This is a genomic window from Devosia lucknowensis (assembly GCF_900177655.1).
GTDB lineage: Bacteria > Pseudomonadota > Alphaproteobacteria > Rhizobiales > Devosiaceae > Devosia > Devosia lucknowensis.
In genome coordinates this window covers 111,605-224,049 of sequence record NZ_FXWK01000001.1, presented here as the reverse complement: position 1 = coordinate 224,049, position 112,445 = coordinate 111,605, and the positions used below count along the sequence as shown (strand labels likewise).

Sequence of the window (112,445 nt, the reverse complement as noted above, 5' to 3'; positions counted from 1 at the left end):
CGACCGGGCCAGGTCGATCAGGCGAATGGTGATGTCGGCCTGTTTGGGCGACGGCTTGCCGCCGCGCTTGCCGGCATGGATGCGCTCGATATGGGGCGGCGCGAGCGCCAGGATATCGGGGGACACCAGCGCATCATGGACAATGACATCGGCCTGGCCGAGCGCATGAAAGGCCAAAAGGGTGAGAAGGCCGGGGCCGCCCGGCCCGGCCCCCACGAGCCAGACGGAGCCCGGCGCGAAGGGCGGGAAATCAGCCGCGGCGAGTTGGGAAAGGTGGCTGCCGACCATCAACACCCCTCCCCGTCACCGTGCCGCCCTCGGGCTTGACCCGGGGGCCAATACCGGCTTGCTGTGCGATGGAGAGCGGCCCCTGGGTCAAGCCCGAGGGCGGCACCGCTGGTCGGGATCGAACTGCTCACGGCCGAGGTAACAGGGGCAAAAACGACATGAAAATCCTGATCCTGGGAGGGACAGCCGAGGCGCGGCAGCTGGCGAACCGCCTGGTGGCGACGGGTCACGACGTCATCACATCGCTGGCTGGCCGGACGCAAGACCCAATCCTGCCCGAGGGCGGTTTGCGCATGGGGCCGTTCGGGGGCATTCCGGGGCTGTGCGCCTATCTGCGCGCCGCGCAGATCGACAGGCTGGTGGACGCCACGCATCCCTATGCCGGGTTGATTTCGATCAATGCCGTGGCCGCAGCGACCGCTACAGGCATTCCGCTGGTGCGCTACATGCGCCCCGCCTGGGTGCCCGCCCCGGGGCAGACCTGGGTGCATGTCGACGCCGTGCAGGAGGCGGCTGCCGTGTTGCCGGCGGGCGCCGACGTGCTGCTGACCACCGGACATACCGGGCTCGACACGTTTCTTGACCGCGACGACTGCCACATCCATGTGCGCGTCATCGAGCGGCCGGACCTGCCGTTGCCCGACCATGCGGAGCTGATCGTCAGCCGTCCGCCCTATACGGTGGATGGCGAAATGGCGCTGATGCGGCGTCATGGCATCACGCATGTGGTGAGCAAGAATTCGGGCGGGGCGCAAACGGCGGCGAAGCTCGAGGCGGCGCAAAATATGGGCGTTACCGTGATCATGATCGGCCGGCCTGTTTACGGCCCGGCACTGGAAGTGGCGAGCGTCGACGCGGCGATCGCGGCGCTGAACGGCGCGGCAACAGAATCGTAGCGCGAAATAGCGCAGGTGACATTTGCGCCGCGCTGCTTTTCCAGGAGCAACGGGCCGAATGCCAGGGCCGATGCTTCGGCCACAGAGGGCAGGCCCAGCGTTGCCAGGACGGTCACGGACGGGTTGGGCGCGGAGCCTCCAAGATCATCGCGGGCGAGGGCAACGAGAGCAATATCGAGGGCTTTGGCGACAGCAAGCAGGGCTGGATGGCGGGCCTTGGCATCGAGCGTGGCAAGGGCGACAAGATCGGCGCGGGTGGCGCTCAGCCGGCCAAGGCTCTGATCGAGCATCGCCACGATATCTTCGGCACTGCAGCCGGCACGCAAGCCGATGCCGGCCACCAGCCCGGAGCGGCTCGACAAGGTTCGGGCGCCAAACAGGCCCTGCAATCGTTCAGTCATCGTCGCCTCGATCATCCGAGGCAGGTTCGCTCAAAAACCGGCTCAGCCCCGGATCTGGTCCCGCAACTGGGTCGACCGCACCGGGCTCTGTTTCAGTTCCATCATGGAACGCTGCGCTGCACCGGTTCTAACCCCGGGCAATCCCCATGGTCAATCAAGGGCTTGCCGCCATATGTCGCGATGCATGGCCCACATGGGAATGCTTCTGAAAATCGTTTGCAAATACAATGGCTTGTCGCCCCATCGAGTCTCCGATATGGCGATGGCTCAACCCGGGGACCCAAGCGCATGGCCATCACCAACAAGACCGTGACCATTGCAGCGACGAGCCTAGTGGTGGGGCTGGTGGTGCTTGGCCTCAAGACTCTGGCCTGGTGGCTCACCGGATCGGTAGCGCTTTATTCGGATGCGCTGGAATCGATCGTCAATGTGGTGACGGCCGTGGTCGCGCTGGTGGCGGTGCGGCTGGCGCAGCGCCCGGCCGATGCTTCCCTGCCCTATGGCTATCACAAGGCCGAATATTTCTCGGCGGTGATCGTGGGCGTGATGATCATCGTGGCCGCGATCCTGATCCTGCGCGAAGCCTATTTCGGTTTTCTCTCGCCCGAACTGCCCGAAGCGCCGCTGGAGGGCCTGGCCATCAGCGCCGGCGCGACTGTGATCAACGTCATCTGGGCGCAGGTGCTGATCCGGCACGGGCGAAAGGCGCGGTCGCCGGCCATCGAGGCTGACGGAAAGCACCTTCTGACCGATGTGGTCTCGACCGTGGGCGTGCTGGTGGGGCTGGTTCTGGTGTTCCTCACCGGCTTTGCGCAACTGGACGCGATCCTTGCGGCGCTGGTGGCGGTCAATATCCTGTGGTCGGGCTGGGGAGTGATCCGCGACAGCGTCGGCGGATTGATGGACGTGGCTGTTCCGCCGGACACCCAGAAAACCATTCGCGAGGTCATCTCCGTCAATGCGGAGGGGGCGCTGGAAGCCCATGACATCCGCACACGGCAGGCGGGCAAGATGACGTTCATCGATTTTCACCTCGTGGTGCCCGGAGCCATGAGCGTGGATGCCGCGCACACGATCTGCGATCGCATCGAGGCCAAGTTGCGCGACGCTGTCGACGACGTGCAGATCACCATCCACGTGGAGCCTGAAGAAAAAGCCAAGCACGCCGGGATCGTGGTTTTGTGAGGTGATTGCCAAAGCGGGACGGCGCAGGCAGGCTCAGACGATGCGACGGTTGATTATTCTATTCCTGCTGGTTTTCACCACCCCTGCCCTGGCGCAGTATTGGGGGCACTACACCAATGCGCGATTTGGCTATGCGATAGACGTGCCGCCCGATTTCGAGGGCAATGGCGAAGCCAGCGACGGCGCGGGCCAGGCCTTTTATCGCACCGAGGCCGAGCAAAGCCTGGAAGCCTGGGGCGGCCCGATGGACACCGGGCTCGACGCACTGGCGCAGTCGCTGGCGGCCGACAATGCGGCACTGGGCTGGGGGATCACCATGCAGACCTCCACGCCGCAATGGGCCACGCTTTCGGGCCTGCGCGACCGGCGCAGCTTCTTCCAGCGGCTGATCGTGCTGTGCGATGGCAAGAGCTATGCCAGCATGCGGGTGGATTTCCCGACGGCCGACCTCAATGCCGTCGAGCCGGTGCTGCAGGGGCTGGCGCGCTCCTTCGTCGCCGAAGGCTGCTGAGGAGCGGCTAGAATTCGATGCCCTTCTGCGCCTTCACGCCGGAGCGGAAGTGGTGCTTGATCTCGGTCATTTCGGTGACGAGATCGGCGATTTCGATCAACTCGTCCTTGGCATTGCGGCCGGTGACGATGACGTGCTTGTCGTGCGGCTTGTTGCGCAACGTTTCGACCACTTCCTCGATGGGCAGGTAGTCGTAACGCAGGCAGATGTTGAGCTCGTCGAGCAGCACCATGTCGTAGTCGGGGTCTGCTATCAGCGCCTTTGCCTGATCCCAGGCCTTGCGGGCCGCAGCGAGATCGCGCTGGCGATCGGCGACATCCCAGGTGAAACCTTCGCCCATGGCATTGATGGTGACGTGATCGGGAAACTTGTCGAGCACAGTGCGCTCGCCGGTGTCCCAGACGCCCTTGACGAACTGGACGACGCCCACGCGCATGCCGTTGCCCAAGGCGCGAAAAACCATGCCGAAGGCGGCCGTCGACTTGCCCTTGCCCTTGCCGGTATGGACGACGAGAAGGCCTTTTTCCTCGGTCTTGGTGGAGAGGATCTTGTCGCGCGCGGCCTTCTTCTTCTTCATTTTTTCGGCGTGGTACGCGTCGCGTTCGGCCTCGGTCATGAGGTCGGTCTTCTTGAGCGGCTTTTCGGGCGTGTCGGTCATGGCGTCGGCTCCAGATAGGCAAAGACGGAATTCGAGCGGGGCGACCAGAGGCCTCTCTCGCGCGCCTCGCGGAATTTGGCCATGAGTTCATCATAGCCGAAGCGATTGGACGCTTCGAGGAAGTCGCGGACAGTGTCGTCCTCGACAAAGGCCTCGAAAGCGAGGTCGAAATGATGGGTCTTGACCGCACCCGTGGTGGCGGCGAAGGCAAACATGAAATCCACCGTTGCGATGATTTCGAATGCGCCGCGATAGCCGTGGCGCATCATCCCGGCGAGCCATTTGGGATTGACCACGCGCGAGCGCATGACGTGGGCAATCTCCTCTTCGAGCGTGCGGACGATGGGGCGCTCGGGACGGGAGTGGTCGTTGTGATAGGCGGCAGGTCTGGCGCCGGAGAGCGTCTCGGCGGCAAGCGAGAGGCCGCCTTCGAACTGGTAGTAATTGTCGCTGTCGAGCAGGTCGTGCTCGCGATTGTCCTGGTTGTGGATCACCGCGTCGATCTGGCCGAGGCGGGCGCGGAAGCGCTCCTGCAGTGGCGTGCCGTGGGTCGTGGCGCCATAGGCGTATTGGCCCCAGCGCAGGACCTGGTCGGCCAGATCGGCCTTGCCCGACCACTTGCCGCTATCGATGAGCTGACCGAGGCCGGCGCCGTAGGTGCCCGGTCGCGAGCCGAAGATACGCGCGCCGGCTTCGAGCGCGGCGTCCTTTTCTGATTTGCCCTGCGCCATCAGACCCAGGGCTTCGGCGCGCATGCGGGCGGCGATGGGGTTGTCGTCCTCGGGCTCGTCCAGCGCGCCGATGGCGCGGGCGGCGCGGTCGAACAGCGCGATCTGGGCCGGGAAAGCATCGCGGAAGAAGCCGGAAATGCGCAAGGTCACGTCAACGCGGGGACGGCCAAGCCGGGCCAGCGGCACGATCTCGTAGCCGGAGACGCGCAGCGAGCCGGGGTCCCAGGTGGGACGGGCGCCGATCAGCGCCAGCGCCTGGGCGATGTCGTCGCCGCCGGTGCGCATGTTGGCGGTGCCCCAGACGGAGAGCGCTGTTGCCCGCAGATGGTGACCAGTGTCCTGCAGATGGCGGAGCACGAGGCTTTCGGCGGATTTGCGACCCAGTTCCCAGGCGCTGGGCGTGGGGACGGCGCGGGCATCGACGGAATAGAAATTGCGTCCCGTGGGCAGCACATCGAGGCGACCGCGCGAGGGCGCGCCGGATGGGCCGGGCGTGATGAACTTGCCGTCCAGCGCATCGAGGAAGGCCTGCATCTCGGCAGGGCCGGAGGCGGCGAGGCGGGGTTCAATCACAGTTTCCACGGTGTCGAGGACGGCCCGGGTGGCGGGCCAGTTTTCCGGGCAATCAAGGGTGCCGGACACGAGGTCGGCGGCGAGGTGTTCGAGGCGTTCGACCATGTCGCCGGTGGTGCGGATCGTTCCCCAAACCTCCGCGCCGTGGGGATGGATGGTCTCGGGCACGGGCCCGGTCCATGGGTCGCCGAGCTTTGCTGTTAAGGGGTCAAAACCAAGCTTGAGGTCATCCGCCAGGGCACGGATCAGCGCGTTATCCCCGGGAGCATCGCCGCGTGGCACTCTGGCCAGTGCGACGGCAAGGTCCCGCGCCATCCCTCCCTCTGGCGAGGACCCGAACACGTGCAGACCGTCGCGTATCTGGGCTTCCTTGAGATCGCACAGGAAGTTGTCGATCTTGATCAGGGCTTCGGTTTCGCCTTCGGGCAGACCGATGTCCTGATCGAGACGGCTGTCGCTGACGAAATCGAGAATGCGACGACGCAGGTCGTTGAGGCGCCGCCGATCCATGCCCGAGGCCGCGTAATATTCGTCGAGCAGCGCTTCGAGATCCTTGAGCGGGCCGTAGGTTTCGGCGCGGGTGAGCGGCGGCACGAGGTGGTCGATGATGACGGCACCGGTGCGGCGCTTGGCCTGCGTGCCTTCGCCGGGATCATTGACGATAAACGGATAGAGATGGGGCAGCTGGCCCCAGAGCGCATCGGGGCAGCAGTCGGCATCCAGCGCCGCCGACTTGCCCGGCAGCCATTCGAGCGTACCGTGCTTGCCGTTGTGGATCAGCGCGTGCGCGCCGAACTCATGCCGTATCCAGAGATAGGCGGCGATATAGGCGTGCGGCGGTACCAAATTGGGATCGTGATAACTCAACGTCTCGTCGAGCTGCCAGCCGCGGGCTGGCTGAAGCATGAGCACGACGTTGCCGAAGCGATGCGCGGGAAGGTGGAAGGCGTTTTCGCGAATGAACGGATCGGTCGCCGGATCGCCCCAGCGCGCGGTGACGGCGGTGCGGATTTCGTCCGGCAAAGTTGCAAAGAGCGCGGCGTATTGCGCGAGCGGGAGGACGGCGTCGGCGGTACCGCGCTGCGGGTGGGCGTTGGTGGGCCCGGACTGGAAGCGGCTGATGAGGTCGACGGAGCTGCGGGGGTAGATTGGGTGGCCCGCTGATGGACCCCCACCCTCGTCTCCTCCCCCCACGGGGGAGGGAGGCGAGAGGTTGTACCCCGCCTCTGCAAGAGCCATCAGCATGCGCACGGTGCTCTCCGGGGCGTCGTAGCCGACACCGTTGGCAAGGCGGCCGTCGCGGATGGGGTAGTTGGCGAGGACCATGGCGATGCGACGCCCGGCGTGAGGGGTGGCGCGGAGGCGAGACCAGTTGAAGGCGAGGTCGACGGCGCGACGAATGCCGCCCGCATCGGGTGCGTAGGCGCTGAGCGGGCACTGGGTGCGCTCGTGCCACACGGCGTCGGCCTTGTGTCCGACGAGGAGGCCGCCGATGCGCCCGTCCACTTCGGGCATGACGAGATACATGGCCATGTCCTTGGACGACAGGCCCTGCGGGTCAGCGGCCCACTGGGATTCGGAGCGGCCGGACTGGATCAGCTGAATCACCGGTGCATCGGTGCCCGAGAAGGGGTTGGCCTTGTCGTCGAGATCGGCCACGCCCAAAGCGAAGGCGGTGAGATTGAAGATGGCGGACGGCGGGAAGGCCGCCAATGCGTTTTGCACGAAGCGCACGCAGGCGGCTTCCTTGAGAGAGGAGACCAGCAGCGGTACCGGGGCGAGGCCGTGGGATTCCAGCTCGGCGATCAGCGCTTCGAGCGTGGCCGTGCCGGCGCCTTCAAGGGCGGCGCGGTAGAAGAGGATGGGGATGTATTGGGTGATCGAGCTGAAGGCCCCCTCACCCGCCCTTCGGGCACCCTCTCCCACGAGGGGAGAGGGGGGCACTGCGCGCGTTTCGGCACCGGCGCCTCCCTTCTCCCCTTGTGGGAGAAGGTGGCGCGCAGCGCCGGATGAGGGGGGATACAGCGCCCGCAGGTCTCCCTCATTGGTCATACCGGTTTTGGGGTGCCAGAGGCCGAACCGGGGGAAGGGTTTGACTTCGATGTTCGGCAGCAAGGCCCCCTCACCCGGCGGCTGCGCCGCCGACCTCTCTCCCAGAGGGTTAGGTGCCGCAAGGGCGGCAAAGGCTGCCAGGATCGCGTCGGCATTGTCGGGGCCGCCTGATATGAACAGGCGGTGGAGCGTGGTCCAGTCATCGGGGTGGACGGTGGAACGGGCCTGAAGGATCGGGTCGGGATTGGCGTCGCCGGGCAAAAGGACGAGGGGAATGCGTCTGTTGGCGCAAAGGGCCGTCAGTTCATCGACGCCATACTGGAAATAGGCCGCGCCGCCGATGAGGCGGAGAACGACGAGCCGGGCATGGGCGACCGTCTGTTCCAGCCACATGTCGACGGAGAGATTGTTGACGAGGCGCAGCGTATTAGCGAGACGCAGGCCTGTCTCCCCAGCCCGGTCGACGGCGCCGGCCAGCATGGCCAGTTCGCTATCGGCCGAAGAGGCGAAGATGTAGGCGCCGGGGGACTGGGCAAGGTCGATGGCCTCGCCTTCCTGCTGGATGGCACCGGCCTGGGCGGAGAGCAGGTGCATCAGCGCTTGCCTCCCGGAAGGGCCGTGGCGCACAGCGCAATCGCGCCGCAGAAGGCGGCAAGAGCGGCGAAATAGATGTTGGGCGGCATGAAGGCGAGGAACAGCGCCATGAATGGCCAGACGAGGATTGCGCTCGTGAGCCCACCGATCAGGATGGCCGCAAGGACGCGGCGGCCGAGGCTCCAACCGGGTGGCACGACACGCCACAGCAGGGCCGCGGCCAGCGCGGGCAGGAAACCGGCGATATAGCCAAACGCGAGGTAGAGAGCGATACCATAGGCGAGATAATCGAATATCGTGTCCGGGTTCTGCGAGGCGGCGAGAGCGAGCATGATGACGCTCATCGTCACCGCGCCCACCAGGGGGCCGAAGGCCACGATGATGAAGGTGCGCGGCAGGGGTTTTGCTGCTTGCGTCACGTGTCCACCTTCCGGAAGGGCAGCGCCGTCGCGACCAGCGAGAGTGCGCCGCACAGCGCGCCGATCAGGATGATCTGCTCATTGACGATCGGCTGCCGCTCGAGCGCCGAGATGGACAGGAAAACGCCCAGCGCACCGCACACGGCCCCGATCACCAGATAGGCCAGCACCAGTCGCGGCCACGACCAGACCCGCCAGATCGGTTCGACCACCCAGTAGACTGTTGCGGCCAGCACCGATGGAATGAGCCCGAACATGTAGGCGGAGGCGAGGATGAAGATCACCAGCTCCACCGGCTCGAACGAGCCTCCGGGGAGCGGCTCCACGAGCACGGTCGCGATGAAGAGACAGATGGCGCCCACCAGCGGGCCGAGCAGGACGATGGCCGCGATACGGCCATTGCCCGGACGAACTGCGCTGGCAGGCGCCCCGATCATGCAGCCGCCTGAAGGCTCTGGGTGATGGCGGCGCGGTCCAGCGGTTGCTCGCCGATGACGACAAGCGAGGTCACCCGGGCTTCCCCGGGCTTCCAGGGGCGGTCGAAATAGGCGGTAACGCGGGGGCCGACGGCCTGGATGGCGAGGCGCGCAGCTGCGCCGGGGACGGCCGCGAAGCCCTTGAGGCGCAGGACATCATGCGCCTTGATTGTGTCTTCGATGGTCGCCAGCAGATGGTCCTTGCCCTGAATGGTGGAGAGGGTCAGCGAGAAGCTGTCGAAATCGTCATGTTCGTGGGTTTCGCCACCATGCTCCAACTCGTGATGGCTGGGGCGATTGGCGATGTCGCTCTCGGACGACATGCCCATGCCGAGCAGCGCCGTGATATCGACATGGCCATTGGCCGCACGGACGATGCCGACACCGGGGCGCAGTTCGGCGCGGATGTTCTGTTCGACCTTTTCAAGTGTCGCCGGATCGACGAGGTCGGTCTTGTTGATGATGACCATGTCGGCGGCCGAGAGCTGGTCCTCGAACAACTCGCCGAGCGGGGTTTCGTGATCGAGCATCTCGTCCTGGCGGCGCTGGGCGTCGACGGCGGCTTCGTCGCTGGCAAAGCGACCTTCTGAGAGCGCGGCCGCATCGGCGACGGTCACGACGCCGTCGATAGTGACCTGCGCCTTGATCTCGGGCCAGTTGAAGGCGCGGATCAGCGGTTGCGGCAGCGCCAGGCCCGAGGTTTCGATGACGATGTGATCGAATTTCTCCTCGCGCGCCAAGAGCGCCTGCATGGTGGGAATGAACTCGTCGGCGACGGTGCAGCAGATGCAGCCGTTGGAGAGTTCGACCATGTCCTCCTCGCGACAAGTCTCGTCGCCGCAGCCGGCGAGGATGTCCTTGTCGACGCCAAGATCGCCGAACTCGTTGATGATCAGTGCAATGCGCTTGCCCTTGGGCGCATGGGCCAGCATGTGACGGACCAGGGTGGTCTTGCCGGCGCCGAGGAAGCCGGTGATGACGGTGGTGGGGATCTTGGCGGTCATGCCTTGGCTCCGTTGAGTTGGGGGGCCGGACGGGCGGCCAGGAAATCGGCCATCCAGCCGAAGGCGAGGCCGAGCACCACCCAGAACAGGGCGCCGTTGTAGAGCACGGCGGAGACGAATTCGGCGGTCATGCGCGGCGGGACGCCGGTGGGATCATCGGGCGCCTGCGGGGCTGCGATGAGCTGGGGCAGCAGGATCAGAGCCACGGCGACGGCCAGTGCCCAGGGGGCGCGGACCTTGGCGACCAGCACCAGGGCCGCGCCGGTGCCGATGGCGGCGCTAAACCACCAGATCTGGCGCGCCAGCGTATCGGCAACCGGCATGCCGGGCATGCCCGGAGGCAGCCCGAGCGCCGGCGCCAGGGTGAAGGCGGCAAAGCCTCCGACACCCCAGAGCAGGCCATTGGCAAAGGTGACCGGGAGGTTGAACAGCACGGAGACCGCCCCGATGATCAACGCATAGCCGGCGGCCATCAGGATGTTGGAAAAGACGGTGAAGGCGGTGCGCTCGAGACCGTCCTGAGGCATCCATTCGTCGTCTCCGTGCTCGTGGGCCGAGACGGCGGCGGCATCGTCATGCTCATGCGCTGCGGTGCCTTCAGCGTGTACGTGAGCCTCTCCACCCGAGCCTTCAAAGGATTCGGCGGCGAAAATCAGCGGGGTGACACGCCAGGCCTGAAAGGCGGATGTGGCGAGGCCAGCACAAAGCGCTGCGACCAGCGCAGCAAAAAACAGATTGCGAAACATCGTTTGCTCTTTCGATCCGGATCACGCGGCCGCGTCGTACGGCGGCGCGAAACGCTGCCTCAGTGGCAGGGGAAGCCCATGGCGTGGCGGGTGTCGTGTGCGCCGTTGTGCAGGCGATAGTCGCCGGCAAAACCGGTGCCCACGAGCAGCGTCAGACCCAGCATGAGAGCCAGGAGGCCAGCAACGAGGCGCTGGGACAGGGAAAGAGAAGACAGGCCGGTCGAAACGGCGGAATTATTCATGTGGCACCCTCCGTGCGCGGAATAGATATGGACCCATGCGGGTCCGGCTATCCTGATTGCTCAGGGCAAGGGCAGGTCTCCTGGCTCACGGTGAATGCAGCGCTCTCGTCTTCCCGGTCCTTGCGATCGACCAGTGACGCATGAGAGCGCCCACCGCTTACAGTTGCGGGGGCAGCCACGGATTTGGTCCCTTATGGGTACGCCGCACCGTGTTCCCTTTTGATCCCCTCGCGCTCAAGCGTCCGGGGAACCATTGCGGGACCACGATTACGCCCGACGCCCGATGGGGTCAATCGCGGAAATCGGGGTGCGGATAGCCGATGGAGACCACCTGGACATGCGCACCCACGGTTTCGAGCAGCGGTTCTGTCGAGGGGACCTCGCGATCGCCCCATACCGCGTCGGTATTGACCTTGACCGGCCTGTCGTCGGGCCCGAAGCGGAGCGAGAGATAGCAACCGCCCTCGATGTCGGAGAGAACACCGGTCCTGAAGCTGGCAAAGCCGCCGTAGTCCCAGCCGAACCCATTGAGGGTGAAGGCGTCGCCATTGATTGCAGCGACTTCGGCGACGCTCATGCCGTCATGGATCCCGCCGGGACCGGACATGGTCGGCGGCAGTTCGACGCTGCCGAGGTCGGTGCGCTCGTCCTCGTTCCACCAGGTGAATTCGAGCATGCGGTCGGGATCGTCGGGGAAGACTCGCGTGGCCTGCATGTCCATGCCTTCCGGACCGGGCACGGTGCCGGTCCAGACATTGTCGGCGCCGTAGATTTCGATGAGGCGGGCCTCGGAACTGTCGATGGCGAAGGCCCCTTCGCAGGCTATGGCCTCGCGCGGCGGCTTTTCCTTGGCCAGCGCTACGGGCGTGAACAGCAGGGGCGAGGCAAGCAGGACGCGGAGCAGACGGGCGGACATGGATCGGGACCTCCTCGGGCCAGCGCCAGATTGGCGCAGGGCATGACACATGCACAAGAGGCGACTCGCGATATGAATGGGACCTGAAGACCCATTCTGCGCACGAGGCCACGCCATGAAACCCATCACATTCAGCCGCGACGAGACCAAGGCCATCGTGGGCGACATCCAGGACTATTTCCGCGAGGAACTGGACCAGTCGATCGGCGCCATTCCGGCGGAAATGCTGATGCAGTTCTTTGCCGAGAAGATGGGCGCCTATTTCTACAATCGCGGGCTCTACGATGCACAGGCGCTGGTGCGCAAAAAGCTCGACGACGTCAGCGACGAAATCTTCGGCCTCGAGCGGCCGACAAAGGCCCGGTAGCGCAAAAATCCTGCTTTCGCCGGCCCACGGCGGTGCTAAAAGAGCCGGCCGGCACAGCCGGTTCTTTCACGTGGTGTTTGCATGGGCTTCAACGTCCCTACCCTTGCCCCCATCGGGCTGCTGATCGCTTCCAACCTATTCATGACCTTCGCCTGGTACTGGCACCTCAAATTTCACAGCGTGGCGCTGTGGGCCGTGGTGCTGATCAGCTGGGGCATCGCCTTCTTCGAATACTGGCTGGCCATTCCCGCCAACCGGCTGGGCAGCGAGGTCTATTCGGCGTCAGAGCTCAAGACCATCCAGGAAGTCATCTCGCTCAGCGTGTTCGCGCTGTTCGCCGTGCTCTACCTGGGCGAGAAGCTGACGTGGAACCACGCAATCGGTTTCGGGTTCATCGGCCTCGGCGCGTTTTTCATCTTCAAGGGCCCGCTGAAGTAGGGCCATGTCCTGTCGTCATGGCGGCCCCGGCCATCCATGCCGAAAAAAGCACCACCGGGACAAGCCCGGTGGTGACGAAGGATGGATGATTTCGTCGTTCAGTGGATGGTGCCCGCGCCACCTATGGCGACAATCGTGTAGGGCAATCCGGACACCGGAATGTCGCCGGTGATCTCGAAGGTCCCGGCGTCCACAAGGTGTACCTTGCCCTCGCTGGGGTCGGTGACGGCGATGACATCGCCGGCGACAGCGACGCGGGGACGCGGCAGGCTCCAATCGCCATCCATGGAATAGGGTTCGGTGACGGTCACTGCCGCGGTGAACTGGCCGCTGACGACGTCGAGGCGGCGCAGATTTCCGTCCTCGGTGAAGACGTAGGCGAATTTGGGCCGGATCGGATCGGTGACAAAGTGCACACGGCGCGTCGGCAGGTCCACGAGGCGATAGGGCGTTTCTTCGGCGGGATCGACGATGACCACCTTGTCCGCACCGTAGTTGCCCAGGAAGTATTGCATTCCCTGTCCGCCGACCAGCGTCGTGACCTTGCCTTCGGGCAGGCCGGCATAGTCGATCTTTTCGACGGAAGGCTCGCCCGAGCCGGATACGATCAGCAGGCCATCGCCGCATCCGACGGCGAGAAGGTTGCCCGATGTCGCCTCACCATGCAGGTCCGGACAGGGATGTGTGTCACCGACCTTGTCGCCATGCGGATCGATCACGTCGAGCCCGAGGCGCGGCTTCTTTTCGTCTTCCGAATCGGCAACCGAGACCAGGGTGTAGTCGCCCCAAGGGATGGCCACGCCATGATGCGGCGTGCCGCTGTCGAGCCGGGTGACTTCGGGCGCGCCATTTTCGACCCAGCCAGCCGGGCTGAACAGGTCCACGAGGCCCGAGCCATCGAAGAAAAGGGCAACCTGTCCGTCATGCTCGACGAAATGGGCGGGCTTCTCGCCGGTCAGAACGCCCTCGACGAGCGAGGGATCGGCGATGTCGATATCGCCATGATCGCCATGATCCTCGATGGTGATGCCGGAGCGGATGGCCGACACCTGGTTGCCCGCGCCCTGCACGGCAAAGACGGTGCCACCAGTGGCGTAGAGGCTGGCAGGGCTCGCGAGCGGGAAGCTGGCGAGTTCATCGCCAGTGGCAAGATCGAGGGCGGTCACCTTCGGCTCGGTATGATCGCCGACTAAGATGCGCCAGGCCGTCGCTTCCTCGGCGAGGGCAGGACCGCTCAGCGCCGTGGCGGCGAGGAGCGCGATCGAGAGGCGTGCATTCATGACAATTTCCTTTATGTTAGAACATTACAGGTTGGGGCATGCGGGGCGGATTTGACGGCAAGCGTAAGGGGGTTGGGGCATGTCGTGGTGGGACCGCGTCAGCCGCCGCGGCGATGCTTCGGACACGAAGGTGCCCTGCCCTCGCCCGTCCGGGCGAGGGGATGGATCGCATCAATGAGCAGTGATCAGCGCAGGCGGGGACGAAAGACGATCAGGACAGGCAATCCACAAGACCGCCTGCCAGGCCGCGCAACAGTTCGGGGTAAAGATCGACGCCTTCGGCAAGGGCGCTGCCTTCGGGATCGAGCACACCTGCCTTGGCCGTCGTGCCTTCAACGATGGTGTTGATGATGGCAGGCTCGAAATTGGGTTCAGCAAAGACGCAGGCGGCGCCCAGTTCCGCAACCTTGGCGCGCAGCTCGTCGATGCGGGCTGCCCCGGGCATGGCTTCGGGCGAGACGGTCACCGTCCCGGCCACATCGAGGCCGAAGCGGTTCTCGAAATACTGGTAGGCGTCGTGGAAGACGATGAAGGGCTTGCCGGCGACGGGAGCGAGGGTGCCACGCAGTTCCTCGGTCAACTCGTCGAGGCGTACGCGTTCGGCCGCGGCATTGGCGCCGTAGATCGAGGCGTTTTCGGGGTCAGCTTCAGAGAGGACCGTGGCGATCTCGGCGACCATCAATTTGGCATTTTCCGGATCGAGCCAGAAATGCATGTCGCCTTCGCCATGTTCATGATCGTGCTCGTCCCCGGCATGGTCATGGTCATGGTCATGGTCGTGATCATGACCGTCGCCGTGGGCGTGGGCTTCAAAGGCGCCGCCCTCGCGCAGGGGCAGCAGCTCGATGCCGGGCGCATCGGCCAGCTCGACGATCCTGGCCTTGGTGGAGAGGCTTTCGAGGGCATCGCCAAGAAACAGCTCCATGCCGTGGCCGGTCCAGAACACGATATCGGCGCTTTCGAGCGCGGCCGCATCCGATGGGCGGAGGGAATAGGTATGCGGGGAAGCGGCGCCCTTGACGATCAGGGCCGGCTCGGCGACCTCGCCCATGACCGCGGATACAAGGGAATGAATGGGCTTGGTCGATGCCACGACCGAGGGCGCAGACATTGCAGTACCAGTGGACAAGATGCTCGCAAGGGCGGCAAGGGCGATGGTGGACTTGATCATGGGCTGGCCTCTTGGCAACAGGACGCTGGGAAGCGATATGTTATGTTATTACGCTTGCGACGGTGTTATGCTATAACGTAATGAAGAGCGTCAAGCGGGCCTGTGAAAAAATGTCCCGACCGTGGGGACGGTATCCCAACACCCATCAAATGAGCTTCCCCGAGGCGGAATGAACGCAATCGTGCAGAGAGAAAACCTGATCACGCTGGCCGGTGCGGGCGTTCGCAGCGGCGGGCGCGTGCTGGTCGAAGGCGTCGACCTGACCATTGCCCGCGGCGAAATCGTGACGCTGATCGGCCCCAATGGGTCGGGCAAGTCGACCACCGCCAAGATGGTGACGGGCGTGCTGAAGCCGAGCATCGGGACGGTAACGCGCAAGGCCGGCCTGACGGTCGGCTATGTGCCGCAGAAACTGAGCATCGACTGGACGCTGCCTTTGACTGTCGAGCGGCTGATGACTCTGACAGGCCGGTTTGCGCCTGCCGAGATCATTGCTGCGCTCGAAGCGGTGGGGGCAGCGCGGCTGCTCAAGGCGGCCGTCCAGGAACTGTCGGGTGGCGAATTCCAGCGCGTGCTTTTTGCGCGGGCGATGATCCGGAAGCCGGATCTCCTGGTCCTCGACGAGCCCGTGCAAGGCGTGGATTTTTCGGGTGAGGTGGCACTCTACCAGCTCATCAGACAGATCCGCGACACGACGCAGGCGGGGATCCTGATGATTTCGCACGACCTGCATGTGGTGATGGCCGAGACCGATACGGTGATATGCCTCAACGGCCATGTCTGCTGCCGCGGCACGCCCAATGCGGTCAAGACCAGCCCTGAATATCTGCGCCTTTTCGGTGACCGTGCCGGTTCGGCGCTGGCGCTCTATGAACATCACCATGACCACGAACACCACGACGATGGCTGCGTGGTCGGCGCGGAACACGGGCACGAGCACCATCACGGGCACGAGGGGCACAAGCATGCGCATTGAGCTTTTTGCAGCACCCCCACCCGGCCACCCCCGGAAGGCGGGGGAGGAGCCTGCCGGTGGGTGCTACAATATCCACACAAACTCGATGGACCTCTCCCCCGCCTTCAGGGGGAGGCTGGATGGGGGTTACTGGGAGTTTCGCGATGTTCGGTGATTTCTTCTCACGCGCGCTCGTTGCCGGAGTGGGTCTTGCCGCGGTGACCGGGCCGCTGGGATGTTTCGTCGTGTGGCGGCGGATGGCCTATTTCGGGGACACGATGGCGCATTCGGCGCTGTTGGGCGTGGCGCTTTCGATCCTCCTGTCCGTCAACGTGACGCTGGGCGTATTCGCCGTGGCGGCCATGGTCGCGGGTGCGTTGCTGCTGCTGCAGAAGCAAAATACGCTTTCCACCGACGCGCTGCTCGGCATTCTCAGTCATTCGAGCCTCGCAGTCGGGCTCGTGATCGTCGGGTTCCTGACGCAGGTGCGCATCGACCTCATGGGGTTCCTGTTTGGTGACATTCTCGCCGTTTCGGTCGAGGACATCGCCATCATCTACGGTGGGGGCGTGGCGATCGTCGCCATTCTGGTGCTGAACTGGCGACCGCTGCTGGCGGCCACGGTCAGCCCCGAACTGGCCGAGGCGGAGGGACTGCGCCCGGAGGTCAGCCGCATTATCCTCATGCTGCTCATGGCCAGCGTCATCGCCATCGCCATGAAGCTGGTCGGCGTGCTGCTGATCACTTCACTGCTGATCATTCCGGCAGCGACGGCCAGGCGCCTCAGTGCAACGCCCGAAATGATGGCGGTGGTGGCAGCGCTGCTCGGCGGGCTCTCGGTGATCGGCGGCTTGTTCGGATCGCGGACCTGGGATACCGCTTCGGGACCCTCTATCGTGGTGATGGCGCTCGCGATTTTCCTCGTATCGCTGGCTGTGCCGACGGCACGCTTGTTTGGCAGGAGAGAGCAGAATGGCGCATGATCATGCCAAGCCGGTCGATCTGACCCGCAACCAGGAGCTGGTGCTGGGCGCGCTGAACCACGCCCCTGCCCCGCTTTCGGCCTATGACATTCTCGACCGCTTGCGCGGCGATGGCTTGCGCGCGCCGCTGCAGGTTTATCGAGCGCTCGACAAGCTGGTGGAGCGCGGGCTGGCGCACCGGCTGGAATCGCTCAATGCCTTCGTCGCCTGCGCCGACGAACACTGCCATCGCAAGGGTCTCATCGCCTTCGCCATCTGCGAGGGCTGCGGCAAGGTCGACGAGTTTGCCGATGCCGTGATCGAGGAGCGCCTCGGCGGCTGGGCGAAGCAGACCGGCTTCAAGGTGGAGCGGACAACGATGGAAATCCGCGGCAAGTGCGCTGAATGCCTGAAAGCCGCCTGATCACGGATCTCCGGGGAACATCGGTATGCCGGGAAGCGTCGGCAACCACCGTTCGCGGCGCTTGGCCCAACCCTCGATCAGCGGCTTGATGTCGTTGGGCGCGTCGTCGAGCGTGCCAAGGTGAATTTCCACCTGATCATCGCCCAGATTGAAGGTGTGCGAACCGCACTGGGGACAGAAGGACCGCCCCGCATAGGTCCGCACTTCGCCCGTGGAACTGAACTGGTGCGGCCGCCAATCGGCATAGTGCAAAAACGACGAGCCCGTGATCTTGCGGCAATCGGCGCAGTGGCAGAGCCCACCCTTGTAGGGCTCGCCACGAACCTCGTAACGCACCGCGCCACAAAGGCACCCGCCGGTTCGAATAGTTTCGGACATGGAGTTCTCCTTGGTGAGGAGAGAACTCGGCAAGGGCGTGTTCAGTTCAGCATGCCATTGCGCCCAACTGAACACTGCGCTGGAGACGGCCCGGGACGGGGGCCCGGTTCAGCTGGCGTCAGCGACCGGCCCAGCTCAGGAACCGCACGGTGGCGGCGCCATAGTTGCGCCCGTCTTCGAGCGTGAAGCCCGTGGGCACGGCGATGTCGGCATCGGCGGATTCTTCCCAGACCACGGTGGCCCCGGGAGCAATCCAGCCATTGGCCGACAGCTCGGCAAGCGCCAGTTGGCCGAGGCCCTTGCTGTAGGGCGGGTCGAGGAAAATCAGGTCGAACTGGCCGAAGGTACCGGGCTTGCCCAGCGCGGTCGCGTCCCGGCGCAGCAGTTTGGTGATACCCGCGGCGCCGAAAGCCTCGATATGGTCGCGGATGAGGCCGCGCGCTTCGGCCCCGGTGTCGACGAAGGTGACGTGGTCGGCGCCGCGCGAAAGCGCCTCGAGCCCGAGCGCACCCGTGCCGGCGAACAGGTCGAGCACGCGCTTGCCGGCCAGAACCGGCCCGAGGCGCGAGCCCAGGATGTTGAAGATGGACTCGCGCGCGCGGTCCGACGTCGGACGGATGGTGTCGTCCGACGGCGAGGTCAGCTGCTTGCCGCGATACTTGCCGGCAACGATGCGCATGGCTTAGCCGCGCGGCTTGCGCGGGCCGCCGGGGCGACCGCCAGCCGGGCGTGCGCCACCGGGCCTGCCCCCGAATGGCTTGCCGCCGGGGCGACCTGAACGGTCACCCTGGGGACCACCGGCGCGGTCGCCCTGGGGACGGCCACCTTGCGGGCGATCGCCGTAAGGCTTGGCGCCGTCTCGCTTGCCGGCAAATGGTTTGCGGTCACCGAACGGCTTGCCGCCAGGCGCACCGTCGCGACGCGGCGGCCGGCCCTCGAAGCCGCCCTCGGGACGTGGACCGCGCGTGGGACGATCGCCATAGGGGCGCTGCGGCCGGTCACCATAGTCGCGCTTGGGGCGATCCTCGAAGCGACCTTTGGGGCGCGGTCCGCGGGCGGGACGGTCACCGAAGCTGCCGCGCGCCGGCTTGTCACCGAAGTCGCGCTTTGGCCGATCTCCGAAATCGCGCTTGGGACGGTCGGAAAAACCGCCACGGGCTGGCTTATCGCCAAAACTGCGCTGCGGGCGATCGCCGAAACGGCCTTCGGGACGCGGTCCGCGAGCGGGCTTGTCGCCGAAGGAGCGCGCCGGACGGTCGCCGTAATCACGCTTGGGCTTGTCACCGAAATCACGCTTGGGTCGATCGCCATAGGGCTTGCGCCCTTCGCTGCGGTCCGGACGATTGGAGCGATCTGCCGGCTTGCCGAAGCTGCGGGCAGGCTGGTCGTCGCGGTCAGGGCGCTGGCGGCCGGCGCCCTTGGGCTCGTAAGACTCGGGCGCGCGGCCCTCGTCATCCTCGAAATGCACGCGGCGGGCGCGAATGGGACGATCCTCACCGGCGCGTGGGCCGGCATCGCGTCCGGCAGGACGGGGACGCAGCGGAGCACGATCGCGCGGCGAACGGACGGGACGGTCATCGCGGGGCGCCGGCTGGACCATGTCGGGGGCATCGCTCTCGAAATCGACCCCGGCGGATTCGGCGAGCTTCTTGCCGAGCTGGTCGCGCAGCATGCGCGACTTGACCATTTCCACGGCGCCTTCGGCCAGCTCGCCGAGCTGGAAAGGACCGTAGGAAATGCGGATCAGGCGGTTTACCTCGAGACCGAGCGAACCGAGGACGTTCTTGACCTCACGGTTCTTGCCTTCGCGCAGACCCAGCACCATCCAGACGTTGCTGCCCTGTTCGCGCTCGAGCGTTGCGGTGATCGGTCCATACTGGATGCCGTCGACCGTCACGCCCTGCTTGAGGCTATCGAGCTGGGCCTGGGTGACGGAACCGAAGGCGCGCACGCGGTAGCGGCGCAGCCAGCCGGTGGACGGCAGTTCGAGCACGCGCTTGAGACCACCGTCATTGGTGAGCAGCAGCAGGCCCTCGGTATTGATATCAAGGCGACCCACGGTGAGCACGCGCGGCAGGCCCTTGCGGTCGAGTTCCTCGAAGATGGTCGGCCGGCCTTCGGGGTCCTTTTCGGTGACGACGAGGCCCGCGGGCTTGTTGTAGAGCCAGACGCGGGTGCCCTGGCGGGCAGCCAGCGGCAGGCCATCGACCTCGATCTTGTCCTTGCTGGTCACGTTGAAGGCGGGCGTGATCACCTTCTTGCCGTTGACCGAGATGCGGCCGTCGGCGATCCAGCCTTCGGCATCCCGTCGCGAGCAGAGGCCGGCGCGGGCAATGACTTTTGCCAAACGATCGGCGACTTCGGGTTGTTTGGGAGTGTCGCTCATGTGAGCACTTTCTGACATGCGGGACCCGTAAAGCCGTTCGCGGGACTGCAACGGCGGGCGGCGCGGTAAAACAAGCAAAGCGGCCGGATCGATCCGGCCGCCGTGAGGTCGTTGAGCGGAAGCTCCTAGATCAGAGCTTCTTTTCGCTTTCAGTGAGCTTGGCGCCCGGGCTGCCCAGACCCTGCGAGCTCGGGCCACGCGTCTCGAGCGCACGGCGTACATCGGCCGGACAACGGTCGTCGCGCAGCGAGACCAGTTCACCCGATGCGGTACGGCACACGAGCTGTGCATCGCCCACGCGGGTGAAGTATTCGGCCGGCGGCAGATAGAGCGGACGATCGTTGTTGGCCGTCACGTTCATATTGGCCTGCTGCATCCGTGCTGTCAGCTGCTTGGCTTCGGCTTCGGTCAACGGACGGCCGCCAAGGGTGCGCATGTCGACGACGCGGGCATCGCGCAGCAGACGCATGTCGGCTTCGCTGAGGTTGGTGGTGTCGATGCGCACGGTATCGCTGTTGGCGGGCAGTTGAGCCGCGGCGACCTGGGTGGTCGGGGCCGGCAGGCTGCCGTCGGATTTGGGCAGCACGAGCGGGGCACGCGCCGTGGTCAGGTCCTGCTTTGGCGCTTCGCCCGGTATCAGACCGACACCCCGTGCAGTGGAATTGAGCACATCGCGCTCGAAGGTGCCGAAATCGGTCATGGCATTGGTGCCTTCGACCGTCGTGCAGCTGGCCAGGACCAGCGTGGCCACCAGCCCGAGGGCGGCGAGGCCTGCCTTGGCGGCGGCCCGAATGGCAGTCTTCTGCCCGGTCAATGCAATACGCATGCAAATTCCCTTACGATATCGGCGGCGCTTATAACGCATTCCCACCGCTAAGGCCAGATTTTGGCATCACAGTGATGAGAAGCCCCTAAGCGGCTTTCCTGGGTGCTTTTCGCGAAAAGCCCAGGAGGTCGACGAACAACAGGATGACGCCGAGCGTGATGGCCACATCGGCCAGGTTGAAGATGTAGAACGACCATGTGCCCCAATGGAAGTGGAAGAAATCCGCCACCGCCCCGTAGATCAGCCGATCGAGGGCATTGGAGAGCGCACCGCCCAGGCACAGTGCCAAACCCAGGCGCACCAGAAATTCCCGAGACCGCCACCACCACACCGATAGCGCCGCTATGGCAACGAGCATGACAATGCCCAGGGCCCATACCGGAAGGGAATCGAACAGGCCGTAGGAAATGCCGGTATTCCAGACCAGCACGTAATCGAAAAACGGCGTGACGGTGATCATCTCGCCGCCCCGCCACCCGGTGAGCGACAGGGGTTCGAAGAAGTAGCCCACACCGACGCAAACCGACTGACCGACGGCGTAGCATTCGGCAGCGATGTGAAAGGCCTTCTGGCCGCGATCGATGCCGAAGGCGATAACCGCGGCCATGATGGAGGCAAGAATGCCGGGATTGCGGAGGGATTGGCTGATTTTCGTCACCGGAAGCTCCGTTTTCGCCCCCTCCCCTCGAGGGGAGGGTTGGGGAGGGGGTCCCTCAGTCAATCACAAGACGACCCCCACCCCAGCTTTGCCACGGCCATTCGGCCTTAGCGGCGTTACCCTCCCCTCGAGGGGGAGGGAGGGAAAGAGCCGTCAGCTCAGGTTACAGTCCCGCCGCAGCGCGTTCGCGCAGGGCCTGCGCATCGCGGGGGGAAACATCAGGATATTCCGCATCGGAGCCGACCTCGGGCAGCACCTTCCAGGAGCGGGCGCAGCGCTTGCCTTCGGCCAGTGCCGGCACGACAGATACGCCCAGCACGTCATCGAGACGGAATGCCTCGGACGAGCCTTCGGCCTGCTGGATCGAGATGGCCGAGGTGATGGCGATCTCGGCCAGGTCCTGACCTTCGAGCGCCTTGATATAGCGGGCGTCGGCGACGAAGACCTGGGGGGCCGCTTCGAGCGACGAGCCGATGCGCTTTTCGCGGCGCTCGATTTCGAGGGCACCGGTGACGACACGGCGAACGGCACGGACAAGCTGCCATTTGTCGGCGAGGTCGTTGTCCAGCCAGTCCTGCGGGATATCGGGGAAGAGGCGCAGGTGGACCGATTCACCGTCGCCCGGGTGACGCTCGAGCCAGCATTCTTCCATGGTGAATACCAGGATGGGCGCGAGCCAGGCCGTGATGGCGTTGAACAGGTGATCAAGCACGGTGAGCGCCGAACGCCGTTTCACCGATGAAATCGGATCGCAGTAGAGCGTGTCCTTGCGGATGTCGAAATAGAACGCCGAAAGCTCGATGTTCATGAAATTCGACAACAGGGTCACGACCTTGCGGTAGTCGTATTCCTTGTAGGCGGCGCGCACGCCGGTATCGAGCTGGGCCAGGCGATGCAACATCAGCCTTTCCAGCTCGGGCATGTCCTTGGCATCGACGACGTCGTCGGCCTTGAAATGCGCGAGATTGCCGAGCAGCCAGCGCAGGGTGTTCCTGAGCTTGCGATAGGCATCGACCGTGGTCTGGATGATTTCCTTGCCCAGGCGCAGGTCTTCCGAATAATCGGACGAGGCCACCCACAGGCGCAGGATATCGGCGCCGTACTGCTTGATGATGTCCTGCGGGGCAACGGTATTGCCCAGCGATTTGCTCATCTTCTTGCCTTCGCCATCCATGGTGAAACCATGAGTGAGAACGCTGTCATAGGGCGCATGGCCATTGGTCGCGCACGATTCGAGCAGCGACGAATGGAACCAGCCGCGATGCTGGTCCGAGCCTTCGAGATACATCGAGGCCGGGAATTTCAGATGCGGCCACTTCTGCTTGTTGCGCAGCACGAAGGCGTGGGTCGAGCCTGAGTCGAACCAGACGTCGAGGACGTCGGTGACCATCTCGTAGTCTTCGACCTTGTACGCCGAACCGAGATACCGCTCGGCTGCACCCGGCTTGTACCAGGCGTCCGCGCCTTCTTCCTCGAAGCTCTGGGCGATGCGGTGATTGACCGTTTCGTCGCGAAGGATCTCGTTGGTCTGCTTGTGCACGAAGACGGTGATCGGCACGCCCCAGGCGCGCTGGCGCGACAGCACCCAGTCCGGCCGGTCGGCGATCATGGCGCGCAGGCGGGTTTGACCCGCGGCGGGATAGAATTTCGTGGCGTCGATCGCCTTGAGCGCGCGATGGCGCAGCGTATCACCCGCCGCGCCGTCGATATCCTTGTCCATATAGACAAACCATTGCGGCGTGTTGCGGTAGATCACTGGCTTCTTGGAGCGCCAGGAATGCGGATACTGGTGCTTTACGCGGCCACGGGCGATGATATTGCCGTGCTCGGCCAGCGCGGCGATCACCTTGTTGTTAGCGTCGCCCTTCTTGCCATTGTCGTCGATTACGCGCGCGCCATCAAAACCCGGTGCGTCCTTGGTGTAAAAACCATCGTCGCCGACGACATAGGGGATGGCGGGATCGATGCCGCGATCCTGCAACAGGCGCGTGGACTCCATCCAGATCCCAAAGTCATCGAGACCGTGGCCGGGCGCGGTGTGGACGAAGCCGGTACCGGCATCGTCGGTGACATGTTCGCCATCGAGCAGCGGCACGTCGAAGTTGTAGCCGCCGGCAAAGCCGCGCAGCGGATGGTGTGCTGCGATGCCTCCGAGAACAGAAGCCGGAACGGTCTGCAGCCGAACATTGCCGGTCACCTTGGCCTTGGCGAAGACCTCGGCCGCCAGCTTGTCAGCGATGATCAGCTTGTCGCCGACCTTGGCCCAGTTCTCTGCCGGTGCCTCGGTGACCTCGTAGAGGCCATAGGCGATCTTGCTCGAAAACGAGATCGCGCGGTTGGCCGGGATGGTCCAGGGGGTCGTGGTCCAGATCACGACCGATGCACCGGTGAGGTGCTCGCGATGGGCGATAACCTCGTCGGTGTCCTTGCCGTCTACCGTCTGGATGCGCGAGACCGGGAACTTCACCCAGATCGTATCGCTCTCATAATCGGCATATTCGATTTCGGCTTCGGCCAGCGCCGTGCGCTCGACCACCGACCACATCACGGGCTTTGACCCGCGATAGAGCTGACCGGTCATCGAGACCTTCATCAGCTCGCGCGCGATCTGGGCTTCGGCGTCAAAGCTCATCGTCAGGTACGGATTGTCCCACTCGCCCAGGACGCCGAGGCGCTTGAATTCCTCGCGCTGGATGTCGACCCAGCTCTCGGCAAAGGCGCGACATTCCTGGCGGAATTCCACCACCGGAACCTCGTTCTTGTCCTTGCCCTTGGCGCGGTACTGCTCTTCGATCTTCCATTCGATCGGCAGACCGTGGCAGTCCCAGCCGGGGATATAGGCCGCATTGTGCCCAAGCATCTGCATGGACCGCGAAACGAGGTCCTTCAGCGTCTTGTTGAGCGCGTGGCCGATATGGATGTTGCCATTGGCGTAGGGTGGGCCATCGTGCAGCGTGAACAGCGGCCGATCCTTGGCCTGCTCGCGCTGCAGCGCATAAATGTCCATGTCTTCCCAACGCTTGAGCCACGCCGGCTCGCGGTCCGGCAGACCGGCGCGCATCGGGAAATTGGTTTCCGGCAAGAAGAGCGTGGCCGAATAGTCTTTTTCGGTCGCGCTTTGAGCGGTGTCGTTCATGGATCGGCAGTCTTTCGGAAGATTTGCGGCGGGTTGTAGCAAGCGAGGGCGCTGGGGGCAAAGGGGAATTGGCCTTACCGCTTCCTCAGGGGGAGAGGTGAAGAACGACTACCCCACAAACCCCAACTTGCGGTCCAGCGCGCCGATAGGCTTGGCGCCGGCAATCAGTTCGCGCGCCTTGCGGCTGTCGCGATCCATGGCGGCAATCAACTCGTCGAGGCCCGAGAACACTTCCTGTCCCCGGATATGACCGACCAGGGCCACGGCAATGGTCTGGCCATAAATGTCCTCGTCGAAATCGAAGAGGTGCGTTTCGAAAGGCGGCCGCTGATTGTCGAACATGGGCTTGCCATAGGCGGCGACGCCATCGAGCAGCCGCTCGCCCAGTCGCGCCCTGACCGCATAGACGCCCTGGGCCAGTTGAAAGCCGGTGGGGGTCATCGTATTGGCAGTGGGGTAGCCCAGATCGCGGCCACGCTGGTCGCCCTTGACCACGCAGCCTTCGAAAAACCAGTGGTAGCCGAGCAGGCGGTTGGCGGCTGCGATGGCGCCCTCGGATAGGGCGGCGCGGATCCGCGACGAAGAGATGACCTCGTCGCCTTCATCCATCAGGTCCAGGGTGTCGACCGTAAAGCCAAGCCGCTCGCCCGCAGCCCGCAGGAAAGCCGGCGTGCCGCGCCGCTGGCGACCGAAATGGAAATCCGAGCCGATGATGACGCCGCGCACGCCGAGCTGGTCGACCAGCATGGTCTCGACGAAGACTTCGGCCTCGTTCTGCGAAAAGGCGTGATCGAAGGGCAGGATAATGATGCCATCGAGCCCGAGGGCCTCGGCCAGGCGCGCCTTGGCATCGCCCTGCGTGAGGCGGAACATGAAGGGAGCCGGCGCGAAGACGTCACGCGGATGCGGCTCGAATGTCAGCATGAGGGTGGGCACACCCGCCTTTTCCGCGCGGGCGCGCAGAGCCGCGACAATCGACTGATGACCGCGATGCATGCCGTCGAAATTGCCGATGGCGACATAAGCGCCGCGCAGATGCGGCGGCAGATCGGCAAGGCCGGAGAGACGCGTGAAGCCGGACATGACGATTACCAGGACAGGCGGGGCAGATAGCCGGCGACGCGGGCCCGGCTCGGCGCGATCAGATCGGCAATGGCCTGGGGATCGGGCTTGCCGAAGGCATCGAGCTCGGCGGCGTGGATGGAGCCAGTAATGAAGAGGATGTCGATGCCGAACTGTGCGGCGCCGGTCGCGTCGGTGCGGACGCTGTCGCCGATGGCGAGGACGCGCGACTTGTCGAGCGCCTTGCCGGCGGCCTTTTCGGCCAGCGCGAACGCCTGCTCGTAGATGGGCGGATAGGGTTTTCCGGCCATGTGGACCATGCCGCCCATAGCCGAATAGAGATCGCCCAGGGCGCCGCCGCAATAGATGATCTTGTCGCCATGCTCGACCACGCGGTCGGGATTGGCGCAGATCATGGGCAGCTTGCGGCTGAGCCACAGCTTGGCGCGTTCGCGATACATTTCAGGCGTGTCGTCGTCGGTATCGAGATCGGTCACCACAACGACCTCGGCGTCCTCTGCGCCGGTGCGCTTCAGATCGAGCCCTTCGTAGAGCGCATCGTCCTCGGTCGGCGGACCGACATGGTGAATGGCCTTGCCACGGTACTTCTCGATCATGGCGCGCGTGGCGTCGCCAGAGGAAACGGTGGCATCATAGGCGTCGCGCGGCACGCCCAGGCGGTCGAGCATGGCCACGATGGGCGCGGAAGGGCGCGGCGCATTGGTGATCAGCACCGCCCTGCCCCCGGCCTTGCGGAATTCGCGCAGGGCCTCGACCGCTTCGGGGAAGGCCGAGACGCCGTTGTGGATGACGCCCCAGACGTCGCTCAGCACCGCATCGTAACGTCCCGACAGATCGGAGAGGCCGGAGATGATGGGCAGGGGCGAGGTCATGGCGAGCCTTGGCGTAAAGGGGCTGAGGGACCCTATGTGGCAGTTTGCCGCCAGGGATCAAGCGAAAAGCAGCCATGACACTGCGATGACGGATGCGGAATCGCTTCCTTAACGGTTGGATTTCTATTGTCCGCCCATACCAGGAGGCGGAGGAGGGGCCGCATCCGACAGTCCATTTCAAGCGTCCAGCCAGAGTCCGAATAACGCCCGTCCATGTTCAACACAATGAAACTCTCTCTCCGCCTGCCCGTAATGGTGGTCGGCATCGCCATGGTCACGGGCGCGAGCCTGGGCATCGCGGCCTATTTCACCAGCGATAGCGTCGTGACCGCGCAGGCCGAGCAACGCCTGAGCGCAGCGGCCGAGAACGCCACCGCCTCGCTCGATGCCTATCTTTCCGAGGTGCGCCAGGACCTGTCCCTGTTCGCCAATCGCAGCGACGTGGCGGCGGCGCTCTATTCGTTCTCGGGCGCCGTGCACTCGCTGAAATCGCAGGGCGACCCGGCGACCCTGCTGCAGGATGCCTATGTGGCGCAGAACCCGCACCCGCACGGCGAGCGGCTGCTGCTCGATACGTCCGAGAAACTGTCCGTCTACGACCAGATCCATCGTCAGCAGCATGACGAGTTCCGCAGCCTGCTGCAGACACGCGGCTACTTCGACATCTTCCTGTTCGACCTGCAGGGCAACAACGTTTATTCGGTGCAGAAGGAAGCCGATTTCGGCACCAGCTTTGCCGAAGGCGTCGGCCCGTGGGCCGATAGCGGCCTGGGCCAGGTGGTTCGCGCCGCCATGGCGGGCAATCCGGGCGACGTTTTCCTCACCGACTTTGCGCCTTATGGCCCGAGCGACAACGCGCCGGCCAGCTTCATCGCCGCGCCTGTTTACGATCAGGGCCTGCAGGCAGGCGTGCTGGCCTATCAGATGCCGCTTGGACGCATCAGCGAGGTGCTCAGCCGCACGAAGGGCCTGGGCGAAAGCGGCGACGTGTTTCTTGTTGGCCAGGATGGCCTGGCGCGCAACGACTCGCCCAGGAGCCAGGGCGATGATGCCCTGAGCGTCAGCTTCACGGGCGAGGCTATTACCAGTGCGCTCGCCGGAACGGCGAGCATGGGCACGATCGACCATGCCGACCGCAGCGACGTTGCCGTTGCGATGCCGCTGAGCTTCGGCGGCTCCGATTGGGCCGTGGTCGCGCTCGAGAGTGCCGACGAAATCTTTGCGCCCTCGCACATGCTGCGCAATACGATGCTGATCACCGGAGCCGTGCTGATGGCGCTTTCGGCGCTGGGCAGCATTCTCATCGCGCGGACGATCACGCGCCCGGTGGGTCGCCTGACGACGGTCATGACCGAGATCGCCGGCAACCAGCTCGACGCCGACGTGCCGGGCCTTGAGCGCTCCGATGAACTGGGCGCCATGGCAGAGGCCGTCGAGGTCTTCCGCCAGAATGGCCTCCGGATTGCCGAGTTGCGCGCCGCCGAAGACAGCATGAATGCCGAAAGGGCCGAACAGGTCCGCATGGTCGAGGCCTTGCAGAGCGATATCGACCGGGTCGTCGGCGCGGCCATCGATGGCGATTTCTCGCTTCGTGCCGAGACCGCCCTGCCCGATCCCGAACTGAAGCGTCTGGCGGAAAATATCAACGAGCTGCTGGCGACGGTCGAGCGCGGCATCGGCGAAACCGGTCAGGTGCTCTCGGCGCTTGCCCGTTCCGATCTCTCGCAGCGCGTGCATGGGACTTACAAGGGCGTGTTCGACCGGCTCAAGGCAGATACCAACGGCGTTGCCGAACAGCTGGGCCAGGTCATCGTGCAACTGCGTCACACGTCGGGTTCGCTGAAAACAGCCACGGGCGAAATCCTGGCCGGGGCCAACGACCTGTCCGAGCGCACCACGCGCCAGGCGGCCACGATCGAGGAAACCTCGGCCGCCATGGAGCAGCTGCGCAATACGGTGGCCGAGAACGCCACGCATGCCGAACAGGCCAGCGCCAAGGCCCGAACCGTATCGTCGGAGGCCGAGGCGAGCGGTGCGGTGATGACCCGGGCGACCGAGGCCATGGACCGCATCACCCAGTCTTCGGCCAAGATATCGAACATCATCGGGCTGATCGACGACATCGCTTTCCAGACCAACCTCCTCGCCCTCAACGCGTCCGTGGAAGCGGCCCGGGCCGGCGAGGCGGGCAAGGGATTTGCCGTGGTCGCGGTGGAAGTGCGGCGCCTTGCACAGTCGGCGGCGCAGGCGTCGTCGGACGTCAAGGCACTGGTCGAGCAAAGTGCGCAGGAAGTGACCGGCGGCAGCAGGCTTGTGGCCGAAGCCGCCGAGCGTCTTCTGGCGGTGCAGGCCGGCATCAGCGCCAATGCCACGCTGCTCGCCGGCATGGCGAGGGCCAGCCGCGAACAGGCCGCATCGATCGAAGAGGTCAATGTCGCCGTCCGTCAGATGGATGAAATGACCCAGCACAATGCGGCGCTGGTGGAAGAAACCAATGCCGCCATCGAGCAGACGGAAGCGCAGGCCGGGGAGCTCGACCGCGTGATCGGCACGTTCACGCTTGCCGGTTCAAGCCCGGCGGCCCTCGACGTATCGGAACAGGACGAAAGCGGTGCGCGCGGGTTGTTCCGCGGCCTCAAGCGCGCCGTTGGCGGCTTCGGCCGCCGCTGAGAGGCATCTTGCCGGGTGGAGCCTACTCCGCCCGGCGCATCTGCGCTGTCACCGTGCGGGTCGATTCCATCGCCAGATCGGAGCGCACCGGACCGGGCGGCGCGATGTGATCGCCCTGCACGAGCAGAATGTCGCTGTCGAGCAATTCGACGATCTGCCGTTCGCTGCTGACACCCGTGGCCAGCAACGACACTTCGAAGCGCGCCAGGTAGTTGGCGATGTCGGTGATATGGAAGTCGGTGTAGTCCTCGGGACGATCAACGAAATGTCCCGCATCGACGCGCAGCGAGCGGACGCCCATGGCGGCCATGTCGGCAACGTCGACCCGCAGCGACTTCATGTTGGCGATGGAAAAACCGCCGCCCTTCCTTACCATCTGTTCGACCACTGCACGCTCGTGGGTATTGAGCGAGAGCCAGTCGACTTCGGGCACGAGGAATGTCAGGGCGCCAGCGATGGCGCGGTTGGCATCGAGGGTCACGAGCAGCTGTTCGGCGGCGGTCTGGTCGCCCAGTGAAGCGCGGGTCAGCGGGATATGAAGCATGGCCGGCTGGCCGCCGGTGCGCGAACGGCGCGCTATGGCGACGGCCTCGACGAGACCGGTACCTTCGATCAGCCGGACAATGTCCTTGCCGCCGCGTCGGGGCATGAAATCGGGGGCATCGGCGAGTTCGCCGTCCTCAAGCCTGAGGCGCGGCATCAGGTCGTAGGCGGAGGCGCGACGCTGCGGCAATTTCACGATCGGCTGCATGTGGTGGATCAGCCGGTTTTCCTCGATCGCCTGGCGCAGCATTTCGAGCGGAATGACCGGCTCGATTTCCGGCACGATGACTGCGGCTGGAGGCGGCGGCGGGGCGGCGATCAACCGCGCGTCGGCACGTTCGGACTGTGGTTGCGCAGAGTTGGACCTGGCGACCTTGTCCTCGACCTCTGCAACGGCCTCGGCGACCTGGCGGATGACCGTACCCAGCACCGAAATGTCGGCCTCGACGGTTTCCAGGCGCTGGCCGGGATTGAGGTCGGCAATGGCATTGATTCTCTGGCCGAGCACGGCGCCGGCCTGGGCATCGGTCGCCAGGAGACGCGACAGGTCCTCGATGGCGCGCTCAAGCCGGTTCTCGGCGCGCTGGCGCAGCATGCGCTCCATCAGGACGACGCAGGCGCAGGCAAAGACCACGGCAACGAGAATCGCATTGGCCGGCGTGAAGGTCAGGCCGAAATAGGCCAGGGCCCCCAGGCCGGCGGATGAAAGCGCGATCAATAGGTAGACAAGAGCCTGCACGCGGACCTGTAACCCCTGATTGGTAGCCGGGATTCGATAGTTTTGTTTACCATTCCGCCAAGGGCGGAAAAAGCGCTGCGCTCGCTCTGTCCCGCGCTATTTGGCGGGCTCGGCCTCGAACAGGTCCCAGGCGCGCGAAAAGTAGCGCCGGAACAGCAGGAGCTTGGCCGCACCGAACACCGCGGCAGACGGGCCACCGAGGCCGTGGGCGAGACGCGGACGGTTGGACAGGAGCACAGGCAGGGAGTCGAGATGGCGACGCGTGCTGTCGAGCAGGCGCTTGAGGATTGATTCGGGCAGATCGCCATTGACGGTGGCGAGGTCGATTTCGGCCATGGCGGTGGTGGTGAGGACGGCCTGCGCCAGAGCGTGGCCCGCATCGTCAAGCCAGTGCGCCACCACATGCTCGATATCGTCCCAGCTCCACTTGCGCGCCGCGCCTTCGAGAACGGGGCCGCCGGCCTGCCGGACCCGCTGCGCGAGGGCGTGAAGCGACGCTTCGAGATGAAGGTAGGCCGGCTGCCCGCCCATGCCGCGCACCATCACGGCGCCGAGGTCGGCGGCATTGCCGTAGGGTCCCTCGACAAGGCTGCCGCCGGAAACGACGCCGCCGCCGACGAAGGTCCCGACAAAGAACGCGGCGACCGCCTTGGGGCGCGGCGCGGGCTGGGCCATGATTTCCGACCACACAGCGGCGCTGCCGTCGTTGACCCACATGGTGGGCAGGCCTGTGGCTCGCTCCACCCTTGCGGCGATATCGACTTCGGCCCAATCGGCAATGATCTGGTCGGATGCACCGAGGTGGCGCAAGAGGGGCCCGAAATTTCCAGGCGAGGTCACGCCGATCCCGGCAAGGCGCTCCCGCTGTTGTTCGGTAAGGGCCGAGAGCATGGTTTCAACATCGGCCGCGATGGCGGCAAACACCGTGTCCGGGTCGGGATAAGCATAGCTGCGGCGGGTCACGGCGACAGGCTCGCCGACCATGTTCTGCAGCAGCACTTCGAAATGCTGCCAGCCGATCTCCACGCCGATGGCGTGCGCCGAGAGCGGGTTGAGCTGGTAGGGCGTGGCCGGCTGTCCGCGCTTGCCGCGCAGCACATCGCCTCGGATGATCAGATCGCGCGCTTCAAGCTCGGACAGGATGCGGGCCGTGGTCTGCGGGCCAAGGCCCGAGCGGCGCGCAATATCGGCATTTGAGACCCCGGGAATGCCTGCGATCAGCGTCAGGACCGCACGTTCATTGGCCAGCCGCACCCCTGTCTGGGTGATGCCACGTACGATGGGCTCGAAAACATCCTCGACCGACTCTTTCCGCATAGCGCAGAGATAAACGTGGTTTGGCGCCCGAGCGCAAGAACGGAATATTTACCCTAATCCGCAACACTTGACGCAACGACAAGAACGGTCCGGCTGCGGACGAAACCAGGGTAAACTGCGCAATGACCATGACGAGCGGTAGCGACAACGCGCTGTGCGGCCAGCTTTTGCTGATCGATGCCGATGCCGCCTGCGCCCGCCAGACCGGCAGCACACTGCGCGAAGCCCTGCTGGTCGCCCCGCGTGTTACCCATTCGGCCGGTGGCCGAGCCGCTGCGGATCTGCTGCGCAAGACCCGATTCGATGTGATCATCGCCGATCTCGACAGCCTCGGCGATCTCAGCCCCTCGTCCGAAGACGCCATGCAGCGCCTGGTACGGCTCGCCCAGGGCGCACTGATCCTGGCGGTCGCCGGCACCGGTTCGGTCAGCGCTGCGCTCGGCGCCATGCGCGCCGGGGCCCATGATTATGTCGCCAAGCCGGTGAGCGGACCGGTGCTGGTGGGACGTCTTGCCGAACTGGCGCAACGTCATGGCCGCCCACGCTCGCTGGGCGTCGAGGCAGAGCCCAATCCCGTCGTAACCGATTTCGCGGGTTTTGTGGGCGCGTCCAGCGCAATGCAGTTTCTCTACGAGCAGATCGGGCGCGTGGCGACATCCTCGGCCCCGGTGTTCATCACGGGTGAAAGCGGCACGGGCAAGGATGTCTGCGCCGAGGCTCTTCACAGCAAGGGACCGCGGGCCGGCAATCGCTTCGTCGCCATCAATTGCGCCGCAATCCCGCGCGACCTGATGGAGAGCGAACTCTTCGGCGTGGTGCGGGGCGCCTTTACAGGCGCGCATGACGATCGCAAGGGCGCGGCGGAACTGGCCGACGGGGGCACGCTGTTCCTCGATGAAGTGGGCGAGATGGATCTGTCGCTGCAGTCCAAGCTGCTGCGTTTCCTCCAGACCGGCATGATTTCGCGCGTGGGCGAGACGGCGGCCCGCAAGGTCGATGTCCGCGTGATCTGCGCGACCAATCGCAATCCCATGCAGATGATCGCCGACCGGCAGTTCCGCGAAGACCTGTTCTATCGGCTGCACGTGCTGCCCATCCATCTGCCGCCGCTGCGCCAGCGGCCGAGCGACGTGATGATACTGACCCGGCATTTCCTGGCCCGTTATGCCCGCGAGGAGCACAAGACGTTCGCCGGCATCACCCAGGATGCAGCCCAACATCTGACCGCCGCAGACTGGCCCGGCAATGTGCGCCAGCTCCAGAACCTAGTGCGGCGGCTTGTCGTGATGTTCGACGGCGGCGAGATCACTGCCGCGATGATCGAAGCTGCCGATATCGAATCCAAGGTTGCGCCCGCCCAGGTTCCGGTGGAAGCGCCGCGCGCGGACCGGCGCAGCATCCTGCCCATGTGGCAGCAGGAGCAGCGCATCATCGAGGACGCCATCGCAACCTTCGGGGGCAATATCTCGATGGCCGCAGCGGCGCTCGAGATCAGCCCGTCGACGATCTATCGCAAGCGCCAGAGCTGGTCCGACATGGCCGTCGCCGGCTGAGCGGTCGGTTCTAGGGCGTATTCGCCTCACGGGCGCGGGCGCGATCGAGGCCCAGCCAGCGTTCGCGCAGGATCACGGCAATCCCCGATCCCACGATGATCAATGCGCCCACCACCATGGTCGGGGTCGGCACGTCGGCGAAGATGACGAAGCCGATGACGATGGTCAGGATCAGCGACACATATTCGAACGGCGCGATCACCGACATGTCCGCATGGCGATAGCAATTGGTAAGCAATAGCTGGCCGATACCGCCGAACACCCCTGCCCCGATCAGCAACGCCGTCTGCTCGGGCGTCGGCCAGATCCAGCCGAACGGCAGTGTAAGCAGGCTGAGGATGCTGGCGCTGATGAAGAAGTAGGTGACGATGGCCTCGGTGCGCTCGGTCTGCACCAGCGTGCGGACCTGAAGCATGGCGAAGGCGGTGAGGAAGGCCGCCATCAGCGCCGCGATCGCGCCAATGGCCTCGGTATCGGCGAGGCCGTCGCCGCCCGAAAATACCGTGAGGCGGGGCCAGAGAATGATCATCACACCGACCAGCCCGACGATGACCGTGGTCCAGCGGAAAATATAGACCCGCTCCTGCAGCAGAACTGCGGAGAGAATGACGATGATGATGGGCGACGCATAACCGATGGCGGTGGCTTCGGGCAGCGGCAGGCGCGTCAGGGCGAAAAAGCCCAGGCTCATGGACGCGACGCCGACAAGGCCGCGCACCACGTGACCGATGGGACGCTTGGTCTGGAAGGCATGCGCCAGTCGCCGGTTCCAGGCCAGCCAGGCCAGCACCGGCAGCATGGCAAAAAAGCTGCGGAAGAAGACCATCTGCCCCGATGGCACCGTGACGGTCGCCTTGAGCATCGTCGCCATGACCACGAAACAGCAGACCGAGGCGACTTTGAGCAGGATACCACGCAGCGGCCCGCCGATACGGTGCGGCGAAGGCGAATGGTCTGGCGCATCGACGGGCGCAGTCACGTCGCAGTCCTATTCCCGAGGCCGGTAAGACCTCGTGATATCGGGGACAGGCGGGCTACTTGCCCGCTTCCAGCTTTTCCTTGGCGACGCGCGCGGTGGCAAAAGCCTTGTGCTCTTCGCCCACGGCACTGCCGGTCTTGACGACAGTGCCCTCGGCGTCCTGGATTTCCCAGTGCCAGTTGGTGTTTGCGCCGACGCCACCCTTGCGGGACAGCTTGATCTGGTAAGAAGATTTTTCGCTCATGGTGCTGCTTATGGCCCAGAGTGGGAGCATGGGGAAGAGGGAATGTTGGGCGATGGCCCCGCCCGTGGACTAGACGTCCGAGACCCGCACGGCGACTTTTTCCCCGCCAAAGGTCAGCATGTCCCTGATCAGGCCATAGTCGCCGTCTGCATATGGAAAGTACCATGCCTGATCGACGCCATCGGCGGTCAGCGTCTTGATTGTGTAGAAATGCGCTTCGCCGGGCCCTGCTTCCTCGCGAACGGTATCGGACGCCTCCAGAATGCCGGGATGCACATCTTCGAGCGGCACGAAGTAGATCGGCTCCCGACCGTCATGATCCAGTCGAAAGGCTTTGGTAGAGCTGGCGATCTCGGCGTCGTCGAAGGAGAAATGCACGCGGCCCGCAACGGGGGTAACTGTCGCCAGGGAGGATGTGGGCTGAACCATGTCCGGCTCCTTGTTCGTGTCTGGTGGTCAGTCTCCTAACGCGTGACCAAAACCTTCGGTTCGATCTGCGGTTGGAGAGGCCAAATTCTTTGGGATGCGTGCCTTGACTCCCTTCGGCAGGCATCCCTATATCCCCGGCAGCTTGTTAGCACTCAGCAAGTTCGAGTGCTAACAGGTCCGAAATTGCATTCAGAAATGATGCCAAGAGGTACTTATCATGGGCTTCCGTCCCCTGCATGACCGCGTGGTCGTCCGTCGCGTCGACAGTGAAGAAAAGACCAAGGGCGGGATCATCATCCCCGACACCGCCAAGGAAAAGCCCTCTGAGGGCGTGATCGTTTCGGTGGGCCCCGGCGCCCGCGATGAAAACGGCAAGATCAATGCGCTGGACGTCAAGGCCGGCGATCGCGTGCTGTTCGGCAAGTGGAGCGGCACCGAGGTCAAGCTCAACGGCGAAGACCTGATCATCATGAAGGAAAGCGACATCATGGGCGTGATCGAAGCCTAAGGCTTCGCCTCCCCTCTTGTCCGTCAACCCTTACTAAGGAGCGCCTCACATGGCCGCTAAAGAAGTAAAGTTCTCGACCGACGCCCGCGAAAAGATGCTGCGCGGCGTCAACGTCCTCGCCAATGCGGTGAAGGTCACCCTCGGCCCGAAGGGTCGTAACGTCGTCATCGAAAAGTCGTTCGGCGCCCCGCGCATCACCAAGGACGGCGTCTCGGTCGCCAAGGAAATCGAACTCGAAGACAAGTTCGAGAACCTGGGCGCGCAGCTGCTGCGTTCGGTCGCTTCCAAGACCAACGACGTTGCCGGTGACGGCACCACCACCGCGACCGTGCTCGGCCAGGCCATCGTCGTCGAAGGCGTCAAGGCTGTTGCCGCCGGCTTCAACCCGATGGATCTCAAGCGCGGTATCGACCTCGCCGTCGCCGACGTGATCGAGAGCCTCAAGGGCTCGGCCAAGAAGATCACCTCGTCCTCTGAAGTCTCACAGGTCGGCACGATCTCGGCCAACGGCGAAACCGCCATCGGCGAGATGATCGCCGAAGCCATGCAGAAGGTCGGCAACGAGGGTGTGATCACCGTCGAGGAAGCCAAGACCGCCGAAACCGAACTCGATGTCGTCGAAGGCATGCAGTTCGACCGCGGCTACCTCTCGCCCTACTTCGTGACCAATGCCGAAAAGATGACGGCACAGCTCGAAGACCCCTACATCCTGCTGCACGAAAAGAAGCTCTCGAACCTGCAGGCCATCCTGCCGATCCTCGAAGCCGTCGTTCAGTCGCAGCGCCCGCTGCTGATCATCGCCGAAGACGTCGATGGCGAAGCCCTGCCGACCCTGGTCGTCAACCGCCTGCGCGCCGGCCTCAAGGTCGCTGCCGTCAAGGCTCCGGGCTTCGGTGACCGTCGCAAGGCCATGCTCGAAGACATCGCCGTCCTCACCGGCGGCCAGGTGATCTCCGAAGATCTCGGCATCAAGCTCGAGAACGTGACCCTCGACATGCTCGGCACTGCCAAGCGCGTCGAAATCACCAAGGAAAACACCACGATCGTCGACGGTGCCGGCACCCAGGACGAGATCCAGGCCCGCGTTGGCCAGATCAAGGCGCAGATCGAAGAGACCTCTTCGGACTACGACCGCGAAAAGCTGCAGGAACGTCTGGCCAAGCTCGCCGGTGGCGTTGCCGTGATCCGCGTCGGCGGTTCGACCGAAGTGGAAGTCAAGGAACGCAAGGACCGCGTCGATGACGCGCTCAACGCAACCCGCGCTGCCGTCGAAGAAGGCATCGTTCCGGGTGGTGGCGTTGCCCTGCTCCGCGCTTCGGCTGCCATCAAGGCCAAGGGCGCCAATGCCGACCAGGAAGCCGGTATCGCGATCGTTCGTCGCGCCCTGCAGTCCCCGGTTCGCACCATTGCCAACAATGCCGGCGCCGAAGGCTCGGTCGTTGTCGACAAGATCCTCGAAAACCCGGCTGCTTCGTTCGGCTACAACGCCGCGACGGGCGAGTACGGTGACCTGGTTGCCACCGGCGTCATCGACCCGGTTAAGGTGGTTCGTACCGCTCTCGAAGACGCCGCCTCGGTTGCTTCGCTGCTGATCACCACCGAAGCCACCATCGTCGAGGCCCCGAAGGCCGAAGCTCCGGCAATGCCGGGCGGCGGCGGCATGGGCGGCATGGGTGGCATGGACTTCTAAGTCCAGCGTCCAATCGCACTCAGCTTCAAGGGTCGTTTCTTCCCAGTCACGATCTTTGTGGAAAGCCCCGGTGGAAACACCGGGGCTTTTTCCTTTGAGAAATCTATCCCCGCCTCCCCTACCGCCGCCATACTCCTTCCCATCAGCCGGCGCGGCGGTCTGTAGGCTTCGAGCCGGCCCTTGGGCAAAATCGCTCCTGTGGAGCGATTTTATGTGAGAAGGCCATATGGGCTGTGCCCAGATGGCGGGAACAGTGGCCGGGTGAGCCGGGTGGGGGTCTTGCCTCTCCCACAGGTTCCAGTCCGGCCGCGACGGGACGAGCGATCCCCCGCCGCCGATCAGTTCCAAAAACCGGCGCCCCGGGGCGGTTCTCGTCTCGTACTTTTTGTTCTCATGAGGCGCTGCCCGCCTCGGGGTCCGTCAGTTTCACGCCAACCGGAGGCCAAAAGCCGACCGGCGCCAGATCATGCGCGACGCGTCGAGACGATTTGGCTGTGGATCAGGGAAAGACCAGAAGTTTGATCGCCAGCGCGATGGATACCACGACCACCAGCGGACGGATGACCTTGGCGCCGTATCGGATGCCGGTGCGGGCGCCGACATAGCCACCGATGACCTGGCCCAGCGCCATGACGATGGCTACCGGCCACACGACCGCGCCTTGCGGGATGAAGATGGCCAGCGCCGCCAGATTGGACGTGAAGTTGAGAGCCTTGGTGCTGCCCGTCGCCCGAGTAAGGCCAAGACCGAACAACAAGACGAAACCGATGGTGAAGAATGAACCGGTCCCAGGACCGAAAATGCCGTCGTAGAAGCCGATGAGAAAACCCATCACCGGCACGAAGGGACCGAAACGCAGCCTTGCCGTACTATCGGCGTCGGAGAGCTTTGGCGCAAACAGGAAGTAGAGCGCAATGCCGATCAGGGCGACAGGCACAGCGATGGTGAGGAGGGACGTGTCGAGCTTGCTGACGGTCAGGGCACCGAGAAAACTGCCGGCAAATGTCAGCGCAATGGCGGGGACGAGGCTGGGCAGGTTGACATAGCCGCGCCGCCAGTAGGTCAGGGCGGCCATGCCGGTGCCGACGATGGACTGCATCTTGTTGGTGCCCAGGGCGGCAACAGGCGGCAGGCCGGCGGAGAGCAGTGCAGGCACGGTGATCATGCCCCCGCCCCCGGCAATGGCATCGACGAAGCCGGCCAGCATGCCGACAGCCATCAGTGCAAGAAGAACGAGAGGATCGAGCATGTGAGGCTAGGCCTGGTCGGAGCGGCGGCGGAACTGGTCGTCGGGCACCGGCTGGTCGGCCAGGCGGCGCTCGTAGATGGGGATGTTGATCATGGACGACATGAAGGCACTCATCATCAGCTGGAACCCGGTGACGAGAGCCGTCATGGCGAGGATGACGGCGCGAAGCGTACCGCTCGATGTCAGTGGGCCAAAGTCGCGCCGCGCCCATTCCCACAGGCCCCACCCCATGGCGATCAGGCCGCCGAGCATCAGAATAATGGCCACGAGTAGAATGCGTTCGAGCGTCAGGCTTTCGAGCAAGCGGTCGTAGGTGCCAGAACGCGGGATGAAGCCATAGCGTGAGGCGAAGCGTCGTCCAATGATGGCAAAGGCGATCGACTGCGTGCCCATGATCACGCAGAGCGAGGCTACCAGCAGCGTATGGACGTCGAAATTGACCACGCCGATGCGCACCGGCCCCTGCAGGAGCTGGCTGCCGACGACAAGGCCGATCCAGAGCAGCGCGACGCCGGGATAAAGGAACAGCCATCGAGGCGAGAACAGCAGCAGGAACCGTAGGTGACGCCAACCGTCCCTGAAAGACCGCAGGTGCGGCGGGCGGGAGCGGCCGTCCTTCTGCAAGGTCGTCGGCACTTCGCGCAAATCGAGCTGGCCGAGCGTCGCCTTGACCACCATTTCGGACGCGAATTCCATGCCCGTGGTGCGCAGTTGCAGGTCGCGAATGGCGTCGCGCCGGAATCCGCGCAGACCGCAGTGAAAATCGCGGACCGGCGTCTTGAAGAACAGGCGACCCAAAAAGCTCAGAACCGGATTGCCGATACAGCGGTGATGCCAGGGCATGGCGCCGGGCGCGATGCCACCGGCGAAACGATTGCCCATGACGAGATCGGCACCATCGCGCAATTCGCGCACAAAGGCGTCGAGATTGGCAAAGTCGTAGCTGTCATCGGCATCGCCCATGATGACGAAACGACCTCGAGCCTCGGCGATGCCGGTCCCGAGTGCGGCACCGTAACCGCGCTGCTCGGCCGTGACGACCCGGGCCCCGAGCCCCTGGGCAATGGCCTGCGAACCGTCGGTGGAGCCATTGTCGGAAATCAGCACTTCGCCCGAAATGCCGGAGCGGGCGAGATACGACTGCGCCTTGCCGATGCAGGTCGCCAGCGTTTCGGCCTCGTTGAGGCATGGCATCAGGATAGTCAGTTCGAGCGCTTCGGCCACGCGTGTCCCCCGCCGAGCAATAGGCCCTTGTGCCTTGATTTGCCCGACCGAAGCAATGGCAAGCTAGTCGCCGTCACCGGCGTTGTCGCTTGCCGGCGCTGCCAGCGAATCGTCAGGCGCGCCACCATCGCTGTTGGAACCCTGTCCCGCCGGCCCGGCCTGTCGAGGCCTCGCGAGGCCGGCATAGAGGATGAACGCCGTACCCAGGAGGACAAACAGAAGGACAAAGGCCAGTTCCATGGCTCAGGCTTTCAACCGGCCGAGGAGATCGTCGAGCGTTGCCTTGCGGCCGTCCGACCAGTCGGCGGTCCTGGAAACGATCAGGTTCGCTTCGCTCTTGAGCATCACGCCATCCTCGAGCACCCGCAGCCCATTGGCAGCCAGGGTCGAGCCAGTGGACGTGATGTCCACCACGATATCTGCCACGCCCGATGCTGGCGCCGCTTCGGTCGCGCCGAGGCTTTCCACGATGCGATACTCGGCGATGCCCGCCTGGGCGAAATGGTGCCGGGTGATGGTGATGTATTTGGTCGCGATCCGCAGCCAGCGCCCGTGGCGCGACCTGAAGTCCGACGCCACGTCAGCCAGGTCGTGCATATGGGTGACGTCGATCCAGGCTTCGGGAACAGCGATGACGACATCGGCATGACCGAAGCCCAGGTCGCGGGCAAATTCGACCGAGGCGGGCCCCTGTTCGCTGGTCTCGTGGATAAGATCACGGCCGGTGACGCCGAGATCGATCGTGCCGCGGATCAATTCCCGCGCGATTTCCGATGCCGGAAAGAAGCGCACCGTGACATCGGGCATGCCGTCTATGGCACCCAGATAGGAGCGCGCCCCGCCAGGGCGGGTGATGGTCAGGCCGCGCTGGGCGAACCAGTCGCGCGTCAGTTCTTCGAGGCGGCCCTTGGAGGGAACGGCGAGGGTGATGGTCACTTCGGCCACTCCGCTTCCAGACGATCGACCCAGAGCGCACAGCCCGAGGCGGCAATGGGCGCGGTCGCACCAAGACGTTCGAGCAGGCGATCGTATTGACCACCCGAAACCAACACGGTGCCGCCCTGCCCGCGCATCTCGAAGACAATGCCGGTATAGTAATCAAGCCGTGGCGAGAAACTGGCGTCAAAGGTGACACGCGCTTCGCCCAGGCCGTCGAGATGACGGCGGATGGCCTTCATCGGCGGGCCGAGGAACAGGCGGTGGGCGTCGGCCAGCGCCTCCACCTGCCGGAGCGCATCCAAGGCATCTCCCTTGATGGCGAAGTAGTCGCGCAGGAGCTTGAGCGTCGATGTCGGCACATGGGCGGCGTCGAGCGCCTGCTGCTCGAGGTAACGGTCGGCAATCTCGGCGGGCGAACGCCCGTCAGACAGGCTGAGTCCGGCCGAAACCATGCGGGCGGTGACGTCCTCGACGAGTTCGTCGCGGGAGGGCTGTTCGCTCCGCTGCGTCGCCGGCGCTTGTTCGAGCCGGGTCAGCAGGCGATCCATGGCCTCGGTGTGGCCAAAGCGGTGACGGATGCGCGAGCGCCAGGCGTCGGGCATGTCGGCCTGCGCCAGCAATGCCTCGAACATGCCGACGCCGCCCAGCTTGACCTGCGGCGTCACGCCGTAGAGCGACAGCGCGGCGCGCGCGAAGGTCAGCACCTGGTCGAGGGCGATGTCGCCATCGGGCTGGGCAAGCAGTTCGATGCCTGCCTGGTCGAACTCGGCAGGGCCGTCGTCGCGCTGGCGGAAGATCGGACCGAGATAGGAAAAGGCAGCAGGAGCGCCTGCGCCCTGCGCGATGTAGTCGGTGACGATGGGCAAGGTGAAGTCGGGGCGCAGGCAATATTCCGCGCCGGTCAGATCACTGGTCAACAGCAGTCGGCGACCGAACTCTTCGCCGGCAAGATCGAAATAGGGGTCGGCCTTGAGCAGCAGTTGCGGGGCGGCACGGCAACCACCCTGTGCTTCGACGAGGGATTCGAGCTGGGCGCGGCGATAGGCAGCATTGGTCATGGCCTGGCCCTCTTGACCTCTCCCCCAAAGGGAGAGGTGACGAATGCACCTTTTGCCAAATCCAGCATCAACCCTGCTCGCTCAGCAGCTTCTGGACCGCACTGACCAGCTCGTCGCGCTTGATCTCGAACTGTCCGGGTCGGGCGGCCTTCCACTCGGCATTGTCGGTGATGGCCTCAGCAGCCTGCTTGCCGGCGATCAGGTCCTTGACCTGCAGCACGCCCTGCTCGCGCTCCTGGCTGCCTTCGATGATGACGATCGGACTGTTGCGCTTATCGGCATAGGCGACCTGCTTGCCGAAATTCTTGGTCGAGCCGAGGAACATCTCGGCCCTTATCCCCGCCTGCCGCAACTCTGCTACCATGGCCTGGTAGCGGGCGGTCTGGTCCTTGTCCATGACTAGAACGACAACGGGGCCGGCCGGCTCGGTAGCCCCGAGATTACCAGTGAGTTTCAGGGCATTGGCGAGGCGCGAAACGCCGATGGAAAAGCCGGTGGCCGGCACGGGCTCTTTGCGGAAGCGGGAGACCAGGCCATCATAGCGACCGCCGCCACCCACCGAACCAAAGACCACGTCCTGGCCCTTCTCGTTCTGCACCTTGAAGGTCAGTTCGATCTCGAAGACCGGGCCGGTGTAATATTCGAGGCCACGCACGACGGAGGGGTCGATCTTGATCTTTTCTGCGCCATACCCTGCGGCATCGAACAGCGCCTGCATTGTCGCGAGTTCGGCGACACCTGCATTGTCGACGGGCGGCTTGCCCGACACATAGTCCAGCACGACGGCCGCTTGTGTGTCTGAAAGACCTGCGCCCTTGGTGAAGTCGCCGCTTTCGTCCTTGCGGCCGGCGCCGAGGAGAAGCTTCACACCTTCTGGGCCGAACTTGTCGAGCTTGTCGACGGCACGCAGCACGGTGAGCTTCTGCTCGTCGCTGGTAACGCCCGCGGCTTCGAGCACCCCATCGAGCACCTTTCGGTTGTTCACCCGGACGACGTACTTCCCCTGCAAGCCCAGTGCATCCATGACGTCGGCCATCATCATGCACATTTCGGCGTCAGCTTCGGGGCCCGGCGCGCCGACGGTATCGGCATCGAACTGCATGAACTGGCGGAAGCGCCCCGGCCCAGGCTTCTCGTTGCGGAACACGTAGCCCTGCCGGTAAGAGCGATAAGGCTTGGGCAGCGTTTCGAAATTTTCGGCAAAGAAGCGGGCGAGCGGTGCAGTGAGATCGTAGCGCAGGCTCATCCACTGTTCGTCATCGTCCTGCAGGGAAAAGACGCCGGCATTGGGCCGATCGGTATCGGGCAGGAATTTGCCGAGGGTCTCGGTATATTCGAACAGGGGCGTCTCGACCGGGTCGAAACCATAGCGCTCGTAGACCTGCTTGATCTTGTCGATCATGGCGCCGACTGCGCTGATCTCGCCCGGCGTGCGATCTTCGAAGCCGCGCGGCAGGCGGGGCGTGATGAGCTTGGTCTTTTCGGTCATTCTTCTGCCCTGGAAAGTCGGCCCGTCCTGGGAAATTCCAGGTCTTTTCTGGTCGCGTTGTCGAACCGCAAAAGCCTGCAACTTTTGCTGACCACGCTCTAGACGATCGGGGCCGGAGAGACAATGGCGCGATGCGCCTTACGCCGGACCGCCCTCGGATCACGTCCGAGGGCGGCGCGGTCTATGTCAGGCAGCCGGGGGACCCCGGCTGCCTTGCTTGATCACGGACCACTCCGGTCGGGGGGATGCAACCGATAGGCGTGGAGATCCACGCCCACCCATCGAAAGGGGTCTTCTGCAGGTGGCAGGCCGACGTCTTCACGCAGGTAATCGGGCACGAGCGCATAGTTGATCGGCCGCTGCGACCACCAGGCACGGATGGCGCTTGCGAGCACGGAAAACAGGCCGCGCTGGTGCACGGCATCGGCGATGGAGAATTCGAGACGCAGCACGACGCTGCGATCTTCAAGAACGTTGGAAGACATTGCAGTTCCAGCAGAAAATTCTGCCAGCCTCTATGTGTAAAGATGGATGAAAAACGGAATCCGGACGCAATACGGGCCGGGTCAGCTTTTCGGGTTTGGGTTGGAATATTCGCGGGCCGATGTGCGGCCAGTGAGCATCAGGGGAGCGAGATCAGACTCGGCCGTGATGATGACGATTTGGCCCCGAAAGACGAACGGTCAGTGTTTTCATACGACGCCTCCCTCGGTTGGCTTTGCGAACACTGGCTGGATACCTCACGATTCCGTGAGCCGCAACCCTTTACTGTGACAGGCTGTCGCAGCACCGTCGGATGTTGCATTCCCATCACACTGGTCGAAATGAGCTGGAAAGAGCTTGTTAGCCGTAACCCTCCACCGGTGATTAACCACCTGGCTTGACATCTCTTTTTCTCATCTGCGGGAAAATACGGGGAAACGCTTCCGGGAATGCAGACCATGAGAGAGTTCGTTCGCAAGCTGATTGCCGCCACGGCGGTTGTGTCCATGTTGGCAATGGCGGTGCCGGCGCAGGCGGAAACCGCCCGGCCGGGCTGGCGCTTCGCCCCGCCGCCGGGCGTGACCATCACCGACAGCCGGCCGCGTCACGCGCTGGCGCTGCAGGCTAATCCGCACGTCTCGCCCATCTACCTGCGACAGGTCGTGCCCTATGCGACAGCGGAACACAGCGGCACGATCGTGGTCGATACGCGACAGCATTTCCTTTATTTCGTGCTCGGCGACGGGCGCGCGCTCCGCTACGGCATCGGGGTCGCCCGGGACGGTTTCGAATGGAGCGGCACGCATCGCGTGACCCGCAAAGCGGAATGGCCCAGCTGGACGCCACCCGCGGAGATGCGCAGGCGCCAGCCCGGATTGCCCACATTCATGGAAGGCGGACCCAACAACCCCATGGGTGCGCGCGCGCTTTACCTCGGCTCGACCCTCTACCGGATCCACGGCACAGTCGAACCCTGGACCATTGGCCAGAACGTCTCATCGGGCTGCATCCGCATGACCAATGCCGATGTGATCGATCTCTATGGACGTGTGAAATTGAACACAAAGGTTGTGGTTCTTTCCTAAGAAGTTTGCAGGAGAGTTCACCTGCCTCCCAGACTTCGATCAGACCGGGTCCGTTGCATGTTCGATTTCACCGTCCTCCTGCGGCGCTTTGCCAGAGATGAAAGCGGCGTGTTCGCCGTGCTTTTCGGGCTCATGGCCATCATTCTGGTGGCTCTGGGCGGCGCTACGGTGGACTATGTCTCGCTGGAGCAGTCCCGCCAGAGGGCGCAGATCGCCCTCGATGCCGCCGCGCTTGCCCTGCAGCCGGACATCTACACCAAGACCGAGGCGCAGCTGGAAGTCCTTGCCGAGGCCCTGCTGCTCGAGCGGATCGGCGACGCCCGCATCACCGCCTCGATCGACGAGGTAGTGAAGAACGAAGACCTGGGATCGCTGCACCTCGAAGCAACCCTGCAGATGCCCACCATGTTCGTGTCGCTGGTCGGGGTGCAGGACATGGGCGCACGGGTCGTGTCAGAAGCGATACACGGCGAAACGGACCTTGAGGTGGCCGTTGCCCTCGACCTGTCCGGCTCGATGGCTCAGAGCATCCCGGATGGTCGGGGCGGCACAACGACTAAAATCGCGTCGCTGAAAACCGCGCTCAACGAAATGATCGAACTGCTGGTGCAGAACGACCAATCCCCAACGTACTCGAAAATGGCGCTGGTGCCCTACTCGCAGGCGGTCAACGTCGGCACCTATGCCAATGCCGTTCGCGGCGCGATCGTGCAGCCCACCGCCATTTCCAACATCACCTGGTCCACAGGAACAGCTAAGACCATCACCGGTGCCGCACGATCGGCCAACAACCAGCCCGTGACGATCACGACCTCGACCAATCACGGCTTCGCCAACGGCGACTATGTCTATATCAGCGGCGTCAATGGCACGACGCAGGTCAACAACAAGATCTACCAGATCGCCACGACCAACGACGCCAAGAAGTTCACCCTCAACGGCACGACGACCGGCACTTTCGGAACCTACGCGACGCCCAATGCCGGCTCGGTGACAAAATGCCTCGTCGCGACCTGTGAACTGGTCGTCACGTCGAACAATCACGGCCTCAGCATCAACGCCGAAGCCTATATCACTGGCGTCGTCGGCATGAATTCCTACTCGTCGGTCTCGCCGTCCTACGAAAGCTATTCGAGCGTCGCGACGGATGCGAAAAACTCGAACGGCAGCACGCGGGCCGACAACACCGCCTATAACTGGATCAACAACAACACGAGCGACCAGGACTACGCTTTCCTCGTCTGGAAGATCGGCGCGACAACGACGAACACCTTCGTGCTGCCTGGCACCGCGCGCACCAACGGCAAAAACTACGGCACCTACACCTCGGGTGGCACTGTTGCCTGCGTGGTCCAAGGCTGTTCACAATATCTGTTCACCAACCCCTACAGCAGCACGGCCTGGTACGGACAAAACGCCGGCAACACCTCGAAGCGCCGTCACGTCATCAGCACCTGCGTCACGGAGCGGGACGTCAACACGTTTACCGACGCCTCTTACCTGACCACGCCGGTGGGACGGAACTATGCGTCCTCGAACAATCCCTGCCTGACCGACACCATTCTGCCGCTGACGGCAACGAAGGGCGCTAACCTTGCCACCAACCTCAACAAGGCGACCCTCCATGGCGTGGCCAATACGCTTGCAGCCACTGGCTCGACTGGCGGCCAGATCGGGGTTGCTTGGGCCTGGTATCTGCTCTCTGCGAACTTCAACGGCCCCTGGCCTGTTGCCAGCCGGCCAGCATCCCGCACCGCCACGCCTCCGGTCGCCAAGGCGTTGGTGATCATGACCGATGGCGAATACAACTCGATCTACCGCAACGGTGTCATCGCGCAGAACTCGACTTCCGGCAGCGGCAGCGGCTACAGCATGATCGGTGAGAACGCCAACAACGGGTCATCGTACGAGCAGACTGCGCAGCTGTGTGCAGCAATCAAGGCGACCGGCATCACCATCTACACGGTCGGCCTCGCCATCGACGACAAGCCGGTAGCCCAGGAACTGATGCGCAATTGTGCGAGCGATTCCACCAAGGCATATGTGGCAGGAACGGGCCAGGCGCTGTCGACGGTGTTCGAACACATCGCAGGCCAGCTGTCCAACCTCAGACTGTCACGCTGATTTGTGGTTGGAGTGGGTGGTACCGCCTCCCCGGATTGAACGGGGGACCTCTAGATCCACAATCTAGCGCTCTAACCAACTGAGCTAAGGCGGCAGGACCCGCATCGAACGCGGCGTTGGCCGCCGTCCGAAAGCGGGCGGAACATAGGTCGAGATGCTTCATATGACAAGCACCGAATTTGAGCTGTGGACAGAGTTTGATTTTTGCCCGCCCAAGGACAATTTTCCCCCGCCCGCGTGACCAATCCTTAGGAAAGCGCACTTAACCATTGGCGGCAAAGGTGCTGCCGAGATGGGCCGTCGGGCTGGATTCCCCCTGCTCGTCACTATATTGAAGAACACTTAAGGAACTTCGGACGTTTGTGCCGATATGGCACAGGCCAACGCAAGTCGCGACCACACAAAGGCAGTCCATGGATGACCGCTGGAACATTTTGCCGGATGCGCGCCGCGTGCAGCAGCATGAGGATGATTCACGCCCGGCATGGCTGTGGTCCCAAGATGGACGCGACCTGATCTGGTCGAACGCTGCCGCTGCGCTTTTTGGCGCCAAGCTGAAAAAACATGGACTGAAGCCGGCTGCACCCGCAGTGCCCATCAAGGGACAGGTTGCACGCACCATCAGGCTCGGTTCGGCCGGTCGCTCCAGCCTGGCGCGCATCCAGTTCCTGGCCGGCGAAAAACCGATCTCTGCCACCTGCGCGACAACACCGCTTCTGCGCCATGACGGCGAGCCGGTCCTGCTTATAGTCGGTGTGGATGCCATCGACGCAGATATCCTGGCGGCCGCTGCAGCCAATGTGGCTGGCGCTCCCGCTGAAGCCATCGCCGATGACGACGCCGCTGAAATGACGGTCGAAGAGGCTGCAACCGCTCCCATTTCGTCCGACGATGCCTATGCGCAGGAGTTGCAGAGCTGGCAAGAGAGTGACGCGGAGACGGTCTATAGCGGCGAACACCATACGCCGGCCATTGTGCAGCCTGATAGGGAGGATTGGGTCGAGGCGCTGGGTGACGAACCAATCGTCGCCGCTGCCGAAGAGCCCAATATCAGCCCCCCTGAAGTCCCTGCCACTGCGGACGATGAGCATGAGCCGGCTGTCGAGGCGGCGCCTCCCTCTCCGCGTAGCCTGAGCGACCTTGTCGACCGGCTTGCAGCGGATGACGCCCTTTATGCGCCGCTGAGCGATGCCGACGATTCGCCGCCTACTGCGCCTGAACGTGTCGAGGAAACGCGCGCGGATGAACCGACGCCCGTAGCGACGCTCTACAAGGTGACCGGACGGCAATTCCGCCCTCTCCCTTCAGCCGTTGACGACACAGCAACTGACGCACCGGCGGAAGCGCAGGCCGAACCTGACCCCGACACTGTCGAGCGGGTCTCGCGATACAATTTCGACGAGCTGTCGCGCATCCTCACCGACCGGGTTGGCGAGCGGCAGCAGCAGGCGCAGCTCGTCGTTCCAACCGATCCGCAGCTGCCGACCGCCGCTGCAAGCCAATCGGGCGCGCTGATCAACCTCGGCGGCGAAACATTAGTTCTCAACCGGCTGCCGCTCGGCATCATGGTGTTTCGCGATCAGCAAGTTTTGTTCGCCAATCGCGCCATCACCGAGATGGTCGGCTATGAATCGGTGGAAAGTCTGCGCCAGGCCGGTCTTGCGGCAATCTTCCCGGTGATGGGCGCTGATGGCCAAGACGCCGGACCGGTCAACCACCTGGTGCAGCGCGACGGCACACTCGTGCCGGTCACGGCGCGTCTGCAGTCCATATCCTGGCATGGCCGGCCTGCGCTCATGCTTTCAGCCAGCACAACCGAAGTGCGCACCGGCCATGAAGACGCGGTCAAGGCGTTTGCCGAGACCTTTGCCGATATCCGCGGCGACGGCTTCATCGAGGCCAGCCGCAACGGGATGGTCAATGCCGCCAACGCCCCTGCCTTCGCCCTGCTGGGGGGCGGCAAGTCATTGCTCGGACGCGCTCTTGCCGCGCTGGTGGCCGAGGACGACGCCGTGTCGCTGCGCGCCTTCCTCGAACGCCCTGCCCGTTTCGCCGAAACGGCGCGGCCCTGCCTTACGCTGCGCGCCGCTGACGGCAAGGCCGACCTGCTGCTGTTCGCGCTCGGCCAGGCGGGCGTGGTTTCGGGATATTTCGGCCTCGTCACGCCCCGCCAAACATCGGCAGCACGCCTCAGCGCGCCCATCGATATCGATCCGGCGCTGTTGGGCCGCATCAGCCGCGGCGTTCGCCGCCCGCTCAATACGGTCATCGGCTTTTCCGACATCATTCGCTCCAAGGCGTTCGGCGCGTTCGATAACGAGCGCTATGCGAGCTATGCCGACGATATCGCGCAAGCGGGGCAGGAAATCGCCGCGCTGGTCGACGAGCTCGACGACTATGCGCGGCTGCGCGATGGCCGTTATCTGCCGCAGCGCGCCAGCCTGGATCTCACGGACCTGCTCGAACAGTGCGTGCTCCGGATCCGCTCCCAGGCCAATGGTGCACGCGTCATCGTACGCAATGCCATTTCCGAGCGCCTGCCTCGCGTCACGGCCGACCGCGCCTCACTGGCGCAAGCCGTGTTGAACCTGCTTGCCAGCGCCATAGACCAGACCCCCGTGGGCGGAGCGGTGGTGATCTCGGCACAGCGCCACGACGATCATTCCATCGCCATCCATGTACGCGACAGCTCAGCCCATGCGGTGGACATGGCAGAGCGCTTCGTGGTGTTCCGTGATGGTGTTGGACGCGACGGACAGATGCTGGCTCCGGTGCGCTCAAGTGTGGGCTTGGCGCTCACCCGATCGCTGCTTGCCGTCAATGCCGTCTCGCTGGCGGTGGATCCCGCCGGTCCGGAAGGCATGCTGTTCACCCTGCGCATCCCCGCGGATCTGGTGGATGAGGCAGCACCGGCGCAGGAAGCCGAGTAATCCGCCGTGTCCCTTGGCGGCGAGCCTGTCGAATGATGCGCTTTTTGCGCGACTGGAGGAATGCCACGATGACGATGTCACGAAAGTCCCTCGCCCTGGCACTGGCCGGCGTCCTGATGACGTCAGGCGTGGCACTGGCCCAGCCGACCGAAATCCGCATCGGCGTGGCGCTCGAGCCCCCGGCGCTGGATCCGACCGCGGGGGCGGCCGAGGCGATTGACGTCGTCGTCTATCAAAACATATTCGAGGGCCTTGTCCGCATCGACGAAACAGGGGCGGTGCAACCGGGCCTTGCCGAAAGCTGGACCATTTCCGACGATGGCCTGACCTACACATTCGTGCTCCACGACGGGGTGACGTTCCACGACGGGACGTCCTTTGACGCAGACGACGTCAAGTTCACCTTTGACCGGCTCCTCGCCGAAGACAGCGTGAACGCCCAGAAGGCGCTCTATGAACCGATCTCCGGCGTCACCGTGGTCGACCCGACGACGGTGGAGTTCACCCTGTCGCGACCGGATGGGCTCTTCCTGTTCAATCTTGGGCGAGGCGACGCGGTGATCGTGGCGCCGGAAAGCGCCGACAACAATGCCAGCGATCCGATCGGCACCGGCCCTTTCGCCTTCGTGCAGTGGGACCGTGGCAGCCGGGTCGTTCTGGAGCAGTACGGACCCTATTGGGGCGAACTGCCCAAGCTGACAAAGGCAACCTACCTCTTCATCTCCGATACCGCGACCATGACCAATGCGCTGCTTGCCGGTGATGTCGACGGCACCAACAATTTCGCCCCGGAAGCCCTGGCCGTATTCGAGGGAAACCCTCAGTTCAAGGTCCTCGTGGGCTCGACCGAGGGCGAAACGATCCTTGCCACCAACAATCGGGAAGCGCCCTTCGACGACCTCAAAGTGCGCCAGGCCATGGCGCATGCGCTGGACCGTCAGGAAATAATCGACGGAGCGACCTATGGCTATGGCGTACCGATCGGAACGCACTTCGCGCCGCACCATCCTTATTATCTCGATCTCACCGAAACCTATCCGCATGACGTGGAGAAGGCGAAGGCCCTGCTCGCCGAAGCCGGCTATGCGGACGGGTTCTCCGCCACGCTGAAGCTACCGCCGGTTGCCTACGCACGGCTGTCCGGCCAGATCATTGCCAGCCAATTCGCCCAAGTGGGTATCCGGCTCGAACTGATCAACATGGAATGGGCCCAGTGGCTCGAGGACGTCTTTGCCAACAAGGATTTCGACCTCACCATCATCAGCCATGTCGAGCCGTTCGATATTGGCATCTATGCCGACCCCGACTACTACTTCGGCTATGACAATGCGGATGTGCAGTCGCTCAATGAAACGCTCAATGCCACCACGGACGAGGCCGAGCGCAAGGCGCTGGCGCAGCAACTCCAGACCATCATCAGCCAGGATGCCGTCAACGGCTACCTTTTCGAACTCGCCCAGACCGGCGTCTGGAATGCCAAGCTCGAAGGGATGTGGCAGAATGCGCCCGTGGAAGGCGTCGTGCTGCGCGACATCCATTGGGTGCAATGAGGCCATAGGCACAATCGGCGCGAGAACGGGGCTGAACGCAGGATGAGCCTATACCTCGCGCGACGCATCGCGGGGTTTGCCGTCACGATTTTCGTGGCGGCGCTGATCATCTTTATCCTGCTCGACCTGCTGCCTGGCGATCCGGCGCGCTTCATTCTGGGCATCAATGCGACGCCCGAAGCAGTCGCTGCGCTGCGCACGCAAATGGGTCTTGACGCGCCAGTGCACGAGCGCTTCATCACCTGGGTGCTGGACATGATCCGCGGCGACTTCGGCATGTCCCAGACCCAGCGCCTGCCCGTCGCCCAACTGATCTGGGACCGCATGGCGGTCACGCTCCCGCTTTCGATCCTGGCGATGGTCGTTTCGGTGGCCGTTGGCCTGCCCATCGGCATTCTCGCGGCAATGCGGCGCGGCAAGCCTACCGACACGACGCTGATGGTGCTGGCGCAAACCGGTATTGCCGTGCCCAATTTCTGGTTCGGCATGCTGCTGACGCTGTTGTTCGCGGTCACCCTGCGGTGGTTGCCGACAGGCGGATTCGTGCCCTGGCACGAAGATCCCGGCGCCGCGCTGCGTGGGCTGATCCTGCCCGGGCTTGCGCTCGCCCTTCCCCAAGCCTCCATTCTTGCCCGCGTCATGCGCACGGCGCTGGTCGATGTCACGGAGCAGGATTTCATCCGCACCGCCCGCGCCAAAGGGCTGACAAAAAGCCAAGCGATCTTGCGACACGGGGTGCGCAACGCCCTCTTGCCGGTGCTGACCATTCTCGGCCTGCAGTTCGCCTATCTCATTGCCGGTACGATCATCGTCGAAAACGTCTTCTACTTGCCGGGCCTTGGGCGGCTCATCTTCACCGCCATCTCCGAGCGCGATCTGGTCCTGGTGCGCGGTATCACCATCGCGCTGGTGCTTGTCACCACCGCCACCATGCTGGCGACGGACCTCTGCTATGCCCTGGTCGATCCCCGCCTCAAGGGGCGCGGCGCATGAGGTGGCCCCTTTTGCGACAACACCCCGCCCTGGCCATTGGCCTCGGTGCTGCAGCCTTGTTTGCGCTTCTGGGGGTCATCTCCCTGTGGTGGACGCCCTACCCTATCGAGCAGATCACCGTGGCGCGGCGTTTTCTAGGGCCGACACCGGAGCACTGGCTGGGAACCGATCACCTGGGGCGGGACCTGCTTTCACTGGTGATGAGCGGAACGCTCACCAGCTTCGTGGTCGCGGCGCTGGGCGTCCTGATCGGGCTGGCCGTCGGCGTGCCGATGGGGCTGGCCGCGGTCGCCTGGGGCGGCGCGGTGGAATGGCTGGTACTGCGTCTCTCGGATCTTACATTCGCCTTTCCTGCCGTCATCGTGGCCATCCTGATCGCGGCGCTCGCCGGACCGGGTGAAGCCAATGCGGTCATCGCCATCGGCGTGTTCAACATTCCGGTGTTTGCCCGGGTGGCCCGGGGCGGCGCGATGGCCGTCGCCACCCAGGACTTCATTGCTGCGGCCCGGTTGGCTGGACTGGGAAATGTCGCCATTTCCCTCCGACACCTGCTTCCCAATATTTCGAGCCTGCTCATCGTCCAGGGCACAATCCAGCTTTCGCTGGGCATATTGGCCGAGGCGGGGCTGTCCTACATCGGCCTGGGCACCCAACCGCCGGCAACCAGCCTCGGCCTCATGCTGCGCGACTCGCAAAGCCTGTTCCTGATCCATCCCTGGCTGAGCGTCGTGCCGGGCCTTGCGATCGTCCTCATCGTCATTGCGCTCAATATTGCCGGAGATGGCTTGCGCGACGCCATGGACCCGCGATTGAAGCGGGAGGGGCTCTAACATGGCACTGGTTGACATCGACTGCCTGACCATCGCGTTCGACGGTCGTCCCGCCGTGTCCAACCTCTCGCTTTCCATCGAACGCGGCGAGCGCTTCGGCATCATCGGCGAGAGCGGCTCGGGCAAATCGCTGACCGCACTCGCCATCGCGGGCCTCTTGCCCGACACCGCGGACGCAAGCGGCGGTGTTCGCTTCGAAGGACAGCCCCTGCCTCAGGACGAAAAGGCCCTGGCAAGCCTGCGCGGCAAGCGCATCGGCATGGTGTTTCAGGAGCCGATGACGGCGCTCAATCCACTGATGACTATCGGTGAACAGATCGAGGAGGCAATCCGTCTCGCCGACATCAGCGAGATCGCTGCGCTGGAGGTTCCGACACTGCTCGAGGAGGTCGGGCTGTCATCGGGGCATGCAGGCCGGTATCCGCACCAGCTTTCCGGCGGGCAGCGTCAGCGTGCGATGATCGCCATGGCGCTGGCAAGCCGACCCGAGCTGATGATTGCTGATGAGCCGACATCGGCGCTGGATGTGATCACGCAGCGAATGGTGCTCGACCTCATCGCCGACATCTGCAAGCGCCGGAAGATGACCCTGCTCTTTATCAGCCACGACATCCGTGCGGTGGCGGCCTTGTGCTCGCATGTTGCCGTGATGCAGGCGGGACGGTTGGTCGAAGAGGGCGAGACATCGCTCGTGCTAAAGACGCCGCGGGCCGAGTATACGCGCAAGCTCCTTGCGGCGAGCAGGATGGAAAGACGGAGCAGAAGCGGCGCAGCGGATGCAACGCCCCTGCTCTCGGTGGAAAACGTAAGCCGCATCTACGCGCAGGGCGGGTTGTGGCCCTGGAAGCAGGAGCCCCTGCGGGCAGTGAACGATGTCAGTTTCGACATCAACCTGGGTGAATGCGTGGCCCTGGTCGGGCCATCCGGATGCGGCAAGACCACCCTGGCACGACTGATCGTGGGGCTCGACAAGGCCAATAGCGGCCGGATGCGTCTCGGTGGAACAGCTTATCGCGGCTCCGATATGCCGGCGCCGCTCCGAGCCGGCATATCGCTGGTCTTCCAGGACCCATTCAGCAGTTTCGATCCCCGCATGCGAGTGGGCGCTTCCCTCGCCGAACCGTTGCACCTCCTGGGCCACCTGTCCCCTGAGGACAGGACATCGCGGCTCGAGGAGGCGATGGAGGCCGTGGGCCTGGACGCCGACATGCTCGGCCGCCGCCCGCATGAATTCTCGGGCGGGCAGCGGCAGAGGCTGGCCATCGCGCGGGCACTGGTGACACGGCCCCGTCTGGTGGTGCTGGACGAGCCGGTTTCAGCCCTTGACGTTTCCCTGCGCGGCGATGTGCTGCGGCTGCTGTCGCGGCTTCAGGCCGACCACGGACTGACCTATCTGATCATCAGCCACGACCTGGACATGGTCGCAGCCATGGCCGACCGGGTCATGGTCATGGAGAGTGGCAGGATCGTCGAGGACGGCACGCCGGAGCGGCTGTTCGCTGCGCCGCAGCATAGCCTGACCCGCGCGCTCATGGCAGCGCGCCTGCCGGAGATCGCCTAGCTCTGCCGATGCAGGCGGTACAGCAGCACCGCAACCTGCGCGATGACTTCGGGCATGGCTTCCATCGCATTGTCGTATTGCGACCAATCATCGTCGCCTGCGGTGTCATCAGGCACGTTGGTCGGGTCGGACAGCATCAGCGCCGTGGCCAGGCCCATCGCCGCCTCTCCCCGGGCGTCACCACCCGTGTCGCGCAGCAGATCGTCCCACGCATCGAACTGCAGCAACATGGCCTGCTGGAAGCCGGAGACCCATGCCTGCCAGACGATCTCGTTGGTGTCGTCGTCCACTTCGTAGAGCGGGCCATATTCGCCGGCTGCAAGCTCCTGCTCGATTTCGGACAGGCGGGCGTCCACCAGCGCCTCGAGGTCTTCGTAGCCCGGCCTGAGCACGCCGCGCTCGTCAGCGGCCCATTCGAACGGCCAATAGTCGGATTTGGCGACCGGGTTCGGGCTGACGGCGACAGCACACAGGAAACCGTCCAGCTCGGTCAACAGCATGGACTCATCGCCACCCGCGATCAGTACGTCATCGAGACGCAGGAGTGAATCTGGCAGTTCGCTGTATTCCGAAGTCATGGGTCGGGCTCGCTCGTCTGAAAGCCCGACCTTAGACCATTTTCAGCGGGAGTTGTGCAACAGGCCCTGGAAGGCCCGATAGCTGGCCTTGGGCGTACGCTTCTGGGTTTCGTAATCGACATGCACGAGGCCAAAGCGTTTGTTGTAGCCTTCGGCCCATTCATAGTTGTCGAGCAGTGACCAGGCGAAATAGCCGCGCACGTCAGCGCCTTCGGCCTTGGCGGCAAGGACCGCCTTGAGATGGTCCTCGTAGTATTTCACGCGGCGCGGATCGTCATCGCCCTCGACCTCGGCCATGCCGTTTTCGGTGACGTAAATCGGCTTCTTAGTGTATTCGTTGGACACGCGGACCAGGAGGTCTGAGAGACCCTTGGGATAGATTTCCCAGCCGATATCGGTCTTTTCGAGATCGCCCTTGACCTGTTCCGCAGGCCGGCCGGGAACGGACGAGGCCTTGTAGAGGCCGCGGGTATAATAGTTGATCCCCAACCAATCGAGCGGGCGCGATACGACGTCCATGTCGGCCTGATAATTGGAGGGCAGATAGGGCTCGAGCCACTTGGTCAGGATCTCGGGATATTCGCCTTTGAAGACACCGCCGAGATACCAGCGATTGAACAGGGCATCCCCGAAGTCGCAAGCGGCCTTGTCAGCATCGCTGTCAGTCGCCGGCTCCGACTTTTCCAGATTGAGGACAATGCCCAAATTCTTGGCGCCTGCCGCGCGCAGCGCGTCGATGGCCGTGCCATGCGCGAACAGCACATGGTGCATGGCGCGTGCCGCGGCGCGCAGGTCGCGATACCCGGGGGCATGGATGCCGAGGAAATGGCTGAGGAAGGCGACGCACCAGGGCTCGTTGATCGTGGCGGTGGCTTCGAGGCGATCCCCGAACTTGTTGGCAACCAGGGTCGCGTAGTCTGCGAACCAACCGGCGATGTCACGATTCATCCAACCGCCACGGTCCTGCAACGCCGAGGGCAGGTCCCAGTGATAAAGCGTGGCGTACGGCTTGATGCCGCGTTCGAGCATGCCATCGATCAGGCGGTCGTAGAAATCCACACCTTCCTGGTTCACGGCACCCGTGCCGTTGGGGATCAGGCGCGGCCAAGCGAAGGAGAAGCGATAAGCGTCGTAACCGCCATCGCGAATGAGGTCGAGGTCCTGCGGCCAGAGGTCGTAATGATTGCAGGCATTGAGCCCGGTATCGCCATTGTGGACGTTTCCGGGCGTCGCCGAGAACGTGTCCCAGATGCTCTCGCCACGGCCATGACCCTGTCCGCCCTCGATCTGATAGGCGGCAGTGGCCACACCAAAGGTGAAATCCGGCCCGAATTCGCGACGCTCAAACGAAAACATATCCCCTCCAATCGGGCTTACAGCCCTTTCCGAACGCGGATACCATTGGCGTATGCAGTCGTGCAATCGATTTCAGCAATCGATTTAAACGACGCAAAGGCGTTGATGCGGGTCGCCGCCTAGGGGATGCTGGCGAGGATTCTGCGCGCGATAAGGCGGTAGGCCTGGGCCTCGGGGCCTTCCGGAGCATGAGCAACCGGGGGCATTCCGGCGTCAGAGCCCTCTCGGATCGACATGACCAGCGGAATGGGACCAAGGAAAGGAATTTCAAGCTTCCCGGCCGCCTGTTCGGCACCGCCGGTGCCGAAGATGTCGTAGCGATGACCCGTGTCGGGCGCGATGAAGTAGCTCATGTTCTCGACGAGGCCGAGCACGGGCACGGACATGCGGCGAAGCATGTCGATCGCCTTCTGGGCATCAATCAAGGCCAGGTCCTGCGGGGTCGAGACAATGACCACACCGTCGACGATCGTCTGCTGGAAGAGCGCGATATGGATATCGCCGGTGCCCGGGGGCAGGTCGATGATGAGCACGTCGAGCCCGCCCCACTCGGTTTCGCGCAGCAACTGGCGGAGCCCTGAAGTCGCCATGGGACCGCGCCAGACCACTGCCTGGCCGGGAACCAGCATGGACCCGATGGAAATGGCCTTGAGGCCAAAGGCTTCGTGAGGCGTGAAAATGCCGTCGTCGCGAATGGCAGGTTTGCCCTCGATGCCCAACAGTTTGGGCACTGAGGGTCCATAGAGATCAGCATCGAGAAGCCCGACCTTCAGCCCTTCGTCCGCCAGAGCCAGGGCGATGTTGACAGCTGTGGTGGACTTGCCGACGCCGCCCTTTCCCGAACCAACGGCAATGATGCGCTTGACGCCTTTGACACGCGTCTTGCCCTGCGGTTGGGGCGCGCCGTGACCGAACTTGGCGGTGTTGGATTTCTCGGCAGTGATGGAGACCATTACCTTGCGGCTGCCGCCCAGGGCCTGGGCCCGCTTGTGCGCTTCGTCGCGAGCCGGGCCAAAGGCCGCTTCCATGCCCGAGGCGACCGCAATGGCGAAGGCGATGGCACCGGGGGTAACGATGATTTCGGAAAGACCGGCATACCCCGCCAGATCGCCGCCGCCGGGAATTTCCACATCGGCAAGCGCAGTCTTGATCTGGGCGGCGAGATCGGTGTCGGCCATGGCAACTCACAAAAGAAAAGACCCCACCCCGAATTTGTCGAAGGGCGGGGTCCTGAAGCGGAGCGAAGGAGCCTAGAGGATCGACTGGCCGGTGCCGGCCCAATCCTTGAGGAAGCCTTCGATGCCCTTGTCGGTCAGCGGGTGCAGGGCCAGCTTCTTGATGACGTCGGGCGGGATGGTGGCCACGTCGGCACCGGCCAGCGCGGCTTCGGTGACGTGGTTGGGCGAACGGATCGAGGCAGCCAGGATCTGGGTCTCGAACTGGTAATTGTCGTAGATGGTACGGATGTTCTCGATCAGCTCCATGCCATCGAGATTGATGTCGTCGAGGCGGCCGATAAAGGGCGATATGTAGGTGGCGCCAGCCTTTGCAGCGAGCAGAGCCTGGTTGGCCGAGAAGCAGAGCGTGACGTTGGTCGCGATGCCCTTGTCGTGGAAGTGCTTGGTGGCCTTGAGGCCATTCAGCGTCAGGGGCAGCTTGATGACGACGTTGGACGCAATCTTGGCGAGGTGCTCGCCCTCGGCGACCATGCCGTCATATTCGAGGCTGGCGACTTCGGCCGAGACCGGATCGGGCGTGATGCCACAGATTTCCTTGATGACTTCCTTGAAGTCACGGCCGGACTTGGCGATCAGCGACGGATTGGTGGTCACGCCATTGATGAGCCCGGCTTCGTTGAGCTCCTTGATGGCGGCGGTATCAGCAGTATCGACGAAGAACTTCATCGTTCCCTCCTAGTAACTTGTCGGTCCGGACCGTTGATCCAGATGTAGCCATGGCGGCGCGCTGCCGCAAGCGATGGGATCAGCGGAGGGCGCCTAAAAACGCGTCCGCCAGATCGCCCACGCGGTCTTCCGGGATACCGGCAACATTGATGCGGCTATCCCCCGTCATATAGACCCCGTTTGCGGCCTTGAGATGTTCGACCGCGTCATTGCTGAGCCCGAGGAGCGAAAACATGCCCCGGTGATCGGCAACGAAGTCGAAATCGGTGGAGTTGGAGCGCTCGCGGATCGCATCGGCAAGCTTTTTGCGCAACGAAATCATACGGTTACGCATTTGAGCCAGCTCAGTCTCCCACTCGGAGCGCAATGCTGCGTCTTCCAGAATGGTGCGGATAATTTCGGCACCATGATCGGGCGGCTGCGAATAGGCGCCCCTGATAATATTGAGCAACTGCGAGTTGGTGACTTCGGCTTCGTCGCCATTACGGGCGACGAGGATGGCAGCGCCGACGCGTTCACGGTAGAGGCCGAAATTCTTCGAGCCCGAGAAAGCTATCAGAGCTTCAGGAACAGAGGATAAGATTTTGCGGGTGCCATAGGCATCGGCCTCGATGCCATCACCGAAACCGAGATAGGCCAGATCGATGAAGGGCAGTGCACCAGTCCGCACCAGGCTGGCGGCGACCTGATCCCACTGCGCATCAGAAAGGTTTGCGCCGGTCGGGTTATGGCAGCAGCCATGCAGAAGCACGACGTCGCCCGCGCCCAATTGATCAAGCGCGGCAAGCATTTGATCGAACTTCACGCCGCGGGTTTCGGCGTCGAAATAGGGGTAGGTCGCGACCTTTAGGCCGGAATTGATGGCGATCGGGTTGTGGTTAGCCCAGGTCGGATCGGAGACATACACCGTCGCGCCGGGACGGGCGCGGTTGACCAGCTGCATCAGTACCCAAAGCGAACCGGTGCCGCCGGGGGCCTGGGCGATGCGGACGCGGGCGCGATCGACACTGTCGGCCAGCACGAGATCGAGCACGGCATTGCCATAGCCCTTGTTGCCGGCGATACCGAGGTAAGTCTTTGTTTTTTCTTTCGAAAGAATCCGCTCTTCGGCCTTGCGGACAGAGGTCATGACCGGGGTCACGCCCTTTTCGTCCTTGTAGACGCCGACGCCGAGGTCGATCTTTGTGGGACGGGAGTCGGCCGCATACTCGCCCATGAGCGCAAGGATCTTGTCGCCAGGGGCCTTGGTGAGAGTTTCGAACATTTTCGGGAGGTCCGGTGGGAAGGCGCCGTCTTTATAGGACGGCGGGGGATTTTTGCAATCTTTAGCGACTAGCGCCTTATGCCGAGGCGCTCGAGTTCTGCGATCAATTGCGGAACGATTTCAAAGAGATCGCCGATCAGCGCGACGTCCGATATCTTGACGATCGGCGCGTCGACGTCGCTGTTGATGGCGATGATCTTCCTAGCGCCCTGGATGCCGGCCAGATGCTGGAGCGCGCCGGAGATGCCGACGGCGATGTAGAGGTCGGGGGCAATGATCTTGCCGGTCTGGCCGACCTGCCAGTCGTTGGGGGCGTAGCCGGCGTCGACAGCAGCGCGGGTGGCGCCTACGGCTGCGCCCAAGGTTTTTCCAAGCTTTTCAATGAGTTGGAAACCTTCGGCGGAGCCGACCGAGACACCGCCAGCGACGACGATCTGAGCCGTCGAGAGATCGGGGGTATCGCTTTCGGTGCGGTGAGCAGCAATCAGCGTGGCGGCGGATTGCACAGCGTTATCAAACACTTCCACAGGAGCGGCGTTACCCCCGGCGGCGGGCCGGAAAGCCGAGGCCCGGAACGTAAGGACGTGCTTCGACTGAGAATCAGTAACAGTTTCAAGGGCATTGCCCGCGTAGATGGGGCGGACAAAGCGGGTCGGGGACTCGATGGCGACGATGTCGGTGACCGGCTGGATGTCGAGCTTAGCAGCGAGGCGCGGAATCACGTCTTTTCCCAGCGTAGAGGCGCCGGAAACGAGATAAATGTAGTCTTTTGCCAGCGTTTCTATAGCGCCAGAGAGGGTATCCGCTAGCAGACTGCTATCGTTTGCGATCACCTTGCGCACGCCGGAAATGGCGGCAGCCGCGTCCGCCGCAGCGCGGGGACCGGGCACGAAAACATCGACGGGACCAAGATTGGCAGCCGCGGCGACAATGCGCGCGGTGGCGGGCGAGAGAACGCCGTCATCGACTTCGGCGAGAACCAGAACGCTCATCAGATCGCCTCCATCGCGTTGACGTCGGCTGCGATGATGGTGACCAGCTCGGAAACCGAGTTGACGGTCTTTCCTGCCACGCGCTCGGGCGGCGGGGATATCTTTTCGACCTTGAGGCGCGCGCCAAGATCGACGCCGAATTCGGAGGCGGAGCGAACAGCCAGCGGCTTGGAGCGCGCCTTCATCACCATGGGCAGCGCGGCATTGCGCGGGGTGTTGAGACGAAGGTCGGCGGTGACCACGGCGGGCAGCGGCAAGCGCAATGTCTCGCGGCCCGAATCCACTTCCCTGACCACTTCGAGCTCCGCGCCCGAAATCTTGATCTCGGAGGCAAAGGTGGCCTGCGGACGATCGGTCAGCGCGGCGAGCATCTGGCCCACATGATTGCTGTCGTCGTCCACGGCCTGCTTGCCGAGAAGGATCAGGTCGGGCTGCTCTTCGGCGACGACCCTGGCCAGCAGCTTGGCGATGACAAGGGTTTCGAGCGGCGCATCCGTTTCAACCAGGATGCCGCGATGGGCACCCATGGCCAGCGCGGTCAGGATCACGTCGTTGCTGGCCTTGGGACCAATGGAGACGACCACGATCTCGCTGGCCTGACCGGCTTCGGCCAGCTGCACGGCAGCTTCGACCGCGTGCTTGCAGAAAGGGTTCATCGACATGCGCACGCCATTGGTCTCGACGCCCGTACCGTCGGGACGGACCCGGATGCGGACATTGTGGTCGACCACGCGCTTGACGGCGACGAGGATTTTCATGAGCAGCTCCGTCAGGTTGGAGCTTCAATGGCAAAAAGGGGTCTTTCGGGCAAGGCGCGAAAGGGGAATTTCGGTCTAGTTCGCGACGGGAAAATAGAAAGTTTGGATGACCACGTTCTTCCGTCATTGCCCGGCTTGACCGGGCAATCCAGTTTGCGGAAGCGTGGACCACAGGGTCAAGCCCGGTGGTGACGATGGGGGGATGGTTGTCTGCCGGGAACGCGGACAGTCGTATGCCCCCGCCCCCGCCATTCGAGCGTCGCTCTCATGGCCTTCTCACTTAAGACCGCTCCACTGGAGCGATCTTGCCTGCGGCTCAGTTCGAAGCCTCCTGGATGGCCGAGAGGCGCCAGTCGGAGTCGCCGCGATTGCGCACAAAGGTCCAGATCTCGGTGGATTCCTCGGGATTTTCAGCATCGCCTTCGACGACGCTGCCAGTGGCGCGATCGATCATGTAGTCGATAGCCGCGTAGCGCATGGCGACGGTGGCGTATTCGACCTGGCCTTCGCGCCAGCTTTCGGACAGGTCACCCTGAAGGAGGGCGACGTCAGAGACCTGGTTCTTGACGCCATTGGTGGCGTTGGTCGCCAGTTCCTCGGAGAGGTAACCCATGACTTCCGGCGTGGTGAGGACACGAAGGGCCGCATAGTTTTCGCTGGCAAAGGCCGCCTGAACACGAGTCAGCATGGACTCGAACTTCTGGAGGTCTTCCATGCCGATATCGAGCTGGTTCGGATTGGCCGGACGCGCAGCCGGGCGCGCGGCACTGGCTCCGGCACCACCGAACATGCCGCCGAAATCAGGCTTTGCCGTGGACTGGCGGCCGTAGGCGCCGACATCCGGACCGCCAGCGCTGGCCGGCTGGGGCGAGCGTGAACGGAAGAAGCGCATGGCCAGCCAGATGACGCCGCCGATGATGGCGATCTGGGCCAGCATGGCGAAAATACCGCCGAGGCCACCAAAGCCACCGCCAAGCAGGAGACCGAACAGGCCGCCCAGCATGAGACCGCGCATCAGCGAGCCGCCGAAGCCGTTCATGAAGCCGCCGCGCGGCTGGGCTGCCTGGGCTGAAGGCGCAGCCTGCTGCTGGTTCGGCGTCATGGTGCGCTGAATGGGAGCGGCCGGGCCAGGGGCAGTCTGGGTCGGCGCCGGGCTATTGAATGTGTTCATACCCCGGCTGCCGAAGCTGCCGCCCTTGCGCGCCTCGGCATCGCCGACAGCGACGAAGGAGAATGCCACGACCAGGCAAGCCATGAGACTGGTGAAGCGGAAACTGCGCGAGGCAAACATTGGCGGGCCCTGAAAATATGGTGTCCGTCCCGATATAGGGAGCCACGGGCCCGAGGGGTAGGTCCGGGGAGCCAAAATGGCTGCGACCGATCCGCCTAGCCGCGTTCGGGTCGGAATTCGGCCGTTACTTCGATGGCGCGATCTTCGCGATTGGCGGCGAAGTCACCACTGGCATGGGCGAGGATGGCCCGATCGCGCTGGCGGACGAGATCGGCAATTTCGGTTTCGTAGCGGACGAAAAGCGCGGTCAGCCAGCGATTGACGAGATAGGAGGGCCTGGCCATCTGCATGTCGAAACGCGCAAGCAGCGGCAGCGTCGCTTCGGCGTCCAGCCAGTCATCGCCGACGACCCAATGATTGACGGTGAAAATGCGATGGAGCCGTCCGTGCGGGGTAACGCCGATGGCGGCGAGGTGATGAACGGGACCCTGGCTCCCGTCCGGGCGCAAGAAACAATGGAAATGCCCATGTTCCTCGGCGTCGGAGGACGGGGCATGGCAGTGATAGTACCACTGGGCCCCGCTCGCGGGATCGAATACATCGCCTTCCGGGTAATGCGACCAGGCGGCGACATCGGGCGCATCGCGCAGGGTTTCGAGCAGGACATTGGTGCCGCTCTTGGCAAGGATGGCCTCGCAGAAGGCGATCTCCTGATCGGCACGCTCGGTTTCCTGGTTCATGATCGACGTCCTCGGCTTGAGATCGCGTAACCCGGCGAAGGGGCTGGAGCAAGGCATGCCGCTTTGCCTTGACGCCGCGAGCCCAGGCAGAGAGATTGCCACTTTGTTTCCCTGCTTCGGTCTTTTTATGCCTGTTATCAACCGCGTCGCCGAGTTCCAGCCAGAGATTGCCGCATGGCGGCGGGACCTGCATGCCCATCCCGAAGTGCTGTTCGACGTGCATCGCACCGCCGGCGTGGTCGCTGAAAAGCTGCGGGAATTCGGCTGCGACACTGTGGTGACCGGGCTCGGGCGAACGGGCGTCGTCGGCCTGATCAAGGGGCGTGGCACCGGCCAGCGCATCATCGGGCTCAGGGCCGACATGGACGCCCTGCCCATGACCGAGAAGACCGGCCTGCCCCACGCCTCGACCACGCCGGGCAAGATGCATGCCTGCGGCCATGACGGCCACACCGCCATGCTGCTGGGCGCCGCAAAGTACCTGGCGGAAACCCGCAATTTCGACGGCCAGGTGGCGCTGATCTTCCAGCCGGCCGAAGAGGGTGGCGGCGGCGGCAAGGTGATGCTCGACGAGGGCCTGCTGGAGCAGTTCGACATTGCCGAAATCTACGGCATGCACAACTGGCCGGGCATGCCGGTGGGCACATTCGGCATCCGCAGCGGCGGCATCATGGCGGCGACCGATCGTTTCTATATCGACATCATCGGGCGCGGCGGCCACGCCGCACGGCCACAGCAGACGGTGGACCCGATCATCGTCGCGGCGCAGATGGTGACGGCGCTGCAGACCATCGTGTCGCGCAACCTCGACCCGCTGGAAAGCGCGGTCCTGAGCGTGACCATGGTCGAGGCCGGCGAGGCCGACAATGTGATTTCGCGCACGGCCAAGATCACCGGAACGGTGCGCACGCTCGATGGCGACGTGCAGGACTTCATCGAGGCCAAGCTGGGCGAATTCGTGCCGCAATTCGCGCGCAGCTTCGGCGCGGAGGCCAGCATCCGCTATGCCCGCGGCTATCCGGTGACGGTCAATGCCGAGGCGCAGACACGCTTTGCCGCCGCAGTGGCGCGCGACGTGGTGGGCGCGGGACAGGTGGATGACGACGTGGCGCCATCGATGGGCGGCGAGGATTTCTCGTTCATGCTCAACAAGCGGCCGGGGGCCTACATCTTCCTCGGCAATGGCGACTCGACCGAGCTCCATACCGACACATACGATTTCAACGACGACGCCATTCCCGTGGGCGTGAGCTACTGGGTGCGGCTGGTGGAAACGGCGCTGCCGGTCGGCTGAGGTGCGTGGCCCTCGGGTCGAGCCCAAGGGCGGAGCAGTGGCGGGGGCGGTGATAGCGACCACACATTGATGGTTCCGATCAACCTTTCGCCCGGTGGTGGCATGGGGTAAGGGTCGCGGGATAATGCCTACCCCCTTCTCCCCATCCGACATCCTGCCCGTTTTGCTGACCCTGGCGATTGCAGCACTGGGTGGCGGCCTTGCCACCGTCCTCGGCCTGCCGGCGGGGTGGCTGATGGGCGCAGCCCTTGCCGTAACCGTGGCGGCGATGCTGAAGGCCCCGGTCAGGATTCCCGATGCGCTGCGCAACGTGATCTTCGTGGCAGTCGGCATGTCCATGGGTGCGAGCGTGGCACCGGACAGTCTCTCCATGCTGGCAAGCTGGCCTATTTCGCTGGCGGCGCTGGCCATCGAGCTGGTGATCATCGTGGCCTCGACAGGCTGGATGCTGACCAGGCTGTTCAAGCTCGATACCGGAACTGCCTATCTCAGTTCGTTTCCCGGACATCTGAGTTTTGTCATGGGCATTGCAGCGACGGGCGTCGGCGATGCCCGACAGATCGTCATCATCCAGGTGATCCGCATCCTGATGCTGACGATTGCCGTGCCGGTGGGCGCGATGTTTCTGCCGATCGACAGCTTTACCCCGCCGGCTGCGGGCAGCTTCATGACACCGCTCGACATCGTGTTGCTGGCCGCTGGCTGTGTCGCCGTCGGGCTGGTTTTCATGTGGATCAAGGTGCCGGCGGGGCTGGTGCTGGGCGCGATGGCGGCAGCGACCGGCGCGAAGCTGGGGGGACTGTACGACGGCGCGATGCCGACGCCCCTGGTGATCGGCACCTTTGTGCTGACCGGAGCGCTGATCGGCTCGCGCTTCGTGGGAATCACCAGGGCCGAGCTCGTGACGACGGCGAAGGGCGGTCTGATCGCCACGGCGATGACGGTCACGATCGTGACGGTGATCGCGCTTGTCGTGGCGCAGCTGGTGGACATGCCCTTCGGGCAGATCTGGCTGGGACTATCGCCGGGCGCGCTCGAGGGCATGGGCGCACTGGGGATCGCGCTAGGCTACGACACTGCATTCATCGCCGCGCACCATGTGATCCGGCTGCTGATGCTGAGCTTTGCCATTCCCGCGGTGGTGGTGCTGATCCGCTGGGCGGAGAGGAGAAAGGTGGACGGCTAGCGGAGCTGGCCTTGCGGCTCCATCGCCTCCCTGGTGCTCCCCTCCGGCGGGAAGGGACGAAGGATCGACCGCTCCGGGTCGGTGAGGGGAGCTCTTCACTCGCGCTGAAGCATCCCCCTCTCCCGGCGCTGCGCGCCACCTTCTCCCCGAGGGGGAGAAGACCGGGCCGGCGCCCAAACTAGGCGCTGTAGACCACCCTGCCCTCGCCGGCCGGCGCCGGGAGAATTGCGAAGCCGTTGGGGCCGAGCTTGAGGCTGGCGCCATCGAGTTCGGCATTATTGCTGACGGGTTCGAGAGCCAGTTCGACGCCAGACAGCGTGACCGTCAGTGGCTCTGCCGACAGGTTGAAGACGCAGATCAGATCCTTGTTGCCAGCGGTGCGCGAATAGGCCAGCACCGGTTCGTCGCAATCGAAGAAGGCGATATCGCCGGTCTTGAGGGCCGGGTGGGTTTTGCGCCAGGCGAGGATCTGCCGGTAGTAGTGCAGCGTCGAGGCCGGATTGGCTTCCTGCACGTCGACGCTGAGCGCCGTCGCCGAATGCTTGATCGGCAGCCACGGGGTGCCGTGGGTGAAGCCGGCATGCGGCAGGCTCTGCTGCCAGGGCATGGGCGTGCGGCAACCGTCGCGCCCCTTGTCCTCGGGCCAGAAGCGGATGCCGCGCGGATCGGTCAGTTCCTCATAGAGGATGTCGGCTTCGGGCAGGCCCAGCTCTTCGCCCTGATAGAGGCCCGCGGAGCCCTTGAGCGTGAGCATGAGAGCGATGGCCTGACGCGAGAGATCAGCCGGCGAAACGCTGTTCGGTGCCCAGCGCGTCATGTGTCGGATGACGTCGTGGTTGGAAAAGCTCCAGCAGGGCCACCCCGTCTCGCCGCCCGAGAAGAAGGCCTCGACCTTGCCGCGGAAATGGGCGGCGGAGAATTTCGGACCGAGGAAATCGAAGGAATAGCACATGTGCAGCAGATCGCTGCCGGAGGTGTATTTCTTCATGAGCTCGAGGCCGCGCTCGTCGTCGCCGACCTCACCGACCGTGGTGACGCCGGGATAGTCGTCCATCATGGCGCGGACCTTGCGCAGCCAATCGAGGTTCTCCGGCTGGCTCTTGGAGAACTGGTGGCTCTGCATGTCGTAGGGATTGGTGGCAGGCTTGCCGTTGAGTTCGGCGAGGGGCGGATTGGCGCGCAGCCTGGCGTCGTGGAAGTAGTAGTTGACGGTATCGAGGCGGAAGCCATCGAGCCCCCGATCGAGCCAGAAGCGCATGACATCAAGCACCGCATCCTGCACGGCGGGATTGTGGAAGTTGAGATCGGGCTGGGAGGTGAGGAAATTGTGGAGGTAATACTGCTTGCGCGCCGTATGCCATTCCCAGGCCGACCCACCGAAGACCGAGAGCCAGTTGTTGGGCGGGGTGCCATCGGGATTGGCATCGGCCCAGACATACCAGTCGGCCTTGGCATTGTCGCGGCTGAAGGCGGATTCGAGAAACCACGGATGCTGGGACGAGGTGTGGCTGACCACCTGATCCATGATGACCTTGAGGCCCAGCGCATGGGCCTTTTCCATCAGGAGGTCGAAATCCTGGAGGGAGCCGAAAAGCGGATCGACCTGCATGTAGTCGGACACGTCATAGCCCATGTCGGCCTGCGGCGACTGGGTGATGGGCGAGAGCCAGATGCAGTCGACGCCGAGGCTGGCGATGTGATCGAGCCGGTCGATAATGCCGGCCAGATCGCCGATGCCGTCGCCATTGCTGTCCTGAAACGAGCGCGGATAGACCTGATAGATCACTCCGCCGCGCCACCATTCGGTCATTCGTCTGCTCCTTGGGCCGGTTCGCCCGGTATCTGATTTGGGGCGAAGCTAGCGGTTTCCGGCGCGCCTGTTAATGGCGTCTGGTGCAAGGGTCACCTGTCGAAGCGGATGGAACCGGATCGTCGCGGACAGGAACGAGGAGAGACAAACCATGACCCATATCCTGCGCGCGGCGGACAGGAACCTGACCACAAGCCGGACAATCAAGTTCGAGGGCGGTGCCTATGGCACGCCGATCTCGTTTTTCGCGGTGGACAACGAAACAGGCCAGGGACCGGGGCTGCACACCCATCCCTATGCCGAAACCTGGGTGGTGCGGCGCGGGCGGGCCGAGGTGGTGATCGGCGACGAGCGGTTCGAGGTCGGGCCCGGGGACATCGCGGTGGCGCCGGCCAACACGCCGCACAAGTTCACCAATCTCGGGCCGGACAGGCTCGATATTGTGTGCATTCACGCGGCCGGGGCGATCGAGCAGGCGGATCTGGAATAGCGGCAGGCAGGCTCCCTCACCCGCCGCTTGGCGTCGCCTCCCCCCGGAGGGAAGACGTGAAGAAAGGTCAGACCACCGCTGAAATCAGCGGCTCGCCGGCGAAGTGCTTTTCGAGGTTGGCGACGAGCAGTGCGCCCATGGCGTCCCGGGTCTGGTGGGTGGCGCTGCCCTGATGGGGGGAGAGCACGACATTGTCGAGGGTGAGGAGCTCGGCGGGAACCTGTGGTTCATTCTCGAAGACATCGAGCGCCGCGCCGCCGAGGCCGCCATTGACGAGCAGCTCGACCATGGCCTTCTCGTCGATCAGCGTGCCGCGGGCGACGTTGACGATCCGGCCATCGGGACCGAGGGCCTCGAGCACGGCGCGGCTGACGATGCCGTTGGTGTCCTTGCCACCGGGCGCGATGACGACAAGCCAGTCGCTGTCGCGGGCCATGTCCTCGAGATTGTCGTAGTAGATGTAGGGCACCGTAGCCTGATGGCGGCGGCCATAGTAGACGACGCGCATCTTCATGGCCTGCAGCCGCGTGGCGATTTCCTTGCCGATGCGACCGAGCCCGAGAATGCCGACGGTCTTGCCCGTCAGTTCGGAGAAGAGACCGAAACTGGCGTTGGGCCATTTGCCCTGGCGGACGAACTGGTCGGATTGCGGAATGCGGCGGGCCAGCGAAATCATGAGGCCGACGGTCAGCTCGGCGACGGCGTCGTTGAGCACATCCGGCGTGTTGGTCACGCGGACGTTGCGCGCCCTGGCGGCCTTGATGTCGATATTGTCGTAGCCGACGCCGAAGCTGGCGATGATCTCGAGATTGGGCAGCTTGTCCATGAGATCGGCCTGCACGCCCGAACCGGCATGGGCGCGGATGCGGGCGCCGTTGTCCCTCAGCCAGGCATCCTTGTCGGCCTGTTCGTGCAGCTTGTGCACCGTGTAGCGGGCGGCGAGGGCTTTTTCGCAGGAGGCGAGGAGCGGTCCGGTCTGGAGAATTTCGATGGTCATGGGAAACTGCGCCCCTGAATGGGCATCGCATGGATTGCCTGGTCAGGCCGGGCAATAACGATGGATGGACGGGATCGGGTCGGTCGATTGCGCGCGAAGTTGAACATTTTCAGCGCGGGGTATGCAAGCCTGACCTGCACGAAAAAGCGGCATGTGGGCGTGGTGAGTGTCTGGACGGCAGAGAACAAACGTGTAGCAATGTCAGTGCGATGGGAATGCCGTATCATCCGAGCGGAGAAGCATGGGCGACAAGACGCCGTTTGACGAAATGTACAATCCTGATGGCTCCGTGCGCGAACCCTACCGCGCGCTGGCCGGATGGCTGGGCGAGCAACCGGACAAGGCCCTAGCGCTCATGCAGACGGATGCCGAGGCGATCTTCCGCAAGCTGGGCATTACCTTTGCCGTCTATGGATCGGAAGAAGGAACGGAGAAGGTCATTCCCTTCGACGTCATTCCCAGGATCATTGCCGCCAATGAATGGCGCCGGCTCTCCAAGGGGATCGAACAGCGCGTGAAGGCGCTCAATGCGTTTCTTTATGACATCTACCACCGCCAGGAGATCCTGAAGGCCGGCCGGGTGCCGGAAAAGCTGATCCTCAACAACGCAGCCTTCTGCCCGCAGATGATGGGTCTCAATCCGGCCAAGGGTGTCTATGCCCACATCATCGGCGTCGACATCGTTCGCACCGGGCCCGACGACTTCTACGTGCTGGAAGATAACCTGCGCACCCCATCGGGCGTCAGCTACATGCTGGAAGACCGCGAGGCGATGATGCTGCTGGCGCCGGACCTGTTCCATCGGTCCAAGGTAGCGCCTGTCGAAACCTATCCCGAGAATCTGAGGCGGACGCTAGAAAGCGTGGCCCCGGATGGGTTCAAGGGCCAAAGTCCCAACATCGCCGTGCTGACACCGGGCATCTACAACTCGGCCTATTTCGAGCACTCCTTCCTTGCCGACCAGATGGGCGCGCAACTATGCGAGGGCCCCGACCTCTTCGTCGATGGCGGCAAGGTCTACATGCGGACCACGACCGGACCGGAACAGGTGGACGTGATCTACCGGCGGATCGACGACGACTATCTCGACCCGCTGACGTTCCGCCCGGATTCCATGCTGGGCGTGCCGGGCCTGTTCGACGCCTACAGGGCCGGCAACGTGACGCTGGTCAATGCACCCGGCACCGGCATTGCCGACGACAAGGCCGTCTATACCTACGTCCCCGACATCATCGAGTTCTATCTGGGCGAAAAGGCGCTGTTGCAAAACGTGCCGACCTACAATTGCACCGACGAGGACCAGCGGGCCTGGGTACTCGAGAACATTGCCGATCTCGTGGTCAAGGAAGTGCATGGCTCTGGCGGCTATGGAATGATGGTGGGACCGACCGCCACAAAGGCGCAGCACGCCGAGTTCCGAAAGAAAATCGAGGCGCGGCCGGACAACTACATCGTGCAGCCGACGCTCGACCTCTCCACCTGCCCGACGCATATCAATGGCGACGTCGCACCGCGCCATGTGGACCTGAGGCCCTATGTGCTGGTGGGCGACGAGGTGCGCATTACGCCCGGCGGCCTCACGCGCGTGGCGCTCAAGAAGGGATCGCTGGTGGTGAACTCGTCGCAGGGCGGCGGGACGAAAGATACGTGGGTGCTGGAAGATTGAGAATGCTCGGACGCACCGCCGCCAATCTCTTCTGGTTGTCTCGTTATGTGGAGCGGGCCGAGAACATGGCGCGCCTGCTCGAGGTGGGGTACCGCATGTCGCTGACCAGCCACCGCGAGGGCGGGGCCAGCGAGCATCTTGTATCGATGATGCAGGCGGCCGAGGTCGATGAGGGATTTTCGGCCAAGCACGAGGTGGCCGACGTCGACACGGTGGCGCATTTCATGATGTTCGACCCCGACAATCCCAGCTCGGTCTATTCGTGCCTGCAGGCCGCGCGCACCAATGCGCGCTCGGTGCGGACGGCGATCACGACCGACATGTGGGAAAGCATGAACGGGGCCTGGCTCGAATTCTCGCAGATCAAGCCGCGCGACGTCCGGGGCGCCAAACTCCTGGGGCTCCTGCAATGGGTCAAGCAACGCAGCCACGAGTTCCGCGGCGCGCTGCTGGGCACGATCCTGCGCGACGACGGCTTCAACTTCCTGCAGGCGGGAAACTTCGTCGAACGGGCGGACAATACGGCGCGCATCCTCGACATGAAGTATTACGTGCTGCTGCCGCGCGCCACGCAGGTGGGCGGGGACCTCGATATCCAGCAATGGACGCTGATCCTGCGCGCCGCGTCCGCACACCGCGCATATCGCCACGTCTACCACGACCGCTACAAGGCCCAGAACATCACGGATTTCCTGATCCTCCGGCAGGAAATGCCCCGCAGCCTGGCCTATTGCGCGAGCTTCGTGCAGCAGAATCTCGATAGCCTGGGCAAGCTCTATGGCCGCAAGGAAGAGTGCCACGAGGCGGCCGAACAATTGCTGGCCATGGTGGAAGACACCAGCATGGAGGCGATCTTCGCCGATGGCCTGCATGAGTTTCTCAACGAATTCATCGCCCGCAACAACCGGGTCACGGACGCCTTGTCAGCCTCCTACAATTTCTATTGAGCCATGCGCATCGAGATCGACCATACGCTGACGCTTTCCCTGCAGCCGGGCTGGAACCAGCTGATGCTGCACCTGCTGTTGACCCCGGCGGCGGGACCGACGCAGAGCGTCGAGACCTGGCGGGTCGAGGCGGCCGGGATCGACAATGCCGGGCAGTTCGTCGACGCCTTCGGCAACAGGGTGCACCTCGTCAACCAGAGCCGCCCGGAGGGCGAGATCACCATCGCCGCGCGAGGGATCGTGGTGACGGCCGACACGAATGGCGTCGTGGGCAAGCCTACAGGGGAACCGGTTCCGGCGCTCTACAAGCGCGTGACGGCCCTGACCAAGGCACCGGTGACAGTGTGGGGCAAGTATCGCAGCGGGACCGAGACCCGCCTCGATATCCTGCACGGCCTGATGGGGCGCGTCGGTGAAACGCTCGGACTGCCCGAGGCGGCGCCGGTGCAGATGCAGGCGACCGGCGAGCAAAAGCAAAGCCAGGGCCCGACATCGGATGAGGCGGCGCTTCCCGATGCAGCGGCCTATGCGCATCTGTTTATCGGCGCGGCGCGTGCCCTCGATATTCCGGCACGGTTCGTCGTGGGATATCTCGCCGCGGCCGAGGCCGGCGCGGGTGGGCTGCATGCGTGGGCGGAGGCCTATGACGAGCGACTGGGCTGGATCGGCTTCGACCCCCGTCAGCAACTATGCCCGACCGAGCGCTATGTGCGGCTGGCGGTAGGGCTGGATGCGGAAACCGCAGTGCCGCTGCGAACCGTACCGGTGGGTGAGCTGGCCCAGAGCGTGGTAGCGAAGGGAATTTAGTCCCCCGCACACAAGGCCGCCCGCGGGCTTGTCCAAGAACGCACGCGCAGGAACCAAATCCCGTGGAGCTATTGGCAGGCCCTCGGGTCAAGTCTGAGGGCGGGACGGTGTTCCGGATGAGGGCGGAACGGTGTTCCGGATGGCTCACAAACTCAGCACGAACAGCCACCCTGAAATGGTGAGGGCCGAGAGGACCGTGCCGATGAGGATGGTGTTGGCCGCAACGCTGACGCCGCGATCGTAGAAGGTGGCGAAGACATAGATGTTGATTCCCGCCGGCATGGCGGACAACAGGATGCCATAGCGCGCGATATCCATGGGAACGCGGAACACCCAGATCATCAGCACATAGGCGATGGCCGGGTGGATAACGAGCTTGATCAGCGACGCGACAAGCGCCTGTTTCCAATTGTCGGAAAGCTTGAATTCGTTGAGCGCGCCGCCGATGCCGAACAGGGCGGCGGGCACAACGGCCTGGCCGAGCATGGAGAAGAAGGCGGCGACGGGTTCAGCCAGGGCGAGACCCGAAAGCGAGAGCAGGATGCCGCCCAGAATGCCCCAGATCAGCGGATTGGCAGTGACCCGGCGCATGGCAAGAACCAGGGTGCGCCCCAGTGGCTGGCCATCGCGGCGGGTGATCTCCATGGTGACCATGCCCAGGGTGAGCAGGATGGCGCCGTGAAGACCGATGATGGAGAGGGTGACCGGCAGCGCCTGATCGCCATAGGCGCGGCTGAGCAGCGGCAGGCCGACGAGAACGGTGTTGGAAAAGGTGCCGGCAAAGCCGACCGAGACACCCTCGCCCGGCCGATTGCCGAAGACGCGGCGCGCAACGACGATGCCGATGGCAAAGCAGGCGATGGCGCCGATGTAGAAGGGGCCGATGATGCCGATGTTGAAGGCGGAACGGAAATCGCTGGTGCCGATCGAGTAAAACAGCAGGCAGGGGGTGGCGAAATTATTGACGAAGGCGATCAGCGACTTCACCCCATCGGCCGGGTAAAGCCGAAAGCGCACGGCCGCATAACCCAGCGCGATGAGCGCGAAAATCGGCGCAATGACAGCGAGAATGGAGAGCATCGGCCGATCCGGGCCCGGAGTGAATACCCTGCCCTAGACCCGATGCCAGCGAGGGTCAACCTCGCCCCCGCAGGGTCGTTAAAACGAAAGATTTCTGCTCTACAAACGAAAGATATTGCTCTATAAACGAACCATGAAAACACAGGACGCCGGAATGCTGGATATTTTCGTGGTTGGCGGCGGCATCAATGGCGCCAGCGTGGCGCGCGATGCCGTGGGGCGCGGGTTCACCGTGGCCATGGCGGAGATGAACGACCTCGCCTCGGGCACGAGCTCGGCGGCGACCAAGCTGATCCACGGCGGCCTGCGCTATCTCGAACATTATGAATTCCGGCTGGTGCATGAAGCCCTTGCCGAGCGCGAGGTGCTATGGGCCGCAGCGCCGCATATCATCTGGCCGCTGCGCTTCGTGCTGCCGCATCACAAGGGCCTGCGACCCGCCGTGGTGCTGCGCGCGGGCCTTGCCATGTACGACTACATGGGTGGCAGGCGCCTCCTGCCGCCGACCAAGACGCTGGACCTCAAGCGCGACGAGGCCGGCAAGCCGCTCAAGCCCGGTTATGGCCTTGCCTTCGAATATTCCGACTGCTGGGTGAACGATGCGCGGTTCGTGGTGCTCAATGCCCGCGATGCGGCCGATCGCGGCGCCACGGTTCACGTGCGGACCAAGGTGACCTCGGCGCGGCGGGAAGACGGCGGCTGGACCATAGAGCTCGACGGCGAAGGCGGCCGCGAGACGGTGCGCGCCCGCATGCTGATCAACGCCGCCGGCCCGTGGGTGGACGAGGTGATCAACGGGGTCATGGGCAAGAATGGCGCGCACAATGTGCGGCTGGTCCAGGGCAGCCACATCGTGGTCAGGAAGCTCTACGATCACGACCGGTGCTACTTCTTCCAGAACGGCGACGGGCGCATTTTCTTCGCCATTCCCTACGAAGACGATTTCACCCTGATCGGCACCACCGATCGGGACTATCACGGCGATCCGCGCGACGTGCAGATCACCGAAGAGGAGACCGACTACCTGCTGAGCGCCGCCAACGAGTATTTCGCGCAGACGGTCGGCCGCGAGGATATCGTCTGGACCTATTCGGGCGTGCGGCCGCTGTTCGACGACGGGGCCAGCGCGGCGCAGGAAGCCACACGCGACTATGTGCTGAAGATGGATGGCGACCTGGCGAGTGGCGCGGTGATCAACGTGTTCGGCGGCAAGCTGACGACGTCGCGGCGGCTGGCGGAATCGGTGCTCGAAAAGATCGAGGAAGTGCTGGGCAAGAAGGGCGAGGCCTGGACCAAGACCAGCACCCTGCCCGGCGGCGATTTCGGGGTGAAGAGCTTCGACGCCGAAGTGCGCCGCCTCGGCCTCGACTATCCCGAACTGCCGGGCACGCTGCTGAAGCGGCTGATGCGGCTTTATGGCACCAGGGCGCGGACGCTGTTGGGCGATGCCCGGACCGTTGGCGATCTCGGACAGAATTTCGGGGCGGATTTGTATGCGCTCGAAGTCGTGTATCTTGCCGAGACCGAGTGGGCGCGCACGGCCGAGGACGTGTTGTGGCGGCGGACGAAACTGGGGCTCAGGATCGGCGCCGAGGATGTCGCGCGTCTCGAAGCGTTTCTGAGGGCGCGGAAATAGGATGGACCACCCGGACAAGCCGGGTGGCGACGAAGAACAGAATAATCGAGCGGGAAGCAAATTCCCCCGGGAGCGAACATGCAAAAATTCATTCTGGCGATCGACCAGGGGACCACGTCGAGCCGGGCGATCGTCTTCGACGGCGCGCGCAAGATCGCCGGGGTGGGCCAGAAGGAGTTCATCCAGCACTTTCCGCAGGATGGTTGGGTGGAGCATGACCCCGAGGAAATCTGGGACAGCGTCGTCTGGTCGGTGAAAACCGCGCTGGAACAGGCCAAGCTTTCGGCATCCGACATCGCGGCGATCGGCATCACCAACCAGCGCGAAACGGTGGTGATCTGGGATCGCGAGACCGGCAAGCCGATCCACAACGCCATCGTGTGGCAGGACCGGCGGACCTCGGCCTATTGCGCCGAACTCAAGCAGGCCGGGCACGAAGGCACCGTGACCGAGCGCACCGGACTGCTGCTCGATCCCTATTTTTCCGGCACCAAGGTCAAATGGCTGCTCGACAGCGTCGACGGCGCGCGGGCCAGGGCGGACAAGGGCGAACTGGCCTTCGGGACGGTGGACAGTTTCCTGATCTGGCGGCTGACCGGGGGCAAGGTGCATGCGACAGACGCGACCAATGCGGCGCGGACGTTGCTGTTCAATATTGCGACCAATCAGTGGGACGACGCGCTGTGCACGCTGCTCGACGTGCCCAAGGCCATCCTGCCCGAGGTCAAGGACTGTGCCGACGATTTTGGCGCAGCGGACGCGGAGCTGTTCGGCGCCGCCATCCCCATTCTCGGGGTCGCGGGGGACCAGCATGCGGCGACGATCGGCCAGGCCTGTTTCGAGCCGGGCATGCTGAAATCGACCTATGGCACGGGCTGCTTCGCGCTGCTCAATACCGGCGCCGACATGGTGCCGTCAAAGAACCGGCTGCTCACGACGATCGCCTACCGGCTCGAGGGCAAGACCACCTATGCGCTGGAAGGCTCGATCTTCATCGCGGGCGCGGCTGTGCAGTGGATCCGCGACGGGTTGAAGCTGGTCAAGCAGGCCAGCGAGACCGGGCCGCTGGCGCGGACGGCGGACCCCAGCCAGAACGTCTATATGGTGCCGGCCTTCGTGGGGCTCGGTGCGCCCTGGTGGGATGCCGAGGCGCGCGGCGCGATCTTCGGCATCACCCGCAATACCGGGCCGGCGGAAATCGCCAAGGCGGCGCTGGAGGCGGTGAGCTACCAGACGCGCGACCTGCTCGATGCCATGCGCAAGGACTGGCAGGGTGGCGCCGAGGATACGGTGCTGCGGGTGGATGGCGGCATGGTGGCATCGGACTGGACCATGCAGTTTCTGGCCGACATCCTGGATGCACCCGTGGATCGACCCACTATCCTCGAAACCACGGCGCTGGGCGCCGCGTGGCTGGCGGGCATGAAGGCCGGGGTCTGGCCCGACATGGCCGAATTCGCGGCAGCCTGGGAATGCGACCAGCGTTTCGAGCCGACGATGGATGCCGATACAAGGGCGCGCAAGATCGCCGGGTGGGACGACGCAGTGCGGCGCACGCTGACCAGCTAGTTGCCGGTCTGAACCTCGGGTGCCGGATCTTCGGCCTCGACCGCGACGGGCTGGTTGATGTTGGGATTGTCGCGCAGGAATGCGGTGACGTCGTTGTCCAGCGCCACAAGGAAGTCGCTGATCCGCTCGCCGTTCGAGCCCAGATCGTGCAATGCGCCGATCGAGGCGGAACGCATATCGACGGCCGAGCCGCCCGAGGTCGGCGACACGCGCAGCACGGCCTCCTCACGCCAACCCGGAAGCGTGGTGATGCGGGCATTGATGCGGCCCGGCTCGCCATCGGCACCGGGTTCGCGGCTCTGGCGGATATCCCAGCCCTGCGCCTCGGCGAGGCGCTGCACCAATGCGAAGAGCTGGAAGGCATCGAGCGGATAGGTGCGCCTGGTGGCATTGGGGAAGTAGAGCTGCTGTTCCTCGGCGGTGAGCACGCGCGGCGGCGGCATGGCAGCGGTATCGGGCTCGAACAGCAATGGCAATTCGCCCCGCGGGGCCGTGGCGATATCGGTGACGACGGGATAGCGCAGCGCCAGCGAGCCGTACCACGCATAGGGCACGAGGCAAACAAGACCGAGGAACAGTCCGAGCAGCGCCCGGCCCCAGCCCTGATCACCCGTGTACCAGAGGCGGACAAGCGCGATCAGCGCCGCAATGACCGCAAGCGCGGCGACGAGGCCGGCAAAGAGGGCCACAACCAGAAACAGGCCGGAATCGAGAAACCCCTGCCGATGCATCAGAACCGGCACCAGGGTGAGCGGAATGGCCAGCCCGCCGAGACGGCGCGCCCAAACTGCCCATTTCGAGGTTCTGATCAGTATGCGCAAGAAAACTCAATCCCCGGATCAAAATGGAGAATAGCGGCAAGGTGTTGCGCGAGTTTGAATAAAATCAGGGACTCGACGCCCAACCAGAACATGGCTTCAGCTGCCCAATCTCACGGTGCCGCCCTGGGGCGCGAGCCGAGGGCGGAACGCTGGTGGGAGAGATGGGAGCCGCGGCCGGATACGCTAAGGATAAAGTCGCGTGGCGCTCCATGGTCCCTCTCCCTCGCGGGTGAAGCGGACGCGATCGTGGAGGCGGAATTCGCCATCCTTCCAGAATTCGACGGCGGAGGGCACGATGCGGAAGCCGGACCAGTGGGGGGGACGCGGCATGTCGCCATCGCCGATCATGGCCGTGAGCGCTTCGACCTCGTCCATCATCTGCTGGCGGCTGTCGAGCGGTCGGGACTGTTTCGAGGTGGCCGAAGCGATCCGGCTGCCCTTGGCGCGGGACGCGAAATAGGCATCGGCTTCAGCAGGTGTCACCTGCTCCACCGGACCGCGCATGCGCACCTGGCGCCGCAGGCTCTTCCAGTGCATCACCATGGCGGCCTGCGGATTGGCGAGCAGCTGACGGCCCTTGGCGCTTTCGAAATTGGTGAAAAAGCAGAAGCCGCGCGCGTCGCGGCGATTGAGCAGAACCATGCGCACATCGGGAAGGCCAGACTCATCGGCGGTGGCGAGGGCCATGGCGTGAGGGTCGTTCGGCTCGCTGTCCTGAGCCAGCGCGAACCATTCCTCAAAGATCGCAAAGGGATCGAGGTCGGCGCGGTCGCCATCGTCGAAAAGGCGTTCGGTGAGGGTCTGCAGCATTGCGATAATTCCTGCGCACTTGCCCCGCCGCAACTGGACAAGGGCGGGGTGCGTGGCCATATAGGACTTCAAATGCGGGGCGAACAATGCCCTCAATCAAAGATTGGACCACATGCGCGATCCTTACACCGTACTTGGGGTGCCGCGGTCCGCAAGCGAGAAGGACATCAAGTCCGCCTATCGCAAGCTGGCCAAGAAATACCACCCCGACCAGAACCCGGACGACCCGACGGCGCACGGCAAGTTTGCCGAGGCCACGCACGCCTATGACCTGCTGAACGACAAGGACAAGCGGGGACAGTTCGACCGCGGCGAAATCGACGCCGAGGGCAATCCACGCTTTGCCGGTTTCGGCAATGGCGGTTTCGGGGGGGCGCGTGGCGCTCGTCCGGGCGCAGGTGCCGGCGGGTTTTCGGCCGAGGACATTCTCAAGGAATTCATGAGCGGTTTCGGCGGACAACCGCGCGGCGGCGCCGGTGGGCGCGGACCCGCAGGCGGCGCGCAGTGGGACCCATTCGCCTCGGCCGCTGCCGGTGGCGCCGGCGGAGCGCAGATGAAGGGCGACGACGTGATCGTCAATGTCGCCATTTCGCTCGAGGATGCGCACAAGGCCGGCTCGGTGCCGGTGCGCATGCCCTCGGGCAAGGTGCTGTCGGTCAAGCTACCGGAAAAGGTCGAGGAAGGTCAGCAGATCCGGCTCAAGGGACAGGGATCTGCCAATCCCTTCGGCGAGCCCGGCGACGCGCTGGTGACCGTCAAGTTCGAGAAGTCGAAGACCTTCCGTAAGGATGGGCACGATGTGCGCACTGACGTCGCCGTGACGCTTTATGAGGCCGTGCTCGGCGCCAAGGTGCGCGTGCCGACGCTGGACGGGTCGGTGGAACTGACCCTGCCGCCTGGCGTCGACACCGCGAAGGCCCTGCGCCTCAAGGGCAAGGGCCTTTATGGCGACGGCGACCTTTATGTGAACATTCGCGTGGTGCTGCCGCCCGGTGGCGATGCCGACCTCGAAGCGCTGGCCCGCTTCATGCGCGACCAGAAGCCGTACAAGGTGCGCGACTAAGGCGTTTGGTTTGACCTGATGGGCGTCGCGTCCTCCTTCGTCACCACCGGGCCTGGCCCGGTGGTCCAGCAAGGTGGATTGCCCGGACAAGCCGGGCAATGACGGCGCGTGCGAGTTCGAGCCAATCCTCCGCCCGGACGGGTTGCAAATGGCCCCGGATCAATTCGGAGCGCGGCACAGGGCGTGAGGTGGGATCAGTCTCGCGGCGCGGCGGCGCGGCGGAGGCGATCGTTGATGGCCTCGCCGAGGCCGGTTTCGGGAATGGGCGCGACCGCAATGGTCGTTGCTCCCGTAGCATCCAGTTCATGCAGCATCGAGAAGAGATTGCGGGCGGCTTCGTGCAGGTCGCCCGTTTCCGAGAGGTTGCGCATGGTGCCGGCGAAGTCCGGCGCGGCACCGAAACCGAGGAAAGCCTCGCCGGGCTCGGGCGCGGTATCGAGCCGCATACGGGCACTGGGGGCATAGTGGCTCAGCAGCATGCCCGGCGCGGAAATTGCAGCGCCCTCGGCCGCGCGCGCGACCTCTTGGCCCATGGCCGCCTCAACCTCGCCCAGCGCCAGGGCGCCGGAGCGCAGCTGAACCAGGCGATCACCATCGACCGCGATGATCGTGCTCTCGACGCCGCGCGTGCAGGGGCCGCCATCGAGCACCGGCACGCGGCCGCCGAAGCCCTTGCGAACCTGCTCGGCCGTGGTGGGAGACAATTTGCCGGACGGATTGGCGGACGGCGCCGCCAGGGGCCTGTCGGCAGCGCGCAGAAGCGCCAGCGCGACCGGGTGATCGGGCACGCGAATGGCCACGGTATCGAGCCCGGCGGTGGCGACATCGGCAAGGCCATGACCGGGCCGAAGGGGCAGGACAATACTGAGAGGACCAGGCCAGAACGCATCGGCCAGGCGCCGCGCCAGTGGAGAAAAGACCGCGAAACGCTCGGCCATGGACTGATCGGTGCAGTGCACGATGAGCGGATTGAAGCGCGGCCGCCCCTTGGTTTCGTAGATGGCGAGAACCGCATCGGCATTGGTGGCGTCGGCACCCAGGCCGTAGACCGTCTCGGTGGGAAAGGCCACGAGGCGACCATCGCGCAGGATTGCGGCGGCGTCGTTAATGGCTTTTTGGTCCGGAGAGGTCATGGTCCCGCGTGTTTGACAACAGGTCCTGCCCGCGTCAAGACGGAGCATATCGCTCCAGGAGAGAGCCGTGACGACATTGCTGGTCAGCCAACCCAATTTTGCCGATCACCAGACGCCCGAGGGCCACCCCGAAAGGGCCGACCGCATCCGCGCTGTCGAGGATGCCCTCAAGGGCATGGATTTTGCGGCGCTGAAGCGGCGGAACGCGCCGTTCGGCGACCTGATGCTGGCCGAACTGGTGCATGACGCCTCCTATCTGGCGCGGCTGCGCGACGCCCGGCCGGCCGAAGGCATGGGCCAGATCGACACCGACACATTTATTTCGGACGGCTCGATGGACACGATCGCCACGGGCCTCGGCGGGGCGCTGTCGGCGCTCGACGCCGTGCTGCTGGGCGAGGTCGACAACGCCTTCTGTGCCATTCGGCCGCCCGGGCATCATGCCGAGATTGCCACGCCCATGGGCTTTTGCCTCATAAACACCGTGGCCATCGTGGCCCGCGAGGCGCAGCGGAAATATGGCGCGGAACGCGTGGCCATCGTCGATTTCGACGTGCATCACGGCAATGGGACGCAGGACATCTTCAAGGACGATCCGACCGTCTTTTATGCATCGAGCCACCAGATGCCACTTTATCCGGGCACCGGCGATCCTGCCGAGACCGGAGTGGGCAATATCGTCAATGCAGCCCTGCCGGCGCATTCGGGTACGTCGGCGATGCAGGCGGCCTATATCGAGCGCATCCTGCCGGCACTGGAGGCCTTCGCGCCCGATCTGCTGCTGATTTCGGCCGGGTTCGACGCGCATGTCCGCGACCCGCTGGCGCAGCTGGAATGGGTGGACGAGGATTTCCGCTGGGTCACGGGAAAGTTGATGGAGGTGTCCGAGCGGCGCTGCGGCAACCGGATTGTGTCGCTGCTCGAAGGTGGCTATGACCTCAGGGGCCTTGCCGGGGGTGTGCGACAGCATGTCAGCACCCTGCAGGGCCGCTAGCACGAATATAGTCTAAACGCGCGGGGACCGGATGGCCGACACTGCACATGACGATGTGAAATCGCTGAGCTTCGAGGCCGCGCTGGAGCAGCTCGAACAGATCGTCGCCAAGCTCGAGAGCGGCCGGGCGCCACTGGCCGAATCCATCGCCATCTACGAGCGGGGCGAAGCGCTGAAGGCGCATTGCGAAATGCTGCTCAAGACGGCCGAGGCGCGTATCGAGAAGATCACGCTCAACCGCGACGGCAAGGCCGTGGGCACAGAGCCGCTCGACGCGAATTGAAGCCTTTTTTGACCGTCATCACCGGGGCTGTTCCGGTGCTGCACGCGGATGGATTGCCCGGACGAGCCGGGCAATGACGATGCGGGGAGAGATTTTCTCCCCCGACCCTGCCGAGTATCCTACCCATGACGACCAACAAGACTCTTCGCAATTTCCGCATCGTGCTGTGGGTGCTGGTGGCGGTGGCGGCACTCGGCGCGACCGCTCTTTATGCCTTCCGGCCGCCGCAGCGACCCCTGGGTGTCACCGGACAGGACTTCGCGCTGGCTTCCACCAAGGGCGGCACGTTTACGCAGAACGACCTGCAGGGAACGCCGAGCCTGGTGTTCTTCGGCTACACATTCTGCCCGGACGTCTGTCCCACAACCCTGGCCGAAACCACGGCCTGGCGTGCGCAACTCGGCCTCGACGCGGATGACCTCAGGATCATCTTCGTGACTGTCGACCCGGAGCGCGATACGGCCGAGGCCGTCAAATCCTACGTCGAAGGGTTCGATCCGAGCGTCATCGGTCTCGTCGGCGACCTCGACCAGACGGCGAAGGCCAAGGCTGCGTTCGGGGTGTTTTCGGAGAAGTCGGGCGACGTCGACAGCGAATTCTACCTCGTCGACCACACGGCGCTGACATTCCTGATCGGCGCCGATGGCCGCTTCCAGGGCACGATCGCCTATGAGGAAGCCAGCGACACGGCGCTGGGCAAGATCGAACGACTGGTGAAGGGTTGAGTCGTATCCGGCTCGACCTGGCGCTGGAACAGCTCGGGCTGATGCCCAGCCGGGCGCGCGCCCGCGATGCCATCCTGCGCGGCACCGTATCGGTGAATGGCGAACCTGCCAGGAAACCCAACCAGATGATCGGCGAGGACGACGTCCTCGTGCTTGACGACCCGGCGGCCGGCTATGTCTCGCGGGCGGCGCTCAAGCTGATCGCCGGGCTCGAAGCGGGCAACGTCGATGTCGATGGCAAGGTTTGCCTCGATGTCGGGTCTTCGACCGGCGGCTTTACCCAGGTGCTGCTGGAGCGCGGAGCGGCGCAGGTTTTCGCCGTCGACGTGGGACACGACCAGCTGCATGCAAGCCTGCGGAACGAGCCGCGCGTCATCAGCCTCGAAGGCACCAATGCGCGGGATCTCGACCGGGATCTCATCCCGGGTGCGATCGACCTCGTCGTGTCCGATGTCAGCTTCGTTTCGGTCACCAAGGTGCTGTCGGCGCCGCTGGCGCTTTGCAGCGACAGGGCGGACGCCGTGATCCTCTTCAAGCCGCAGTTCGAGGTGGGGCGCGAATTCGTCGGCAAGGGCGGGATCGTGACCGATGCGGAGGCGAATGCGCGCGCCATGGACGCCGCGGTGGCGTTCGTCGAGGGGGCCGGGTTCACGCTGCGGACCAAGGTCGTATCGCCGATTGCCGGCGGCGACGGCAATGTCGAGACGGTGCTGGTCTTCAGACGCGGTGTCTAGGCGCCCGGACAGCGCATCAGATCCGCGACCAGGCCTCGAACGGGCCGCCGGCGATCAGCGCCCAATAGAGTTTTCCCGAACCGGTGCGCGAGAAGGCGAGGCCGAATTCGGTGAAGCGCGTCGACAGCAGCGTATTGCGATGGCCTTGCGAAGCAAGCCAGCCTTCGATGGTGGCCGGCAGGGTCTTGTAGCCCTTGGCGACGTTTTCGCCGACGGCCAGCTGGTACCCTGCCTCGGTGACGCGCTGGCGCAGCGTGACGCCGAGATCGTGGCTCAGCGTATCCTTGCTGGCCATGAGCCGCGCCTGCGAACGGGCCGCCGTTTCAAGTGCGGGATTATAGGTCCAGGGGCCCGCACCATTGGCGCGACGCACGGCGTTGATGGTCGAGACGATCTGGTCTCGCGTCAGATCCTCGGGCCGGTCCGACACCTTGGCCGGCAGCGGCGGAATGGTCGAGGCGCAGGCCGAAAGGATCGAGGCCGTACCGAGCAAGAGGACTGTCCGGCGGGTAAACTTGGTCATGGGGGTCAGGCCTGATCGTATGCGCTGAGCAGATTGGGGAGGCAGGCGAGAACGCCGGTGATCGGCTGGCCATCGGCGAGATCCCAGCATGCGGAGAGGGCGGCATGGGCGGCGGCCCAGCCGAGCAGCCGCTTGCGCGGATAGCCGAGGCGCTGCGACAGGATATCGACCCGGGCGGCGATGCGCTGCGGGTCGGCGGCCATGTTGTTGGCATTGATGGGATTGATGAAGACGTTGGCCAGATCGTAGCTGGGATCGCCGTAGACGCCCTTGGGATCGATGGCGAGCCAACCGCGATCGGATGACAGGATGTTGTCATGGTGCAGGTCGCCGTGGAGCGGCACCTGTGCGGTGGGTCGATCGAAAAGGCGAAGCGCTATGCCGCTCGAGCGGGCATAGAGATCGCGCGCAGTATGGGGCCATGAGCGGACATCGGAATCGAACAGGGGCTGGAAGCGCTCGCGCAGCGGCTGCAGGGCCGGCAGATCGCCCTCGCGCGGGCGATGGAGATTGGCCACCAGCGTGGCAATGGCGATGGTGGCTTCCTCGTCCCGGCCGGCGCGGGCAGCATCGCCGAGCGTGCCGCCATCGAGCCATTCCATGAAGATGGTATTGCCGTGGATATCGAAGACGGTGGCGGCACCATCACCGGCATACCATTGCAGCAGTTGCGCGCCCCTGCCCTCTTCACTCTCGACCGCCGGCTTCAGGATCTTCAGCGCGGCCTGATTGCGGCCGTTCTGTTCGACCTTGAAGATCCAGCTGCGCGGGGTTTCGGCCACCGGCGTGGACTTGGTCAGTGACCAGCGGATCAGGGCGCGGCTGAGCGCGGTTTCGACGGGAGACTGATTCATCATGGCGCCATTAGAGCAGAAGCGGACCGGCGATTCGACGGTTGTGTGCTGGGTGGCGCGAGAAGGTGATGGAAGTGAGGCGGTTCTCCCTCTCCCACAAGGGGAGAGGGGTGCCGCAAATCACTGGATCTTGTAGGCGTCCTTGGCAGCCTGGTAGCTCAGGTGGACGGCGATGTCCCGGGCGGCAGACTTGCTGATGCGGTTCTCACCGACCCAACGACCGAGGAAGCCGCAGACTTCGCGACGCCACACATCGTGCCGGGCCGGAATGGAGAGCAAGGCGCGAGTGTCGTCGTTGAAGCCGGCGAGATTGTAGAAGCCGGCGGTTTCGACGACCTGGTCGAGATAACGGCGAATGCCCTGCGGGCTGTCGTGGAACCACCAGGGCGGCCCGATGAGCAGGCTCGGCCAATATCCGGCCATCGGGGCGAGCTCGCGCGCATAGGTGGTTTCGTCGAGCACGAACATGATGAGCCGCAGGTTCGGCTCGTTGCCGCAGCGACCCAGCAGCGCCTTTAGGCCGCCGACATAGTCGGTGGGCCCGGGAATATCGGCGCCCATGTCGGGGCCGCGTTCGCCAAAGGTGACGGGATCAGTATTGCGGCGCGATCCGGCGTGGAGCTGCATGACCATGCCGTCCTCGACAGAGAGCAGCGCCATTTCTGTCATCATCTGGGCGCGGAACAACTCGGCGTCGGCGGCGTCGTGGCGGCCCGCCATCACCTTGTCGAGCAGCGCCTGCTTTTCGGGCGCCGACAGGTCCGCCGTATTGGCGGTGGGGACGCCATGATCGGTGGCGACGGCGCCGAAGCGGCGGAAATATTCGCGCCGCGCACGGTGGGCGTTGATGAGACCGGCCCAGGAGCTGACATTCTCGCCGGTCAGCTCACCGAAGCGCTGCAGGTTTTCGACGATCGCGGGACGGCTGGGGTCGCACACGTCGTCGGGCCGATAGGTGGTCCTGACCCGGCCGATGAGCCCATGGTCGGCCATGGACTGGTGGTGGGTAAGCGGATCGAGCGCGAATTCGGTCGTGGCGATCACCTCTACCTTGAAGCGGTCGAGAATGGCGCGCGGCAACAGTTCGGGCGTGGCGAGCTTGGCGTCGATGGCATCGTAGATGCCGTCAGCCGTGGCGCCTGACAATTCCTCGGTGATGCCGAAGACGGCATGCAGGGAATGGTCGATCCAGGTCCTCGAGGGCGTGCCGACGAAGAGGTGATAGTTCTCGGCAAACAGGCGCCAGGCCGTGCGGCCGTCTGCCTCCACGGGCTTTCCGTCCTTGCGCGGAACACCCAGTGCGTCATACGAAATGCCACGGCTCTTGAGCATGCGCAGCACGTAGTGATCGGGCGTCAGGAACAGGGCCGTGGGGCTGGCGAAACGCCCGTTCTGCGCGAACCAGGCCGGATCGGTATGCCCATGAGGACTGACGATAGGCAGGTCCTTGACCGCAGGATAGAGATCGCGCGCGATCGACTGCGCGGGCTCGGAAGCGGGAAACAGGCGATCGGGGTGGAGATGGCTGGGCTGGGTCATGGCAGGGTTGTGCCACGTTCGCCATGCGGTTTCAATATCTACCATACAAGATGCGAATGCGCGGCATTTGAAACAAATTAACCGCGTTCGAAAGCTTGGGTTTGGCCGGGGCGATGCCCTGCGTACACTTTGAGGGCAAGGGTGAGAAACAGTCCAGCAAGGCGGCTGCCCAGAGGCACCAAGCGTTCGCAAGGACGCCGCATGAGCGGGGCGAGGCCATGACACATCTTTCTTCCGACCGGTACGATATCGAGGCGATCAAGCGCAGCGCGCGGCTCGGCGGGCATGTGCACAGGGCGCGCGCCATGGTGATTGCAGCAGTGCTCTCGGCCTTTGGCCTCGTGGCCGTGGCGGCGACCGTGTTGACGAGTGTTCTCTGACCGGCACTTGAAGCGGGCGCAGAAGCACCTATTTAACGTGACAAGGATGCAGCGCTGCCCAATGGGCCCGGCGCGTTTCCCGAAAGCTCGGCGCAAAACCGGCATGCAGGGCGCGGTCCCTCCCCAGCGACCTGTAGCGTCGGCGCCAGAGCCAAAGGCCCGGACCTCTCCCCCAGAGGTCCGGGCCTTTCTTTTTTCCCGAGGCTTTTATCAGCCGGTGGCTCGGCTCCGCCGCGGCACGGGGTTCTTCTGGCCGAAGAGGCGAAGCAAACGCGTGACATCGGTGGCTGGTACAGGCCGCGAGAACAGGTAACCCTGTCCCATCTGGCAGCCGAACTGACGCAACACCGCCACCTGGCCACTGGTTTCAATGCCTTCGGCAACCACGCGCATATCGAGGCGCTGGGCGATTTCCAGGATGGCCCGGACGACGACCTCGCTGGGCTGGTCGCCACCAAGCTTTTCGACGAAGGAGCGATCGATCTTGATGACATCCACCGGGAAGCTCAAAAGGTGCGTGAGCGAGGCAAAGCCGGTGCCGAAATCGTCGAGTGCGACGAGAATGCCTTGGGCGCGCAGGGCCTCAACCGCGTGCGGCACCGACTGATCGGAGCCGCCCATGAAGACCGATTCATTGACCTCCAGCACGATGTGGCGAAGCGGAACTTTCTCCGCCGCGAACAGTGTTCCGATCCGCTGGGCAAGGTCACCGCGGGCAAAATCGCCGGTCGTCACATTGACCCCGACATGCTGGAACGGAATGCCCTGATCGAGCCAGTAGCGCACGTCGCGGGCGACCTGTTCAAGCACCTTGCCGGTCAGCTGATAGGCGATGCGCGGGTCGTCGAGGCCGGCATGAAAGGCACCGGCGGAGACAACGCTGCCATCGGGCATGATCATGCGCGCAAGGGCCTCGAGCCCGATGATCTCGGCCGAATCCAGCCGGACGATGGGCTGGTAATGCACGATGATGCGATCTTCGGACATGGCCTGATCGAGCTGCCGCACCGTCGCGATCCGCTCGACGATGGCGGTGCGCAGATCGGGGCGAAAGCCGACATAGCCGCCGCGATGGGTCTGCTTGGCCTGATAGAGCGCGAAGTCGGCGTTCTGGCACAGCGTGTCGGCATCCTCGGCATCGACATGGAACACGGCGCCGCCGAGCGTCACATGCGCATCGATGCTCTGATCGCCCATCGTGACCATGCCCGACACCGCTGCGAGGACACGCTGGGCCACCTGTTCGAGCCCGGCGTGATCCTGACAGCCGCGCACCAGCATGGCCATCTCATCGCCGCCCAGCCGACAGGGCATGATATCCGGGCGGCAGCTGGCGAGGCGGAGCGCGATGGTGCGGATCAGGGCATCGCCGGCGGCGTGGCCGATGCTGTCGTTGACCAGCTTGAGGTGATCGATATCGAGCAGCAGCAGGCCGAATGGCTTGCCCTCGAGCACATGCTCGGCCAGCCGCGCGTTGAACTGGGCGCGATTGGGCAGATCGGTCAGCGCATCGTAATAGGCCAGATGGTGGTTGCGCGCGTGAACGCGCTCATGCTCGATGGCGAGGGCCAGGAGCCGCAGGCACATCTCGACGACCTGACGTTCGAAATCGGTGGGGCCGCGATTGGCGCCGTAATAGAACGCAAAGGTGGCGACCACCCGGCCATGGGCATCCGCGATCGGGCTCGACCAGCAGGCGCGCAGGCCGAGCGGCAGCGCCAGCTGCGCATAGTCTTCCCAGAGCGGATCATTGGCGATGTCGGTGACCATCACGGGCGCATTGCGCCATGCAGCGGTTCCACAGGAGCCCGCCTTAGGGCCGATGGACTGGCCTTCGATTGCGGTGGAGAATTCGTTCGGCAGGCCGGGCGCGGCCAGCGGATGCAATTGACCCTGCTCGTCAACAAGAAGGATGGAGCAGAGGACCCCGGAGGCAACCGCCTCGACGCGGCTGCACAGGATGGCCCCGACTTCGCTCAGTTCGCGTCCACGCGCGACCGCCTCCAGGACTTCCGTCTGAACGCGCAGCAATATTTCAGTATCGCCGGCAAGCATTCTCGACCCTCATCCACTTTCGATGCTACACTAAACTTGAGCATGTAAAAGGAGCGTACGCTCCTCTATACAATTTTGCTCAAAAGCGCAAAGTGGATGATGGAGATTTACTGCTCCGTCCACTCCACATCGGTCCCGCCAAAAAGCGGAAAGATCTCATCGGATTCCACCGCGACGGTAGCGGGAACGGCATGCGGCACCCGTGCATAGGTGACGCGCGTTTCGCTAGGCGCGAAACCGTAGAAGGCCGGACCGTTGAGCGAGGCAAATACCTCGAAACGATCGAGCGCACCGTCTTCGTCGAACACCCTGAGATAGGCTTCGACGGCAACCGGAGCACTGAACACGCCGGCGCAGCCGCAATCAGCCTCCTTGAGCCGGCGCACATGCGGGGCGGTATCGGTGCCCAGAAAATAGTGGGGCGAGCCGCTGGTCGCCGCCTTGCGCAGGGCCTCCTGGTGGCGGGCACGCTTGAGGATGGGCAGGCAATAGAGATGGGGGCGCAGGCCGCCTTCGAACAGGGCGTTGCGATTATAGAGCAGATGCTGGGGCGTGATCGTCGCGGCGACGTTGCTGCCGCGGCTGGCGACGAATTCTGCGCCTTCCTGGGTGGTGATGTGTTCCATCACCAAGCGCAGGGCGGGATGCCGGTCGAGGACAGGGATCAGCACCTTGTCGATGAACAACTTTTCACGGTCGAAGATATCGACATGCGGTCCGACGAGCTCACCATGGGTGAGCAGCGGAATGCCGGCTTCGGCCATCGCGGCAAACACCGGGTCGAGCGCATCGACCGAGCTGACGCCATGCTGGGAATTGGTGGTGGCATGCGCCGGATACAGTTTTGCGGCCGCGAAGACACCGTCGCGATGCCCTGCCACGAGATCGGCCGGATCGGTGTGATCGGTCAGGTAGCATGTCATCATCGGCGTGAAATCGACACCCTCGGGCACTGCGGCGAGAATGCGCTCGCGATAGGCGGCCGCCATTTTCGCCGTCGTCACCGGGGGCACCAGATTGGGCATGACGATGGCGCGGGCAAACTGGCGCGCCGTATAGGGCACCACTTCGCGCAGCACCGCACCGTCGCGGAAATGCACATGAAGATCGACAGGGCGGCGGAAGGTCAGCGAAGTCATGTCAGCTCCCAATGGTCGGTTAGGCCATACAAGATATGGAGCGGATGATGGAAGGCCAGAGTGCAGAATGTGCACGCGCGTGACGTGGGACGTATCGTCGGCGATGTGGGGAAAGTGGTGGTGCCCAGAGCCGGAATCGAACCAGCGACACGCGGATTTTCAATCCGCTGCTCTACCAACTGAGCTATCTGGGCATCGGGCCGTTGCGGCGGGTGCCGCGAGCCACGGGCCTTATAGGGGAACGGTTTTTGCCGCGCAAGCGGGAAAAGACGGTGTGGATAAAGCGTTTGCCAATCTCTTGCGCGCGCCGGCGGACCTGCCGCAGGAGGGCGGTGCGGACTGCCCCGGCAGGGGGCAAGGCCCTGCCCGGATTCCCACGTGTCGGGCCGATTTGCGGGCGAGAGAGGCCATTGCGTCCGCGAGAGGCGGTACGGCGACACGCGACACGGTCGCGCCGGACCCTGCGGTGCGGCGCTGAAGCTGCTGTCGCCGGTGTGGCGCTAGTTTTCGTCGTCGAGATCCGGGAGCGGCTCGTCGTCCCGTGCCGGGATGACGTAATTGCCCGAAAGCCAACGGTTGAGGTCGACATCGGCGCAGCGCTTCGAGCAGAATGGCTTGAACGCCTCTACGGCAGGCTTGCCGCAGATCGGGCATGGCTTTTGCGCGGTATCGGCCATCAGACGCCCGTCAGGCTCGACTGGTTGAGCCAGTTGAAGTGGACGGGATAGCCCTCGCCCGCCAGAAGCTGCGTAACTTCGTTGAGCGGCAGGCCGACGACGCCCGAATAGGAGCCGACGAGCTTGACCACGAAGGACCCGGCAATGCCCTGGATGGCGTAGCCGCCGGCCTTGTCGCGCCATTCGGCACTGGCAAGGTAAGCCTCCATCTCCTTGTTGGAGAGGCGCTTGAAGCGAATACGGGTTTCGACGAGGCGATGCCGGCGCGCGCCCGAGGGCGTGATCAGGGTCATGCCGGTATAGACCCGGTGGGCGCGGCCGGACAGCAGCCGGAGGCAATCGGACGCCTCTTCCATGGTTTCGGCCTTGGGCAGGACGCGCCGACCCACCGCCACCACCGTATCGGCCGCCAGCACCAGCGAATTGCTGCCAAAGCCCGCGACGTCTGCCTTGTGGCGCGCCGTCAGGGCCTTGAGGTCGGCCAGGCGCTGCGCGAGCTTGCGCGGCAACTCACCCTTTTCCGGAGTCTCGTCGACATGCGCCGGAACCAGATGCTCGGGCTCGATGCCGATCTGGTTGAGCAGCGCCAGCCGACGGGGCGAGGCCGAAGCCAGAATCAGGTCGGGACGGCCGGCCATTTACATCGTGCTCCTGGATAGTCCGGGCCCTTCGCATGGCTCAGGGCGTTCATTGCTCAAAACGATCCAGCAGATCGTTCTGCCCGCCCCGAAAGGCGGTCGCGCCTCACTTGAAGCGGTACGTGATGCGACCCTTGGTGAGGTCGTAAGGGGTCATCTCGCACAACACCTTGTCGCCGGCGAGAACGCGAATGCGGTTCTTGCGCATGCGACCGGCCGTGTGGGCGATGATCTCATGATCGTTTTCGAGCTTCACGCGAAAGGTCGCATTGGGAAGCAATTCGGTGACCACGCCCGGAAATTCGAGCACTTCTTCCTTGGCCATACTTTCTCCTGAGAAGGCCCCATGCGCCATTGTTGGCTGGCCGGGGCCGCAAAATCGGGCGGAACCTACTTCAATTCATTGGTTTTGTGAACCACCGGAAACGAGAGGCTCCAAACGCTCACGAACGCGGCGCCGCAGATCGTTGCGCAAGCTCCGGTAGGCGTCGAGAACGAGGGTGCGATTGCCCTCCACCAGCGACGGATCTTCAATCGTCCAATGTTCGATGGCACCGGCTTCCAGGCCTTTGCGGGCCACGGCACCGGGTGCATCGTCCGACAGGGTGATGACGAGATCGAAGTGGTTGGCAACCAGTTCATCCAGGATATGGGGCGTGTGCACGCTCATATCAATGCCCACCTCCTCCATCACCTCGTGCACGAACTGGTCGGCCTTGCCGCCGTTGACGCCCACCGAGCGAGCGATGATGCGGCCCGGAAAGGCCTGACGCGCCAGGGCGGCGGCAATGGGCGAGCGCACCGAATTCATGGAGCAGACGAAGAGGACCGAGGGCAGCTCGCTGGTCGCTTCGTCGATGCGGCTGGCATAGGGCTGGACGGCGCAGATCAGGGTGAAGAGGCGCCGCGCGGTATTGAGATCGAGGATGATCTTGTTGGTAAGGCGGGTGCGCAGCAGTTCGGCCGCCTCGTTGTGCATGCCGCGCCGCGCCATGTCGACGGTCTCGATCTGGAACGGCTGGGCCGATCGGATGGCCTCGTAATAGGCGTCGCGAATGCGGAAATAGTCGCGGATGAGCCGGCGAAACGGGGTCAGCGACAGGTAGTGCGCGGCGATGGGCTGGAACGTCTCGGGATTGCGGACATCGAGCAGGATATAGTTGCCGATGATCGACATATGCAGGGCATAAGGCCCTTCGGCGCTCACCCGGTCAGGCTTGAAGCTGTTGTCCTCGAGCAGGTCGAAGATGGCGATACGCCATTCATGCACCTCATCGGGATTGATCGAGGTGATGGTATTGGGATCGAGCGTGACGGTGACCAGCCTGTTCCTGTCGGTCGCCGCCGGCGCTGTGCCCATGGTGATGCTCACCGGTTGAGCCGGATGGAGATGGACCGGCCGTGGCCATCGAGATCCTCGACACCGGCAATGGTGACGGCCGGCTCGGCCAGCGCCGAGAGCGCCGACGGCGTGCAGCCCAGCAGCGAGGTACGCTTCATGAAATCGAGCACGCCGAGACCCGAGGCGAAGCGGGCCGAGCGGGCGGTGGGCAGCACGTGATTGGAGCCGCCGACATAGTCGCCGATGGCTTCGGGCGTGTGATGGCCGAGGAAAATCGCGCCGGCATGGCGGATTTTCGGCACCAGCTCTTCGGGCGCGTCGGTGGCGATTTCGACATGTTCGGAAGCGATGCGATTGGCGAGGCCGGCGGCCTCGTCGAGCGAAGCCACGATAATGATGGCGCCAAGCTCCTCCCAGCCATCGCGAGCAAGCTGCTGCTTGGGCAGGAGTGAGAGCTGGCGATCCACTTCCCGCTCCACGGCGTCGGCAAGGCGCGCATCGGTGGTCACGAGGATGGATTGGGCCCCTGCCCCATGTTCGGCCTGGGCAATGAGATCGGCGGCGACCCAGGATGGATTGGCCGAGCTGTCGGCAATGACCAGGACTTCCGACGGTCCGGCGATCATGTCGATGCCGACCTGGCCGAACACCTGGCGCTTGGCGGTCGCGACAAAGGCATTGCCCGGGCCGGTGATCTTGTCGACGCGCGGAATGGATGCCGTTCCATAGGCCAGCGCGGCCACCGCCTGCGCACCGCCAATGCGATAGATTTCGGTGATGCCGGCAATCTGGGCAGCGGCGAGTACGGTCGGATTGATCGCCCCATCGGGCGTCGGCACGACCATGGCAATGCGACCGACCCCGGCAACGCGGGCGGGAACGGCATTCATCAGCACCGACGACGGATAGGAGGCGAGGCCGCCGGGCACATAGATGCCCACCGCATCCACAGCGGTCCAGCGGGCACCCAGCGTCACGCCCAGCGCATCGGTATAGACATGGTCTTCCGGTTTCTGCTTTTCGTGATGGACCCTGATGCGATCATGCGCCGTCTGCAGCGCAGCGCGCACGTGGTCGGGCACCTCAGCGGCGGCGCGAGCGATTTCTTCGGCGCCGAAGGCGAGGGTGTCCGGCGTGAGGCTGGTGCGATCGAACCGGTTGGTGAGCTCGGCAACCGCCACGTCCCCGCGCGCCCGCACATCGGCGATGATGGCGGCGACGGCGTCGTTGACGTCCTTGCTGGATTCGCGCTTGGCGCCGAGCAGGCCGGCGAAAAGCTGTTCGAAATCGACCTGGGCGCTATCGAGGCGAAGGGGCATGCGGAGACTTTCAGTCGAGACTGTGTGTGGGCCGGGCGGATGCAGCCCAGGCGGCGCCGAGATCAGCCAGGCGCGCTTCGATGTAATCCACCGAGAGGCGCACCGTGCCGCCGCCGGCAAAGCGCAACTCGATGATGCCCGAGGGCGCGTCGGTGGTGACGAAGCCGATGGCCAGGAGCTCGACCACGCCTTCGGGCGCGGACGGATCGAAGCCGGCAAAGGCGGCATGGGTCACACCACTGAAATGCAGCGCGGCCCGCTTGCGAACACCCTTGCCGCGCGGCTTGTCGGCCGCCCAGTCGAAGCGGTTCATCAGCAGGGCAAAGCGCTTGTCGGCCTTGGCATAGCCCATGTCGGCGGTGCGGATGATCGCATCCTGCACATGGGCAGAGATGATTTCGAGATCTTCGGTATCAAGCGCAATCAGCTTGAGATCGGTCATGAGCGAGGCCCTGTTGGGTGGCGATGACCCTATCTGGTCACGACACTTTTGATCTACAAGTTTGCGATGGCGGGGGCAATGCGGCGCATGGAAAACCCTGACACCACCGGGAAAGGCCCCGGTGGCTATAAAGGCGTGGCCGGGATGGTGCGTGGCGGGGCACCCGCCCTGCGCGCTGCCACTCAGGCATAGCTTCGTGGCCTTCTCGCCTCCAGTCGCTCCACCGGAGCGACTGACCCTGCGGGACGGATCGAAGTCTTCGGGCCTGGAGCGCGAAAATCGCCCCACTGGGGCGATTTTGCCTTCGGCAAGCTACAGGTACCCTGCCCTGCGAGCATAGCTCTCCGGGCCTAGAGCGCGAAAATCGCCCCACTGGGGCGATTTTGCCTTCGGCAAGCGCTCTAGCCCGCGACCCGTTCGATCTCGGCGCCGCAGCGGCTGAGCTTGTCCTCGAGGCGCTCGAAGCCGCGATCGAGGTGATAGATGCGGTTGACCACGGTTTCGCCCTTGGCGGCGAGGCCGGCGATGACCAGCGATACCGACGCGCGCAGGTCGGTGGCCATGACCTGGGCCCCCTTGAGCTGGGGCTTGCCGGTGATCGTCGCCACCTGGCCGTTGACGGCGATATCGGCGCCGAACCGGGCGAGTTCGGCTACATGCATGTAGCGGTTCTCGAAAATGGTTTCCCGGATATGGCTGACGCCCGAACTCATGGTCATGAGGGCCATGAACTGGGCCTGGAGATCAGTGGGAAAGCCGGGGAAAGGATCGGTGTCGACGTCGACAGGCTGAATGCCGTTGCCATTGCGACGCACCCGCAGGCCCTGGGCCTCGGCCGTGAGTTCCACGCCGGTGCGAGCCAGGATATCCAGCGCCGACTGCAGATGCTCGGGGCGCGCGCCCTTGAGCAGCACGTCACCGCCGGTCATCGCCGCAGCCATGGCGAAGGTGCCGGTTTCGATGCGGTCGGGAATCACTTCCACGGTGGCGCCGTGGAGTTTCTCGACACCCTCGATGGTGAGGGTCCGCGTGCCGATGCCGGAAATCCTGGCGCCCATGGCCACGAGGCATTCGGCGACATTGGTGATTTCCGGTTCCTGCGCGGCGTTCTCGATGACCGTCGTGCCCCTGGCGAGCGTCGCCGCCATCAGGATGGTGTGCGTTGCGCCCACCGAGACCTTGGGAAAGCTCACCGTGGCGCCGACGAGACCGCCGGCCGGGGCCCTGGCCACGACATAGCCCTCGTCGATGTCGATCTCGGCGCCCAGGGCCTTGAGGCCATAGAGGAAGAGATCGACCGGGCGGGTGCCGATGGCACAGCCGCCGGGCAGCGACACGCGGGCCTCGTGGCAGCGCGCGAGCAGAGGCCCGATGACCCAGAACGACGCGCGCATCTTGGATACGAGATCATAGGGCGCGGTGGTATCGACGATGTCGGCGGCATGAAAGGTCATGCGCTGGCCGACCACGTCGTCCTCGCCGCGGCGACGGCCATGCACGGCGATATCGACGCCGTGATTCTCGAGGATGCGCTCGAGCTGCTTGACGTCGGCAAGACGCGGCACATTGGTCAGGACCAACGGCTCCTCGGTCAGCAGTGACGCGATCATCAGCGGCAAGGCGGCGTTCTTTGCGCCGGAAATGGGGATTTCGCCCCGCAGTTCATTGCCGCCGACCAAACGAATACGATCCATAAGAAGTCCTCAAAACTGGCCCCTGGGGCCTGCTACCTGGTGGGAGGTAGGCGAGGTCTTCGTTGCCACGTAGGCCAGACCAGCCGTTCTCTAGAAATGGGTGCGAACAGAATCGCCCGAAAATGGTTTACGGTTTCTTGTCCGTGCCCATGTCGGTGGCCGCCTGGTCGATTACCGACGCCGGCGCCGGGGTTTCACCCTGTGCCCGCGCCTTTGCCTGATCCTTGCGGCGCTTCAGGTTCTCACGCAGCTTTGCGGCCAATCTTTGCTCGCGCACCTGGTTCTGCTCCGATTTGCCCATACTCTGGCCCGTCGATTCCGTCGGGGCGGTTGATAGGCTGTTTTTGGTCTTGCGTCGAGTGAGGCACTATGGCAAAGGAGCCCCCGTCGCCGCGCCGGATCACCGCGCAATTGCGAAAATGCTGCCGTAGCTCAGTGGTAGAGCACTCCCTTGGTAAGGGAGAGGCCGACAGTTCAATCCTGTCCGGCAGCACCATTTTCCCTTATGGTCATGCCTATCAACGTTGTAACGCGTTGCGTCAGCTGCGGACCATGGCGGCGTATTGGGTGCGGTTGGCGGCGCCGGATTTCTTGAGGATGCGGCGGACGTGGACGCGGGCGGTCGCGGGTTCGATGCCGAGGCGCTCGGCGATGACCTTGTCGGGATTGCCCTGGGCGAGCAGCAGCGCCACCTGGCCTTCGCGTTCCGACAGGCCCATGAGCGGTGCGGTTTCGAGCAGTTCGGGCGGGACGAAGCGCTGGCCGGCCATCATCAGGCGCAGGGCGTGGATCAGGGTCGCCGGTGGCAGGGATTTGGGGATCCAGCCCAGGACGCCCTTGGCCAGTGCCGAGCGCACGACGATGGGATCGGTATTGCCCGAAAGCATGGCGATGCGCACCGTGCCATCCACGGCGCGGATCGAATCGATGCCCTGGAGCCCGTCGAGATCGGGCATGGCATAGTCGAGCAGCACCAGGTCCGGTGCGCCGTCAGAGACGATCGCGTCCAGCGCCGCCGCGACGGAGTTGACGGCCCTCACCTCCAGCGCGGGATCGATGGATTTCAACAGATAGTGCAGCGCCTCGCCAAACATGGCGTGGTCATCCGCCACCAAAATGCGCATCATCGGCTCGCTCTCTCCCCGGAAGCGTCTAGACGATGGGGCATTTCCGGCGTGGTGTCAGCATGTTAAAGGCCATATTCACAGCCAAGCCTGTCCGGTTCGTCGCCCTCGTGGCGCTGTGGCTGGCCGGGTACAAGCTGGCGACCATGCTCGACGTGTTCCGGCCCTATTCGAGCCTGTGGTTCCTGCCGGCGGGCGTTACCCTGTCGATCTTCCTTGCGGCGCCGGGCTGGCTCAAGGCCGCTCCCTTCGTGGCTAACCTCTTGCTGGTATCGCCCGAATTCAGCCAGGTCTTCGTCGACAGCAATGGCGGCGCGCTGACCCAGGCGCTGCACGCCATACGTCACTGCGGCATCTATGGCCTCGTTGCCATCCTGCTGCCGCGGCTTGCCGAAGCGCGCTGGCCGGCGCCGACCGTCAAATCGACCCTGACATTCGTGGTTCTGGTCGTCATCGCGGCGGCGCTGGCAGCGGTCAGCGGCGTGACCCTGCATGTCTGGGCCGGCAACATGAGCTGGCAGACGGCCTGGAGCATCGTCGTGCAGTGGGCCATCGGCGATGCAGTCGCCGCCCTCGTGCTGCCACCGATCCTGGTGCCGGCGCTGCGGCGGCTGCTCGGACGTGACCGTGCGGCCCCCGCGGCGGCCTCCGGATGGCCCTTGCATCTCTTGGTGGTGATCGCCGCGCTGGCGATCGGTTCGCAGGCGGGACTGCTCAATCCCGATCTGGGCAGCCTGTGGTACCTGACGCTCATCCCTCCGATCGTCGCTGGCGTGCTGAGCGGGTTTGCCGGGGCGGCGATCAGCGTATTCTTCACGAGCCTTGCAACCCCGGTGGCGGCCTATCTTCTGGCCTATGGCGGGGAAATGATCGCGTTGTCCCTGCTGCTGACCATCGGCGCGGCAGCGGCCCTGCTGATCGGCGCGGCCGTTTCGGAACAGCGGGAAGCCCTCGCGGAGGTGATCGCGGAACGCGCCAAGCTTGAAGACACCGTCACCGCGCGGACGGCCGAGCTGGCAGACGCCCACGAGTTCCAGCGCCATCTGGTTCGCTCCCTCGGACACGACCTGCGCCAGCCGCTCCACACCATCGCGATGCTTGCCGAAGGCATGGCCTTGCGGGCCAGTTTCGACGAACAGGCGCTCGGACAACTGCGCAGGATCGCCGGAACGATGAGCGGCGTGCTTGATGGCATCCTCAACTATGCCCGCTTCGACAAGGCGCCCGCCGCGCCCAATCGCGGCGTGGTAGGGATCGAGCGGCTCTTCGCGCAACTCGAGGCGGTCTATGCGCCGATTGCGGCACATCGCGGCGTGACGCTGCTGGTCCGGAGCTCGGATGGGCTGCTTGTGACCGACGAAACGCTGGTGCTGCAGGCTCTGTCCAACGACCTCGACAATGCGATCCGGTTGAGCCAGGCCGGCATGACCGTGACCATCCGGCATGACCTGCGCGCGGATGGGGATGCGCTTCTTGTCGACGACACCATCGAGAGCGAGCTCGCCGCGGCTCCGGGGGCCGCCGGTTTTGGCCGCGGCATCGTCGCCCGCATCTGTGCGCTGCTCGGCGCCGAACGGATCGAGGGGCCGGGGCAACACGGATTGCTGCTTCCCCTTTCCCTGCCCCGGGCTACACCGGATGGTTGCGCCGATACGTCAAATTCGTAGCCCGCGTTCCCCGCAAATCACCACATCTTGCGATTGACCTCGCGGGCACGAGCGTTTGCGTATTGTCGCCGGCGCTTTCCCGGCCAGGTCATCTTACCGGGGGATCGCGTGGGTATTTATGGGGCTCTTTCCAGTGCTGTGACCGGGCTCAGGGCCCAGTCGCACGCCCTCGAAAACATTTCGGGCAATATCGCAAACTCCCAGACCACCGGCTACAAGCGCGTCGAGACGAGCTTCGTCGACCTCATCCCCGATGCGCCGCTCAAGTCGCAGGTACCCGGGGCAGTGCTGGCCCAGTCGCGCGCGACGAACACCATTCAGGGCGACATTCAGACCAGCACGACCGAGACCTTCATCGCGCTCAACACCAACGGCTTTTTCGTCGTGGAGCCCAAGGTCGGGCAATCGGACGGCAATGCGGTCTTCGCGGGCTCCAATTTCTATACGCGCCGCGGTGATTTCCAGATCGACAAGGATGGCCTCCTGGTCAATGGCGCTGGCTATTATCTCAAGGGCCTCGACATCGACCTCAAGACCGGAAACATCTCGGGTTCGGTGCCGGGTGTGATCCGGCTGTCCAACGCGTTCCTGCCGGCCAATGCGACGCGGATCATCGAGTATCAGGCAAACCTGCCGCAACTGCCCAAGACGGCGAGCTACAAGGCTACGCAGCCCCATAGCGAGCTGATCAAGCCCTGGACCTACGCCAACCCGTCACCCCTGCCCGCCTATCCGCAGGCCGAGGGCGTGGACCTGCCCAATGCCGACGTGACACTGGTGCCCGCGCGCGCCTTCGGCACATCGCCGCTCAACGGGACCGAGGCGGCAGCGACCCTTGTCGACGACGGCGACCGGTTGACGACGACGATCGGCGGATCGACCTACAATCTCTGGTTCGATACCGACGGAAATCCCAATTCGGCGGTGCAGTACTCGGCCAGCGTAGGATCCGATCCGTTGCCCCCGCAGGTGCATTTCTCGATTGCCGACAGCAATCTCGGTTCGCTGCACGCCAACGACGACCTCTACATCGGCTCTGTCCACATTCCCTTCAGCTCGGGTGGTTTCGCGCCGACCAAGGCAGGTTTGCAGCAGGCCATCGAGACCGCTCTGGGCCCGGATTATTCGGTGTTTTTCGAATATGCGACCGTGAATGGCCGCCAGCTCATCGAGCTGACCTATCCCTTTGGCGCCACGCCTGCCAGCACCGTCACCGGCACGAACCTCTACTTCGAGAGCAGTGCGCCGCAATCTTCGGGAAGCTCTGCGCAAACCCAGCTGACGATTTCCGAGCACGATATCGTCGGCCTCCATCGCAGCGCCGAACCGTTCGAAATCGGCGGCATCGCCATCGGTTTCTCGGCGCCGGCATATCCGGCCACCAAGGAAGGTTTGCTGGCCGCGATCACCGACGCGTTCGCCGCGTCGGCACCTGCGGGCACGACGGTTTCACCGGCCGTGCCGATTGCTCCGGCGACACTTCCGGCCGGGCCGTTCAGCGCGACCATCACCTATCCCGCGGGCGCCCGGACGCCGGATACGGTGGTCGGGGGGAGCAGCACTGTTGTCGACGCGACGGGCGATGTCGACACCGTGCTGGCCAGCATGGAGGCGCAGTTGCGCGACCTGACGGGCGACGCGACGCTGTTCGTGAAGCTGGTCAACGAGCGCATCACGGTCTCCTCCGGTCACAACGATCCCGATCCGCTCCAATTTGTCAGCGCGCGCGCCGGCGGCATGGCCGGCGACATTCTGGGTCTCGATCCGGGTCCGCATGCGGCCATTCCCGGCAGCGCCATGACGGCCCTCAACACCTATGCCGATCTCCTGGTCAACGACAACGACACACTGGTGGTCCGGATCGGGGATGAGGAGCACACGTTCAGCTTCGATACCGATGGACGGCAGACGCCGGCGGCCGGGGAGCACGAGATCAATGCCAGCGGATCGCTGGCCGAGATGCTGGCCTCCCTGCAGGCCGGCCTCCGGGCCCACGGCGGCTGGGCGGCGGCTGCGGCGACGGTGTCCTACGGACCCGAGGGCATCGCCATCGGCTTTCCTGGCAACTACTATTACGACGTCACCATTTCCGGCTCCGCTTCGGCTGCAAACAAGCTGGGCATAGCAGGCACCTATCCGGCAGCCACGGGCGGATTGCCCTATATCACCGCGGCCGATGGCAATCGCTTTCTCAACGAAAGCATCGAAGGCGGCGCCGTGACGGCCTATGCCGAAAATGGCGCGCCGGTGAATGTGCAGATGCGCTGGGCCAAGCTCGACAGCGGCGCAGCCGACGGCCTCGATACCTGGCACCTCTACTATCTCGCCGACAGCAAGGCGACCGGCGGCAGCCCGATGTGGATGCGGGTGGACCAGGACTATGTTTTCGGCACCGATGGGTCGCTGGTTCCCCCTGGCGTGCGCGAGGTGACGATCGACGATTTCCGCGTCGGCGGGGTGTCCATCGGCAAGGTGACGCTCAAGCACGAGGGCGGCATGTCGCAGTTTGCCGATGTCAACGGAACCGTCTCGGTGTCCAAGCTGACGCAGAATGGCTATGGGGCCGGAGAGTTCCTGTCCGTCGCGATCACCGATGCGGGCCGCGTCGTCGCTACCTATTCCAACGGCGAGCGGATCGAGATGGCGCAGGTGGTGACCGCCCAGTTCAACGGCGCCAACCTGCTCAAGCGTCTCGACGGCGGCGTCTACGAGGCCACTTCGGAGTCGGGCGAACCGATCCTCGATCTCTCCGGGTCCGGCATCATCGGTGGCGCCCTCGAGGCCTCGAATACCGATATATCGGACGAGTTCACCAAGCTGATCGTGACGCAGCAGGCCTATTCGGCCGGCACGCGGATCGTCAGCGTGGCAGACGAGATGCTGCAGGAAGCACTCAACATGGTGCGCTAGCCTCCGGCAGAGTTGCCCTCGCCCCGGAAGCAGCGCTAATGCTTGCTGGCCGAGTGGGGGGACGCCATGGCCACGAATAGCCTATACGAGATCATCGACACGCGCTTTGCGGACAAGATTCTGGGCAGTGCCCGGCTGGAGGAACTGCATGGGGGCTGCCGGTGGACCGAGGGGCCGGTCTGGTTCGCCGATCATGATTGCCTCTATTTCTCGGACATCCCCAACGAGCAGGTGTTGCGCTATCTGCCTGCCGACAATTCGGTCTCGACCTTTCTCAGGCCATCCCAATTTGCCAATGGCCATACGCGGGATCGCGAGGGGCGGCTGATTTCCTGCGAGCATGGCACGCGCAGCGTGACGCGGATCGAAACCGATGGCTCGACAACCGTGCTGGCCGACCAATTCGAGGGTAGGCGGCTGAACTCGCCCAACGACGTGATCGTCAAATCCGACGGATCGATCTGGTTCACCGATCCCTCCTACGGGATCATTTCGGACTATGAGGGATATGCCTCTGCGCAGGAACAGCCGGTTCAGGGCGTCTACCGGGTCGATCCGGACAGCGGCGAGGTGACTCTCGTTGTCGGCGACTTCCTGCAGCCCAATGGCCTTGCCTTTTCTCCGGATGAAAGGCGCCTCTATGTCGCCGATTCCGGCGCCAGCCACCGGACCGACGCGGCCCGGCATATCAGGGCATTCTCCCTCACGCCCGAAGGCATGATCGAGAGCGAGATCGGCCCCTTTGCCGTCATCGACGCTGGTATACCGGACGGCTTCCGGGTCGATGCGGATGGCTGGATCTGGTGCTCGGCGGGCGATGGCGTGCACGTCTTCGACGACACCGGCAAGCTCTGCGGCAAGATTCGCGTCCCGCAGACAGTGTCCAACCTGACATTCGGCGGCAGGCGCGGCAACCGGCTGTTCATCACCGCGACGACGTCGCTTTACGCGGTCTATGTCAACACGCGCGCCGCTCCCAGGCCGTGATGCGAAAAAACCGGCACCCCGAGGGATACCGGTCGTTTTGAAAATGATCACGTCATGAAATGGCTTGAAGCCGATCAGATCCAGTAGGGCGTAACGCCGTAGTAATCGTAGACGCGGCGACCATTGTCGGCCGTCCAGAAGGCATCGTCCTCGCGCTCATATTTGGGCGCGCCTTCGAGCTGGTCCTTGGAAATATCGACGCGATAGCCGCCGAGGCTTTCGTCGTATTCCAGTTTCGACCAGGGCAGCGGGTAGTGGTCGTGACCAATACCGAGGAAGCCGCCGAAGCTCAGAACGGCATAAGAAACCTTGCCGCTGCGCTTTTCGACGAGGATGCGCTCGATCGAGCCGATATGCTCGCCGCTCAGGTCGTAGACCTTGGTGCCTTCAACTTTGTCCGAGGCGATGAGGTCATGGGTTTCCTTGACGTCCGCAGTGGCGACGCGATTGTCATCATAGGCCATTGTTTTCCTCCTTGCGTTGGGGTGTGCGGGGTGAACGCAGACTGGCGCGGGAAGTTTCGCGATATGCGAATTTGTGATCAGGCGACGAGAGTGGGGCGTCTGGACGGGCGGGGACCGTGCTTGCCGAGATACGCCACGTAGGCGTCGATCAATAGCGGCCTCGAAATGCCGAAACCCTGGGCGAAGTCGACGACGCCCGACGCGCGCAGGTGGTTCAGCCGCTCTTTGGTTTCCACGCCTTCCACCACCAGTGACCGGCCGGATGCCTGGACCAGATCAATGGCGTGGTCGAGCATGCGCGACAGCACCGAATGATGTGGGGCCATGGCGAAGGATCGGTCGAGCTTGACGCCATCGATGGAGAGCGCCGCCAGATTGTGCATGGAGGAATAGCCGGCGCCGAAGTCGTCGAGATAGACATGCATGTCGGCGGCACGCAGACGCTCGATTTCGACCTGGGCGGTCTCGGGGTTGATTTCGGCGGTCTCCACGATCTCCACCACGACCTTGAACGGCGAGTCCTCGCTCAGCAGTGGAGCAAAGAGCGGGATCAGCCGGCTGGCGTCGAGATCCTGCGGGAAGATGTTGAAGTTGACCTGCAGGCGGATGCCCTTGGGCAAGCGCATCGACAAATCCGCATAGGCGTGACCGACGACCATGCCGGTGAACCTTTCGGTCAGTCCGTGGGCCTCGATGATGGGCAGGAAACGGTCGGGCGGCACGATGGTGCCGTCCACATCCTTCCAGCGCGCCAGCACCTCGCAGCCGGTTGCTATGTTCGTTTTGAGGTCCAGCAGCGGCTGGTAGGCGCAAATCACCGAACCTTTCTCGAAGTGGCGCAGGAAGCGCTCCTCGAAAGACCAGTAGCGCTGGGCGATGCTGTAGACCTGCCGCGCCACCCAGGCCGCGACCAGGCCGCAGACCAGCAGGGCCACCGCCACAGTCAGCCAGCCAAAGCTGAAAAGCTGGCCGATCGTGCTGCGGCCGGCGACGCAGTGAATGCCGCCGGTATCGCAGGAGACCTGGTAGAACACCCCCCGCAACATGGCGAAGCGCGCCGGGCCTTCCTCCTGCAGCGCTTCGGCATAGATGCCTGAGCGGCCTTCGCGATGCTTCCAGACATCCTCACCGAAGCGGAACACCAGTTCCTGGTCCATCCAGCGCGGGGTCGACGTGGGGAGCGGCTGCTTGGGGATGATCATCGCCAGGTTGCCGCGCTGGGCAAGCGTACCGGTCAGTCCCGGCAGCCCGAGGAAATCGAGATCGATATCGAGCCAGAAGGCCATGTCGAAGGCGTTGTCCGAGGCGATGTCGGGCGCGCCCAGGGCCTTGGGGACATCGAGCACGCCGGAATTAACCGAACAGCGCACGACGCCATTCGGGGCGTAGAGCAGTTCGTTGATGCCATCGGGCAGAAAGGCGATGCGGCGCATTTCCTGCAGATAGGCCGGCGAGCATGCCGGCTGGGTGAGGCGTCGGTCCATTTCGGTAAAGGTGGAGAGCAGGTTCGCCCGCAACTGTTCATAGCCGGCGAGGCTGCGTTGGGTTTCGGCGCGCATGCTGGATGCGACCTGCTCGGAGACGAGCCAGGTGGAGAGGCCGAGCAGCACCAGAAACACCACGGCCCAGACTGAGAGCTTGAAGCCGCGCTCGTGCGATCCGTCGATCAGGTAGCCGATGACCCGGCTCATCTCGCAATCCTCCGCATCCTACTGGTAGGGCGCAACTCCTCAAGGCCGGGTTAAGCGGGCGAGGCGGAAGGACGGCGAAGGAACTTACGCCCCGCCTGGGGCATTCCCTTCCACAAGGCCCGCGAGGTCAATTCCAATTCTCAGGAGACGAAAAATGGTCTTCGATACACTCAAGGAGCGCATGGGCGGCAAGGACGAGCTCAATCCCATGCAGATTGCCCACCATACGCTGTTTACGGCACGCGAGAAGCTCGATCTGCTCAATCAGCTCAAGGCAGAGGCAACCGGCGCGCAGGCGGAAGGCGATCCCGTCGCCTTCGAGCCTGAAGAAATCGACGCGGCGATCGCGGAGGTCCGCGACGGCGTGGAACGCGGCGTGGGTACACAGACCGTTCTCAAGGGAGATTTCTGATGGCCGAACCGCGCGAACTGCATTCACCCCAAGTGGCCAAGGTCGATCACATGGTCGACGAAAACGGCTCCCGGCTAGACGTTCCGGATGGCTCGGGGCTCAAGGTCGCAGGCGAACACGATCCGACCACCGGCGCGACTGGCCCCACCAACTGGTGGCTTTACGGCCTTGGCGCCCTCGGTATCATCATAGCCATCCTGCTGGTGCTGCAGATTTTTTCGGGCGCTCCCGGAACGGATATGCAGCCTGGCACGCCGACATCGGCCCCTGTTGTCGAGCCTGTGGTCGAAACGCCCGCGCAATAGCGGGTCCGAAGAACAAAAAAGGCGCGCCACCACGGCGCGCCTTTTTCGTTGGCGTACAGTCCTCAGCCGCGGATGGGCGAGAGCTGGATTTCCACGCGACGGTTCTGCGCGCGGCCCGATTCATTGGCGTTGGACGCGATCGGGCTGGAGGAGCCCTTGCCCTCGATGTAGAAGCGGCGCTGATCGATGCCCTGGTTCGACAGGATAGTGGCAACGGCCACGGCACGGCGCTGGCTGAGCGAGAGATTGTGCTCGCTCGAACCGGTCGAGTCCGTATGGCCGTAGACGTCGACGATGGTCTTGTCGAACTTCTTGAGCACGAGGGCGACCGAGACCAGTGTCTGGTTGAACTGCGGCTGGACCGTCGACTGATCGGTGGCGAAGGTGATGTTGGACGGCATGTTGAGGATGATCTGGTCACCGACACGGGTCACCGAAACGCCGGTGCCCTGAAGCTGGGCACGCAGCTCGGCTTCCTGCTGATCCATGTAGTTGCCGATGGCTGCGCCGGTCAGGCCACCCACGCCTGCGCCGATCAGCGCGCCGACGCGCGGATCACCGCCCACGGCCGCACCGACGATCGCGCCGGCAATCGCGCCGCCGCCCGTCCCGATCAATGCGCCCCCGGCAGTGTTGGAGAGCTGCGACTGGCCGGTATAGGGATTGGTGGTGGTGCAGGCGCTGAGCGCCAGCGTCGCTGCCAGGGCGACGAGAACCTTCGACTTCATATGCTTCCCCCAAAAGGATTCGCGGATAGTGGCCTTGTGTTGCCCCTGATTAAGGCAGGAGCGTGATGAGGGAAAAGTGATGAACGCCTGATGAACGCCGCTCAGGTATTGGCCCATCCGGCATCGACCAGAAAGTGCTGTCCGGTGATCATGGCACTGTCATCGGCCGCGAGGAACAGCGCCAGCCGCGCGCAGTCGTCAGGCGACAAGGCTTGGGGAATGGCCTGGTTTTCCTTGATGTCGGTCAGGGCTTCGGGAGAAATCCAGAGGTCGAGCTGGCGCTGGGTCATGACCGCACCGGGCACGAGCGTGTTGACCCGGATGCCCGAGGGACCCAGTTCGCGCGCCATGGATCGCGTCAGGCCATGCAGCGCGGCCTTGGCGGTTTCATAGACCGGCAGACCCGGCGTCATGACCATCCAACTGATCGAGCCGTAGTTGATGACCGCGCCCCTGCCCGCTCGGGCCATTCCAGGTGCAACCGCCTGGGTGGCGAAGAAGGCGTGCTTGAGGTTGACCGCCATGCGCCGGTCCCAGTCGTCGGGCGTCACTTCGTTCCAGAGATGGCGCTGGTCATGCGCGGCATTGTTGATCAGCACCAGCGCATCGCCGTGAGCGGCAGCGAGTTCGGCAATCGCCGACTGGTAGGCCGCAATATCGGTGACGTCGCAGCGGATGAACCGCGCCGTCTGGCCTTTCTGTCGAAGCTCGGATGCAAGCGCTTCGCCTGCTTCCACGGCGATATCGACGAAGCCGACCTTCGCGCCCTGCGCCGCAAAAGCCCGGACCATGGCCTCCCCGATGCCAGAGGCGCCGCCTGAGATGATGACGGGGCGATTGTCGAGGCTGGGATAGCTGGCGAATTCGGACATGACGCATGATCCGCAGAAGAGGAACAATGCCAGATAACCCGGAGAAACCAAACGCGGCAAGTGATTTGATGTACGTACGTCAGAAATTGTTGCCGGCGTTTCGGTTGCCAATGATCGCACGTCATCTTTATGTCGCCGGACCAGATGGACGGGGGACAAGTGGCAGAGATCTCGGAACGCCAATCGCAGCTCATCGAGCTTGAACACGGTACGACGACCGAAACCGCATTGGCATGGTTTGACGGGCTGCCGCCAGTGGTCATCACGGACATGTTGGGGAACTGGCGGGGGACGGAGTTGCCGACGGGCCACCCGATGGATGGTCTCCTGGCCAGGGCCGGTTGGCACGGCAAGCGGTTCGATGACGCCGACAGCGCTCATCCCCTGGTGTTCTCGCAAGCCGGGGGGCGCTTGTTTGCCCTCAATCCGGCCTGGCTGCCGATGTCCCTGCTGACGACGCGTGTGGGCCTCGCGCAACGACTGGCCTCCCGGCAGGTGGTCCGCCTCGCCTCGCTTGTGGCAGGTACGGACAAGCCACGGGCGCGGCTGCGCATGACGGAATTTCGCGGCGTCGTTTCGGCGACGATGATCTACGACGCGCTGCCGATCAACGATGTGTTCCGCACGGTTGACGCCGACACCGTCGTCGGCGCCATGGACATGCGCGGCTCGTCGAAGCCCTATTTCTTCGTGCTGCGGCGCGAGCAGCCCCGCTAGCGAAGGCGCTCTACCGACGGAGCCATGACGTGGGGACCGACGTCTCGTCGTTCCACCTCGTCGAGAAGGCCCAGGATCTTGTCGACATGGGCGATGTGGCGCTGCTCCATCGAGAAGTTGAGCGTCACGTATTCCCGGCCCGGACAAAAGGTGCAGATGTTCACCTCGGTATGCCAGGCGCCGCAATAGAGCGGCTCGACCATGCCGTGGGTCATGGGCCCGTAGGTTCGGTGCGGCGGCACCAGCGTCAGAACGATGTGCATGCCGCCGTTGAAGCGCCAGAAGCGCTTGTTGGGCAGGGCCGGGATCACGCGGTTGAGCGTGCGCATGGCCTTGAACATGGCGTTGATCACCACCTGGAAGGACGTGATGTCCTTCTGTTCGATGCCGGCCACGGTGTTATCGACGGCGCGGACATATTCAACGAAATCATCCATGACCTGGAACTTGGCTTCCAGCGCCCTGACGCGGAAGAAGTCGTCGTCGGTATTGTTCCGCTTGGTATCGAGCATTGTGTAGGCGGCCCCGATGACCTTCTTGCTCATGTGCTTTTCGGCGCCCTCGCCGTTGAGCGCATGGGTCACGAGTGCGAACATCAGCGAGCGCTGGCGCACGCCGAGCTTGTTGGCGAGGAGGCGCAGCCGGTGGCGCTCGATGGCAAGCGTCCGGAAGCCCCAGGGCTGTTCCCGGGGCGCCAGGATGTTGGCGAGCACCAGATAGATGAAGGCGGTGAGCCCGCCGCGCAGCGCGCTTTTCATGCGCTCGCCGAACGGCAGCTTGTTGGACTTGTCGGACTGGACGCCGTGACCGGCGGCAGCCGAGCGGGTGAGGAGCGCCGAATCGGAGCCCTCGAGCAGGGCGTGACTGGAGCGCACCTGCAACACTGCGGCGCGCCCCTGCGCGTCGGGTCCGTCGCGCCGCACCGCAGCCATGACGCGGAACAGCGGCAGGTCCTCACGCTCGAAGATATCGGAAGACTTACTCAGCCACTTGTCGGGGTAGCCGTCGAATTCGTCGACGATTTCCACCGAGGTGATGGCGTCCAGCAGATGCTTCGGAAAGGGCTGTCCCGGTTCGGCGCCGACGAATCCGTGGGTCAGCTGCGGCGCCAGCGCGATCATCTCGGCGACCATGTTGCCCAGCCGGTCACGGTCGTAGCTCTGGGTCGAGAAGGCGGTGAAGAACACCGTGTCCTGGCCCTTGTAGAGAAACCACTGGAAATCGGTGAACAGGGCCTGCGGATTGCGCTGCACGGCGGCATGCGCCAGTGCCATTGCGTCAGAATGCTGGCCGGCGAAACTCGACGAAGAAAAACTCTTCACGCCAAAACTCCCCCCATGTCCGCCCCACCGGACAGGTTGATCTAAGCGCAGTCGGAACAAACTATCAACATGGTCCGCGCGCTGCGGTTAACCTGCGATGCAGGCCGGGCGCGAATGCCACATGAGACAGCTGCGCACCCCACCCATATCGGTGGTTGGCAGAGATTGGCGCTTACTTTAGAATTGCTCTTAAATTGACCGGCGCTTCCCAATGGCGTGAAGGGCTTGGCGCGCCAGCGCGTCGAATTGACATATGTCAATACGGCGTCCCGGGGACTAGGTAGACCATAGAGAGCAGCGATCGGCCGCCCCGCCGGATCTGCGCTCGCAAAGGAACGGCCTCATGGATTATCGCGGAATTTTCGAGGATGCAGTGGACACGCTGCGGTCGGAGAAGCGCTATCGCGTGTTTGCTGACCTCGAACGGATCGCCGGGCGCTTTCCCCGCGCCGTCTATCGCGACGATGCGGACAATGCCCGCGAAATCACCATCTGGTGCTCCAACGACTACCTCGGCATGGGCCAGCACGAAAAGGTCGTGCAGGCGATGCAGCAGACCGCCGGCACGATGGGCGTCGGCGCTGGCGGCACCCGCAACATTTCCGGCACCAACCGCCCGCTGGTCGAGCTCGAGCGCTCGCTCGCCGACCTGCACCGCAAGGAAGCGGCGCTGGTCTTCACCTCGGGCTTCGTCTCCAATGAAGCCGCGCTCTCGACCATTGCGCGGCTTTTGCCCGACTGCATCATCTTCTCGGACCAGCTCAACCACGCCTCGATGATCCAAGGCGTGCGTCAATCGGGCATGGAAAAGAAGATCTTCCGGCACAATGACGTGGCGCACCTGCGCGAACTCCTCAGCCAGGTCGATCGCAAGCGGCCCAAGCTCATTGCCTTCGAGAGCGTTTATTCGATGGATGGCGATATCGCCCCCATCAAGGAAATCTGCGACCTCGCCGAGGAATTCGGCGCCCTCACCTATATCGACGAAGTCCATGCCGTGGGCATGTACGGCCCGCGCGGCGGCGGCATTGCCGAGCGCGAAGGCCTGATGGAACGCATCGACGTGATCGAGGGCACGCTGGCCAAGGGCTTTGGGGTCATGGGGGGCTATATCGCCGCCAATCGCGCCATCATCGACGCGGTGCGCTCGTACGCTCCCGAATTCATCTTCACAACGGCCCTGCCCCCGGCCTTGTGCGCGGCCGCCCGCGCCTCCATCGAGCATCTCAAGGGCAATGGCGAAGAGCGCATCATGCATCAGCGCCAGGCCCGGCTGACCAAGGCAATCCTCGCCGATGCCGGCCTGCCGGTGATGGAAACCTCGACCCATATCGTGCCGCTGATCGTAGGCGACGCGCGCGCCGTCAAGGCCGCCAGCGACATGCTGCTCGACAAGCACAATATCTACATCCAGCCGATCAATTACCCGACCGTGCCCAAGGGCACCGAACGCCTGCGCATCACGCCGACACCGCTCCATACCGACGAGATGATCTTCGAGCTCCGGCATGCGCTGGTCAGCGTCTGGACCAGCCTCGAGCTGCCGCGCGAGCGCGCCGACGCTGCGATCACGGCCAGCAAGCTGACCTCGGGTGACCTGACCCTTCCCAGCCTCGGCGGCTAGTCGCCGGCCCGGTGAATGGCGATGTCGAGCGCGGCAAAGCCCGAGACATCGCCGATGCCATCCTCGACGACAAGATGATCGATGCGTGACGGCTCGGCGATGCGGAACGGCGCCACCGTGCCGAGCTTGTCCGCCGTCGCCGCGATCAGCAGCAGGCTGCTCTGGGCGATCATCGTGCGCTTGACCTCGGCCTCGCCGGCATCGAGCGCGGTGACGCCGATACGTGCATCGACGCCGCAGGCACCCAGAACGAAGAGATCGGCAAAAATCTGCGTGGCCTCCCGGATCGTCTGCGGCCCGAGGCAGGCGCCCTTCCCCTGATCGTACAGACCGCCGAGCACGATGACTTCGATCTGGGGGTGATCGGACAAGGTCGTCGCGATCGCCGGTGCGTTGGTGACGACGGTCAGCCGCAGGTCCGTTGGCAGCGCCCTGGCGATGGCGAGGTTGGTCGAGCCGGCGTCGATGAAAACGGTCTGGCCACTCTTGAGCTGGGCGACTGCGGCGCGCGCGAGGCTTGCCTTGGCTCCCTGCCGTTCGGTGGCACGCACGGCCAGGGCGCCCGTGTCGGGCGACGGCAGCAGCGCGCCGCCGTAAACCCGGCGACAAAACCCCAGCCTGGCCAGTTCCCGCAGATCGCGACGGATCGTGTCTTCCGAAACGCCGAATGTCGCTGCCAGATCATTGGCAACCACGCGGCCATCGGCATTCAGCATGTCCTTGATCCGGTCCAACCGTTCGTCGTTCAGCATCTTCAATTCCTGTTTGTGCACGATATTGCATGTTTATGCACATTCTGCAATTGTGGTCTCATCGGAGACCCGTCATGACCATCGCATTTACCGGCGCATCACCCCAGCGGATCGGCACGCGCGCCATCTTCGCCCTGGGCGGCATTGTGCTTGGCGCCTGGGCGCCGCTGATCCCTGTCGCCAAGATACGGCTGGGGATCGACGAGGGCACACTGGGCCTGTTGCTGCTCTGCATGGGCGTCGGCTCCATCGTCGCCATGCCGATGACCGCATTCCTGACGTCGCGCTACGGCTGCCGGCAGGTGATCTCGGCCTCTGCCTCCGGACTGTGCCTGATGCTGCCGCTGCTCGCCACCGCCGGAACGCTCTGGACCATGATGCCGGCGCTGTTGCTGTTCGGCGTCGTCATGGGCTGCACCTCGGTCGCCATGAACCTGCAGGCGGTACTGGTCGAGCGCCAGGAGGGCGTTGCGCTCATGTCGGGTTTCCACGCCATGTTCAGCCTGGGCGGCATCATCGGCTCCGCGACTATCGCCATGCTGCTCGCCCAGGGTGTGCAGCCGCTGCATGCAGCGGTAATCGTCT

Annotated in this window: 108 protein-coding genes, 3 tRNA genes, 1 pseudogene and 1 riboswitch (2 of these 113 running past the window's edge); of the genes and pseudogenes, 42 read left to right on the top strand and 70 right to left on the bottom strand. The window is 64.2% G+C overall.

Features of this window, described 5'->3' with window-relative positions; translation table 11 throughout:
* A protein-coding gene (gene cobA, locus CCK88_RS01095; protein ID WP_086468711.1) for a uroporphyrinogen-III C-methyltransferase crosses the window boundary here: on the bottom strand, window positions 1-288 show its 5' end (the start). The gene continues 525 nt to the left of window position 1, outside the view; 288 of the gene's 813 nt are visible here — the first part of the coding sequence; the start codon lies at window positions 286-288; the stop codon falls past the left edge of the window.
* A 158-nt stretch (window positions 289-446) separates the two neighbouring features.
* On the opposite strand from cobA, the gene CCK88_RS01090 reads away from it, so the two are divergent.
* On the top strand, window positions 447-1,184 hold the full coding sequence (locus CCK88_RS01090) for a cobalt-precorrin-6A reductase (protein ID WP_086468710.1): 738 nt from the start codon (window positions 447-449) through the stop codon (window positions 1,182-1,184).
* Here CCK88_RS01090 and CCK88_RS01085 read toward each other — a convergent pair.
* On the bottom strand, window positions 1,109-1,585 hold the full coding sequence (locus tag CCK88_RS01085; protein ID WP_170926308.1) for a cobalamin biosynthesis protein: 477 nt from the start codon (window positions 1,583-1,585) through the stop codon (window positions 1,109-1,111). The genes CCK88_RS01090 and CCK88_RS01085 overlap by 76 nt on opposite strands.
* A 288-nt stretch (window positions 1,586-1,873) precedes the next feature.
* On the opposite strand from CCK88_RS01085, the gene CCK88_RS01080 reads away from it, so the two are divergent.
* Entirely contained in the window at window positions 1,874-2,770 is an 897-nt protein-coding gene (locus tag CCK88_RS01080) for a cation diffusion facilitator family transporter (protein ID WP_170926307.1), read from the top strand.
* 49 nt (window positions 2,771-2,819) lie between these two features.
* A complete protein-coding gene (locus CCK88_RS01075) occupies window positions 2,820-3,281 on the top strand; it encodes a hypothetical protein (protein WP_140048846.1) in 462 nt (153 codons plus the stop codon).
* Window positions 3,282-3,288: 7 nt separating this feature from the next.
* On the opposite strand, the gene cobO is transcribed toward CCK88_RS01075, so the two are convergent.
* The 8 genes from cobO to CCK88_RS01035 all read right to left on the bottom strand — a co-directional run bounded on the left by cobO (window position 3,289) and on the right by CCK88_RS01035 (window position 11,692).
* Window positions 3,289-3,897 (bottom strand): cob(I)yrinic acid a,c-diamide adenosyltransferase, encoded by a 609-nt coding sequence (gene cobO, locus CCK88_RS01070; protein WP_086470746.1) that lies wholly within the window; start codon window positions 3,895-3,897, stop codon window positions 3,289-3,291.
* Window positions 3,898-3,935: 38 nt separating this feature from the next.
* Window positions 3,936-7,889, bottom strand: coding sequence for a cobaltochelatase subunit CobN (gene cobN, locus CCK88_RS01065; RefSeq protein WP_086468707.1), 3,954 nt, complete (start codon window positions 7,887-7,889; stop codon window positions 3,936-3,938).
* Window positions 7,889-8,308 carry a hypothetical protein gene (locus tag CCK88_RS01060; RefSeq protein ID WP_086468706.1) on the bottom strand — a complete coding sequence of 140 codons (420 nt, stop codon included), beginning with the start codon at window positions 8,306-8,308 and terminating at the stop codon, window positions 7,889-7,891. The genes cobN and CCK88_RS01060 overlap by 1 nt, the downstream gene beginning before the upstream one ends.
* A complete protein-coding gene (locus CCK88_RS01055) occupies window positions 8,305-8,745 on the bottom strand; it encodes a hypothetical protein (protein WP_086468705.1) in 441 nt (146 codons plus the stop codon). The genes CCK88_RS01060 and CCK88_RS01055 overlap by 4 nt, the downstream gene beginning before the upstream one ends.
* Complete coding sequence (gene cobW / locus CCK88_RS01050) at window positions 8,742-9,788, bottom strand: cobalamin biosynthesis protein CobW (protein WP_086468704.1); 1,047 nt, start codon at window positions 9,786-9,788, stop codon at window positions 8,742-8,744. The genes CCK88_RS01055 and cobW overlap by 4 nt, the downstream gene beginning before the upstream one ends.
* Window positions 9,785-10,534 carry a CbtA family protein gene (locus CCK88_RS01045; protein ID WP_086468703.1) on the bottom strand — a complete coding sequence of 250 codons (750 nt, stop codon included), beginning with the start codon at window positions 10,532-10,534 and terminating at the stop codon, window positions 9,785-9,787. Before CCK88_RS01045 ends, cobW begins: the two co-directional genes overlap by 4 nt.
* Window positions 10,535-10,593: 59 nt before the next feature.
* Window positions 10,594-10,776, bottom strand: a complete 183-nt coding sequence (locus CCK88_RS01040) for a CbtB domain-containing protein (protein WP_086468702.1) — start codon at window positions 10,774-10,776, stop codon at window positions 10,594-10,596.
* Window positions 10,777-10,829: 53 nt separating this feature from the next.
* Window positions 10,830-11,046: riboswitch (cobalamin riboswitch) on the bottom strand.
* A gap of 19 nt (window positions 11,047-11,065) precedes the next feature.
* A complete protein-coding gene (locus CCK88_RS01035; protein WP_086468701.1) occupies window positions 11,066-11,692 on the bottom strand; it encodes a hypothetical protein in 627 nt (208 codons plus the stop codon).
* Window positions 11,693-11,807: 115 nt separating this feature from the next.
* Between CCK88_RS01035 and CCK88_RS01030 the strand changes: the two genes are divergently transcribed.
* Window positions 11,808-12,059 carry a DUF2164 domain-containing protein gene (locus CCK88_RS01030; protein WP_086468700.1) on the top strand — a complete coding sequence of 84 codons (252 nt, stop codon included), beginning with the start codon at window positions 11,808-11,810 and terminating at the stop codon, window positions 12,057-12,059.
* Between the two features lie 81 nt (window positions 12,060-12,140).
* A complete protein-coding gene (locus CCK88_RS01025) occupies window positions 12,141-12,497 on the top strand; it encodes a DMT family protein (RefSeq protein ID WP_086468699.1) in 357 nt (118 codons plus the stop codon).
* Window positions 12,498-12,595: 98 nt separating this feature from the next.
* On the opposite strand, the gene aztD is transcribed toward CCK88_RS01025, so the two are convergent.
* A complete protein-coding gene (gene aztD / locus CCK88_RS01020; protein WP_086468698.1) occupies window positions 12,596-13,777 on the bottom strand; it encodes a zinc metallochaperone AztD in 1,182 nt (393 codons plus the stop codon).
* A 211-nt stretch (window positions 13,778-13,988) separates the two neighbouring features.
* Window positions 13,989-14,948, bottom strand: a complete 960-nt coding sequence (locus CCK88_RS01015) for a zinc ABC transporter substrate-binding protein (protein WP_086468697.1) — start codon at window positions 14,946-14,948, stop codon at window positions 13,989-13,991.
* 169 nt (window positions 14,949-15,117) lie between these two features.
* On the opposite strand from CCK88_RS01015, the gene CCK88_RS01010 reads away from it, so the two are divergent.
* The 3 genes from CCK88_RS01010 (at window position 15,118) to CCK88_RS01000 (ending at window position 17,289) form a co-directional block, all read left to right on the top strand.
* Window positions 15,118-15,924: an ATP-binding cassette domain-containing protein gene (locus tag CCK88_RS01010; protein ID WP_086468696.1), complete on the top strand. Its 807-nt coding sequence runs from the start codon at window positions 15,118-15,120 to the stop codon at window positions 15,922-15,924.
* A gap of 143 nt (window positions 15,925-16,067) precedes the next feature.
* On the top strand, window positions 16,068-16,886 hold the full coding sequence (locus CCK88_RS01005; protein WP_086468695.1) for a metal ABC transporter permease: 819 nt from the start codon (window positions 16,068-16,070) through the stop codon (window positions 16,884-16,886).
* On the top strand, window positions 16,876-17,289 hold the full coding sequence (locus tag CCK88_RS01000; protein WP_086468694.1) for a Fur family transcriptional regulator: 414 nt from the start codon (window positions 16,876-16,878) through the stop codon (window positions 17,287-17,289). The genes CCK88_RS01005 and CCK88_RS01000 overlap by 11 nt, the downstream gene beginning before the upstream one ends.
* Here the strand turns inward: CCK88_RS01000 and CCK88_RS00995 are convergent, their stop codons facing one another.
* The 8 genes from CCK88_RS00995 to CCK88_RS00960 all read right to left on the bottom strand — a co-directional run bounded on the left by CCK88_RS00995 (window position 17,290) and on the right by CCK88_RS00960 (window position 26,628).
* Entirely contained in the window at window positions 17,290-17,667 is a 378-nt protein-coding gene (locus CCK88_RS00995; RefSeq protein ID WP_086468693.1) for a GFA family protein, read from the bottom strand.
* 118 nt (window positions 17,668-17,785) lie between these two features.
* The gene (rsmD, locus tag CCK88_RS00990; protein WP_086468692.1) at window positions 17,786-18,346 is read right to left on the bottom strand and encodes a 16S rRNA (guanine(966)-N(2))-methyltransferase RsmD; all 561 of its coding nucleotides are present in this window, start codon (window positions 18,344-18,346) and stop codon (window positions 17,786-17,788) included.
* A 3-nt stretch (window positions 18,347-18,349) separates the two neighbouring features.
* Window positions 18,350-20,053: a pseudouridine synthase gene (locus CCK88_RS00985; protein WP_140048845.1), complete on the bottom strand. Its 1,704-nt coding sequence runs from the start codon at window positions 20,051-20,053 to the stop codon at window positions 18,350-18,352.
* A gap of 130 nt (window positions 20,054-20,183) precedes the next feature.
* Entirely contained in the window at window positions 20,184-20,879 is a 696-nt protein-coding gene (locus CCK88_RS18540) for a hypothetical protein (protein WP_086468690.1), read from the bottom strand.
* An 85-nt stretch (window positions 20,880-20,964) separates the two neighbouring features.
* Window positions 20,965-21,537 carry a signal peptidase II gene (gene lspA, locus CCK88_RS00975; protein WP_244557401.1) on the bottom strand — a complete coding sequence of 191 codons (573 nt, stop codon included), beginning with the start codon at window positions 21,535-21,537 and terminating at the stop codon, window positions 20,965-20,967.
* Window positions 21,538-21,700: 163 nt separating this feature from the next.
* Window positions 21,701-24,673, bottom strand: coding sequence for an isoleucine--tRNA ligase (ileS, locus tag CCK88_RS00970; protein ID WP_086468689.1), 2,973 nt, complete (start codon window positions 24,671-24,673; stop codon window positions 21,701-21,703).
* 108 nt (window positions 24,674-24,781) lie between these two features.
* Entirely contained in the window at window positions 24,782-25,756 is a 975-nt protein-coding gene (locus tag CCK88_RS00965; protein ID WP_086468688.1) for a bifunctional riboflavin kinase/FAD synthetase, read from the bottom strand.
* Window positions 25,757-25,761: 5 nt separating this feature from the next.
* Window positions 25,762-26,628, bottom strand: coding sequence for a TIGR01459 family HAD-type hydrolase (locus CCK88_RS00960; protein ID WP_086468687.1), 867 nt, complete (start codon window positions 26,626-26,628; stop codon window positions 25,762-25,764).
* 225 nt (window positions 26,629-26,853) lie between these two features.
* On the opposite strand from CCK88_RS00960, the gene CCK88_RS18610 reads away from it, so the two are divergent.
* Window positions 26,854-29,298, top strand: coding sequence for a methyl-accepting chemotaxis protein (locus CCK88_RS18610; protein ID WP_244557400.1), 2,445 nt, complete (start codon window positions 26,854-26,856; stop codon window positions 29,296-29,298).
* A 22-nt stretch (window positions 29,299-29,320) separates the two neighbouring features.
* Here the strand turns inward: CCK88_RS18610 and CCK88_RS00950 are convergent, their stop codons facing one another.
* Both CCK88_RS00950 and CCK88_RS00945 read right to left on the bottom strand, forming a co-directional pair.
* Complete coding sequence (locus CCK88_RS00950; protein ID WP_086468686.1) at window positions 29,321-30,580, bottom strand: EAL domain-containing protein; 1,260 nt, start codon at window positions 30,578-30,580, stop codon at window positions 29,321-29,323.
* Between the two features lie 96 nt (window positions 30,581-30,676).
* Window positions 30,677-31,897, bottom strand: a complete 1,221-nt coding sequence (locus tag CCK88_RS00945) for an ROK family transcriptional regulator (RefSeq protein WP_086468685.1) — start codon at window positions 31,895-31,897, stop codon at window positions 30,677-30,679.
* A gap of 122 nt (window positions 31,898-32,019) precedes the next feature.
* Here CCK88_RS00945 and CCK88_RS00940 point away from each other — a divergent pair, with 122 nt between their 5' ends.
* The gene (locus CCK88_RS00940; RefSeq protein ID WP_244557399.1) at window positions 32,020-33,450 is read left to right on the top strand and encodes a sigma-54-dependent transcriptional regulator; all 1,431 of its coding nucleotides are present in this window, start codon (window positions 32,020-32,022) and stop codon (window positions 33,448-33,450) included.
* Window positions 33,451-33,460: 10 nt separating this feature from the next.
* On the opposite strand, the gene CCK88_RS00935 is transcribed toward CCK88_RS00940, so the two are convergent.
* The 3 genes from CCK88_RS00935 to CCK88_RS00925 form a co-directional block, all read right to left on the bottom strand.
* Window positions 33,461-34,429 (bottom strand): DMT family transporter, encoded by a 969-nt coding sequence (locus tag CCK88_RS00935; RefSeq protein ID WP_244557398.1) that lies wholly within the window; start codon window positions 34,427-34,429, stop codon window positions 33,461-33,463.
* Between the two features lie 55 nt (window positions 34,430-34,484).
* Window positions 34,485-34,673, bottom strand: a complete 189-nt coding sequence (locus CCK88_RS00930; protein ID WP_140048844.1) for a hypothetical protein — start codon at window positions 34,671-34,673, stop codon at window positions 34,485-34,487.
* Between the two features lie 69 nt (window positions 34,674-34,742).
* Window positions 34,743-35,102, bottom strand: a complete 360-nt coding sequence (locus CCK88_RS00925) for a DUF427 domain-containing protein (protein WP_086468682.1) — start codon at window positions 35,100-35,102, stop codon at window positions 34,743-34,745.
* Between the two features lie 217 nt (window positions 35,103-35,319).
* Here CCK88_RS00925 and CCK88_RS00920 point away from each other — a divergent pair, with 217 nt between their 5' ends.
* Complete coding sequence (locus CCK88_RS00920) at window positions 35,320-35,610, top strand: co-chaperone GroES (protein ID WP_046103399.1); 291 nt, start codon at window positions 35,320-35,322, stop codon at window positions 35,608-35,610.
* A gap of 49 nt (window positions 35,611-35,659) precedes the next feature.
* Entirely contained in the window at window positions 35,660-37,300 is a 1,641-nt protein-coding gene (gene groL / locus CCK88_RS00915; RefSeq protein ID WP_086468681.1) for a chaperonin GroEL, read from the top strand.
* A gap of 499 nt (window positions 37,301-37,799) precedes the next feature.
* Here groL and CCK88_RS00910 read toward each other — a convergent pair whose 3' ends face one another.
* The 7 genes from CCK88_RS00910 to CCK88_RS00885 all read right to left on the bottom strand — a co-directional run bounded on the left by CCK88_RS00910 (window position 37,800) and on the right by CCK88_RS00885 (window position 43,744).
* A complete protein-coding gene (locus CCK88_RS00910; RefSeq protein ID WP_086468680.1) occupies window positions 37,800-38,549 on the bottom strand; it encodes a TSUP family transporter in 750 nt (249 codons plus the stop codon).
* A gap of 6 nt (window positions 38,550-38,555) precedes the next feature.
* Window positions 38,556-39,773, bottom strand: coding sequence for a glycosyltransferase family 2 protein (locus CCK88_RS00905; RefSeq protein ID WP_244557397.1), 1,218 nt, complete (start codon window positions 39,771-39,773; stop codon window positions 38,556-38,558).
* 63 nt (window positions 39,774-39,836) lie between these two features.
* Window positions 39,837-40,013, bottom strand: a complete 177-nt coding sequence (locus CCK88_RS18330; protein ID WP_170926305.1) for a hypothetical protein — start codon at window positions 40,011-40,013, stop codon at window positions 39,837-39,839.
* A gap of 3 nt (window positions 40,014-40,016) precedes the next feature.
* The gene (gene hisG / locus CCK88_RS00900) at window positions 40,017-40,709 is read right to left on the bottom strand and encodes an ATP phosphoribosyltransferase (protein ID WP_086470741.1); all 693 of its coding nucleotides are present in this window, start codon (window positions 40,707-40,709) and stop codon (window positions 40,017-40,019) included.
* Window positions 40,706-41,770: an ATP phosphoribosyltransferase regulatory subunit gene (locus CCK88_RS00895; RefSeq protein WP_086468679.1), complete on the bottom strand. Its 1,065-nt coding sequence runs from the start codon at window positions 41,768-41,770 to the stop codon at window positions 40,706-40,708. The genes hisG and CCK88_RS00895 overlap by 4 nt, the downstream gene beginning before the upstream one ends.
* Before the next feature lie 67 nt (window positions 41,771-41,837).
* Window positions 41,838-43,259, bottom strand: coding sequence for a histidine--tRNA ligase (gene hisS, locus CCK88_RS00890; protein WP_086468678.1), 1,422 nt, complete (start codon window positions 43,257-43,259; stop codon window positions 41,838-41,840).
* Window positions 43,260-43,480: 221 nt separating this feature from the next.
* Window positions 43,481-43,744: a hypothetical protein gene (locus CCK88_RS00885; protein ID WP_086468677.1), complete on the bottom strand. Its 264-nt coding sequence runs from the start codon at window positions 43,742-43,744 to the stop codon at window positions 43,481-43,483.
* Window positions 43,745-44,200: 456 nt separating this feature from the next.
* Between CCK88_RS00885 and CCK88_RS00880 the strand changes: the two genes are divergently transcribed.
* Together CCK88_RS00880 and CCK88_RS00875 are read left to right on the top strand one after the other, a co-directional pair.
* On the top strand, window positions 44,201-44,827 hold the full coding sequence (locus CCK88_RS00880) for a L,D-transpeptidase (protein WP_244557396.1): 627 nt from the start codon (window positions 44,201-44,203) through the stop codon (window positions 44,825-44,827).
* 57 nt (window positions 44,828-44,884) lie between these two features.
* Window positions 44,885-46,951, top strand: coding sequence for a ubiquitin-activating E1 FCCH domain-containing protein (locus tag CCK88_RS00875; RefSeq protein WP_086468675.1), 2,067 nt, complete (start codon window positions 44,885-44,887; stop codon window positions 46,949-46,951).
* 17 nt (window positions 46,952-46,968) lie between these two features.
* Here CCK88_RS00875 and CCK88_RS00870 read toward each other — a convergent pair.
* Window positions 46,969-47,045 (bottom strand) — tRNA-His (locus tag CCK88_RS00870).
* A gap of 319 nt (window positions 47,046-47,364) precedes the next feature.
* On the opposite strand from CCK88_RS00870, the gene CCK88_RS00865 reads away from it, so the two are divergent.
* From CCK88_RS00865 to CCK88_RS00845, 5 genes are all read left to right on the top strand, one after another.
* Window positions 47,365-49,881: a sensor histidine kinase gene (locus tag CCK88_RS00865; RefSeq protein ID WP_086468674.1), complete on the top strand. Its 2,517-nt coding sequence runs from the start codon at window positions 47,365-47,367 to the stop codon at window positions 49,879-49,881.
* 68 nt (window positions 49,882-49,949) lie between these two features.
* Complete coding sequence (locus CCK88_RS00860) at window positions 49,950-51,431, top strand: ABC transporter substrate-binding protein (protein WP_210189891.1); 1,482 nt, start codon at window positions 49,950-49,952, stop codon at window positions 51,429-51,431.
* Window positions 51,432-51,473: 42 nt separating this feature from the next.
* Window positions 51,474-52,424 (top strand): ABC transporter permease, encoded by a 951-nt coding sequence (locus tag CCK88_RS00855; protein WP_086468673.1) that lies wholly within the window; start codon window positions 51,474-51,476, stop codon window positions 52,422-52,424.
* On the top strand, window positions 52,421-53,254 hold the full coding sequence (locus CCK88_RS00850) for an ABC transporter permease (RefSeq protein ID WP_086468672.1): 834 nt from the start codon (window positions 52,421-52,423) through the stop codon (window positions 53,252-53,254). The genes CCK88_RS00855 and CCK88_RS00850 overlap by 4 nt, the downstream gene beginning before the upstream one ends.
* A gap of 1 nt (window position 53,255) precedes the next feature.
* Window positions 53,256-54,815, top strand: coding sequence for a dipeptide ABC transporter ATP-binding protein (locus CCK88_RS00845; RefSeq protein ID WP_086468671.1), 1,560 nt, complete (start codon window positions 53,256-53,258; stop codon window positions 54,813-54,815).
* Here CCK88_RS00845 and CCK88_RS00840 read toward each other — a convergent pair.
* From CCK88_RS00840 to CCK88_RS00800, 9 genes are all read right to left on the bottom strand, one after another.
* On the bottom strand, window positions 54,812-55,393 hold the full coding sequence (locus CCK88_RS00840) for a UPF0149 family protein (RefSeq protein ID WP_086468670.1): 582 nt from the start codon (window positions 55,391-55,393) through the stop codon (window positions 54,812-54,814). The two genes, CCK88_RS00845 and CCK88_RS00840, sit on opposite strands and share 4 nt — an antisense overlap.
* 42 nt (window positions 55,394-55,435) lie before the next feature.
* Window positions 55,436-56,749, bottom strand: a complete 1,314-nt coding sequence (locus CCK88_RS00835; RefSeq protein WP_086468669.1) for a GH1 family beta-glucosidase — start codon at window positions 56,747-56,749, stop codon at window positions 55,436-55,438.
* Between the two features lie 119 nt (window positions 56,750-56,868).
* Complete coding sequence (locus CCK88_RS00830; RefSeq protein ID WP_086468668.1) at window positions 56,869-57,927, bottom strand: Mrp/NBP35 family ATP-binding protein; 1,059 nt, start codon at window positions 57,925-57,927, stop codon at window positions 56,869-56,871.
* A 72-nt stretch (window positions 57,928-57,999) separates the two neighbouring features.
* Window positions 58,000-58,653 (bottom strand): fructose-6-phosphate aldolase, encoded by a 654-nt coding sequence (gene fsa / locus CCK88_RS00825; RefSeq protein WP_086468667.1) that lies wholly within the window; start codon window positions 58,651-58,653, stop codon window positions 58,000-58,002.
* A 79-nt stretch (window positions 58,654-58,732) separates the two neighbouring features.
* Window positions 58,733-59,917 (bottom strand): amino acid aminotransferase, encoded by a 1,185-nt coding sequence (locus tag CCK88_RS00820; protein ID WP_086468666.1) that lies wholly within the window; start codon window positions 59,915-59,917, stop codon window positions 58,733-58,735.
* 68 nt (window positions 59,918-59,985) lie between these two features.
* Window positions 59,986-60,909 (bottom strand): electron transfer flavoprotein subunit alpha/FixB family protein, encoded by a 924-nt coding sequence (locus CCK88_RS00815; RefSeq protein ID WP_086468665.1) that lies wholly within the window; start codon window positions 60,907-60,909, stop codon window positions 59,986-59,988.
* On the bottom strand, window positions 60,909-61,667 hold the full coding sequence (locus tag CCK88_RS00810; RefSeq protein ID WP_086468664.1) for an electron transfer flavoprotein subunit beta/FixA family protein: 759 nt from the start codon (window positions 61,665-61,667) through the stop codon (window positions 60,909-60,911). Before CCK88_RS00810 ends, CCK88_RS00815 begins: the two co-directional genes overlap by 1 nt.
* Before the next feature lie 316 nt (window positions 61,668-61,983).
* Window positions 61,984-62,958, bottom strand: a complete 975-nt coding sequence (locus tag CCK88_RS00805) for a Tim44 domain-containing protein (RefSeq protein ID WP_086468663.1) — start codon at window positions 62,956-62,958, stop codon at window positions 61,984-61,986.
* Window positions 62,959-63,053: 95 nt separating this feature from the next.
* A complete protein-coding gene (locus CCK88_RS00800) occupies window positions 63,054-63,638 on the bottom strand; it encodes a DUF6969 family protein (RefSeq protein ID WP_086468662.1) in 585 nt (194 codons plus the stop codon).
* 127 nt (window positions 63,639-63,765) lie between these two features.
* Here CCK88_RS00800 and CCK88_RS00795 point away from each other — a divergent pair, with 127 nt between their 5' ends.
* Both CCK88_RS00795 and CCK88_RS00790 read left to right on the top strand, forming a co-directional pair.
* Window positions 63,766-64,932, top strand: a complete 1,167-nt coding sequence (locus CCK88_RS00795) for a M20 aminoacylase family protein (protein WP_086468661.1) — start codon at window positions 63,766-63,768, stop codon at window positions 64,930-64,932.
* Between the two features lie 124 nt (window positions 64,933-65,056).
* Window positions 65,057-66,118, top strand: coding sequence for an AbrB family transcriptional regulator (locus CCK88_RS00790; protein ID WP_086468660.1), 1,062 nt, complete (start codon window positions 65,057-65,059; stop codon window positions 66,116-66,118).
* Window positions 66,119-66,296: 178 nt separating this feature from the next.
* Here CCK88_RS00790 and CCK88_RS00785 read toward each other — a convergent pair whose 3' ends face one another.
* Entirely contained in the window at window positions 66,297-67,928 is a 1,632-nt protein-coding gene (locus CCK88_RS00785; RefSeq protein ID WP_086468659.1) for an alpha-glucosidase family protein, read from the bottom strand.
* Window positions 67,929-68,079: 151 nt separating this feature from the next.
* Between CCK88_RS00785 and CCK88_RS00780 the strand changes: the two genes are divergently transcribed.
* Window positions 68,080-68,418 carry a cupin domain-containing protein gene (locus tag CCK88_RS00780; RefSeq protein WP_086468658.1) on the top strand — a complete coding sequence of 113 codons (339 nt, stop codon included), beginning with the start codon at window positions 68,080-68,082 and terminating at the stop codon, window positions 68,416-68,418.
* 67 nt (window positions 68,419-68,485) lie between these two features.
* Here the strand turns inward: CCK88_RS00780 and CCK88_RS00775 are convergent, their stop codons facing one another.
* Complete coding sequence (locus CCK88_RS00775; protein WP_086468657.1) at window positions 68,486-69,415, bottom strand: 2-hydroxyacid dehydrogenase; 930 nt, start codon at window positions 69,413-69,415, stop codon at window positions 68,486-68,488.
* A gap of 241 nt (window positions 69,416-69,656) precedes the next feature.
* On the opposite strand from CCK88_RS00775, the gene CCK88_RS00770 reads away from it, so the two are divergent.
* Genes CCK88_RS00770 through CCK88_RS00760 form a run of 3 tightly spaced genes read left to right on the top strand, consistent with a single transcriptional unit; the run spans window position 69,657 to window position 72,835 of the window.
* A complete protein-coding gene (locus CCK88_RS00770) occupies window positions 69,657-71,081 on the top strand; it encodes a circularly permuted type 2 ATP-grasp protein (protein WP_086468656.1) in 1,425 nt (474 codons plus the stop codon).
* Window positions 71,082-71,083: 2 nt separating this feature from the next.
* Entirely contained in the window at window positions 71,084-72,028 is a 945-nt protein-coding gene (locus tag CCK88_RS00765; RefSeq protein WP_086468655.1) for an alpha-E domain-containing protein, read from the top strand.
* 3 nt (window positions 72,029-72,031) lie between these two features.
* Window positions 72,032-72,835, top strand: a complete 804-nt coding sequence (locus tag CCK88_RS00760; RefSeq protein WP_086468654.1) for a transglutaminase family protein — start codon at window positions 72,032-72,034, stop codon at window positions 72,833-72,835.
* Between the two features lie 144 nt (window positions 72,836-72,979).
* Here CCK88_RS00760 and CCK88_RS00755 read toward each other — a convergent pair whose 3' ends face one another.
* Window positions 72,980-73,915 carry an AEC family transporter gene (locus CCK88_RS00755; RefSeq protein ID WP_086468653.1) on the bottom strand — a complete coding sequence of 312 codons (936 nt, stop codon included), beginning with the start codon at window positions 73,913-73,915 and terminating at the stop codon, window positions 72,980-72,982.
* 154 nt (window positions 73,916-74,069) lie between these two features.
* Between CCK88_RS00755 and glpD the strand changes: the two genes are divergently transcribed.
* Together glpD and glpK are read left to right on the top strand one after the other, a co-directional pair.
* Entirely contained in the window at window positions 74,070-75,551 is a 1,482-nt protein-coding gene (gene glpD, locus CCK88_RS00750; protein ID WP_170926304.1) for a glycerol-3-phosphate dehydrogenase, read from the top strand.
* Window positions 75,552-75,629: 78 nt separating this feature from the next.
* Window positions 75,630-77,120, top strand: coding sequence for a glycerol kinase GlpK (gene glpK / locus CCK88_RS00745; RefSeq protein WP_086468651.1), 1,491 nt, complete (start codon window positions 75,630-75,632; stop codon window positions 77,118-77,120).
* Here the strand turns inward: glpK and CCK88_RS00740 are convergent.
* Window positions 77,117-77,941, bottom strand: coding sequence for a DUF1499 domain-containing protein (locus CCK88_RS00740; protein ID WP_086468650.1), 825 nt, complete (start codon window positions 77,939-77,941; stop codon window positions 77,117-77,119). The genes glpK and CCK88_RS00740 overlap by 4 nt on opposite strands.
* Window positions 77,942-78,124: 183 nt before the next feature.
* Window positions 78,125-78,751, bottom strand: coding sequence for a pyridoxamine 5'-phosphate oxidase (gene pdxH / locus CCK88_RS00735; protein ID WP_086468649.1), 627 nt, complete (start codon window positions 78,749-78,751; stop codon window positions 78,125-78,127).
* Window positions 78,752-78,863: 112 nt separating this feature from the next.
* Between pdxH and CCK88_RS00730 the strand changes: the two genes are divergently transcribed.
* A complete protein-coding gene (locus CCK88_RS00730; RefSeq protein WP_086470739.1) occupies window positions 78,864-79,814 on the top strand; it encodes a DnaJ C-terminal domain-containing protein in 951 nt (316 codons plus the stop codon).
* Between the two features lie 194 nt (window positions 79,815-80,008).
* Here the strand turns inward: CCK88_RS00730 and CCK88_RS00725 are convergent, their stop codons facing one another.
* A complete protein-coding gene (locus tag CCK88_RS00725; protein ID WP_086468648.1) occupies window positions 80,009-80,947 on the bottom strand; it encodes an L-threonylcarbamoyladenylate synthase in 939 nt (312 codons plus the stop codon).
* A 67-nt stretch (window positions 80,948-81,014) separates the two neighbouring features.
* Here CCK88_RS00725 and CCK88_RS00720 point away from each other — a divergent pair, with 67 nt between their 5' ends.
* The 4 genes from CCK88_RS00720 to CCK88_RS00705 all read left to right on the top strand — a co-directional run bounded on the left by CCK88_RS00720 (window position 81,015) and on the right by CCK88_RS00705 (window position 83,683).
* Window positions 81,015-81,941, top strand: a complete 927-nt coding sequence (locus tag CCK88_RS00720) for a histone deacetylase family protein (protein ID WP_086468647.1) — start codon at window positions 81,015-81,017, stop codon at window positions 81,939-81,941.
* A gap of 31 nt (window positions 81,942-81,972) precedes the next feature.
* Entirely contained in the window at window positions 81,973-82,224 is a 252-nt protein-coding gene (locus CCK88_RS00715; protein ID WP_086468646.1) for an exodeoxyribonuclease VII small subunit, read from the top strand.
* A 125-nt stretch (window positions 82,225-82,349) separates the two neighbouring features.
* Window positions 82,350-82,949, top strand: coding sequence for an SCO family protein (locus CCK88_RS00710; protein WP_086468645.1), 600 nt, complete (start codon window positions 82,350-82,352; stop codon window positions 82,947-82,949).
* The gene (locus tag CCK88_RS00705; protein ID WP_086468644.1) at window positions 82,946-83,683 is read left to right on the top strand and encodes a TlyA family RNA methyltransferase; all 738 of its coding nucleotides are present in this window, start codon (window positions 82,946-82,948) and stop codon (window positions 83,681-83,683) included. The genes CCK88_RS00710 and CCK88_RS00705 overlap by 4 nt, the downstream gene beginning before the upstream one ends.
* Before the next feature lie 16 nt (window positions 83,684-83,699).
* Here the strand turns inward: CCK88_RS00705 and CCK88_RS00700 are convergent, their stop codons facing one another.
* From CCK88_RS00700 to uxaC, 3 genes are all read right to left on the bottom strand, one after another.
* Entirely contained in the window at window positions 83,700-84,206 is a 507-nt protein-coding gene (locus CCK88_RS00700) for a CAP domain-containing protein (protein WP_170926303.1), read from the bottom strand.
* 5 nt (window positions 84,207-84,211) lie between these two features.
* A complete protein-coding gene (locus CCK88_RS00695; RefSeq protein WP_170926302.1) occupies window positions 84,212-85,060 on the bottom strand; it encodes an aminoglycoside phosphotransferase family protein in 849 nt (282 codons plus the stop codon).
* Window positions 85,061-85,180: 120 nt separating this feature from the next.
* Window positions 85,181-86,599, bottom strand: a complete 1,419-nt coding sequence (gene uxaC, locus CCK88_RS00690) for a glucuronate isomerase (protein WP_086468641.1) — start codon at window positions 86,597-86,599, stop codon at window positions 85,181-85,183.
* Between the two features lie 218 nt (window positions 86,600-86,817).
* Between uxaC and CCK88_RS18325 the strand changes: the two genes are divergently transcribed.
* On the top strand, window positions 86,818-86,979 hold the full coding sequence (locus CCK88_RS18325) for a hypothetical protein (protein WP_170926301.1): 162 nt from the start codon (window positions 86,818-86,820) through the stop codon (window positions 86,977-86,979).
* A 210-nt stretch (window positions 86,980-87,189) separates the two neighbouring features.
* On the opposite strand, the gene CCK88_RS00680 is transcribed toward CCK88_RS18325, so the two are convergent.
* The 12 genes and pseudogenes from CCK88_RS00680 to CCK88_RS18315 form a co-directional block, all read right to left on the bottom strand.
* Window positions 87,190-89,034, bottom strand: coding sequence for a putative bifunctional diguanylate cyclase/phosphodiesterase (locus CCK88_RS00680; RefSeq protein WP_086468639.1), 1,845 nt, complete (start codon window positions 89,032-89,034; stop codon window positions 87,190-87,192).
* Window positions 89,035-89,141: 107 nt separating this feature from the next.
* Window positions 89,142-90,173 carry a dihydroorotase gene (gene pyrC, locus CCK88_RS00675; protein WP_086468638.1) on the bottom strand — a complete coding sequence of 344 codons (1,032 nt, stop codon included), beginning with the start codon at window positions 90,171-90,173 and terminating at the stop codon, window positions 89,142-89,144.
* Window positions 90,174-90,291: 118 nt separating this feature from the next.
* A tRNA-Phe gene (locus CCK88_RS00670) sits at window positions 90,292-90,367 on the bottom strand.
* A 306-nt stretch (window positions 90,368-90,673) separates the two neighbouring features.
* Window positions 90,674-90,850, bottom strand: coding sequence for a DNA gyrase inhibitor YacG (gene yacG / locus CCK88_RS00665; RefSeq protein ID WP_086468637.1), 177 nt, complete (start codon window positions 90,848-90,850; stop codon window positions 90,674-90,676).
* Window positions 90,850-91,488 carry a Maf-like protein gene (locus CCK88_RS00660; protein WP_086468636.1) on the bottom strand — a complete coding sequence of 213 codons (639 nt, stop codon included), beginning with the start codon at window positions 91,486-91,488 and terminating at the stop codon, window positions 90,850-90,852. The genes yacG and CCK88_RS00660 overlap by 1 nt, the downstream gene beginning before the upstream one ends.
* A gap of 106 nt (window positions 91,489-91,594) precedes the next feature.
* The gene (gene infA / locus CCK88_RS00655; protein ID WP_046103343.1) at window positions 91,595-91,813 is read right to left on the bottom strand and encodes a translation initiation factor IF-1; all 219 of its coding nucleotides are present in this window, start codon (window positions 91,811-91,813) and stop codon (window positions 91,595-91,597) included.
* A gap of 75 nt (window positions 91,814-91,888) precedes the next feature.
* Window positions 91,889-92,326, bottom strand: a complete 438-nt coding sequence (locus CCK88_RS18870; protein ID WP_280173820.1) for an arsenate reductase/protein-tyrosine-phosphatase family protein — start codon at window positions 92,324-92,326, stop codon at window positions 91,889-91,891.
* 39 nt (window positions 92,327-92,365) lie between these two features.
* A pseudogene (locus tag CCK88_RS18865) lies at window positions 92,366-92,848 on the bottom strand (UPF0262 family protein); the annotation flags it as partial.
* Window positions 92,849-92,856: 8 nt separating this feature from the next.
* Window positions 92,857-94,149 (bottom strand): histidinol dehydrogenase, encoded by a 1,293-nt coding sequence (hisD, locus tag CCK88_RS00645; protein WP_086468635.1) that lies wholly within the window; start codon window positions 94,147-94,149, stop codon window positions 92,857-92,859.
* 10 nt (window positions 94,150-94,159) lie between these two features.
* Window positions 94,160-94,591 (bottom strand): DUF2948 family protein, encoded by a 432-nt coding sequence (locus CCK88_RS00640; protein ID WP_086468634.1) that lies wholly within the window; start codon window positions 94,589-94,591, stop codon window positions 94,160-94,162.
* Window positions 94,592-94,992: 401 nt separating this feature from the next.
* Entirely contained in the window at window positions 94,993-96,285 is a 1,293-nt protein-coding gene (gene murA, locus CCK88_RS00635) for a UDP-N-acetylglucosamine 1-carboxyvinyltransferase (RefSeq protein WP_086468633.1), read from the bottom strand.
* Window positions 96,286-96,412: 127 nt separating this feature from the next.
* Window positions 96,413-96,586 (bottom strand): hypothetical protein, encoded by a 174-nt coding sequence (locus tag CCK88_RS18315; RefSeq protein WP_170926299.1) that lies wholly within the window; start codon window positions 96,584-96,586, stop codon window positions 96,413-96,415.
* Between the two features lie 120 nt (window positions 96,587-96,706).
* On the opposite strand from CCK88_RS18315, the gene CCK88_RS00630 reads away from it, so the two are divergent.
* Window positions 96,707-96,781: transfer RNA gene (locus CCK88_RS00630), tRNA-Thr, on the top strand.
* Window positions 96,782-96,824: 43 nt separating this feature from the next.
* Here the strand turns inward: CCK88_RS00630 and CCK88_RS00625 are convergent.
* Window positions 96,825-97,412, bottom strand: coding sequence for a response regulator (locus tag CCK88_RS00625; RefSeq protein ID WP_086468632.1), 588 nt, complete (start codon window positions 97,410-97,412; stop codon window positions 96,825-96,827).
* Between the two features lie 59 nt (window positions 97,413-97,471).
* On the opposite strand from CCK88_RS00625, the gene CCK88_RS00620 reads away from it, so the two are divergent.
* From CCK88_RS00620 to CCK88_RS00610, 3 genes are all read left to right on the top strand, one after another.
* Window positions 97,472-99,076, top strand: a complete 1,605-nt coding sequence (locus CCK88_RS00620) for an MASE1 domain-containing protein (RefSeq protein WP_170926298.1) — start codon at window positions 97,472-97,474, stop codon at window positions 99,074-99,076.
* 108 nt (window positions 99,077-99,184) lie between these two features.
* Complete coding sequence (locus CCK88_RS00615; protein ID WP_140048843.1) at window positions 99,185-101,986, top strand: flagellar hook-basal body complex protein; 2,802 nt, start codon at window positions 99,185-99,187, stop codon at window positions 101,984-101,986.
* Window positions 101,987-102,052: 66 nt separating this feature from the next.
* Window positions 102,053-102,973, top strand: a complete 921-nt coding sequence (locus tag CCK88_RS00610; protein ID WP_086470738.1) for an SMP-30/gluconolactonase/LRE family protein — start codon at window positions 102,053-102,055, stop codon at window positions 102,971-102,973.
* 74 nt (window positions 102,974-103,047) lie between these two features.
* Here the strand turns inward: CCK88_RS00610 and CCK88_RS00605 are convergent, their stop codons facing one another.
* Window positions 103,048-103,437 carry a PRC-barrel domain-containing protein gene (locus CCK88_RS00605; protein ID WP_086468629.1) on the bottom strand — a complete coding sequence of 130 codons (390 nt, stop codon included), beginning with the start codon at window positions 103,435-103,437 and terminating at the stop codon, window positions 103,048-103,050.
* A 77-nt stretch (window positions 103,438-103,514) separates the two neighbouring features.
* Window positions 103,515-105,128: an EAL domain-containing protein gene (locus CCK88_RS00600; RefSeq protein ID WP_086468628.1), complete on the bottom strand. Its 1,614-nt coding sequence runs from the start codon at window positions 105,126-105,128 to the stop codon at window positions 103,515-103,517.
* 154 nt (window positions 105,129-105,282) lie between these two features.
* Between CCK88_RS00600 and CCK88_RS00595 the strand changes: the two genes are divergently transcribed.
* Both CCK88_RS00595 and CCK88_RS00590 read left to right on the top strand, forming a co-directional pair.
* Complete coding sequence (locus CCK88_RS00595; protein WP_086468627.1) at window positions 105,283-105,540, top strand: hypothetical protein; 258 nt, start codon at window positions 105,283-105,285, stop codon at window positions 105,538-105,540.
* On the top strand, window positions 105,540-105,845 hold the full coding sequence (locus tag CCK88_RS00590) for a hypothetical protein (protein ID WP_086468626.1): 306 nt from the start codon (window positions 105,540-105,542) through the stop codon (window positions 105,843-105,845). Before CCK88_RS00595 ends, CCK88_RS00590 begins: the two co-directional genes overlap by 1 nt.
* Window positions 105,846-105,907: 62 nt before the next feature.
* Here CCK88_RS00590 and CCK88_RS00585 read toward each other — a convergent pair whose 3' ends face one another.
* Together CCK88_RS00585 and CCK88_RS00580 are read right to left on the bottom strand one after the other, a co-directional pair.
* Entirely contained in the window at window positions 105,908-106,573 is a 666-nt protein-coding gene (locus tag CCK88_RS00585) for a YiaD family glycine zipper/OmpA-like lipoprotein (protein WP_086468625.1), read from the bottom strand.
* Window positions 106,574-106,674: 101 nt separating this feature from the next.
* On the bottom strand, window positions 106,675-107,445 hold the full coding sequence (locus CCK88_RS00580) for an SDR family NAD(P)-dependent oxidoreductase (RefSeq protein ID WP_086468624.1): 771 nt from the start codon (window positions 107,443-107,445) through the stop codon (window positions 106,675-106,677).
* A 159-nt stretch (window positions 107,446-107,604) separates the two neighbouring features.
* On the opposite strand from CCK88_RS00580, the gene CCK88_RS00575 reads away from it, so the two are divergent.
* The gene (locus CCK88_RS00575; protein WP_210189890.1) at window positions 107,605-108,162 is read left to right on the top strand and encodes a DUF4334 domain-containing protein; all 558 of its coding nucleotides are present in this window, start codon (window positions 107,605-107,607) and stop codon (window positions 108,160-108,162) included.
* Here CCK88_RS00575 and CCK88_RS00570 read toward each other — a convergent pair.
* Entirely contained in the window at window positions 108,159-109,484 is a 1,326-nt protein-coding gene (locus tag CCK88_RS00570) for a hypothetical protein (RefSeq protein WP_140048842.1), read from the bottom strand. The genes CCK88_RS00575 and CCK88_RS00570 overlap by 4 nt on opposite strands.
* A 343-nt stretch (window positions 109,485-109,827) precedes the next feature.
* Here CCK88_RS00570 and hemA point away from each other — a divergent pair, with 343 nt between their 5' ends.
* On the top strand, window positions 109,828-111,108 hold the full coding sequence (gene hemA / locus CCK88_RS00565; RefSeq protein ID WP_086468622.1) for a 5-aminolevulinate synthase: 1,281 nt from the start codon (window positions 109,828-109,830) through the stop codon (window positions 111,106-111,108).
* Here hemA and CCK88_RS00560 read toward each other — a convergent pair.
* Entirely contained in the window at window positions 111,105-111,860 is a 756-nt protein-coding gene (locus CCK88_RS00560; RefSeq protein WP_086468621.1) for a DeoR/GlpR family DNA-binding transcription regulator, read from the bottom strand. The two genes, hemA and CCK88_RS00560, sit on opposite strands and share 4 nt — an antisense overlap.
* A 74-nt stretch (window positions 111,861-111,934) precedes the next feature.
* Here CCK88_RS00560 and CCK88_RS00555 point away from each other — a divergent pair, with 74 nt between their 5' ends.
* Window positions 111,935-112,445: the 5' end (the start) of an MFS transporter gene (locus CCK88_RS00555; RefSeq protein ID WP_086468620.1), read on the top strand. Its footprint extends 638 nt past the window's final position; only the first 511 of its 1,149 coding nucleotides appear in the window; the start codon lies at window positions 111,935-111,937; the stop codon falls past the right edge of the window.

Excerpts from the sequence above, each read along its gene's own strand:
- CCK88_RS01090 (WP_086468710.1), top strand. The coding sequence starts at position 447 with ATGAAAATCCTGATCCTGGGAGGGACAGCCGAGGCGCGGCAGCTGGCG.
- CCK88_RS01085 (WP_170926308.1), bottom strand. The coding sequence starts at position 1,585 with ATGACTGAACGATTGCAGGGCCTGTTTGGCGCCCGAACCTTGTCGAGC.
- CCK88_RS01080 (WP_170926307.1), top strand. The coding sequence starts at position 1,874 with ATGGCCATCACCAACAAGACCGTGACCATTGCAGCGACGAGCCTAGTG.
- cobO (WP_086470746.1), bottom strand. The coding sequence starts at position 3,897 with ATGACCGAGGCCGAACGCGACGCGTACCACGCCGAAAAAATGAAGAAG.
- cobN (WP_086468707.1), bottom strand. The coding sequence starts at position 7,889 with ATGCACCTGCTCTCCGCCCAGGCCGGTGCCATCCAGCAGGAAGGCGAG.
- CCK88_RS01055 (WP_086468705.1), bottom strand. The coding sequence starts at position 8,745 with ATGATCGGGGCGCCTGCCAGCGCAGTTCGTCCGGGCAATGGCCGTATC.
- cobW (WP_086468704.1), bottom strand. The coding sequence starts at position 9,788 with ATGACCGCCAAGATCCCCACCACCGTCATCACCGGCTTCCTCGGCGCC.
- CCK88_RS01045 (WP_086468703.1), bottom strand. The coding sequence starts at position 10,534 with ATGTTTCGCAATCTGTTTTTTGCTGCGCTGGTCGCAGCGCTTTGTGCT.
- CCK88_RS01040 (WP_086468702.1), bottom strand. The coding sequence starts at position 10,776 with ATGAATAATTCCGCCGTTTCGACCGGCCTGTCTTCTCTTTCCCTGTCC.
- CCK88_RS01035 (WP_086468701.1), bottom strand. The coding sequence starts at position 11,692 with ATGTCCGCCCGTCTGCTCCGCGTCCTGCTTGCCTCGCCCCTGCTGTTC.
- CCK88_RS01030 (WP_086468700.1), top strand. The coding sequence starts at position 11,808 with ATGAAACCCATCACATTCAGCCGCGACGAGACCAAGGCCATCGTGGGC.
- CCK88_RS01025 (WP_086468699.1), top strand. The coding sequence starts at position 12,141 with ATGGGCTTCAACGTCCCTACCCTTGCCCCCATCGGGCTGCTGATCGCT.
- aztD (WP_086468698.1), bottom strand. The coding sequence starts at position 13,777 with ATGAATGCACGCCTCTCGATCGCGCTCCTCGCCGCCACGGCGCTGAGC.
- CCK88_RS01015 (WP_086468697.1), bottom strand. The coding sequence starts at position 14,948 with ATGATCAAGTCCACCATCGCCCTTGCCGCCCTTGCGAGCATCTTGTCC.
- CCK88_RS01010 (WP_086468696.1), top strand. The coding sequence starts at position 15,118 with ATGAACGCAATCGTGCAGAGAGAAAACCTGATCACGCTGGCCGGTGCG.
- CCK88_RS01005 (WP_086468695.1), top strand. The coding sequence starts at position 16,068 with ATGTTCGGTGATTTCTTCTCACGCGCGCTCGTTGCCGGAGTGGGTCTT.
- CCK88_RS01000 (WP_086468694.1), top strand. The coding sequence starts at position 16,876 with ATGGCGCATGATCATGCCAAGCCGGTCGATCTGACCCGCAACCAGGAG.
- CCK88_RS00995 (WP_086468693.1), bottom strand. The coding sequence starts at position 17,667 with ATGTCCGAAACTATTCGAACCGGCGGGTGCCTTTGTGGCGCGGTGCGT.
- rsmD (WP_086468692.1), bottom strand. The coding sequence starts at position 18,346 with ATGCGCATCGTTGCCGGCAAGTATCGCGGCAAGCAGCTGACCTCGCCG.
- CCK88_RS00985 (WP_140048845.1), bottom strand. The coding sequence starts at position 20,053 with ATGAGCGACACTCCCAAACAACCCGAAGTCGCCGATCGTTTGGCAAAA.
- CCK88_RS18540 (WP_086468690.1), bottom strand. The coding sequence starts at position 20,879 with ATGCGTATTGCATTGACCGGGCAGAAGACTGCCATTCGGGCCGCCGCC.
- ileS (WP_086468689.1), bottom strand. The coding sequence starts at position 24,673 with ATGAACGACACCGCTCAAAGCGCGACCGAAAAAGACTATTCGGCCACG.
- CCK88_RS00965 (WP_086468688.1), bottom strand. The coding sequence starts at position 25,756 with ATGTCCGGCTTCACGCGTCTCTCCGGCCTTGCCGATCTGCCGCCGCAT.
- CCK88_RS00960 (WP_086468687.1), bottom strand. The coding sequence starts at position 26,628 with ATGACCTCGCCCCTGCCCATCATCTCCGGCCTCTCCGATCTGTCGGGA.
- CCK88_RS18610 (WP_244557400.1), top strand. The coding sequence starts at position 26,854 with ATGAAACTCTCTCTCCGCCTGCCCGTAATGGTGGTCGGCATCGCCATG.
- CCK88_RS00945 (WP_086468685.1), bottom strand. The coding sequence starts at position 31,897 with ATGCGGAAAGAGTCGGTCGAGGATGTTTTCGAGCCCATCGTACGTGGC.
- CCK88_RS00940 (WP_244557399.1), top strand. The coding sequence starts at position 32,020 with ATGACCATGACGAGCGGTAGCGACAACGCGCTGTGCGGCCAGCTTTTG.
- CCK88_RS00930 (WP_140048844.1), bottom strand. The coding sequence starts at position 34,673 with ATGAGCGAAAAATCTTCTTACCAGATCAAGCTGTCCCGCAAGGGTGGC.
- CCK88_RS00925 (WP_086468682.1), bottom strand. The coding sequence starts at position 35,102 with ATGGTTCAGCCCACATCCTCCCTGGCGACAGTTACCCCCGTTGCGGGC.
- CCK88_RS00920 (WP_046103399.1), top strand. The coding sequence starts at position 35,320 with ATGGGCTTCCGTCCCCTGCATGACCGCGTGGTCGTCCGTCGCGTCGAC.
- groL (WP_086468681.1), top strand. The coding sequence starts at position 35,660 with ATGGCCGCTAAAGAAGTAAAGTTCTCGACCGACGCCCGCGAAAAGATG.
- CCK88_RS00910 (WP_086468680.1), bottom strand. The coding sequence starts at position 38,549 with ATGCTCGATCCTCTCGTTCTTCTTGCACTGATGGCTGTCGGCATGCTG.
- CCK88_RS18330 (WP_170926305.1), bottom strand. The coding sequence starts at position 40,013 with ATGGAACTGGCCTTTGTCCTTCTGTTTGTCCTCCTGGGTACGGCGTTC.
- CCK88_RS00895 (WP_086468679.1), bottom strand. The coding sequence starts at position 41,770 with ATGACCAATGCTGCCTATCGCCGCGCCCAGCTCGAATCCCTCGTCGAA.
- hisS (WP_086468678.1), bottom strand. The coding sequence starts at position 43,259 with ATGACCGAAAAGACCAAGCTCATCACGCCCCGCCTGCCGCGCGGCTTC.
- CCK88_RS00885 (WP_086468677.1), bottom strand. The coding sequence starts at position 43,744 with ATGTCTTCCAACGTTCTTGAAGATCGCAGCGTCGTGCTGCGTCTCGAA.
- CCK88_RS00880 (WP_244557396.1), top strand. The coding sequence starts at position 44,201 with ATGAGAGAGTTCGTTCGCAAGCTGATTGCCGCCACGGCGGTTGTGTCC.
- CCK88_RS00875 (WP_086468675.1), top strand. The coding sequence starts at position 44,885 with ATGTTCGATTTCACCGTCCTCCTGCGGCGCTTTGCCAGAGATGAAAGC.
- CCK88_RS00865 (WP_086468674.1), top strand. The coding sequence starts at position 47,365 with ATGGATGACCGCTGGAACATTTTGCCGGATGCGCGCCGCGTGCAGCAG.
- CCK88_RS00860 (WP_210189891.1), top strand. The coding sequence starts at position 49,950 with ATGACGATGTCACGAAAGTCCCTCGCCCTGGCACTGGCCGGCGTCCTG.
- CCK88_RS00855 (WP_086468673.1), top strand. The coding sequence starts at position 51,474 with ATGAGCCTATACCTCGCGCGACGCATCGCGGGGTTTGCCGTCACGATT.
- CCK88_RS00850 (WP_086468672.1), top strand. The coding sequence starts at position 52,421 with ATGAGGTGGCCCCTTTTGCGACAACACCCCGCCCTGGCCATTGGCCTC.
- CCK88_RS00845 (WP_086468671.1), top strand. The coding sequence starts at position 53,256 with ATGGCACTGGTTGACATCGACTGCCTGACCATCGCGTTCGACGGTCGT.
- CCK88_RS00840 (WP_086468670.1), bottom strand. The coding sequence starts at position 55,393 with ATGACTTCGGAATACAGCGAACTGCCAGATTCACTCCTGCGTCTCGAT.
- CCK88_RS00835 (WP_086468669.1), bottom strand. The coding sequence starts at position 56,749 with ATGTTTTCGTTTGAGCGTCGCGAATTCGGGCCGGATTTCACCTTTGGT.
- CCK88_RS00830 (WP_086468668.1), bottom strand. The coding sequence starts at position 57,927 with ATGGCCGACACCGATCTCGCCGCCCAGATCAAGACTGCGCTTGCCGAT.
- fsa (WP_086468667.1), bottom strand. The coding sequence starts at position 58,653 with ATGAAGTTCTTCGTCGATACTGCTGATACCGCCGCCATCAAGGAGCTC.
- CCK88_RS00820 (WP_086468666.1), bottom strand. The coding sequence starts at position 59,917 with ATGTTCGAAACTCTCACCAAGGCCCCTGGCGACAAGATCCTTGCGCTC.
- CCK88_RS00815 (WP_086468665.1), bottom strand. The coding sequence starts at position 60,909 with ATGAGCGTTCTGGTTCTCGCCGAAGTCGATGACGGCGTTCTCTCGCCC.
- CCK88_RS00810 (WP_086468664.1), bottom strand. The coding sequence starts at position 61,667 with ATGAAAATCCTCGTCGCCGTCAAGCGCGTGGTCGACCACAATGTCCGC.
- CCK88_RS00805 (WP_086468663.1), bottom strand. The coding sequence starts at position 62,958 with ATGTTTGCCTCGCGCAGTTTCCGCTTCACCAGTCTCATGGCTTGCCTG.
- CCK88_RS00800 (WP_086468662.1), bottom strand. The coding sequence starts at position 63,638 with ATGAACCAGGAAACCGAGCGTGCCGATCAGGAGATCGCCTTCTGCGAG.
- CCK88_RS00795 (WP_086468661.1), top strand. The coding sequence starts at position 63,766 with ATGCCTGTTATCAACCGCGTCGCCGAGTTCCAGCCAGAGATTGCCGCA.
- CCK88_RS00790 (WP_086468660.1), top strand. The coding sequence starts at position 65,057 with ATGCCTACCCCCTTCTCCCCATCCGACATCCTGCCCGTTTTGCTGACC.
- CCK88_RS00785 (WP_086468659.1), bottom strand. The coding sequence starts at position 67,928 with ATGACCGAATGGTGGCGCGGCGGAGTGATCTATCAGGTCTATCCGCGC.
- CCK88_RS00780 (WP_086468658.1), top strand. The coding sequence starts at position 68,080 with ATGACCCATATCCTGCGCGCGGCGGACAGGAACCTGACCACAAGCCGG.
- CCK88_RS00775 (WP_086468657.1), bottom strand. The coding sequence starts at position 69,415 with ATGACCATCGAAATTCTCCAGACCGGACCGCTCCTCGCCTCCTGCGAA.
- CCK88_RS00770 (WP_086468656.1), top strand. The coding sequence starts at position 69,657 with ATGGGCGACAAGACGCCGTTTGACGAAATGTACAATCCTGATGGCTCC.
- CCK88_RS00765 (WP_086468655.1), top strand. The coding sequence starts at position 71,084 with ATGCTCGGACGCACCGCCGCCAATCTCTTCTGGTTGTCTCGTTATGTG.
- CCK88_RS00760 (WP_086468654.1), top strand. The coding sequence starts at position 72,032 with ATGCGCATCGAGATCGACCATACGCTGACGCTTTCCCTGCAGCCGGGC.
- CCK88_RS00755 (WP_086468653.1), bottom strand. The coding sequence starts at position 73,915 with ATGCTCTCCATTCTCGCTGTCATTGCGCCGATTTTCGCGCTCATCGCG.
- glpD (WP_170926304.1), top strand. The coding sequence starts at position 74,070 with ATGCTGGATATTTTCGTGGTTGGCGGCGGCATCAATGGCGCCAGCGTG.
- glpK (WP_086468651.1), top strand. The coding sequence starts at position 75,630 with ATGCAAAAATTCATTCTGGCGATCGACCAGGGGACCACGTCGAGCCGG.
- pdxH (WP_086468649.1), bottom strand. The coding sequence starts at position 78,751 with ATGCTGCAGACCCTCACCGAACGCCTTTTCGACGATGGCGACCGCGCC.
- CCK88_RS00730 (WP_086470739.1), top strand. The coding sequence starts at position 78,864 with ATGCGCGATCCTTACACCGTACTTGGGGTGCCGCGGTCCGCAAGCGAG.
- CCK88_RS00725 (WP_086468648.1), bottom strand. The coding sequence starts at position 80,947 with ATGACCTCTCCGGACCAAAAAGCCATTAACGACGCCGCCGCAATCCTG.
- CCK88_RS00715 (WP_086468646.1), top strand. The coding sequence starts at position 81,973 with ATGGCCGACACTGCACATGACGATGTGAAATCGCTGAGCTTCGAGGCC.
- CCK88_RS00710 (WP_086468645.1), top strand. The coding sequence starts at position 82,350 with ATGACGACCAACAAGACTCTTCGCAATTTCCGCATCGTGCTGTGGGTG.
- CCK88_RS00700 (WP_170926303.1), bottom strand. The coding sequence starts at position 84,206 with ATGACCAAGTTTACCCGCCGGACAGTCCTCTTGCTCGGTACGGCCTCG.
- CCK88_RS00695 (WP_170926302.1), bottom strand. The coding sequence starts at position 85,060 with ATGAATCAGTCTCCCGTCGAAACCGCGCTCAGCCGCGCCCTGATCCGC.
- uxaC (WP_086468641.1), bottom strand. The coding sequence starts at position 86,599 with ATGACCCAGCCCAGCCATCTCCACCCCGATCGCCTGTTTCCCGCTTCC.
- CCK88_RS18325 (WP_170926301.1), top strand. The coding sequence starts at position 86,818 with ATGACACATCTTTCTTCCGACCGGTACGATATCGAGGCGATCAAGCGC.
- CCK88_RS00680 (WP_086468639.1), bottom strand. The coding sequence starts at position 89,034 with ATGCTTGCCGGCGATACTGAAATATTGCTGCGCGTTCAGACGGAAGTC.
- pyrC (WP_086468638.1), bottom strand. The coding sequence starts at position 90,173 with ATGACTTCGCTGACCTTCCGCCGCCCTGTCGATCTTCATGTGCATTTC.
- yacG (WP_086468637.1), bottom strand. The coding sequence starts at position 90,850 with ATGGCCGATACCGCGCAAAAGCCATGCCCGATCTGCGGCAAGCCTGCC.
- CCK88_RS00660 (WP_086468636.1), bottom strand. The coding sequence starts at position 91,488 with ATGGCCGGCCGTCCCGACCTGATTCTGGCTTCGGCCTCGCCCCGTCGG.
- infA (WP_046103343.1), bottom strand. The coding sequence starts at position 91,813 with ATGGCCAAGGAAGAAGTGCTCGAATTTCCGGGCGTGGTCACCGAATTG.
- hisD (WP_086468635.1), bottom strand. The coding sequence starts at position 94,149 with ATGCCCCTTCGCCTCGATAGCGCCCAGGTCGATTTCGAACAGCTTTTC.
- CCK88_RS00640 (WP_086468634.1), bottom strand. The coding sequence starts at position 94,591 with ATGACCGATCTCAAGCTGATTGCGCTTGATACCGAAGATCTCGAAATC.
- murA (WP_086468633.1), bottom strand. The coding sequence starts at position 96,285 with ATGGATCGTATTCGTTTGGTCGGCGGCAATGAACTGCGGGGCGAAATC.
- CCK88_RS18315 (WP_170926299.1), bottom strand. The coding sequence starts at position 96,586 with ATGGGCAAATCGGAGCAGAACCAGGTGCGCGAGCAAAGATTGGCCGCA.
- CCK88_RS00625 (WP_086468632.1), bottom strand. The coding sequence starts at position 97,412 with ATGATGCGCATTTTGGTGGCGGATGACCACGCCATGTTTGGCGAGGCG.
- CCK88_RS00620 (WP_170926298.1), top strand. The coding sequence starts at position 97,472 with ATGTTAAAGGCCATATTCACAGCCAAGCCTGTCCGGTTCGTCGCCCTC.
- CCK88_RS00610 (WP_086470738.1), top strand. The coding sequence starts at position 102,053 with ATGGCCACGAATAGCCTATACGAGATCATCGACACGCGCTTTGCGGAC.
- CCK88_RS00605 (WP_086468629.1), bottom strand. The coding sequence starts at position 103,437 with ATGGCCTATGATGACAATCGCGTCGCCACTGCGGACGTCAAGGAAACC.
- CCK88_RS00600 (WP_086468628.1), bottom strand. The coding sequence starts at position 105,128 with ATGAGCCGGGTCATCGGCTACCTGATCGACGGATCGCACGAGCGCGGC.
- CCK88_RS00595 (WP_086468627.1), top strand. The coding sequence starts at position 105,283 with ATGGTCTTCGATACACTCAAGGAGCGCATGGGCGGCAAGGACGAGCTC.
- CCK88_RS00590 (WP_086468626.1), top strand. The coding sequence starts at position 105,540 with ATGGCCGAACCGCGCGAACTGCATTCACCCCAAGTGGCCAAGGTCGAT.
- CCK88_RS00585 (WP_086468625.1), bottom strand. The coding sequence starts at position 106,573 with ATGAAGTCGAAGGTTCTCGTCGCCCTGGCAGCGACGCTGGCGCTCAGC.
- CCK88_RS00580 (WP_086468624.1), bottom strand. The coding sequence starts at position 107,445 with ATGTCCGAATTCGCCAGCTATCCCAGCCTCGACAATCGCCCCGTCATC.
- hemA (WP_086468622.1), top strand. The coding sequence starts at position 109,828 with ATGGATTATCGCGGAATTTTCGAGGATGCAGTGGACACGCTGCGGTCG.
- CCK88_RS00560 (WP_086468621.1), bottom strand. The coding sequence starts at position 111,860 with ATGCTGAACGACGAACGGTTGGACCGGATCAAGGACATGCTGAATGCC.